At 69.5% G+C, this 114013-nt stretch carries 97 protein-coding genes, 2 pseudogenes and 1 riboswitch (1 of these 100 only partly in view); of the genes and pseudogenes, 56 read left to right on the forward strand and 43 right to left on the reverse strand.

Annotated features, from left to right (window positions below; translation table 11 throughout):
• Positions 1-98: 98 nt before the first annotated feature.
• The 5 genes from SALPAC4_RS0120245 to SALPAC4_RS0120265 all read right to left on the reverse strand — a co-directional run bounded on the left by SALPAC4_RS0120245 (position 99) and on the right by SALPAC4_RS0120265 (position 7287).
• Entirely contained in the window at positions 99-917 is an 819-nt protein-coding gene (locus SALPAC4_RS0120245; RefSeq protein ID WP_019871892.1) for a TetR/AcrR family transcriptional regulator, read from the reverse strand.
• Positions 918-1125: 208 nt separating this feature from the next.
• Positions 1126-2418 carry an SWIM zinc finger family protein gene (locus tag SALPAC4_RS0120250; protein ID WP_027644912.1) on the reverse strand — a complete coding sequence of 431 codons (1293 nt, stop codon included), beginning with the start codon at positions 2416-2418 and terminating at the stop codon, positions 1126-1128.
• Between the two features lie 11 nt (positions 2419-2429).
• Entirely contained in the window at positions 2430-5216 is a 2787-nt protein-coding gene (locus SALPAC4_RS0120255; RefSeq protein ID WP_019871894.1) for a DEAD/DEAH box helicase, read from the reverse strand.
• Between the two features lie 173 nt (positions 5217-5389).
• A complete protein-coding gene (locus SALPAC4_RS0120260; RefSeq protein WP_027644913.1) occupies positions 5390-6226 on the reverse strand; it encodes an ABC transporter permease in 837 nt (278 codons plus the stop codon).
• Positions 6223-7287, reverse strand: a complete 1065-nt coding sequence (locus SALPAC4_RS0120265; protein ID WP_019871896.1) for a daunorubicin resistance protein DrrA family ABC transporter ATP-binding protein — start codon at positions 7285-7287, stop codon at positions 6223-6225. Before SALPAC4_RS0120265 ends, SALPAC4_RS0120260 begins: the two co-directional genes overlap by 4 nt.
• Before the next feature lie 248 nt (positions 7288-7535).
• Here SALPAC4_RS0120265 and SALPAC4_RS0120270 point away from each other — a divergent pair, with 248 nt between their 5' ends.
• From SALPAC4_RS0120270 to katG, 4 genes are all read left to right on the forward strand, one after another.
• On the forward strand, positions 7536-8591 hold the full coding sequence (locus tag SALPAC4_RS0120270) for a questin oxidase family protein (RefSeq protein WP_019871897.1): 1056 nt from the start codon (positions 7536-7538) through the stop codon (positions 8589-8591).
• A 170-nt stretch (positions 8592-8761) separates the two neighbouring features.
• Positions 8762-10219 carry a glycerophosphodiester phosphodiesterase family protein gene (locus SALPAC4_RS0120275; protein WP_027644914.1) on the forward strand — a complete coding sequence of 486 codons (1458 nt, stop codon included), beginning with the start codon at positions 8762-8764 and terminating at the stop codon, positions 10217-10219.
• Positions 10220-10386: 167 nt separating this feature from the next.
• Positions 10387-10842: a Fur family transcriptional regulator gene (locus SALPAC4_RS0120280; protein WP_018219998.1), complete on the forward strand. Its 456-nt coding sequence runs from the start codon at positions 10387-10389 to the stop codon at positions 10840-10842.
• Complete coding sequence (gene katG / locus SALPAC4_RS0120285; protein ID WP_019871899.1) at positions 10839-13115, forward strand: catalase/peroxidase HPI; 2277 nt, start codon at positions 10839-10841, stop codon at positions 13113-13115. Before SALPAC4_RS0120280 ends, katG begins: the two co-directional genes overlap by 4 nt.
• 113 nt (positions 13116-13228) lie before the next feature.
• Here katG and SALPAC4_RS0120290 read toward each other — a convergent pair whose 3' ends face one another.
• Positions 13229-13939, reverse strand: coding sequence for a nucleoside/nucleotide kinase family protein (locus tag SALPAC4_RS0120290; RefSeq protein WP_109746125.1), 711 nt, complete (start codon positions 13937-13939; stop codon positions 13229-13231).
• A 221-nt stretch (positions 13940-14160) separates the two neighbouring features.
• Here SALPAC4_RS0120290 and SALPAC4_RS0120295 point away from each other — a divergent pair, with 221 nt between their 5' ends.
• Together SALPAC4_RS0120295 and SALPAC4_RS0120300 are read left to right on the forward strand one after the other, a co-directional pair.
• Positions 14161-15612: an FAD-dependent monooxygenase gene (locus SALPAC4_RS0120295; RefSeq protein WP_019871901.1), complete on the forward strand. Its 1452-nt coding sequence runs from the start codon at positions 14161-14163 to the stop codon at positions 15610-15612.
• A gap of 165 nt (positions 15613-15777) precedes the next feature.
• Positions 15778-16494, forward strand: a complete 717-nt coding sequence (locus tag SALPAC4_RS0120300; protein ID WP_019871902.1) for a hypothetical protein — start codon at positions 15778-15780, stop codon at positions 16492-16494.
• Between the two features lie 66 nt (positions 16495-16560).
• On the opposite strand, the gene SALPAC4_RS0120305 is transcribed toward SALPAC4_RS0120300, so the two are convergent.
• The 3 genes from SALPAC4_RS0120305 to SALPAC4_RS0120315 all read right to left on the reverse strand — a co-directional run bounded on the left by SALPAC4_RS0120305 (position 16561) and on the right by SALPAC4_RS0120315 (position 20637).
• Entirely contained in the window at positions 16561-17430 is an 870-nt protein-coding gene (locus SALPAC4_RS0120305) for a helix-turn-helix domain-containing protein (RefSeq protein WP_019871903.1), read from the reverse strand.
• Between the two features lie 182 nt (positions 17431-17612).
• Positions 17613-19517 carry a BTAD domain-containing putative transcriptional regulator gene (locus SALPAC4_RS0120310; RefSeq protein ID WP_019871904.1) on the reverse strand — a complete coding sequence of 635 codons (1905 nt, stop codon included), beginning with the start codon at positions 19515-19517 and terminating at the stop codon, positions 17613-17615.
• A gap of 196 nt (positions 19518-19713) precedes the next feature.
• Entirely contained in the window at positions 19714-20637 is a 924-nt protein-coding gene (locus SALPAC4_RS0120315; RefSeq protein ID WP_019871905.1) for an NADP-dependent oxidoreductase, read from the reverse strand.
• Positions 20638-20872: 235 nt separating this feature from the next.
• On the opposite strand from SALPAC4_RS0120315, the gene SALPAC4_RS0120320 reads away from it, so the two are divergent.
• Together SALPAC4_RS0120320 and ileS are read left to right on the forward strand one after the other, a co-directional pair.
• Positions 20873-21460 (forward strand): DinB family protein, encoded by a 588-nt coding sequence (locus SALPAC4_RS0120320; RefSeq protein ID WP_019871906.1) that lies wholly within the window; start codon positions 20873-20875, stop codon positions 21458-21460.
• Positions 21461-21813: 353 nt separating this feature from the next.
• A complete protein-coding gene (gene ileS / locus SALPAC4_RS0120325) occupies positions 21814-24936 on the forward strand; it encodes an isoleucine--tRNA ligase (protein ID WP_027644915.1) in 3123 nt (1040 codons plus the stop codon).
• Positions 24937-25072: 136 nt separating this feature from the next.
• Here ileS and SALPAC4_RS0120330 read toward each other — a convergent pair whose 3' ends face one another.
• The 4 genes and pseudogenes from SALPAC4_RS0120330 to SALPAC4_RS29015 form a co-directional block, all read right to left on the reverse strand.
• Positions 25073-25453: a nuclear transport factor 2 family protein gene (locus SALPAC4_RS0120330; RefSeq protein ID WP_019871908.1), complete on the reverse strand. Its 381-nt coding sequence runs from the start codon at positions 25451-25453 to the stop codon at positions 25073-25075.
• Positions 25454-25655: 202 nt separating this feature from the next.
• Complete coding sequence (locus tag SALPAC4_RS0120335) at positions 25656-27461, reverse strand: choline/carnitine O-acyltransferase (protein WP_019871909.1); 1806 nt, start codon at positions 27459-27461, stop codon at positions 25656-25658.
• Between the two features lie 116 nt (positions 27462-27577).
• On the reverse strand, positions 27578-28420 hold the full coding sequence (locus SALPAC4_RS0120340) for a HalD/BesD family halogenase (RefSeq protein WP_019871910.1): 843 nt from the start codon (positions 28418-28420) through the stop codon (positions 27578-27580).
• Between the two features lie 785 nt (positions 28421-29205).
• A pseudogene (locus SALPAC4_RS29015) lies at positions 29206-29388 on the reverse strand (TetR family transcriptional regulator); the annotation flags it as partial.
• 18 nt (positions 29389-29406) lie between these two features.
• On the opposite strand from SALPAC4_RS29015, the pseudogene SALPAC4_RS0120350 reads away from it, so the two are divergent.
• Positions 29407-29622, forward strand: a pseudogene (locus SALPAC4_RS0120350) (ATP-binding cassette domain-containing protein); the annotation flags it as partial.
• Here SALPAC4_RS0120350 and SALPAC4_RS0120355 read toward each other — a convergent pair.
• Complete coding sequence (locus tag SALPAC4_RS0120355) at positions 29564-31051, reverse strand: MFS transporter (RefSeq protein WP_027644916.1); 1488 nt, start codon at positions 31049-31051, stop codon at positions 29564-29566. The pseudogene SALPAC4_RS0120350 and the gene SALPAC4_RS0120355 overlap by 59 nt on opposite strands.
• Positions 31052-31170: 119 nt before the next feature.
• Between SALPAC4_RS0120355 and SALPAC4_RS0120360 the strand changes: the two genes are divergently transcribed.
• Complete coding sequence (locus SALPAC4_RS0120360; RefSeq protein ID WP_019871914.1) at positions 31171-31767, forward strand: TetR/AcrR family transcriptional regulator; 597 nt, start codon at positions 31171-31173, stop codon at positions 31765-31767.
• A gap of 15 nt (positions 31768-31782) precedes the next feature.
• Here SALPAC4_RS0120360 and SALPAC4_RS0120365 read toward each other — a convergent pair whose 3' ends face one another.
• Entirely contained in the window at positions 31783-32463 is a 681-nt protein-coding gene (locus tag SALPAC4_RS0120365) for a formylglycine-generating enzyme family protein (RefSeq protein WP_019871915.1), read from the reverse strand.
• Positions 32464-32638: 175 nt separating this feature from the next.
• Between SALPAC4_RS0120365 and SALPAC4_RS0120370 the strand changes: the two genes are divergently transcribed.
• On the forward strand, positions 32639-33055 hold the full coding sequence (locus tag SALPAC4_RS0120370) for a cold-shock protein (RefSeq protein ID WP_027644917.1): 417 nt from the start codon (positions 32639-32641) through the stop codon (positions 33053-33055).
• Between the two features lie 142 nt (positions 33056-33197).
• The gene (locus SALPAC4_RS0120375) at positions 33198-34331 is read left to right on the forward strand and encodes a hypothetical protein (protein WP_019871917.1); all 1134 of its coding nucleotides are present in this window, start codon (positions 33198-33200) and stop codon (positions 34329-34331) included.
• A gap of 23 nt (positions 34332-34354) precedes the next feature.
• Here SALPAC4_RS0120375 and SALPAC4_RS0120380 read toward each other — a convergent pair whose 3' ends face one another.
• Positions 34355-35605 (reverse strand): MFS transporter, encoded by a 1251-nt coding sequence (locus tag SALPAC4_RS0120380; protein ID WP_019871918.1) that lies wholly within the window; start codon positions 35603-35605, stop codon positions 34355-34357.
• Positions 35606-35705: 100 nt separating this feature from the next.
• Here SALPAC4_RS0120380 and SALPAC4_RS0120385 point away from each other — a divergent pair, with 100 nt between their 5' ends.
• A complete protein-coding gene (locus tag SALPAC4_RS0120385) occupies positions 35706-36989 on the forward strand; it encodes a VWA domain-containing protein (protein ID WP_019871919.1) in 1284 nt (427 codons plus the stop codon).
• Positions 36989-37759 carry a hypothetical protein gene (locus SALPAC4_RS0120390; protein ID WP_019871920.1) on the forward strand — a complete coding sequence of 257 codons (771 nt, stop codon included), beginning with the start codon at positions 36989-36991 and terminating at the stop codon, positions 37757-37759. The genes SALPAC4_RS0120385 and SALPAC4_RS0120390 overlap by 1 nt, the downstream gene beginning before the upstream one ends.
• 62 nt (positions 37760-37821) lie before the next feature.
• On the opposite strand, the gene SALPAC4_RS0120395 is transcribed toward SALPAC4_RS0120390, so the two are convergent.
• Positions 37822-39066 carry a PucR family transcriptional regulator gene (locus SALPAC4_RS0120395; protein WP_019871921.1) on the reverse strand — a complete coding sequence of 415 codons (1245 nt, stop codon included), beginning with the start codon at positions 39064-39066 and terminating at the stop codon, positions 37822-37824.
• Positions 39067-39153: 87 nt separating this feature from the next.
• On the opposite strand from SALPAC4_RS0120395, the gene SALPAC4_RS0120400 reads away from it, so the two are divergent.
• Together SALPAC4_RS0120400 and SALPAC4_RS0120405 are read left to right on the forward strand one after the other, a co-directional pair.
• Positions 39154-40245: a ferredoxin reductase gene (locus tag SALPAC4_RS0120400; RefSeq protein WP_019871922.1), complete on the forward strand. Its 1092-nt coding sequence runs from the start codon at positions 39154-39156 to the stop codon at positions 40243-40245.
• A gap of 16 nt (positions 40246-40261) precedes the next feature.
• Positions 40262-41404, forward strand: a complete 1143-nt coding sequence (locus tag SALPAC4_RS0120405) for a fatty acid desaturase family protein (protein ID WP_027644919.1) — start codon at positions 40262-40264, stop codon at positions 41402-41404.
• A gap of 141 nt (positions 41405-41545) precedes the next feature.
• Here SALPAC4_RS0120405 and SALPAC4_RS0120410 read toward each other — a convergent pair whose 3' ends face one another.
• From SALPAC4_RS0120410 to SALPAC4_RS0120440, 7 genes are all read right to left on the reverse strand, one after another.
• Positions 41546-43234 (reverse strand): long-chain-fatty-acid--CoA ligase, encoded by a 1689-nt coding sequence (locus tag SALPAC4_RS0120410; protein ID WP_027644920.1) that lies wholly within the window; start codon positions 43232-43234, stop codon positions 41546-41548.
• Between the two features lie 103 nt (positions 43235-43337).
• A complete protein-coding gene (locus SALPAC4_RS28010) occupies positions 43338-43514 on the reverse strand; it encodes a hypothetical protein (protein WP_018731113.1) in 177 nt (58 codons plus the stop codon).
• 129 nt (positions 43515-43643) lie between these two features.
• A complete protein-coding gene (locus tag SALPAC4_RS0120420; protein ID WP_019871925.1) occupies positions 43644-44540 on the reverse strand; it encodes a sulfite exporter TauE/SafE family protein in 897 nt (298 codons plus the stop codon).
• Positions 44537-45130, reverse strand: coding sequence for a rhodanese-like domain-containing protein (locus tag SALPAC4_RS0120425; RefSeq protein WP_019871926.1), 594 nt, complete (start codon positions 45128-45130; stop codon positions 44537-44539). Before SALPAC4_RS0120425 ends, SALPAC4_RS0120420 begins: the two co-directional genes overlap by 4 nt.
• Before the next feature lie 73 nt (positions 45131-45203).
• Complete coding sequence (locus SALPAC4_RS0120430; protein WP_019871927.1) at positions 45204-46616, reverse strand: MBL fold metallo-hydrolase; 1413 nt, start codon at positions 46614-46616, stop codon at positions 45204-45206.
• Between the two features lie 134 nt (positions 46617-46750).
• Entirely contained in the window at positions 46751-47020 is a 270-nt protein-coding gene (locus tag SALPAC4_RS0120435) for a metal-sensitive transcriptional regulator (protein ID WP_027644921.1), read from the reverse strand.
• 216 nt (positions 47021-47236) lie between these two features.
• Positions 47237-47884, reverse strand: coding sequence for a GGDEF domain-containing protein (locus SALPAC4_RS0120440; RefSeq protein ID WP_019871929.1), 648 nt, complete (start codon positions 47882-47884; stop codon positions 47237-47239).
• A 235-nt stretch (positions 47885-48119) separates the two neighbouring features.
• Here SALPAC4_RS0120440 and SALPAC4_RS0120445 point away from each other — a divergent pair, with 235 nt between their 5' ends.
• The 3 genes from SALPAC4_RS0120445 (at position 48120) to SALPAC4_RS0120455 (ending at position 50247) form a co-directional block, all read left to right on the forward strand.
• Positions 48120-48359, forward strand: a complete 240-nt coding sequence (locus SALPAC4_RS0120445; RefSeq protein ID WP_018731107.1) for a DUF397 domain-containing protein — start codon at positions 48120-48122, stop codon at positions 48357-48359.
• A gap of 165 nt (positions 48360-48524) precedes the next feature.
• The gene (locus SALPAC4_RS0120450; protein WP_019871930.1) at positions 48525-49358 is read left to right on the forward strand and encodes a helix-turn-helix domain-containing protein; all 834 of its coding nucleotides are present in this window, start codon (positions 48525-48527) and stop codon (positions 49356-49358) included.
• A gap of 88 nt (positions 49359-49446) precedes the next feature.
• Entirely contained in the window at positions 49447-50247 is an 801-nt protein-coding gene (locus SALPAC4_RS0120455; RefSeq protein ID WP_019848947.1) for a DedA family protein, read from the forward strand.
• A gap of 24 nt (positions 50248-50271) precedes the next feature.
• Here SALPAC4_RS0120455 and SALPAC4_RS0120460 read toward each other — a convergent pair whose 3' ends face one another.
• On the reverse strand, positions 50272-51708 hold the full coding sequence (locus SALPAC4_RS0120460; RefSeq protein ID WP_019871931.1) for a glycine hydroxymethyltransferase: 1437 nt from the start codon (positions 51706-51708) through the stop codon (positions 50272-50274).
• 31 nt (positions 51709-51739) lie between these two features.
• Positions 51740-51829, reverse strand: a riboswitch (ZMP/ZTP riboswitch).
• Between the two features lie 112 nt (positions 51830-51941).
• Between SALPAC4_RS0120460 and SALPAC4_RS0120465 the strand changes: the two genes are divergently transcribed.
• Both SALPAC4_RS0120465 and SALPAC4_RS0120470 read left to right on the forward strand, forming a co-directional pair.
• A complete protein-coding gene (locus tag SALPAC4_RS0120465) occupies positions 51942-52823 on the forward strand; it encodes a metallophosphoesterase family protein (RefSeq protein WP_019871932.1) in 882 nt (293 codons plus the stop codon).
• A gap of 40 nt (positions 52824-52863) precedes the next feature.
• Positions 52864-53940, forward strand: coding sequence for a DNA polymerase domain-containing protein (locus SALPAC4_RS0120470; protein WP_080640936.1), 1077 nt, complete (start codon positions 52864-52866; stop codon positions 53938-53940).
• On the opposite strand, the gene SALPAC4_RS0120475 is transcribed toward SALPAC4_RS0120470, so the two are convergent.
• Positions 53881-54432, reverse strand: a complete 552-nt coding sequence (locus tag SALPAC4_RS0120475) for an Lrp/AsnC family transcriptional regulator (RefSeq protein WP_027644923.1) — start codon at positions 54430-54432, stop codon at positions 53881-53883. The genes SALPAC4_RS0120470 and SALPAC4_RS0120475 overlap by 60 nt on opposite strands.
• A gap of 72 nt (positions 54433-54504) precedes the next feature.
• Between SALPAC4_RS0120475 and pdhA the strand changes: the two genes are divergently transcribed.
• The 4 genes from pdhA to SALPAC4_RS0120495 all read left to right on the forward strand — a co-directional run bounded on the left by pdhA (position 54505) and on the right by SALPAC4_RS0120495 (position 59579).
• Entirely contained in the window at positions 54505-55686 is a 1182-nt protein-coding gene (gene pdhA / locus SALPAC4_RS0120480) for a pyruvate dehydrogenase (acetyl-transferring) E1 component subunit alpha (protein ID WP_019871935.1), read from the forward strand.
• Positions 55686-56690 (forward strand): alpha-ketoacid dehydrogenase subunit beta, encoded by a 1005-nt coding sequence (locus tag SALPAC4_RS0120485; protein WP_019871936.1) that lies wholly within the window; start codon positions 55686-55688, stop codon positions 56688-56690. Before pdhA ends, SALPAC4_RS0120485 begins: the two co-directional genes overlap by 1 nt.
• Positions 56675-58051, forward strand: a complete 1377-nt coding sequence (locus SALPAC4_RS0120490) for a dihydrolipoamide acetyltransferase family protein (RefSeq protein ID WP_019871937.1) — start codon at positions 56675-56677, stop codon at positions 58049-58051. The genes SALPAC4_RS0120485 and SALPAC4_RS0120490 overlap by 16 nt, the downstream gene beginning before the upstream one ends.
• Before the next feature lie 244 nt (positions 58052-58295).
• Positions 58296-59579 (forward strand): L,D-transpeptidase, encoded by a 1284-nt coding sequence (locus SALPAC4_RS0120495; protein WP_033665018.1) that lies wholly within the window; start codon positions 58296-58298, stop codon positions 59577-59579.
• Between the two features lie 84 nt (positions 59580-59663).
• Here SALPAC4_RS0120495 and SALPAC4_RS0120500 read toward each other — a convergent pair whose 3' ends face one another.
• From SALPAC4_RS0120500 to SALPAC4_RS0120510, 3 genes are all read right to left on the reverse strand, one after another.
• Positions 59664-60041, reverse strand: coding sequence for an FKBP-type peptidyl-prolyl cis-trans isomerase (locus SALPAC4_RS0120500; RefSeq protein ID WP_027644924.1), 378 nt, complete (start codon positions 60039-60041; stop codon positions 59664-59666).
• 138 nt (positions 60042-60179) lie between these two features.
• Complete coding sequence (locus SALPAC4_RS0120505) at positions 60180-60743, reverse strand: DoxX family membrane protein (protein ID WP_019871940.1); 564 nt, start codon at positions 60741-60743, stop codon at positions 60180-60182.
• Positions 60744-60859: 116 nt separating this feature from the next.
• The gene (locus tag SALPAC4_RS0120510; RefSeq protein WP_019871941.1) at positions 60860-61591 is read right to left on the reverse strand and encodes a helical backbone metal receptor; all 732 of its coding nucleotides are present in this window, start codon (positions 61589-61591) and stop codon (positions 60860-60862) included.
• Between the two features lie 47 nt (positions 61592-61638).
• Between SALPAC4_RS0120510 and SALPAC4_RS0120515 the strand changes: the two genes are divergently transcribed.
• The gene (locus SALPAC4_RS0120515; protein WP_019871942.1) at positions 61639-62346 is read left to right on the forward strand and encodes a nitroreductase family protein; all 708 of its coding nucleotides are present in this window, start codon (positions 61639-61641) and stop codon (positions 62344-62346) included.
• Positions 62347-63072: 726 nt separating this feature from the next.
• On the opposite strand, the gene SALPAC4_RS0120520 is transcribed toward SALPAC4_RS0120515, so the two are convergent.
• Together SALPAC4_RS0120520 and SALPAC4_RS0120525 are read right to left on the reverse strand one after the other, a co-directional pair.
• Positions 63073-63411, reverse strand: coding sequence for a histone-like nucleoid-structuring protein Lsr2 (locus tag SALPAC4_RS0120520; RefSeq protein WP_018731092.1), 339 nt, complete (start codon positions 63409-63411; stop codon positions 63073-63075).
• 283 nt (positions 63412-63694) lie between these two features.
• Entirely contained in the window at positions 63695-65434 is a 1740-nt protein-coding gene (locus SALPAC4_RS0120525) for a DEAD/DEAH box helicase (protein ID WP_019871943.1), read from the reverse strand.
• A 288-nt stretch (positions 65435-65722) separates the two neighbouring features.
• On the opposite strand from SALPAC4_RS0120525, the gene SALPAC4_RS0120530 reads away from it, so the two are divergent.
• Genes SALPAC4_RS0120530 through SALPAC4_RS0120540 form a run of 3 tightly spaced genes read left to right on the forward strand, consistent with a single transcriptional unit; the run spans position 65723 to position 69178 of the window.
• The gene (locus SALPAC4_RS0120530) at positions 65723-66685 is read left to right on the forward strand and encodes a DUF5715 family protein (RefSeq protein ID WP_019871944.1); all 963 of its coding nucleotides are present in this window, start codon (positions 65723-65725) and stop codon (positions 66683-66685) included.
• 4 nt (positions 66686-66689) lie between these two features.
• Complete coding sequence (locus tag SALPAC4_RS0120535; RefSeq protein WP_019871945.1) at positions 66690-68300, forward strand: asparagine synthetase B family protein; 1611 nt, start codon at positions 66690-66692, stop codon at positions 68298-68300.
• 53 nt (positions 68301-68353) lie between these two features.
• Positions 68354-69178 carry a MerR family transcriptional regulator gene (locus tag SALPAC4_RS0120540; RefSeq protein ID WP_019871946.1) on the forward strand — a complete coding sequence of 275 codons (825 nt, stop codon included), beginning with the start codon at positions 68354-68356 and terminating at the stop codon, positions 69176-69178.
• A gap of 97 nt (positions 69179-69275) precedes the next feature.
• On the opposite strand, the gene SALPAC4_RS0120545 is transcribed toward SALPAC4_RS0120540, so the two are convergent.
• Positions 69276-70718: an LVIVD repeat-containing protein gene (locus SALPAC4_RS0120545; RefSeq protein WP_027644925.1), complete on the reverse strand. Its 1443-nt coding sequence runs from the start codon at positions 70716-70718 to the stop codon at positions 69276-69278.
• Between the two features lie 246 nt (positions 70719-70964).
• Between SALPAC4_RS0120545 and SALPAC4_RS0120550 the strand changes: the two genes are divergently transcribed.
• Positions 70965-71639 (forward strand): DUF305 domain-containing protein, encoded by a 675-nt coding sequence (locus tag SALPAC4_RS0120550; RefSeq protein ID WP_019871949.1) that lies wholly within the window; start codon positions 70965-70967, stop codon positions 71637-71639.
• Between the two features lie 33 nt (positions 71640-71672).
• On the opposite strand, the gene SALPAC4_RS0120555 is transcribed toward SALPAC4_RS0120550, so the two are convergent.
• Complete coding sequence (locus tag SALPAC4_RS0120555; RefSeq protein ID WP_027644926.1) at positions 71673-73067, reverse strand: serine/threonine-protein kinase; 1395 nt, start codon at positions 73065-73067, stop codon at positions 71673-71675.
• A gap of 195 nt (positions 73068-73262) precedes the next feature.
• On the opposite strand from SALPAC4_RS0120555, the gene SALPAC4_RS0120560 reads away from it, so the two are divergent.
• The 5 genes from SALPAC4_RS0120560 (at position 73263) to SALPAC4_RS0120580 (ending at position 78481) form a co-directional block, all read left to right on the forward strand.
• Positions 73263-74495 (forward strand): glutamate-cysteine ligase family protein, encoded by a 1233-nt coding sequence (locus SALPAC4_RS0120560; RefSeq protein ID WP_019871951.1) that lies wholly within the window; start codon positions 73263-73265, stop codon positions 74493-74495.
• Positions 74492-75826, forward strand: a complete 1335-nt coding sequence (gene egtB / locus SALPAC4_RS0120565; protein WP_019871952.1) for an ergothioneine biosynthesis protein EgtB — start codon at positions 74492-74494, stop codon at positions 75824-75826. Before SALPAC4_RS0120560 ends, egtB begins: the two co-directional genes overlap by 4 nt.
• 10 nt (positions 75827-75836) lie before the next feature.
• Complete coding sequence (gene egtC / locus SALPAC4_RS0120570; RefSeq protein WP_020113543.1) at positions 75837-76583, forward strand: ergothioneine biosynthesis protein EgtC; 747 nt, start codon at positions 75837-75839, stop codon at positions 76581-76583.
• A gap of 51 nt (positions 76584-76634) precedes the next feature.
• Complete coding sequence (egtD, locus tag SALPAC4_RS0120575; RefSeq protein WP_018736450.1) at positions 76635-77600, forward strand: L-histidine N(alpha)-methyltransferase; 966 nt, start codon at positions 76635-76637, stop codon at positions 77598-77600.
• A gap of 296 nt (positions 77601-77896) precedes the next feature.
• Positions 77897-78481 (forward strand): TMEM165/GDT1 family protein, encoded by a 585-nt coding sequence (locus SALPAC4_RS0120580; RefSeq protein ID WP_019871954.1) that lies wholly within the window; start codon positions 77897-77899, stop codon positions 78479-78481.
• 104 nt (positions 78482-78585) lie between these two features.
• Here the strand turns inward: SALPAC4_RS0120580 and nhaA are convergent, their stop codons facing one another.
• The gene (gene nhaA, locus SALPAC4_RS0120585; protein ID WP_019871955.1) at positions 78586-79896 is read right to left on the reverse strand and encodes a Na+/H+ antiporter NhaA; all 1311 of its coding nucleotides are present in this window, start codon (positions 79894-79896) and stop codon (positions 78586-78588) included.
• A gap of 465 nt (positions 79897-80361) precedes the next feature.
• Here nhaA and SALPAC4_RS0120590 point away from each other — a divergent pair, with 465 nt between their 5' ends.
• The 3 genes from SALPAC4_RS0120590 to SALPAC4_RS0120600 all read left to right on the forward strand — a co-directional run bounded on the left by SALPAC4_RS0120590 (position 80362) and on the right by SALPAC4_RS0120600 (position 83109).
• Positions 80362-81582 carry a glycosyltransferase family 4 protein gene (locus SALPAC4_RS0120590; RefSeq protein WP_019871956.1) on the forward strand — a complete coding sequence of 407 codons (1221 nt, stop codon included), beginning with the start codon at positions 80362-80364 and terminating at the stop codon, positions 81580-81582.
• Positions 81583-81647: 65 nt separating this feature from the next.
• Positions 81648-82316, forward strand: coding sequence for a hypothetical protein (locus SALPAC4_RS0120595; protein ID WP_019871957.1), 669 nt, complete (start codon positions 81648-81650; stop codon positions 82314-82316).
• A gap of 382 nt (positions 82317-82698) precedes the next feature.
• Positions 82699-83109 carry a DUF2267 domain-containing protein gene (locus SALPAC4_RS0120600; RefSeq protein WP_019871958.1) on the forward strand — a complete coding sequence of 137 codons (411 nt, stop codon included), beginning with the start codon at positions 82699-82701 and terminating at the stop codon, positions 83107-83109.
• Positions 83110-83147: 38 nt separating this feature from the next.
• On the opposite strand, the gene SALPAC4_RS0120605 is transcribed toward SALPAC4_RS0120600, so the two are convergent.
• A complete protein-coding gene (locus tag SALPAC4_RS0120605; RefSeq protein WP_019871959.1) occupies positions 83148-84314 on the reverse strand; it encodes a CaiB/BaiF CoA transferase family protein in 1167 nt (388 codons plus the stop codon).
• A 256-nt stretch (positions 84315-84570) separates the two neighbouring features.
• Here SALPAC4_RS0120605 and SALPAC4_RS0120610 point away from each other — a divergent pair, with 256 nt between their 5' ends.
• Positions 84571-85605 carry a TerC/Alx family metal homeostasis membrane protein gene (locus SALPAC4_RS0120610; protein ID WP_020113544.1) on the forward strand — a complete coding sequence of 345 codons (1035 nt, stop codon included), beginning with the start codon at positions 84571-84573 and terminating at the stop codon, positions 85603-85605.
• A 204-nt stretch (positions 85606-85809) separates the two neighbouring features.
• Positions 85810-87111, forward strand: coding sequence for an NAD(P)/FAD-dependent oxidoreductase (locus SALPAC4_RS0120615; RefSeq protein ID WP_019871961.1), 1302 nt, complete (start codon positions 85810-85812; stop codon positions 87109-87111).
• Between the two features lie 66 nt (positions 87112-87177).
• Here the strand turns inward: SALPAC4_RS0120615 and SALPAC4_RS0120620 are convergent, their stop codons facing one another.
• On the reverse strand, positions 87178-88155 hold the full coding sequence (locus tag SALPAC4_RS0120620; protein WP_019871962.1) for a DUF2267 domain-containing protein: 978 nt from the start codon (positions 88153-88155) through the stop codon (positions 87178-87180).
• 284 nt (positions 88156-88439) lie between these two features.
• Between SALPAC4_RS0120620 and SALPAC4_RS0120625 the strand changes: the two genes are divergently transcribed.
• Positions 88440-88715: a hypothetical protein gene (locus SALPAC4_RS0120625; RefSeq protein ID WP_018731070.1), complete on the forward strand. Its 276-nt coding sequence runs from the start codon at positions 88440-88442 to the stop codon at positions 88713-88715.
• A gap of 192 nt (positions 88716-88907) precedes the next feature.
• On the forward strand, positions 88908-89393 hold the full coding sequence (locus SALPAC4_RS0120630; protein WP_019871963.1) for a hypothetical protein: 486 nt from the start codon (positions 88908-88910) through the stop codon (positions 89391-89393).
• Between the two features lie 53 nt (positions 89394-89446).
• Here the strand turns inward: SALPAC4_RS0120630 and SALPAC4_RS0120635 are convergent, their stop codons facing one another.
• Together SALPAC4_RS0120635 and SALPAC4_RS0120640 are read right to left on the reverse strand one after the other, a co-directional pair.
• Positions 89447-90298 (reverse strand): hypothetical protein, encoded by an 852-nt coding sequence (locus SALPAC4_RS0120635; protein WP_019871964.1) that lies wholly within the window; start codon positions 90296-90298, stop codon positions 89447-89449.
• A 302-nt stretch (positions 90299-90600) separates the two neighbouring features.
• A complete protein-coding gene (locus SALPAC4_RS0120640) occupies positions 90601-91026 on the reverse strand; it encodes an OsmC family protein (protein WP_018731067.1) in 426 nt (141 codons plus the stop codon).
• Between the two features lie 238 nt (positions 91027-91264).
• Between SALPAC4_RS0120640 and SALPAC4_RS0120645 the strand changes: the two genes are divergently transcribed.
• From SALPAC4_RS0120645 to SALPAC4_RS0120685, 9 genes are all read left to right on the forward strand, one after another.
• Complete coding sequence (locus SALPAC4_RS0120645) at positions 91265-92011, forward strand: response regulator transcription factor (RefSeq protein WP_026324186.1); 747 nt, start codon at positions 91265-91267, stop codon at positions 92009-92011.
• 22 nt (positions 92012-92033) lie between these two features.
• Positions 92034-93467, forward strand: a complete 1434-nt coding sequence (locus tag SALPAC4_RS0120650) for a sensor histidine kinase (protein ID WP_027644927.1) — start codon at positions 92034-92036, stop codon at positions 93465-93467.
• Between the two features lie 45 nt (positions 93468-93512).
• Positions 93513-95759 (forward strand): glycosyltransferase family 39 protein, encoded by a 2247-nt coding sequence (locus tag SALPAC4_RS0120655; RefSeq protein ID WP_019871966.1) that lies wholly within the window; start codon positions 93513-93515, stop codon positions 95757-95759.
• Positions 95756-96988, forward strand: a complete 1233-nt coding sequence (locus SALPAC4_RS0120660; RefSeq protein WP_019871967.1) for a bifunctional glycosyltransferase family 2/GtrA family protein — start codon at positions 95756-95758, stop codon at positions 96986-96988. The genes SALPAC4_RS0120655 and SALPAC4_RS0120660 overlap by 4 nt, the downstream gene beginning before the upstream one ends.
• Positions 96989-97154: 166 nt before the next feature.
• On the forward strand, positions 97155-97304 hold the full coding sequence (locus SALPAC4_RS28015) for a hypothetical protein (RefSeq protein ID WP_018731062.1): 150 nt from the start codon (positions 97155-97157) through the stop codon (positions 97302-97304).
• A 5-nt stretch (positions 97305-97309) separates the two neighbouring features.
• The gene (locus SALPAC4_RS0120670) at positions 97310-98722 is read left to right on the forward strand and encodes a class I SAM-dependent methyltransferase (RefSeq protein WP_019871968.1); all 1413 of its coding nucleotides are present in this window, start codon (positions 97310-97312) and stop codon (positions 98720-98722) included.
• Positions 98715-100799 (forward strand): sulfatase-like hydrolase/transferase, encoded by a 2085-nt coding sequence (locus SALPAC4_RS0120675; RefSeq protein WP_019871969.1) that lies wholly within the window; start codon positions 98715-98717, stop codon positions 100797-100799. The genes SALPAC4_RS0120670 and SALPAC4_RS0120675 overlap by 8 nt, the downstream gene beginning before the upstream one ends.
• A gap of 419 nt (positions 100800-101218) precedes the next feature.
• On the forward strand, positions 101219-102502 hold the full coding sequence (locus tag SALPAC4_RS0120680) for a citrate synthase (protein ID WP_019871970.1): 1284 nt from the start codon (positions 101219-101221) through the stop codon (positions 102500-102502).
• 159 nt (positions 102503-102661) lie between these two features.
• The gene (locus SALPAC4_RS0120685) at positions 102662-103528 is read left to right on the forward strand and encodes an NmrA family NAD(P)-binding protein (protein ID WP_019871971.1); all 867 of its coding nucleotides are present in this window, start codon (positions 102662-102664) and stop codon (positions 103526-103528) included.
• A gap of 152 nt (positions 103529-103680) precedes the next feature.
• Here the strand turns inward: SALPAC4_RS0120685 and SALPAC4_RS0120690 are convergent, their stop codons facing one another.
• Together SALPAC4_RS0120690 and SALPAC4_RS0120695 are read right to left on the reverse strand one after the other, a co-directional pair.
• On the reverse strand, positions 103681-104535 hold the full coding sequence (locus SALPAC4_RS0120690) for a TrmH family RNA methyltransferase (RefSeq protein WP_019871972.1): 855 nt from the start codon (positions 104533-104535) through the stop codon (positions 103681-103683).
• A gap of 122 nt (positions 104536-104657) precedes the next feature.
• Positions 104658-105185 (reverse strand): MarR family winged helix-turn-helix transcriptional regulator, encoded by a 528-nt coding sequence (locus SALPAC4_RS0120695; protein ID WP_019871973.1) that lies wholly within the window; start codon positions 105183-105185, stop codon positions 104658-104660.
• 100 nt (positions 105186-105285) lie between these two features.
• Here SALPAC4_RS0120695 and SALPAC4_RS0120700 point away from each other — a divergent pair, with 100 nt between their 5' ends.
• Positions 105286-105564, forward strand: a complete 279-nt coding sequence (locus tag SALPAC4_RS0120700; RefSeq protein WP_033665019.1) for a DUF6069 family protein — start codon at positions 105286-105288, stop codon at positions 105562-105564.
• A gap of 20 nt (positions 105565-105584) precedes the next feature.
• Here the strand turns inward: SALPAC4_RS0120700 and SALPAC4_RS0120705 are convergent, their stop codons facing one another.
• Positions 105585-107063: a hypothetical protein gene (locus SALPAC4_RS0120705; protein WP_020113545.1), complete on the reverse strand. Its 1479-nt coding sequence runs from the start codon at positions 107061-107063 to the stop codon at positions 105585-105587.
• Positions 107064-107228: 165 nt separating this feature from the next.
• The gene (locus SALPAC4_RS0120710; protein WP_019871976.1) at positions 107229-107777 is read right to left on the reverse strand and encodes a hypothetical protein; all 549 of its coding nucleotides are present in this window, start codon (positions 107775-107777) and stop codon (positions 107229-107231) included.
• A 138-nt stretch (positions 107778-107915) separates the two neighbouring features.
• Between SALPAC4_RS0120710 and SALPAC4_RS0120715 the strand changes: the two genes are divergently transcribed.
• The 3 genes from SALPAC4_RS0120715 (at position 107916) to SALPAC4_RS0120725 (ending at position 111618) form a co-directional block, all read left to right on the forward strand.
• A complete protein-coding gene (locus SALPAC4_RS0120715; RefSeq protein ID WP_019871977.1) occupies positions 107916-109040 on the forward strand; it encodes a baeRF2 domain-containing protein in 1125 nt (374 codons plus the stop codon).
• Between the two features lie 117 nt (positions 109041-109157).
• Positions 109158-110552 carry a hypothetical protein gene (locus SALPAC4_RS0120720; protein WP_019871978.1) on the forward strand — a complete coding sequence of 465 codons (1395 nt, stop codon included), beginning with the start codon at positions 109158-109160 and terminating at the stop codon, positions 110550-110552.
• A gap of 211 nt (positions 110553-110763) precedes the next feature.
• Entirely contained in the window at positions 110764-111618 is an 855-nt protein-coding gene (locus tag SALPAC4_RS0120725) for a SigB/SigF/SigG family RNA polymerase sigma factor (protein ID WP_018739629.1), read from the forward strand.
• A gap of 127 nt (positions 111619-111745) precedes the next feature.
• Here SALPAC4_RS0120725 and ctaD read toward each other — a convergent pair whose 3' ends face one another.
• Entirely contained in the window at positions 111746-113743 is a 1998-nt protein-coding gene (gene ctaD / locus SALPAC4_RS0120730) for an aa3-type cytochrome oxidase subunit I (protein ID WP_019871980.1), read from the reverse strand.
• Positions 113744-113990: 247 nt separating this feature from the next.
• On the opposite strand from ctaD, the gene secA2 reads away from it, so the two are divergent.
• On the forward strand, positions 113991-114013 hold the 5' end (the start) of the coding sequence (gene secA2, locus SALPAC4_RS0120735; protein WP_019871981.1) for an accessory Sec system translocase SecA2. It continues 2269 nt past the right edge of the window; 23 of the gene's 2292 nt are visible here — the first part of the coding sequence; it begins with the start codon at positions 113991-113993; its stop codon lies beyond the right edge, outside the window.

The following is a 114013-nucleotide window of genomic DNA, read 5'->3' on the forward strand; positions in this document are numbered from 1 at the left end:
GCAGCCGATCGGAGAGCCGGGTCACACTCTTGCTGCGGCGAGCGGGAAGTGCCGTCGGTGCCGGCGCTCCCACAGTGGCCTTCTGAGCCAACTGCGGCTCAGCCCGCGGTGGCTGGGCCCGTCTCGGTACGGTTGGCCCCGGCCGATCCGGCCACGGCGGAACGCTCGGAGATGACCACCGAGATGCCGTCCAGCACCCGCTGGAGGCCGAACTCGAACGCGTACTCCGGCTCGTACGCCGCGCCGTGCGCCTCGCCTGCGGCTGCTCCTACTCGGGCGGCCGTCGGATAACTACCCGACTTCATGAATTTCTCCAGCCAGAAGGCGTGCGACTGCCACCACTGGCCATCGGTCATACCGGTCTCGCGTTCTAGGGCCGCCACGTCCATCGCCGCCCGCGCCGCGCTCTTGACGTGGCCGAGGAGCAGGGTGAGCACCGCGTCCATCTCCACGTCGTTGAGGCCGATCTCGGCTACCGCGCCCAGCTCATAGTCGTACTTCGCGATCAGGTTGGGCCCGAGCACCGGCCGACTACTCTCGGCGCGCAGCAGCCACGGATGGGCCCGATAGAGTGCCAGGTTCTCCCAGGCGATCCGCTCCAGCCGGGCCCGCCAGTTGTCCGGAACGTCCGCAGGGTGCCGCATCTCGCCGTAGAGGGTATCGACCATCACGTCGAGTAACTCCGTCTTGCCGGGCACATACGTGTAGACGGACATGGTCCCGACGCCCAAGCTCTCGCTGACCCGGCGCATGGTGACCGCTTCGAGGCCCTCGGCATCAGCGATCTCGATGGCCGTCCGGACGATCCGTTCGACGTTGAGCCCCGGACCGGCGCTGCGGCTGATGGGCTCGTGGGTACGCCATAGGATGGCTAGGCTGCGGGCAGGATCAATCTTGCCCTTTCGCGTGCTCGACATGGTGCGGTCATCCTACCGGGCCAGATACCGTGCACCGTACGGGTTGACCGGCGTTCTGGCAGCCGCCCCGGACACCGGCTCGGCAGGCGGGCAAGACCTCGGCGGCAGGGTCCGTCGTCAACCGGGGAACGGCGTTCCCCGGTGGCCCAGTCAGCTTTCCACGGTCGACAGAGCCTTCCGTCACGGGCACGCCGCCGCCGGAAGCCCGTCAGCCGCGGGACAGATCAAGCAGGGCCTCGGCCGGCTCGGGGCTGGGCGGCCCGGCGAGCCACCAGCCGCCGGAGTGCCGCCGGAACGGGTACCAGCGGCCGTCGCGCCCGTACCGGACTTGCACGTCGGGGCCCACCGTCCACCGGTTGCGCCAGGTCTTGACCTCCGGCGCGGCGCTGTCGCCCTCCAGCGCCTCGCGCAGCGCGTCCGTGGCCCGGTCCGCAACCGCCTTCGGCGGACTGAACACCGCGTCGACGGTATCCACGCCGGCTGCGCCGGCGTACTCCCAGGCCCGGATCGCCCGGGGCAGCGCGGCCGCCCGGCCGCTTGCCTCGCCGAGCCGTCTCGCCGCCCGGGAGCGCGGCATTCTGGCGGCCAGCCGCACCGCGTCCTGCCAGGCGTCGTGCTCGGGGGCCAGCACCTCCTCCCGGGCCGCGGCGAGCAGTTGCCGGGCCCGGGACGCGACATCGGCGGCCAGCACCCCGAGCGCCTCGGCGTCGATCCCGAGTACGTCGTGCTCGGCCAGCAGCGGCGCGAGGGCCATCGGCTCGCCCTGCACCGGCCGAGGCGGGTCTGGCAGCGCGGCCGCGGCCACCGCGAAGGCCTCCTCGGCCGTGGTGCCGGCCTCGTCGTCGGCCGTGGTGGTGTTGGGCCGGCGGGCGTTGCGCAGGCGCAGTTCCTCAATCAGCTCCGCCTCGGCTCGCCCGCGCATCAGCAGCAGTACGAACGGGTCCCGGTCGAGCAGCCAGGACGCTTGGTACGCCAGGGCGGCGGTGTGGCGGCAGGGATGATCCCAGGACGGGCAGTCACAATCCGGTTCCAGGTCGCCGTAGCTGGGTAGCAGGCGTACCCCCACGTCGTCGGCGGCATTGACCAGATCGGGTGGCATATCCCGGTCGAGCAGGGCCGCGATGTAGCCGGCCTTCGCGGCGACCCTGTCGAGCAGCCGGTTCCACTCGGCGTCGGTGAGGATGCCGATTCGTATCACTGTGTCGTGCGGGGTGTACTGGTCGCCGTCGTGCACGAGCGCGGAAATCCGGCCGGGGCTGACGGTGATCGCCCCTACCTGTCCGGCGAACGCGTATCGGCGGCCCTTCTTGAGCTGCTCGGGGTCGAGGGCCGTACGTTCGATGGCCTCGATCCAGGCGTTGCCCCACCAGGTGTCGGCGAACTTCTTGCCGATTCGCTGCCCCGGCCTGAAGGCGATGAAGCTACGGGCCCGCCGCTCGTCCTGCGCGGGCTCGGTGCCGCCCTCGTCGTAGCCCAGCTCGTCGTCGAAGTCAAAGTTCACGTCCCGGTTCCTCATCCCTCGTTGAGGCGCACGAGCCGGAGCAACTCGGCGTCGGAGAGTTCGGTCAGGGCGTTCTCGCCACCGGTGAGTATTGCGTCCGCCAGCTCCCGTTTGGATTCGAGTAGGGTGGCGATCCGGTCCTCCAGCGTGCCCTGGGCGATGAGCCGGTGCACCTGCACCGGCTTGGTCTGACCGATCCGGTACGCCCGGTCGGTGGCCTGTTCCTCGACCGCTGGGTTCCACCAGCGGTCGTAGTGGATGACGTGGTCGGCCCGGGTGAGGTTGAGGCCGGTTCCGGCTGCCTTGAGCGAGAGCAGGAAGACAGGTACATCGCCGGCCTGAAACCGGCGCACCATCTCCTCGCGCTGAGGTACGGCCGTGCCACCGTGTAGGAGCTGCCTCGGTATGCCGCGCTCTGCCAGGTGCCGATCCAGTATCCGGGCCATCTGGACGTACTGGGTGAAGACCAGTGCGCCGCCGTCCGCGGCGAGGATGGTCTCTAGCAGTTCGTCGAGGAACTGGAGCTTCTCCGACCGGCCGGTGAGTCTTCCGTGCGGTTCCTTGAGGTAGTGCGCCGGGTGGTTGCAGACCTGCTTCAGGCCAACCAGCAGCTTGAGTACGAGGCCGCGGCGCGCGATGGCGGTGCTGCTGCCCCGGATCTCCGACAGCGCCTCGCTGACCACCTTCTGGTAGAGGGCGGTCTGCTCGTCGGTGAGCGAGACGTGATGGTCGGTCACGGTCTTCGGTGGCAGCTCGGGGGCGATGCCGGAGTCGGACTTGCGGCGTCGCAGAAGGAATGGGCGGACCAGGCGCGACAGACGGTCCACGGTGGCCGAATCCCGGTCCACCTCGATTGGCCGGGCCCAGTTCGCCCGGAACACGCCGACCTTGTCCAGTAGGCCGGTCGTGGTCCAGTCGAGGATCGTCCACAGCTCGGAGAGGTTATTCTCCACCGGGGTTCCGGTGAGCGCGACCCGGGATCGGGCAGGGATCTCGCGTAGGGCCCTGGCAGTACCGCTGAGCCGATTCTTGACATACTGCGCCTCGTCGGCGACCACCATGCTCCACAGCTGGCTGGCGAGCCTGCCCGCGTCAACGCGCATGGTGCCGTAGCTGGTCAGCACAAACCCCTCGGCCAGCCCATCCAGCGAGCGGTCGATGCCGTGGAACCGACGCACCGGCGTGCCGGGAGCGAAGCGATCAATCTCCCGCTCCCAGTTGCCAAGCACGGACGCTGGGCAGACCACCAGGGTGGGACCCGCGGTCGTCGGTGCGAGCTGGCGGCGCAGGTGCAGCGAGATGACGGTGACGGTCTTGCCGAGACCCATGTCGTCCGCGAGGCAGCCGCCGAAGCCGAGCGAGGTCATCCGCTCCAGCCAGCGCAGCCCGCGCAGCTGGTACTCGCGCAGCGTGCCCTGCAGGGCGGACGGCGGCTCGAGCGGTTCGGGCCCGCTCTCGGGCTCGGCGACCTGCATGAGTAGCGCGTTCAGCCAGCCCTCGGCCGCCACCTCGACCCGCTCGCCCTCGACCTCAGTGCTCGCGATCAGGGCGGCGGCCAGGGCGTCGTACGCCTTGAGCGGCTTGAGCCGCCGCTCGTGGGCCTTGCGGGCAAGCTCCGGCGTGACCGCCACCCATTGTTCCCGTAGCCGGACGATCGGCCGGAACGTCGCCGCCAGGTCCATCTCCACGTCGGTCAGTGGGGCACCGGCCAGCGTGAGCTGCCAACTGATCGGCATCAGCGGCGCAGAGCGAAAGAACTCCGCCACCTCGTCGGGCTGTTCCGGGCTCGAGCTGACCAGCATCCGGACGCTCAGCTCGCGGGAGAGCTGCGGCGGCCACTTGATGTCGATTCCGACGTCAGCGAGCCGCTGCTCCGCGCCGCCGAGCAGGTCGACCAAGTCCTCGTCGAGCAGTTCCAGCTCGACTGGTGCCGCGGAGTCGAGCAGCCGTTCCAGCGGCTGCCACACGATGGCGGCACGGCGCACTGCGCGCATCGCCTCGAACGTGGCCCGCTCGCCGAGGCCGTGCTCGTCGCCCTCCCACAACGCCGCCGCGTCGCTGACCAGGGTGGGGTCGGAAAGGCTACGCAGCCGCACCACCGCGGTCAGCGGCGTGCTGCCGAGGTCGCCCCGTGCCTCCAGCCGCAGCGTCACGCGTAGGCCGGTATCGACCCCGGAGGATACCTCCCCGGCCCAGTCGCGCAGGTCATCCGACGGCACAGGCTCCAGGTCCGTGAACCGCGCGTCACCGGTCAGCCAGCCTGCCGCTGGGGTGCGCGGCAGCGTGTCGGCCACCGCGTCGAGGAAGGCTCGGACGAGTGCCTCCGAGTCGGGCAGTACCAGCAGCTCGGCGCTCGGGTCCATCGGCACCGCACGGGCCTCGGGCGGCATCGCCGCGGCTAGGTCCCGGATGCGCTGCACATCGGCGACGTCGAACGGGCCGATCCGCCAGGCGTCGTAGCCCTTCGGGGAGACCCCGGGCAGGAGCCGGCCCCGGGCGACGAGGTGTAGACCGGTGACCGCCACCGCCGACCAGAACGCGGCCGCGGGCTCGACGTCCTCGGCGTCACGCAACGCGACGAACTGTTGGATCGCGTCGCCGACCGGCACGGCGCGGGCCGGAACTGACCACAGCTCCACCGGCCCGGCCAGGGGCAGGGCCAGTTCCAGCTGGCCGGCCTCCCCCAGCTGGTCGAACTCCTCCGGCAGTGCGTCGCCGGACGGGTCGTAGAAGCTGACGGTGCCGCTGCGCGGCGGGTCGCATGGCTCGAAGACAACCGCGAACCGTCCGATCCGCACCGTACCTCCAGGAGTGTCGGGCGGGCGAAGAGCGCCTGCCGGTCGGGTAACAAGGCTAGCGTACGGCGTACCGTACGAAGAATGCCGGAGTGGGGTAGCAGCTGTCCCCGGCAACTGTCGTCGGCCGGAGACAGCTGCGTCTCATCGCGTGACTCGACGCTTAGGACAAGTCGTCAGCGACTCAGGGACCGATACTTGCTGACCGAGAGCGGCAGGAAGATGGCCACCAGCACGAGCGGCCAGATCACCGCCATCACCGGGTAGTTCTGTACCACCCAGGAGTCGCCGCCCCAGCCGGGATTGTCGAACAGCTCCCGGGTCGTGCCGACGATGGCCGACAAGGGGTTCCACTCCGCGACGGCCCCCAGCCAGGCGGGCATGGTAGCCGGTGCGACGAAGGCGTTCGACAGGAAGCCCAGCGGGAACTCCACTGTCTGCACGCCGGCCACCGCCTCTTGGCCCTTCATCACGAGGCCGAGGAAGATCCCCACCCAGACCAGCGCGAAGCGCAGCAGCAGAATTACCCCGAATGCCGCGAGGGTGTCGCCGACGCTCCCGTGCGCCCGCCAACCGATTGCGAGACCGGCCAGCAGCATAATCGCGAGGGTAACCACAGCGAAGATCATGTCGGCCAGCGCCCGGCCGATCAGCGGAGCCAGCGGGGAGACCGGCATTGACCGCAGCCGGTCGGTAACCCCCCGATCTATATCCGCAGAGACGGCGAGGGTGGTCAGGCTGATGCCGAACACCATGGTCATGGCGAACATGCCCGGCATCAGGAACTCCTGGTAGCTGCCACCGCCCGGCACCTGCAGCGCGCCACCGAACAGGTACGCGAACATCAGCACCATGACGATGTTGAACCCGAGGGACGCGATCAGCGGACCCGGGTTACGTCGCCAGTGCGCCAGGCTACGTTGGGTCAGGGTGATGCTGTCCGACAGCAGCGACGGCCGGCCGTACACCACGTCGGGTGCGGCAATGGTAGAACCCATGGTCGTACTGGTCACGACAGAAGCTCCTCAACGCTCTTAGAGTGGGGGCCGCCGAAGTTGGGCTCGTCGCCACGGCCCTTCTTCCCCTTGCTCGTTGCCTTCCCGGCGGCCTCGGTCTCTTCCGCCGTCTGCGGCCGCCGACCGGTCAGGTGCAGGAACACCTCGTCGAGCGTGGGCCGGCGCAGCGCCACATCCTCGACGGTGACGCCCGCCGCGTCCAGGGCCCGCAGCACCTCGGTCAGTGCGGTGGCCCGGTTCTGAACCTGGGCGCTGACGAACCGCCGGACTGGGTCGACCTCGGGCTCGACATTGGTCGCCTGGCGCAGCTGCCCGCTGGCCGTGGTCAGGTCGGCCGCGTCGTGGACGACGAGGTCGATCCGGTCGCCACCGAGGCGCGCCTTGAGCTCGTCGGGCGTCCCCTTGGCGATAACCCGGCCGGAGTCGATGACCGAGATCTGGTCGGCGAGTTGGTCGGCCTCGTCGAGGTACTGCGTGGTGAGCAGGACGGTGGTACCGGAGCGGACCAGTTCCCGGACCGACTCCCAGACCTCGTTGCGGCCGCGTGGGTCCAGCCCGGTTGTCGGCTCGTCAAGGAAGAGCACTGAGGGCGTGAGGATCATCCCGGCGGCGAGGTCGAGCCGCCGGCGCATGCCGCCCGAATACATCTTGACCGGCTTCTTGTCGGCGTCGGCCAACCCGAATCGGTCCAGCAGCTCGACAGCGCGTTGGTGGGACCGGACCGTGCCCAGGTGAAACAGTCGGCCGAAGATGACCAGATTCTCGTAGCCGCTGAGCACCTCGTCCACCGCGGGGTTCTGCCCCACCAGGCCGATACGGTAGCGCACCTGGTCGGCCTGGCGGGCCACGTCGAACCCGGCGACCTCGGCCCGGCCCTCGTCGAAGCGCAGCAGGGTGGACAGGATCCGCACGGCGGTGGTCTTGCCGGCTCCGTTCGGACCCAGCAGGCCGCACACGGTACCCGGCCGAACCCGTAGATCGAAGCCGTCCAGGGCGTACTTGTCCCCGTACCGCTTGCGAAGCCCTTCGGTGACTATCGCGTAATTGTCCGCTGTCACGCCACTTCCTCCCGAACGCGTAGGACGACAGTGCTCGACGTACAACGTACGGTAGCACATCCCGTACGCAGTACGGGATGAGTTGGTGTTGGGGCTGACGCCGGCATCTGGCCGTTAGCGATGACGAGGTCTCTGGTTGACGACCACCTGGCGTGGCTCGTCAGCTATTGAGGCCCCGGGTGACTGCCGCGTGGTCGTGTCTAGCCGGCAGTTGACCTCAACCTCACTTCAACTCCTACCGTTCCCGAATGGATCAACTCGACGAGGCCCTTCAACGGATCCGGCACTTCGGACCGGAACGGGATGGGTGGCTCTCCAACCATGCGCCCATGGCCGTTGAGGCCCTCGCCCGGCACGGCCACGCCGCGGTCGTCCACCGGTGGCTGGACGGGTACGCGGACCGGCTGGAGGAGCGACCACGGGGAATCGAGCCGATCACCGCCGACGAGTGGCGAGATCCGCTCGGCGACCCCGTACGCACCGGCGATTGGCTCAACTACTTCGATCGAGAGCTGGCCGACGAGCCGTGGCGGCAGGTGCTCGCGCGCTGGTGGCCCCGTCTGCTGCCCGGCATCGCGGCCGGCGCCACCCACGGCGTGATCCGCGTCGGCCACGCTGTTCGCGCTCTGCTGGACGAGGAGACCGTCCCGCGGGTCGGTGAACTCGGGCAGGGACTGGCCTACTGGGCGGCCCGCTGGCAGCCCCTCGCGCCACCCGGAGCCGGGCCGTATCCCGCCATCGATCCCCGCGCCGCGCTCGACGCGGTGCCCCGTGTACCGGACCAGCGGTTCGGCATCCGGGCCCGGCTCGCTCAACTGGCTGACCTGCCCGGCTGGCGGGCGGTGGCCGGCGCGGTGCCGTGCCGAGGAGTAGACAGCGGGGAGGTCGCCGACGGGCCGGCGGCCGTGCCAGCCCGGCTGGCCGGCATCGTGCACGCGGCGGTTACCCGGCACGGCACCCACGGCTACGCCAAGCCGGTCATGCTGGTGCACGCCGCCACCGCCCCGAACGCGGTCCTGCGTACCCTGCCCGTCCTGCCCCGGGAGATCTGGCCGGCCAGCCTCGCCGCCGGCTGGGCCGCCACCGCGGCCGTCACCGCTGCGTACGCTCCGGCGGTCGGAGAACCCCGGCCGTTGCCCGTGGCGGAACGGGATGCGGCCGAGGTCATGCTGCTCGCGGTGGCGTCCGCCGGACCGCACGCCATCAAGTTCGCCGATACCGCGCTCGACGCGTACGCCGGCACCGGTGACGCCGCCCTGCTCGCCGCAGCGGTACGCGCGACAGAACAGATCGGGCCGTGGTGAACCGGAGCGCCCCGGTTCCTGGGTTGTTCCGGGCAAAGTTTCACCGTTGAGACGTCGAGGTGTCACGAAGCCTTGGCGAGGCGTACGAGTCGGTTGGGCAGGTTGAGGCGGTGGCCGCGCCGGAAAGCGGCGCGAGCCGTGGATCAGTCTGGTCTTACCGGGAGTTGCTCGTGCGTACGAAGTGGTTGAGCGGGGTGCTGGCCGTGGTGACGGCGGGCGCGGTGGTTGGTGTGGTGCCGCGGGTGGCGGGGGCGACGGTCTCGGACCCGCCGACCTCGGTTGTCGAGTCGGCGCCCGCGCACACCATCGCGCAGGTGCGGGAGCAGTTCCTGCGGCACGGTCCGGACGCGGAGGTGCTGGTGGCGGCGCACCGTGGGCACTGGCGGGCCGCACCGGAGCTCTCCCTGAAGGCGATCCGGTCCGCGGTGAAGGCGGGCGCGCACGTGGTGGAGATCGATGTCCGGCGTACGGCTGACGGTCATCTGGTGTTGATGCATGACAGCACGGTGGACCGGACGACGGACGGTACCGGTGCGGTGTCGGAGTTGACGCTGGCCGAGGTGAGGCAGCTGCGGTTGAAGGTGGGCCTGGGTGGGAGTCAGGCGCCGTTGACCGACGAGCGGGTACCGACCCTGGCCGAGGCGATGGCGGTGGTGAAGGGCCGCGCTCTGGTCAACCTGGACAAGGCGTGGGAGATTCGGGACGAGGTGTATGACGTCCTGGTCGAGACGGACACGCTTGATCACGGCATCTTCAAGGGGCCGGCGACGCTGGCGGACGCGCAGGAGTTTCTCGACTCCGACCCCGAGATTCTCTACATGCACAAGATCAACGATGACAACGTGGACGAGATCGGCGCGTTCACCGGTCGTGCTCCGCAGGCGTACGAGATCGGCTTCGACCGGCTCACTGATCCGCAGGTGCAGCCGGCGGCGTTGGCGGCGGTCCAGTCGCACGCCCGGGTGTGGATGAACACCTTGTGGTACGGCCAGGCGGCCGGCTACACCGATGAGTCGTCGTTGCGGGATCCGGCGCAGGGCTGGGGTGCGGTGGTGGATCGGCACCAGGCGGACATGATCCAGACCGACAACCCGGAGCAGTTGGTCAGCTGGTTGGCCAGTCGGGACCGGGAGCACGGTGGTCAGGGGGAGTGGCCGTCGTTGCCGAAGGGGTCGGTGCGGGTGCAGGCTGAGGACTACTCGCTGGAGGGTAAGGGGATCGGCTACCACGACCTGGATGACGAGAACCGGGGTGGCACGGCGGGCCGCCAGTATGAGGGCGTGGACATCTGCGACAGCAACGGCGCGCTGGTGATGTGCTACATCCGCGGCGGCGAGTGGGTCAGGTACACGGTCGAGGTGCCGAAGTCGGGGAACTACCGGGCGAGCGTGCGTTTGTCGTCGCCGTACTTCCCGGCGGGCCGCCTCACGATCACCTTCGATGACAAGACGGTGTTTGGTCCGATGGAGGCGACCGGTACGACCTCACACAGCGCGCTCGAGTCCCAGGCGATCGCGGAGACCCACTTCCTGCGGAAGGGTACGCACGAGTTCGAGGTGCGGATGGACGACGCGGTGGACCAGAACTTCAACATCGACTACTTCCAGTTCGACCGCGTCAAGCACTGACCAGCCGAACCGCTGATTTCGTGGAGCCGTCGCGCGGCTCCGAGCGGCCACCCTTCCGTAAGGGTGGCCGCTCGCCGTCTTGGGCGAGGAGATTCAGCTGCGCCGGTGGATCCGACTCGTCCGTCGTAAAACTTGATTCATTCCAGAAGAGTGGTTATCGTCGTCGCGTGACGCCCGACTTCGAGACGCAGCTGCGGGCGGTCTCGTTGCGCGTGACCCGACCTCGGATGGCGGTGCTCGCCGCGTTGCGGGACCATCCGCATGTCGACACCGATGAGGTTATCGCCCTGGTTCGGGTGGATAACCCAACCGTGTCGCACCAGACGGTGTATGACGTGCTCCGCGCGCTCACCACCGCCGGCCTGGTGCGACGCATTCAACCGACCGGCGCCCCCGCTCGGTATGAGTCCCGGGTGGGGGACAACCATCACCACGTCGTGTGCCGGTCCTGCGGAGCGATCGCCGACGTCGACTGCGCGGTTGGTCGCGCTCCCTGCCTCACCGCCTCCGACGACCACGGTTTCGTGGTGGATGAGGCGGAGGTTGTCTACCGGGGCACCTGCCCCAACTGCAAGAAATCGGACGCGCCTTCCGCGCTCCACCATGTGAAGGGAAGTAGATGAGCGACACTCAGGACAACGCCCCCGTCAGCGCGCAGGGCGTGGATCAGAAGGCGGCGGCCGGCTGTCCGGTCGCGCACGACTCCGTCACCGCGCACGGCAGCGAGAGCGAGAGCCCGGCGATCGACTCTCCCAGCGCGGTCGCTGGTGGCCGTCCGCGTACCAACCGGGACTGGTGGCCCAACCAGCTTGACCTGTCGGTACTGTCCACCAACTCGGCGAAGGTCAACCCGCTGGGCGAGGACTTCTCCTACGCCAAGGAGTTCGCCAAGCTCGACATCGAGGCCCTGAAGCGGGACGTCACTGAGGTGCTCACCACCTCGCAGGACTGGTGGCCGGCCGACTTCGGCCACTACGGCGGTCTGATGATCCGGCTGAGCTGGCACGCCGCCGGCACCTACCGCATCCATGACGGCCGCGGTGGCGCCGGCGACGGCGGCCAGCGGTTCGCGCCGCTGAACAGCTGGCCGGACAACGTCAACCTGGACAAGGCCCGGCGGCTGCTGTGGCCGGTCAAGCAGAAGTACGGTCAGAAGATCTCCTGGGCCGACCTGCTCGTGCTCGCCGGCAACGTCGCCCTGGAGTCGATGGGCTTCAAGACGTTCGGGTTCGGTTTCGGCCGGGAGGATGTCTGGGAGCCCGAGGAGATCTTCTGGGGCCCGGAGGACACCTGGCTCGGCGACGAGCGCTACGTCTCCGCGCAGGAGCTCTCGGCGGGCGTCGGGGCGACCGAGATGGGTCTGATCTACGTCAACCCGGAGGGGCCGCGGGGCAACGCGGACCCGGCCTCGGCGGCGTACTTCATCCGGGAGACCTTCCGCCGGATGGCGATGAACGACGAGGAGACCGTGGCCCTCATCGCCGGCGGCCACACCTTCGGTAAGACCCACGGTGCCGCGGTCGCCGACGATCACGTGGGCCCCGAGCCCGAGGGCGCCCCCCTGGAGGCGCAGGGTCTGGGCTGGATGAGCAGCCACGCCAGCGGCGTGGGCGCCGACACGATCTCCAGCGGCCTCGAGGTGACCTGGACCGACCGGCCGACGCAGTGGAGCAACCGCTTCTTCGAGATCCTGTTCGGCTACGAGTGGGAACTCACCACCAGCCCCGGTGGTGCGAAGCAGTGGGTCGCCAAGGACGCAGAGGCGATCATCCCCGACGCGTACGACTCGACCAAGAAGCACAAGCCGACGATGCTCACGACCGACCTGTCGCTGCGCGTCGACCCGGCGTACGAGCGGATCTCGCGTCGCTTCCTGGAGAACCCGGACGAGTTCGCGCTGGCCTTCGCCAAGGCCTGGTACAAGTTGCTGCACCGCGACATGGGTCCGGTCAGCCGGTTCCTCGGGCCCTGGGTGGCGCAGCCGCAGCTGTGGCAGGACCCGGTGCCCGCCGTTGACCACGAGCTCGTCGGCGCGGCCGACATCGCCGCCCTCAAGGCGAAGGTGCTTGAGTCCGGCCTGACGACCGCCCAGCTGGTCTCCACCGCGTGGTCCTCCGCGGCCAGCTTCCGCCACACCGACAAGCGCGGTGGCGCCAACGGTGCCCGGATTCGCCTCGAGCCGCAGCGCAGCTGGGAGGTCAACCAGCCCGAGCAGCTCGCCACCGTCCTGGCGGCGCTGGAGGAGATCCAGCGGGAGTTCAACGCTGCGGGTGGCGCCAAGATCTCGCTCGCGGACCTGATCGTGCTGGCTGGCTCGGCCGCGGTCGAGAAGGCGGCGCGGGACGCCGGGGTCGAGGTGACCGTGCCGTTCCGGCCGGGTCGTACCGATGCCACCCAGGAGCAGACCGATGTCGAGTCCTTCCAGGTGCTCGAGCCGCGGGCCGACGCGTTCCGGAACTACCTGCGTTCCGGTGAGAAGACCCAGCCGGAGGTGCTGCTCATTGACCGCGCCTACCTGCTCAACCTGACCGCACCCGAGATGACCGTCCTCATCGGCGGCCTGCGGGCGCTCGAGGCCAACGCCGGCGACAGCCGGCAGGGCGTTCTCACCGACCGTCCCGGTGTGCTCACCAACGACTTCTTCACCAACCTGCTCGCCTCGGGCGCGCGGTGGAAGGCCTCGGAGTCCGCTGAGCACGGGTACGAGATTCGGGATCTGGCCACCGACAAGGTGAAGTGGACCGCCAGCGCGGTCGACCTCATCTTCGGCTCCAACTCGCAGCTGCGGGCCCTCGCCGAGGTGTACGCCAGCGAGGACGCGCGGGAGAAGTTCGTGCAGGACTTCGTCGCGGCCTGGACCAAGGTCATGGAGCTCGACCGGTTCGACCTCGCCTGATCAAACCCCACGACGAGCCCGGTCGACCCGACGAGGGTCGACCGGGCTCGTCGCTGTCCGACCCAGCGTCGGCGGCGGTGTCTGACCAGGGCGACCGGCGGCTGTGGCAGGTGTCAACCGTCCCGCCCGGCTGGCATGATCTGCGGGCGGTCGAACACCGTGTTGTCGATGATCACGTCAACCAGTCGCAGGGGGCTCACCTCGGTCAGGTAGAGCCGCATGGCCACCAGGTAGCGCTCGCGGTGTATCGCTTCAGCTTCCGCGCCGGCCCAGGTCTGGTCCCGGTAGGTGCCGCGATGCACGGAAGTCTGCTCGTCGACGTCCAGCCAGATCCGATAGTTCCAGTAGTCGTTGATCTCTGGGCGAAACGCGAACACGCCGTCGACGATCAGTACCGCATCCGCCGCCGCTTGGTTGACCACCTCACGGTGGTCACGTTGAGTTAGTGGGTCGATGCTGCACAACACGCATGCACCAGATCCCTCGGGGGCGACCGGCCGCAGCAACAGCCGCGCGACGGCTTCGTAGTCGTAGGCGTTGCGGTAGTAGCCCTCGCCCGATTCCCGGTCATAACGGTGTCGATCCCGCCACGGCCTCTTGAAGTCGTCCAGAGTGGCCCGTAACACGGGTCGGCCCCGGGCGCTGATCTGCTGCGCCAGTTCATGGCCGAAGCTGGTCTTACCTGCAGCGGTCAACCCGTCGATGCCCACCCGCAGCCGTCCGTCGCCGCACGCCAACACCCGCTCGGCGACCTCGGCGACCAACGCCGAGCGCACCGCCGACCCGACGGCCGGTAGCGGCTGCTGCCACGTCGACACCGACATCTGCACCACGCCATGACCCTCCATGATCGGAATCTAACCCAGAGGCCACCAAGGACGACAGGCCTTAGCAGCCGATCTGTATCGCTGCCATATTTTTATTGTCATCGAAGCCACAGTCATCACTCTCTGGTGGCGATGATGGCCGTCTGCGTAGGCTCACCAGTGCGAGTGGAACGAGTTCTCGCTCGATTCTGACTTGGGGCGATCCCGCGCAACGGAGTGTGGAGGTGGCTGATCCGATGGACGAAACCACGTACGAGGTCGTGATTGTCGGAGCCGGACCAACCGGGCTGCTGCTGGCCGGTGATCTAGCGGAGGCCGGGGTTCGGGTCGCTGTTCTGGAGAAGCGCCGCGAGGAGTCGAACCTGACCCGAGCGTTCGGGGTGCACGCCCGGACGCTCGAACAGTTCGACGCCCGTGGGCTCGCCGACCAGCTGGTCGACACCGGCAAGGCGCTGGGCCGGCTCCGGTTGTTCGGCACAGTGTCGGTGTCCCTCGCGTCGCTGCCGACCCGTTTCCCGTTCCTGCTCGTCACCCCCCAGTACCAGGTGGAGCGACTGTTGCTGGAGCGCGCCCTAGCGGGTGGGGTCGAGCTGATCCGTGGTGCCCGGGTCATCAAGATCGAGTCAGGTCAGGATGAGGTGCAGCTGACCGTTGACCGCGACGGGGACGTCCACACGTTGACGGGCCGGTACGTCGTTGGCACCGACGGACGCCACTCCACGGTGCGGGAACAGCTCGGCCTGGACTTCCCGGGCCACGCCGTTCTCCGTTCACTGATCTTGGCTGACGTCCAGCTCACCGAGTCGCCGCCGGAGGTGCTGACGGTCCTGGGCAACCAGCATGGCTTCTGCCTGATCGTCCCGTTCGGCGACGGTTGGTACCGGGTGATGGCGCGGGACCCGAACTGGGAACCGCCCGACAGCACGCCGGTCACCCTCGAGGAGATCGCCACGCTGGTGCGCCGGATCGCCGGCACTGACTACGGCATGCACAGTCCCCGCTGGATGTCCCGCTTCCACAGCGACGAGCGACAAGCAACCGCCTACCGGCAGGGGCGGGTGCTGCTCGCCGGTGACGCCGCCCACGTCCACTCGCCGGCCGGTGGCATGGGCATGAACACCGGTCTGCAGGACGCCGCCAACCTGGGGTGGAAGCTCGCTGCCGTGGTGCAGGGGCGGGCTGGTGACAGTCTGCTCGACACGTACGAGGCGGAGCGCCGGCCGGTCGGTCGGATGGTGCTGCGTACCAGTGGCGGGCTGATCCGGGCGGTGATCCTCCGTTCCTCGCTCGCGCGGGCGGCCCGCAACGGACTCTTCCGCGCCGGCATCGCCGTGCGTCCCCTGGGCGACCAGCTGCGAATGCGGCTCAGCGGGATCGGCGTACGCTATCCCGCCGCCCGCGGCGCGCATCCGCTGGTCGGCCAGCGCGCCCCCGACCTCGTCGCCCAGGACGGGAGTCGGCTGTACCCGGCGCTGCGGGGTGGCGGTTTCGTCCTGGTGGATCCGGCTCCGAGCGGCTCCGGCTACGACCACCTGGTGACGTTCCGGCCGGCGGAGCCGACCACGCCGATGTTGGTGCGGCCTGATGGATATGTCGCCTGGGCCGGTTCCACCGGGCCCGACCTGGACCGGGCCCTGTCCGCCTGGGGCGCCGCCCGGTCAGCGTCGTGACCTGCTTCGGGTAGCTCCACTCCGGTCTCGCGTCCAGCGGATCGCCCGGGAGCCGTGTGCCACCGGCGGGGCCACCGAAGGGGAGCCGGTGGCCACCGTCGGGGCCACGAGACACCCGGTGGTCATCTACTCTGGCACCTCCTCCGGACGGGTGAGAAGGGTGACATGAGCTACGCGGCGCTGTTTCGACCGGTGCTTGACCGGGTGTATGTGGGCCTTCGCGGCCTGGGGCGGGACCGCATCCTGGCGGTCTATGACCAGTACAACGTCCGTCCCGGCTTCGAGAGCAGCTTTTACTTCGGGCTGCTGGCGCGGCCGATGCCCGCCGAGAGTTTCGCGGCGGCCACCACCTACTCCGGCTCCAACATGACCGGCGGGCTCGAACAGGGCATGGCCGAGGTTGACGCTGACGGCACCTGGCGGCTGACCTCACGCGGGCGGGAGGTGGCACTCGCGGTGCAGCGTGCGATCGGCGACTGGGCCGAAGAGCTCTGGGATCGGCGGCTGATCGGCACGATGCCGGGGTTGGCCGCTGTTCCTCGGCTGGCAGATCTTGTCGGTCGGCTGCTGGAGGCGGGTCAGGTCACCGGTGGGCCGGCGTTTCGCGCGATGGCACCGGTGTACGAGCCAGCTGACGCCACTGCGGCTCTCCGCCTCAGCTCTCGGCTCGGAGCGCTGCGTCATCACCGCGCGGACGCGCACCGGGCGGCCTGGACCGCCGCGGGTTTCAGCCCGGCAGAGCTCAGAGCATTGCCGCCCGAGGAGCCAGCTCGACAAGCTATCGAGGACGAGACCAACCGGCTGGATGAGCGGATTTATCAGGCCCTGTCCGGGTCCGAGCGGGTCGAGCTGCTCGCCGGCCTGGGGGCGCTTCCCGGGTGACGTAGCTGCAGCGGCGGCGACGGGTACCCGGAATTGCTCCGGGAAATCGATCTCGCCAGGCGAAATTCAGGCGCTGGCCGCCGTGGTGGGCGCGGTGGCCAGCGGGGCCGGGTCCGGCGGCTGTGGTGGCTCGGAGAGACAGGCGAAGGTCTCGATGATCCGGCCGATCGGACCGATCGCCAGCACCGGCGGGTCGGTTGGCCGCGGTGGTCCGATCAGGATCCGCCCGACTGTCGCGCCGCGCTGGGTCAGCTCCACCTCGGCAGTACCCACCAGGTAACTCGCCGGCTCCTCGTCAACGAGGGCGCTGATCAGCGTACTGTGCGCCCGTACCAGCACGATCTGGGCGTGGTAGGTGCTGGGTCGGGCAACGACCGGAACGGCCGAACTGCCGGCGGACACCGTCCACGCGGTCGGTACATCGGTGCTCCGTCCCTTCCCGCGTAGGCCCACCAGCACCAGGTCACCGGGTTCGCGGTCCGGCACGAGTAGGGTCAGTCGGGGACGGCTGACTACTGCGGCCGTGCGGTGGAGTCGTTCCGCCAGGACGTGGCAGCAGTGACCATCGAGCAGGCGTGTCACCTGCCGGAAGTACCCCGGCGTGGTGCCGACCAACCGGGAGAACTGGGTGGTGAAGGTGGCGGCGCTGGTGTAGCCGACGCACCGACTGATCGCGGTGACAGTCCGATCCGTGTGCAGCAGTAATCGCCGTGCCTCCGCCATACGGAGCGCGGCGAGGAAACGGGCCGGCGTCATCGTGGTCACATCTCGGAACAGTCGATGGAAGTAGAAGGGGCTGAACGGCGCTACCCGAGCCAGGTCGGCCAACTGCAGCGGCTCGGCCAGGTGCTGGCGCATGTAGTCGATCGCCTGTGCGGCGGCCGCCTTTCGGGCCTGGTCCGCCAGGTAGGGCGAGACGCCGGAGGTTGAATTCATGTGCGCCCCCTGTACGGTTGCTCGGGCACCCATGGAGAATTCTGCTGAGGCCTTCTTGAGACTTTCTTGAAGCCGCCACCACGCATCCCCTGGTGCGGACGCAGGTAGCGTCATTCTGCTTGCGACCCGTGGCCAGCAGGGGACCGGAACATAACTCGGAAAGATTTACGACCATCCCCGATTCAGTCGCCGAGGTGGCAGCCGCAGGTGCACCGGGCCGAGGGCGGTTCCCCCGCGCAACCACCCTCCTGGAACAGCTGCCGGGCTAAGGCATGAACCGTGCCGAGCATGTGGTACGTCCGGCCGGCGGGACCGTGCCGAACCTCCAACACCGACTTGTCGACCAGTCCATCCAGTAGCACCCGCACGGTGCGGGGGTCATCGATCAGCGCCGCACCCGCACCCACGCCGGCACCCGCAGCGGCCGCCAGATCGAAGTCGGCGGGCATCGCCCCGAGCCCGGTAAAACAGCGCAGCTCCGCCGCGTCGAGCAACTCGATGCTGCGGTGCACAGCGGCGTGTAACGACCGATGGTGACTCGGCACCCCTCGCCGCGGCGGCCGGAGCCAATGCAGCGGATCGGCGACGGCCTCAACCAGGGCGTCCAGCCGCTGCGTCCGCAGACACGCTGCGGCCAGCTCGATGGCGAGGGGGAGGCCGTCCAGGGCCCGGCACACCGTGGTAACCCGGGGCAGGGTGGACTCGTCCAATCGGAAGCTCGGTCGCACCTGAGTGGCCCGCCGGGCGAACAACTGTTGCGCGGGTGGAGGTGCCGACAACCCTGGTTCCGGATCGATGCGCAATGGCCGGACCGGATACACCGCCTCGTACCGCATCCCGAGTAGCTCGCGCGAGGTCAACAGGACGGTGAGGCCGGGACAGCCCCGGAGCAGCTCGTCCGCCAGGTCGGCCGTCGCATCGGTGACCAACTCGGCGTTGTCGATCACGAGCAGTAGCCGTCGGTCGTGCAGCTGACGTACCAGGGGCACGGGTGGTTCCGTCGTGCACCGCGGTGGGGAGGTGACCACGGCGATCACCGCCCGTTCGAGAGCGGGTCCCGTGCGTACGTCCGTCAGGTCGACCACCGCCACCCCGTCGGCGTGCCGCTCCCGCTGCTGCTCGGCGACGGCCAGGCCGAGCGCGGACTTGCCCACCCCGGCCGGACCGGTGAGGCTCACCAGGCGATACCCGTGGAGCAGGTCGCTAACTGCCGCAAGATCGTTCGATCGTCCGGTCAGCTCGTCGATCAGGGGCGCCGTTCCACGCCACGGTGCGGCGTGCGCCGGGCTCGGGCGGTGGGTGGACGACGAGGTCAGCTTGGCGTCCAACACCTCGCGGTACGCTGCGGACAGTTCGGACCCCGGGTCCACCCCGAGGTCGAGTCGAAGCCGCTCGCGGACCTCGGCGTACCGCTCGATGGCCCGAGCCCGCTGGCCGATTCGGGCCAGGGTCTGCAACAGTCGGGCCTGCACCCGCTCGTTGAGTGGCTCGGTCAGGGCGAGTTGTTCGGCAACGGGCAGGACTGCCTCCGGTCGGTCCAGCTCCAGCCCGAGGCCGACATAGTTGAGCGCCGAGGCCAGGAACTCCTGCCGCAGCGGACGGATGTCGTCCTGCTCGACCAGGAGCGCGGCCAGCTCGCTGACCTGGGGATCTCGCCACCGGCCAAGGCTCTCGCCGTAGCGGGCGAAGGCGTCGGTCGGCTGGCCGTGCTCCCGGAGTACTGCGGCCTCCCGGACTTCGGCACGAAACGCGTGCAGGTCGAGTTGCCCGATACCGACCGCCAGCCGGTATCCGCCGGGTACCGACGCGATGACGTTGGTTCGTCGATGGCGCGGTGTGTCCGGCTCCAGCACCTGGCGCAGTCGGGCGACATAGGTGTGTACGAGGTTGGCGGCCCGGGCCGGTGACTGTCCCGCCCAGAGCGCGGCGATCACCTCATCGAGTGGTACGTGTCGTCCGGCCCGGAGCGCCAGCAGGGCGAGAATTGCTCGTTGTTTCGGGGGGCCCAGGTCGATCTCGCTACCGCGGATCGTCGCTTGGATGGGACCGAGGATCTGAATATAGGGTTCGATCTCGATCCGGTTCATGTTTCCCCCAAGCTGTCGTGCCGCCGCGCTCGGTTCGTAGCTATTTTAAGTTAGGTTTCCGGGCGTCTGAAGTGGCTATTCGGCTGCCTGGGGTGGTAGGTGCTCGGGCCGCGCCTGCCCATCTTCGCTTTTGGCTGCTCTGGCGTGATCGATTTTGGATTGGTGTCGGTCGCTTGGCGGAGCATTTCGATGTTCTTCAGGATGGGGAATCCACGAGGAGGACGATCTTTCCCCGCCCGTGCCCGGTCCCGATCGAGCGGTGTGCCTCGGCGGCCTGCGCGAGTGGGAGCGCCTGTCGAATGTGCAGTTTGAGCTTGCCCTGTGCGTGGAGCTCGGCCAGCTCGGCGAGCTGGGCGTTGGACCGTTTCGTTGTGACGGTCGGAACTCCGAGTTCGGCGGCGAGTTCGTCGGAGACCATGGTGCGGACCCGGTTCTTGTCCTGGACCAGTTCTATCGAGGCGCGCAGCGCGTCGTCGCCGGCGATGTCCAGGGCGGCGTCCACCCCGTCGGGTGCCAGGGCGCGTACCCGCTCGACCAATCCAGCGCCGTAGGTCACCGGGGCTACGCCCATCGACCGCAGGTAGTCGTGGTTGGCCTCGCTCGCCGTGCCGATGACGGTGCTCGCTCCCCAGGCCTGGGCCAGCTGGGCGGCGAAGGTGCCCAGGGCGCCCGCCGCGGCGTGGATCAGGACCGTGTCGCCGGGCCCGACCTTCATCTGGCGCAGGCACATGTGCGCACCGAGGCCGTTGGCGGAGAAGCCGCCCGCGATGTCCCAGGGCATGCTCGTCGGTTTGACCGTTACCTGCTCGGGGGAGACCACCACGTACTCGGCGTAGGCGCCCAGCGTGCAGTAGCCGAGCACGTTGTCCCCCACCGAGTGTCCGGTGACACCTTCGCCAACCTGGTCCACGACGCCCGCGTACTCGTTACCGGGTACGACCGGGAAGGAGTTGTCGACCGTCGGCGGTGCCCATCCCTTCCGGATGGCGGTGTCGAAGTGGTTGACCCCGGCCGACCGCACGCGCACACGCAGTTGGCCGGGGCCGGCCTCAGGAGTGGTGATCTCGGTCAGCGTCAGAACCTCCGGTCCACCGAAGGATGTCAAGGCGGCAGCTTTCATGAGGGTCTCTTCTCACTTCCCTTGTCCTGGATCTGGGGCTTCGACGCGGAGTGACACCGGGTGCTCGGGCCCGGGGGTGCCCCGGTGGCCCCGGCAGCGGAGGGAAGTATCAAACCTCAAGTCCACTACAGGTCAAGGCTGACGCTGGCGATTCAGGTAGCAACGGAGAGATACGTGAATTCTATGCATTTAACCTTATTGCTGCCGGTGTTGGCCCGCTGACAGACTGGCGGGCATGGCTGACATGCGTGATCCGAAGGGCGTGCTGCATCACTACCTGCAGGCGACTCGTGACGACCTGATCTGGAAGCTCGACGGGCTGGGCGAACGCGAGGCGAGATGGCCGCGTACGTCAACCGGCAACAACCTGCTGGGAATCCTCAAACACTGCCTCAACGTCGAAGCTGGCTACTTTGGTCCTACCTTCGGGCGTGAGTTCCCCACGCCGGAGGAACTGGTTTCAGTGGAGGCGCATGAGAAGGATTCACAGGCGGACTGGTATGCGGAGGTAGACGAGACGAAGGATGGGCTGATCGAGCTGTATCGGCGGGTCGCCGCCTTCGCGGATGAGACGATCGAGCAGCTTCCACTCGATGCCCCCGGGCGGGTGAGCTGGTGGCGACCAGGCCGGCAGGAGGTAACCCTGCAACGAATCATCGTTCACGTCACCTGTGACCTGACCCGGCACGTGGGCCAGGCTGACATCCTGCGCGAGCAGCACGACGGAGCGATCGGTTGGCATGCGGGCAACAGCAGCGTTCCCGACTACGACTGGTCGGGCTATGTCGTGCGGCTGACCGACCTCGCCCAGCGGTTCGGATAACGCACGGTCCGCGCGACCACGTGCGTGGCGCGCGGGTTCGCCTTCCTGAGGACCTGTGCCGCGACCGCAGCCATCTCCCACCCACTGGGCTACGATCTTCGGGCGAGGCGTTGATGGGGACGAGTACCTCCGTACGCAGCCGTTAGCGACCCGGGGATGGTGGAAGCCCGGGGGTCTGCACGGCGGGAAGATCACCCCGGAGTCGTCGGAAGAAAGGCCGCGCGGCCGAGTAGAACCGACCGCACCCTGAAGTGAGCGGGCCGTACGCGGCCAAGGAGGGTGGTACCGCGGGACCTCGGGGTCTCGTCCCTCCGCCGGAGCTTGCCATCCGTGTTCCGTCGGAGGAGATGTGCGTGTACCACAACGTTCCCACCCAGATCGACCTGCCCACCCTGGACCATGAGGTCCTGCGCTTCTGGCGGGAGAGTGACGTCTTCGCCCGGAGCCTGAAGCAGTCGCAGGGCCGCCCGGAGTGGGTGTTCTACGAGGGGCCGCCGACCGCCAACGGTATGCCCGGTGCCCACCACATCGAGGCGCGGGTCTTCAAGGACGTCTTCCCCCGCTATCGGACGATGAAGGGCTTCCACGTCAACCGCAAGGCGGGCTGGGACTGCCACGGACTCCCGGTCGAGCTGGCCGTCGAGCGAGAGCTGGGCTTCTCCGGCAAGCAGGACATCGAGGCCTTCGGCGTCGCCGAGTTCAACGCCCGTTGTCGGGAGTCGGTCACCCGGCACACCGACGCTTTCACGGAACTCACCGAGCGGATGGGCTACTGGGTCGACCTGGCCGACGCCTACCGGACGATGGATCCGGCGTACGTCGAGTCGGTCTGGTGGTCACTCAAACAGATCTTCGACCGGGGCCTGCTGGTGGAGGATTTCCGGGTCGCGCCGTGGTGCCCACGGGACGAGACCGGGCTGTCCGACCATGAGGTGGGCCAGGGGTACGAAACGGTGGTCGACCCGTCGGTACTCGTCCGCTTCCCGTTGACCACCGGCCCGCTGGCCGGCCGCGCGGCGCTGTTGGTCTGGACCACGACTCCGTGGACGCTGCCGGCGAACGTCGCGGTTGCGGTGCACCCTGACGTCCGGTACGTGGTGGTGACCGACGGTGAGGAGCAGCTCGTCGTCGCCGAGCCGCTCCTCGCGTCGGCACTCGGCGACGGGTGGGACCTCACCGGGGAGTCGTTCCGCGGCAAGGAACTGGAACGATGGACCTATCGCCCGCCGTTCGCGCTGGTTGACGTCGAGGGCGCGCACATCGTGGTGCTGGCGTCGTTCGTGACCACGGAGAGTGGCACCGGACTGGTGCACCAGGCGCCGGCTTTCGGCGCCGACGACCTGGCCACCAGCCGCGCGTACGGCCTGCCGATGGTCAACCCGGTCCGGTCCGACGGTCGCTTCGACCTGGACCTGCCGCTCGTCGGCGGGGTCTTCTTCAAGGCGGCGGACCGGCCACTGATCGAGGATCTCGCGGCCCGAGGTCTGCTGTTCCGTGAGTTCCCGTACGAGCACAGCTACCCACACTGCTGGCGTTGTCACACGGCGTTGATCTACTACGCCCAGCCGTCCTGGTACATCCGCACCACGGCCGTTCGGGACGCCTTGTTGCGGGAGAACGAACGGACCACCTGGCATCCGGCGACCGTGAAGCACGGCCGGTACGGCGACTGGCTGGCCAACAACGTCGACTGGGCGCTCTCCCGGCGGCGCTACTGGGGTACTCCGTTGCCGATCTGGCGGTGTCCCGAGGGGCATCTGACCTGCGTGGGCTCGTTGGCCGAGCTGAGCGAGTTGACCGGAACCGACCACAGCGAGCTTGACCCGCACCGACCTTTCGTGGACGAGGTGACCCTCGCCTGCGGGTGCGGCGCGACGGCTCGGCGAGTCGAAGAGGTTATTGACGCCTGGTACGACTCGGGCGCTATGCCGTTCGCACAGTTCGGGTACCCGAACCGCGGCGCGGACGAGTTCGCCGCACAGTACCCGGCGCAGTTCATCTCGGAGGCCATCGACCAGACCCGCGGTTGGTTCTACACCCTGATGACGGTGGGCACGCTGGTATTCGACCAGTCGCCGTACGAGACGGTGGTCTGCCTCGGGCACATCCTGGCCGAGGACGGGCGAAAGATGTCCAAGCACCTCGGCAACACCCTGGAGCCGATCCCGCTGCTGGACCGGCACGGCGCCGACGCCGTCCGATGGTTCATGGCCGCGGTCGGTTCTCCCTGGTCAGCTCGTCGGATCGGGCACACCGCGCTCCAGGAGGTGGTCCGCAAGGTACTGCTCACCTACTGGAACACCGTCGCCTTCCAGGCCCGGTACGGCCGTACCGCGGGTTGGTCACCGTCACCCGCCGACCCGTCCCCCGCCGACCGGCCCGTGCTGGACCGGTGGCTCCTCTCCGAGCTGCACCTTCTGGTGGGGCGGGTTGACGCGGCTCTGGCCGACTTCGACACGCACCAGGCGGGTCGACTGCTGTCGGCGTTCATCGACGAGTTGTCCAACTGGTACGTACGGCGCAGCCGGCGGCGGTTCTGGCAGGGCGAGCGGGCGGCCCTGGCGACCCTGCACGAGACGCTCTCCACTCTCACGCTCCTGATTGCGCCGATCACCCCGTTCATCGCCGAGCGGGTCTGGCAGGATCTGGTGGCACCGGTCACCCCGGACGCCGCACCCTCGGTGCACCTGGCCGCCTACCCGGTGGCAGACCCGGCGCTGGTGGACCGGGGGCTGTCCGAACAGATGGCCCTGGCCCGGCGCTTGGTGGAGCTGGGGCGCACCGCGCGGGCTGAGTCGGGGATGAAGGTCCGCCAACCGCTGTCCCGAGCTCTCGCCTCCGGTCCCGGCTTCGCCACGCTCCCGCCCGAGCTCCTCGCCCAAGTCGCAGCGGAGCTGAACGTGGGCTCGGTTGCCGCGCTCGGTGCCGGCGGGGACTCGCTGGTGGACACCACGGCGAAGGCGAACTTCCGTGCTCTGGGACGGCGGCTTGGTAAGGCGGTCCAGCAGGTGGCCGCGGCCATCGCCGCAACCGACCCGGCGGCACTTCGCGACGCCCTCCGCGAGAGCGGAACGGCCACGATCTCCGTGGCCGGTGAGCCGGTGCTGCTCCAGCCGGACGATGTCGTCTTCACCGAGACTCCCCGTACGGGTTGGGCGGTGGCCAGTGAGGCAGGAGCGACCGTCGCCCTGGACCTGGATCTCACCCCCGAGTTGCGTCGTGCCGGGCTGGCCCGGGATGCGATCCGACTGGTTCAGGAGGCCCGTAAGAACAGTGGCCTTGAGGTCACCGACCGGATCAAGTTGCGCTACCAGCCCCACCGGGAGGAAACCGCCCGGGCTCTTGCGGAGCACCGGGCCTTCGTCGCCGACGAGGTACTTGCGACCGACTGTGCCGAGGGCACGCCTACCTGGCCGGACGCGGAGCCGTGCACCGACGAGTCGCTCGGCCTGACCTTTTGGCTCCGTCTGGCCTGAGATGTTGGTACCGGGCCAGGAAGGCGCCTGGGATGAGGGGGTCCGCCTTCCTGGCCCGGGGTCATCCGGGCGATGGCGCGTGGCGACGCCCCGGTCGGCTGCTTCTCCGACCGCTGACCGTGCGGTTGCTGCGCGGTCAGCGGTCGGTGGGTTCCTTGTCGAGGAAGCCGTACACCGCGGAGAGTCGTCCGTCGTCGTCGGCCTTGACCACGTCGAAGCCCACGACGACCGGCTCGGCTGCCCCGGCCGTCCCGGCGGGGACGAGGTGCCAGGTGAAGCGGGCGATGTCGTGGTGGGCATCGACCGGCCCGGCGAGGGTGAAGGTCATGCCCGGGGTCTGCTCCCGGACGGCACCAATAAACGCGTTGATCGCCTCGTGTCCACTGACATCTGTCTTTGGGTCGGTATAGGTCGCATTATCGGCGCAGATGTTGCGCACCTTTTCGGCCCGGCGCGTAGTGTCCGTCTCGTTCCACATGTCGAGATATTCGTCAATGACGGTGGTGAGGTCGTTCATGACTGCGACTCCTCCTGTTCCGAATCACACGGTGTTCCCCGTGCCCCCTGGAGATTCGCAGCTGTGGCGGCGGAGCGTCCATTCTGTGCCAGGTAATGCCTTGCTGCCGGTGACCTTGGTGTTCTCGGTGCGGACCTGCCGGCGGGAACCGCCGGCAGGTCCGCACCGAACCCCTGGTTCAGGTGTGGACGTACCCGGTCGGCTACTGCTCGTTGAGGAGGGTGCGCAGCTCACGCAACGCCTCACGGAGGCGGTCGGCGAACGTGTGCATCATCTCCGCGACCGGGCGGGGAGTGCTGAGGTACAGGTGGAACCGGTCCGGCAGCAGCACGTAGGCGATTCCGATGCAACGGCTGCTGGTGGCCCCGAACCCGAAGTAGCGGATATTGGTTGACGGCGCCGAGCTGGTGCTCAGGTAGTCGTCGCGCATCGTGCGCCATCCCGGCGTCTCGTAGAGCCGAGGCGACTCCGGAACGCCGAGTGCGGCCCCCCGCCGCTGCTGGATGAGCTGTAGCTCCCAGAGGTGCTGTTCCGGTGCGGCGCCGGCCTGGCACTGTTTCGCCCGTTCGACGTGTTTGTCGGCTGCGGCACGGAACGCCGCCCGTCGCTCGTCGCCAGTTGCGGCGGGATCGTCCATGACCGCGACGAACCGCAGCACCTCCGGCGTGACGACGCGCATCGCCTCAGTTCGTCCCCGCGAGTACTGGCGGGTGGCGATGGACTCGTACGTGGCACCGGTGAACCCCTTGGCGCGCTTGTGCGCGAGCTGGTATCCCAGCTGCACGAAGGCGTCCGGTGACATCCGCAGCCGCTTGACCTCATCCACCCCGAACTCGTCAATGGGCAGGGTTACGGTGGCGGTGTCCGCGCCGAATTGGGCGAAGGATTGGGCCGCGGTGGCGATCTCGGCCTGCAGCCCGTCGTCGAGCACGAAGGTGACCGGCTCAATCGCTGGCACGCCCTGCGCCACCGCACCGGACTGCGCGGCGTGTTCCTCCGGAGTTCCGGCGAGGATCGTGTCGACGAAGCTGAGGATGGTGGTGCCGTCCAGCTCGCAGTGTTCGACGTTGATGCCGGCGGTGCCGTCCGCGAAGACGATGAGCGATACCGCCTTGTCGAACCACCGGTTGCCGCTGTCGCCGTGCAGCAGTTGGTCGCAGGCCGCCAGGTCGTCGGCGGGGGTCAGGTCCTCCAGGCAGACGCAGAACAGCGCCGTCTCGATGGTCTCCAGCGCCGCGGCGTTGCTGGGGTCGAGCGCGACCAGTCGCTGTCGGGCGGCTGCCCACTCGGCTCGGGCCATGGTGGTGAGATGGCCGGTCGCGGTGGTCATCGCCGCCGGCACGAGGCCGGCCTTCTGCAGCTCCCGCAGGCCCGCGGTCAGGTCATCGAGGGAGTACGGGTGCCCGTCCGGACCGAGTACGTCCATGCGGAAGGCGTTGCCGTGGCAGAACACCACGATGTGCCGTGCGGTCGCGGGGCCCGGCCGCTCGGCGCTGTACGGCGCTCGGACGCTGTCCTGCACCGGTCCCGGAATGCGGGTGGTGGAGAAGAGAAACTTGTTTTGCTCCATCGACAGCGGCTGCCCGCGGGTCACGGCAGGGGGAATGCGTTCCGCGTCGAGCTGGACCTTGTAGTTGACGGTGGCGGCGATGAGTCGTACCGCGCGCTCCACCTGCGGGTCGGTGAACCCGCGCAGCGGCGGGTCGCGGAACAGGAAGAAGAAGTTGGCGTTCAACGCGATGCGATCGCGCCGGCCGAGATAGCGGGCCGGCCAGAAATCGTCCAGCCAGCTGCGGGTGGCGGCATCCTCGTTGTACCGCACCAGGTCGGCGTGGAGCTTCGGACCCGGACCGTCGGCCTGCGCGAACTCCCGCACCGCGGCCTCGGTGTCGGCGAACTCCTGCGCTGTCAGCAGCGGCCCGGACCACTCGAGAAACCGGGCGCAGGTCTCCTCCAGCGTGGGTAACGGTACCGAGGGCAGCTTGTCCTCGTTGTCGAACGTACTCACTCGGCCTCCTGGAAAGTGCTGCTCGTCGGGCCGTCTTCTGGGCCAGTGGTTGAGGTCAAAGGGTATGCCGTCGGAAGTCTTCCGGGCTGCTCGAAACGCACTCGGCAATTCGCGAGCTAATCCAGCAACTGGTCGACTCGGATGGCATGACGCTCGGCATCGCGGTGTGTGGGCAGGACCCGGCCGAAGAGCTGCTGCGTACGGGTGACGCTGCCCAGCAAGCCGGGGCGCTGGGAGTAGGCGAAGATTGCTGTATGCCGCGCGGTGCCCCCGTGCACGGCGCTCACCCGGTGTAGCGCGTACCGCCCCTTGAACAGTTGGAGGTCACCGGGGCGCAGGATCTGGGCTCGTACCGGTGCACGATCGGCGCCGGTGAGCACCGAACGGACCGCGTCGAAGTTCTCCGCACCCGCCGAACGGATGTTCGGGCAGTACTCGAAGACACCCCCATCCTCCGGTTCCTGGGTCAGCAGGCTGACGGTGAACTCGTTGAGGTCAAAGTGCCACGGATGCTCCATGCCGGGTTGCACGACGTTGAGTACCAGGCCGGAGAGCGGGTCGGCGAGCTCGTGGAGCGCCGGGAGTTCGAAGCAGGCGGCGACGAAGCGTACGAACGACGGGTCGCGGTAGAGCCGGTGGACGACACTGTCGGCGGGGATCAGATCACGCGGGACGAACGCGTTGCCACGTCGCATGATGATGCGACCCGGGTGCTCCGCCGGCAGATCAGCATCGAGTTTTGTGTTGTAGACGTTGGTTTCCGTAACGTCGTAGTATGCCGACGGGGCAACCGCGGCGCCTTCGCGTCGTAGCGTCTCCCAGCTAGTTGGCCGAATGAACTCCGGCAGCACACTGCAACCGTGGTCGCGCAGGTCGGCGCGGGTTTTCGTGACGACGCGTTCCCACGCGTCGCTTTCTGGAGCGGCCAGTGGATAACGCACGGTGTCTACATCATGCATTCAGAGGCTTCCCTTCTTCAATGGCGGCGACATGAAGAATTGCGGAATCCTAACAGGATTTGCCGGTGTGCAGCCGCACGTTGGTTACCTTTTTCACAGCCGCATGTGCAGCGCTCGGGTTGGCACTCGCCCGGGTTCACTGCTTCCGTCCACCACGGACTTCGTGGGTGGTACCAACTGAGCTGCCCACTGGTGTTGGGGGTGCTGGTGCGGTGCGGTGCGCGCGGTGTCGTCCGGTGCGGTGCGGTGCTGGGGCGGTGCGGTGCGGTGTTGGTGGTGTGGTGCTGGCTGTCGAGCTGCCCCACCGGTGAGACCGACGCCCGGGTTCGCCTTCACGTTAAGGTCTGCCGGCGTCCGGTGGTGGAGTTGGCGCTGGGAGTGGGCTGCGGCGTTCAGCAGTACCCCGTGCATGACCAGCGGAACCGGTCTGTGCCCCAGCTGTGCGGGCAGCTCGACAGCCAGCGTGAGCATATGAGAACAGGGTCGGCGGAGCGCACACGTCCTTGTGTCAACAGCAACCACCAGCCGCACCTGGAGACCAGGTGGGCGGGGGCTCACGCCCGATACGCCGATGGCGCCGATGCGCGATGTGCCGATGGCGCCGACTGAGCCGACGGATCCGTCGGCACAGTCGCCGATGGTCGCGGATTGTGCAACGGTCGCCGATTGTGCCGACGGACGCCGACTGTGCCGACGTGCCGATGTGTCATTGCCGCGATGTGCCCGGTGCCCGGTGCCCGGCGCCCGGCGCCGGTGCGCCGGTGCCGCCCGGGGTGTCGGCGGCGTCACCGCCCCCCGGAGCCTGGGGCGCCGATGGTCAAGCGCTCGCCGCTGGGGCGGGCGAAGGCGCCTGCCCGGGCGGCGACGCCCACCTGATGGGCCGCGCGTACGGCGAGGTCGCTGTCGGCGGGGGCCCGGAGCAGGACGAGGGTGTGGTAGAGGGGTGCGGTCGTGGCGATGAGAGCCGCACCGTGCCGATCGGCCGGCTCTCCACCGGGCAACGCCAGCGGCTGGCGTTGGCCCGGCTGTTCAGCGAGCCCGTCGACCTACTGCTGCTGGACGAGCCCACCAACCATCTCTCGCTGGGCCTGGTCGAGGAGTTGGAGGCCGCTCTCGAGGAATACCAGGGCGCCGTGGTGGTGGTCAGTCACGACCGCCGGCTGTGCCGGCGCTGGTCCGGCGAGACCCGGGAGGTGGCCTGACGCCGTCCCCGGCTGGTAGTGCGAACGCCACGACGGCGACGAGGGCCAGGATGAGGGCGGTGAACGCGAACGCCTGCGCGTAGCCACTGACGAGCTCGGCCTTGGTGGACGAATGTCGGCTGGTCAACGCGATAAGCGCGGTCAGGCCAAGGGCGCCACCAAACTGTTTGGCGGTGTTCGCCAGCCCGGAGACCGCCCCGGCATCCGGGCCGGAGACACCGGAGGTCACCATGGCGGTCAGTGGCACGATGAGCAGTCCGCCGCCGACCGACATCACGACGGCCGGGCCGAGGACGCCGGACAGGTAGGTGCTCTGGACGGTGATCTGACTCTGCCACCAGAACCCGGCCGCGGCGACGGCGGTGCCGACGATGACCAGGCTCCGCGCGGCAACGTGTCGCATCAACCATGGGGCCACGCGCATTCCGACCAGCATCATCAGCAGGGTGTGTGGTAAAAACCCGGCCCCGGTTTGTAGCGGGGTGAGTTCGAGTACCTGCTGCAGGTACAGGGTCAGGAAATACCACAGCGGAATCTGGAAGCCGGCCCCGACCAGCATCATCAGCAGGTTGCCCAGCCAGATCGCCCTGGTTCGCAGCAGCCGCAGCGGCAGAAGTCGTGGTTCGGCGCCGCGTGCCTCGACCACGACAAAGGCGACCAGGCAGATCAGGCCGACGGCCAACGTCGCTGCGGCGGTCGGCCCGCGCCGGCCGTGTGGGTAGCTGGCCGTGACGGCGTAGGTCACTGCGATCAGGGCGGTGGTGATCAGGACAGCACCCTTGACATCGAGGCGGACAACCCGGTCCCGTGGCCGCCCTCCGGTCAGCGTGACAGCTGCCAGCGCGATGCAGGACATGCCGATCGGTACGTTGATCAGCAAGGTTGACCGCCAGGTCAGGTACTCGGTGAGGGCGCCGCTGAGGAGGTTGCCGGCCGCGCCGCCGGCTAGGCTGACCGCGGTCCAGACAGCCAATGCCCGGTTACGCGCGGACCCAGGTGGAAATGTCGTGGTGACGATCGTCAGGGTGGCGGGTGCCAGCGTGGCGGCACCAAGGCCCTGGAACGCGCGGGCGCCGACGAGCGTACCGGCGGTGGTGGCGAGCCCGCCGACGAGACTCGCGGCCGTGAACAGCCCCAGCCCGAAGATCAGGACCAGCTTGCGGCCATACACGTCGGCTAGTCGGCCACCCAAGAGGAGGAAGCCTCCGAACACCAGCGCGTAGCCGTTGGCTACCCACAGCAGGCCGGATGGGGAGAGGGAGAGGGCCCGTTGGATGGACGGAAGGGCGACGTTGACCACGGATACGTCGAGCACCACCAGGAACTGTGCGGTGCAGGCCAACAGGAGTGCAGCCCGGCCGGAGGTCGTCTCCGGGGTGTGGCGCCGGACAGGCTGCGTGCCCGGCTCGTCCTCGTCCCGCCACCGCACCATGCCTCCGAGTAAATCAATGTGATCACACTGCTATACTGCAGACCGTAGTCATGAAGTAATGTCTAGGCAACCTGGATGGGGAAGGGGAGGGGTTGGCGACCAGTCGAACTCGAGGGGTGGGCCTCGAGCATGAGCATCGGCGCAACGAGATCGCCGACGCGGTACTGGCTGTTGTCGCCGGACACGGCCTGGCGGCCGTGTCCCTGGTCGCGGTGGCCACTCAGGCCGGCGTGTCGCCCGGGCGGGTCCAGCACTACTTCCCCACCAAGCGAGAACTGATCGAGGCTGCCTTCGAACGGGGCAACGCCCTGTCCAGCGACCGGATAGCCGCCAAAACCAGATCCGATGACCAGGACGTCAGCCGACGGCGCCTACTTACCGTGGTGCTCACCGAGCTGATTCCGTACGACGCCGTCACCCGTGCCCACCTGCGGGTACGGCAATCATTCACCGCGGTGGCGTTGGCCGACGAGGCCATCGCCACCCGCCTCCGTGTTGACTACGCCAACCTCCACGGGCAGCTCGCCGATCTGCTTCGTCGCGACCAAGCCGCTGGCCACCTCCGTACCGGGACCGACCCGGCGGAGGCGGCCGTTGCCCTGGTGGCGCTCGCTGAAGGGCTCGCCTACTACGTGCTTATCGGCGTCTGTCCGGCCGAGGCCGCTCGGGATCAGGTGCTCGCTGCGATCTCCGAGGTCTACGCCGTGGCGTGAGGCGCGGGCGTCAGGTCAGTCCGACTCGGGGTGAATGGAACGCGCGACGCGGAAACCCACGTCGTCTACGCGAAATGTTGGATGACTCCGGCGCCGTACGGAGGCCCGACAACTCCAGTGCTCGTCGAACCAGCCGCCACCGCGGAGGACCCGGTAGCTGCCGTAGACCTTCGGGTCGTAGTGATCCCAGCACCAGTCCCAGACGTTGCCCAGCATGTCGTGTAGGCCCCAGGCGTTCGGTTGTCGGCCGCCCACCTCGTGAATTCGTTCCCGCGAGTTCCCGCGGTACCAGGCGATCTCGTCCAGCGGTCCGTAGCGGGGGCCGTTCGTGCCGGCGCGGCACGCGTGCTCCCATTCGGCTTCGGTCGGCAACCGGTACCCGTCGGCGGAGGGGTCCCACTCGATCTCCTCGTCGCCGGAGATTCGATAGGCCGGCAGCAATCCGTCCCGTCGAGACCAGGCATTGCAGCAGCGGACCGCATCCCACCAGGACACCCCCTCGACTGGCAGTTGACCTCCGCGAGCCGTGCTCGGGTGTGCGCCGGTGACCGCGGCGTACTGGGCCTGCGTGACCGGGAAACGGGCGAGCTCGTACGGCTCTAATTCGACCGACCATCGGCGCTGTGTTCGGCGGTCGGAGAGCGTTACCTGCCCTGCCGGCACCAGAATCATCAGTTCCTGCTGGTTCCCGTCCACAAGGCGCCGATAGTACCGGTTCGGTCGTCCGCTGCCCTTTTCCGGTGCTGCCGGCGCCCACCCCGCTGAGGTCCGGTCCCGTCCCGATGGCAGGGTCGCTAGGCTGGGCAGCGCGTGGGAGCCATCCGTAGGTTGCGCGCTTCGGGTGTTGGTGGTTGGTCTTTGTTGGGGGATTGTGGTGGAAAAGGGAACGATCGTTCGGTTCGATGACGTTCGCGGCTACGGGTTTATCGCACCGTTCGGGGGCGGCGACGACGTCTTTGTGCACGCGAATGACTTCGGTGATCAGCGGCACCAGGTCGCCGCCGGCATGCGGGTGAGCTATGAGGTTGTGCAGTCCGAGCGGGGCCTGAAGGTCGCCAGCGTGGCGCTGGAGACGGCGCCGGTGGCAGCAAACCGCAACGTGCCGAGCCGCCCGCAGCCGCTGTCCGACGAGGACGGTGAGTGCGATGTGTTGGCGGTCGAGCAGTTTGACAACGCGGTGACCGAGCTGCTGCTGGCGAACGTGCCCACCATGACCGGTGCGCAGATCGTCGAGGCGCGGCGGGCGCTAGTCGCCATGGCACGCCAGTACGGCTGGGTCGAGGACTGACCGCTCCGCGCCGGCCCGGGTCCGCGCCCTCCGACCTGGGAGGGCGGGCCCCGGGCCGGCGCCGCGATTCCGGGGCGGGCAATGGCTCGCCGCGCGCGGTGCGGTAGTCGTCTGGTCAGCAATCGGCTGCGACAATCCGGGGATGGATGACAGCGATCAGGGCATCGATCGTGCCGTTGCGGGCGCTGACTTCGTTGAGTGGAACTTTTCGATCATGGCGAATGGTTCGCCGTGGCGCATCGAGGAGGGGATGACGCAGCTCCTCGCCCATCAGGGCGCGGAGGGGTTCGGGCCGTCCCTGGCTGTCGCAGCGCGCGAGGACGCCCGGGTCATCCAGGAGTTGGGTCGGCGGGAGACGCCGACAGCGGTGGCGGCGCTGCGGGCGTTTCAGGCGATGAGTCCGGTCGACACGCAGCGGGAACTGGCCGGGTTGCACGCCGACCGGCTCGTCCGGCAGGGCGTTCCCGATGCCTCCTGGGCGTCCACGATCGGCCGGGTCGGGGTGGAGGGCTGCTGGTGGGCGCACGATCCCTTTGCCGAGACCGCCTTTCTGCTCTGCGTCTTCTCCTACGACGGAGACGATGAGCACGGCATTCTGGCCATGATCGACCTTGCCGTGGATGGTGGCCTGTTTCGGGAACTGACCCTGGGCATGGACGTGGAGGTACTGCGGGATGTGCTGCGCCGTGCCGACGGAGTTGATGGTCTCGTTACCGAGCCGGTCGACCCGGCGTATGCCCGGCGGTTGTTCGAGGACGCGGTAGCCACCTCGGACGAGGTGTTGGAAGATCCGGACTACCAACCGAATCCGGCGCCGGCTGCGTACCGGAAGATGCGGGCGCTGACCCTGGCCCGGGCCCGGGCGTTGAGCGGTGCCGCCGCACCGCTGGATCCGCTGCCCGACAGCGTGGATGTCGAACTCATGAAGCGGGCGTTCCTCGCCTCCGGCATCGGCTCCAAGCTGCCCGGGGACGACGCGACGAGTCAGGCGGTGGACCTCTTCGTCGAGCAGCTCACCGAGCGAGCCTGCTGCCATCCGATGCGACTCGGCCCGCGTCGGGTGATGGCCGCCCTGGGCCTGCCAGGCCTGACCCGAGACGCGATCGGTGATCCGGGCGTGAGTGACGTCCTTCCGGACGTTGTCCATGCCTGGGCTTCCTGGACCGCAGCCGAACGCGGTCTGTCCCGGGACGCCACGGAACGACTCGAACGGGCGTGTGAGCAGGCGTGTGCGCGCCTGCGTTCCACCGATCCGGAGGGGCCCCAGCGCACCTGACCTGTGCCGGCTGGCCGCTTCGTTCATCGCTGACGTACGCCGAGGCTACGCGTTGCCGTCGCGAAGATCGCGAGGGCGAGTAGAGCCGACGAGTACAGCAGCACAGTCGGGACTGCGTCGAGCCACTGGACCAGTACCCCGGCGAGTGCGGGGGCTATCGGTAGCAGGCTCCCGCCGAGGAGGTGCACGGCGGCACTCACCCGTCCCTGGAGGGCGGGCTCGGCACGCGTGAGGATGTAGCCGATGATCGCGGCATTGGCTGCGGGTCCGAGGAGGAAGACCAGTGCGCCGATGACACCGATGAGATAGGCGGAGTGGGCCACCGCCAACAGCGGAGTCACCAGCGCCGCAACCCACCCGAACCACATGATCAGCGTCCGCGGCTGGAACCGCGCGACCAGCCGGGGTGCCGCCAACGCCCCCACCAGCCCGCCCGTGCTCGTAATCGAGAACAGCAGTCCCGTGGCGGCCGGCCCCGCACCGTGGCGCTCCGCCAGGAGGACGCAGACCAGCCCGATCGACTGAAAGACGAAGGTGACGCCGGCGAACCAGAGCACCGCGCTCCGGGCAAACTGCTCCTGCCACAGCCACCGCAGACCCGCGTTGACGAAACCGCGGCTGCGGTGCCGCGCACGATCACCAGTGTTGCTCTGCAGCGGGCGTCGGATCAGGGCCAGCCCTACCGCGGAGACGAGGTAGGAGAGGGCATCCACCAGGAACGGCACCATCCGACCGGCGCTGAAGAGTATCCCGCCGAGGGCGGGTCCGATCAGCGTCGCGAGCTGCGTGCGGGATTCGTTTCGGGCGGCGGCCTGGGGTACCTGTGCGCGCGCCACAACAAACCGAAGGGCTGCCGTCTCCGCGGGTTGAAAGCAACTACTCAGGGCCGCTTCCGTGGCCACCACAGCGGCAAGGTGTACGAATGTGATCTGGTCGACGATGCCGGCGATAACCAGGCTGCTCAGCGCCAGCGCGCGCCCCAGATCTGCCGCGATCATGAGAAGTCGTCGATCGTAGCGATCCGCCAGGGATCCCGCCGGGAGCCGACACACCACAGTGGTGATAGCGGCGATTGACGCGACGGCTCCCGCGTGTGCTGCCGATCCGGTGAGGGCCAGCGTCAGCAGGACGAAGCTTACCGAGGAGACGGCGCTACCCAGCGCGGAAATTGACTGGCTCACCCAGAGGATGACGAAGTCACGATTCTGGGAGAGTGGGCGTACCGGCGGCTCGGAGGTCGGCGGTTCTTGATACTCGATCGACGGATCAACCACGTCACCCGACGCTAGGCATGGTCCTGACTGGAAGCATGCGTGATCTGCGTCACCAGACCCGCACTCTCGTCCGATGTGGAGCTGCCATAGACTGCGCGCGATGATCAAGACGAGACGATTGGCGGCAGCCTTGGTTGGGCTGCTGGCGACGAGCGTGATGACTGGTCCGGCACCGGCCCTCGCGGATTGGGAGAACCCGGTCGAACCGCCGAAGGTCGAGCTGGTCCTCGATGTCAGCGGGTCGATGCGGGCCACCGACATCGACGGGCGTAGCCGGATCTCGGTTGCCCAGCAGGCGTTCAACGAAGTGGTGGACGCGCTGCCGGACGAGACTGAACTCGGCATCCGGGTCCTCGGTGCCACCTATCCCGGCGATGACAAGGAGCAGGGCTGCCAGGACACCCAGCAGATCGTGCCGGTCGGGCCGGTCGACCGGGTGCAGGCCAAGGCGGCGGTGGCGACGCTTCGTCCGACCGGTTACACCCCGGTCGGGCTGGCGCTGCGCTTAGCCGCCGAGGATCTTGGCACGGGTAGCACCGCGCGGCGGATTGTGCTGATCACCGACGGTGAGGACACCTGTGCCCCGCCGGACCCCTGTGAGGTGGCCCGAGAGCTGGCTGCGCAGGGGACGAAGCTGGTCGTGGACACCCTCGGCCTGGCCCCGGACGAGAAGGTGCGCCAGCAGCTGCTCTGCATCGCCGCGGCCACTGGTGGTACGTACACCGCGGCGCAGAGCGCGGACGAGCTGACTGGCCGGATCAAGCAATTGGTTGACCGGGCCGGGGATACGCACACGGTCACGCCGGCTGTGGTAGCCGGCACCTCGGTCTGCGACGATGCCCCGCTACTCGGCGCCGGCGTCTACAGCGACCGGGAGAAGTTCTCGGAGCACCGTTGGTACCGGGTGCCGGTGTATCCCGGGCAGGAGCTGCGTGCCTCTGTCAGCGTGGCGTTGGACCGGCCGGTCAACCCCGACCACGCGGTGCTGCTGCGGGCCGTGGCCACCGACGGTCGGGAGCTGGTGCGGGGCGTGGACGCAGGTAGCGGCCGGACCGATGTCGTCTCGGCGGGCCTGCGCTGGTCGGCGGGGGAGGAGCCGGCGGACGGGCCCTCCCCAACCCCGTTTACCACGACCGACGCCGAAGCCACCATCGTCTGTCTCGTGGTGAGTAATGCCTTCGCACCCCAGCCGGGAACCCAGACTTCGCCGGGGATGCCGGTTGAGTTGACCGTGGACATGGTCGCGTCCTCGCCTGCTCCGGCTGCCCCGGGTCTCGGTCGTGGCTGGGTGCTGCTGGTCCTGCTGACGGTGACTGGTCTGCTGGCCGGACTGGCATCCGGGGTGCTCACCCGGTGGTGGGTAGCGACCTGGAGGGAGAAGTGATGCGGGTCCAGTCAATGCGGGGTGGAGCCGTCCTGGCCGCTGTCGGTCTGGCCCTGCTGGTCTCGCCCGGGGCGGCCGAGGCCACCCCGACACCCTCACCGGGGGCGACCCCGGTAACCCGGGCGGGGACCTCCTTCTTGACCGCCACCGATATCACCGCCGGGCAGCCGGTGCAGATGGACGCCGCTACCGGCGACTACCTGTACTGGTCGTTCCCGGCAGTGGCCGGCGAGCGCCACGAGATCACCGCGACCGTGTCGTTCCCCAAGCAGCGTAGTGGCGAGTCGACGTGGACCGTGGAGGTCTTTGACGGGTTGCGGCGGCGTCAGGCCTGCACCGCAGGTGCCCAGACGCCGACGGCCACCGCCGAGGCCGAGAGCGTCTCGCTCGGCTGCACGCTGCGGCAGGTGCGTTCCTGGGCGGAGCCGTGGTCAGCCGATCCGCTGCCTGGGACGTACTACGTCCGGCTCTCGGTGCCCGAGCTGCCGGAGGAGGACCTTGGCCTGCCGATCGAGGTTGACCTGCTGGTCGGCGCGGTGGGCGAGGGATCCCGCGACGACGGCGTGCTGGCGGAGCCGTTGGTGCTGCCCACCAAGGCTGGCACCATACTCGATGCCGCTCCAACGGAGCCGGCCGAGGGCGACGACGGCGGCTTCTTCGGTTGGCTGCCCGAGCTCGGTTCGCGCTGGGCCTGGAGCACGGTCGGCGGCATCCTCGCCGCGGTGGCTGGAGTCGTCGGTTTCGGTCTGACCCGGCGTCCTCGTCGTTGATGACGATGACGCTACCGGTGTAGGCCGGGCGGGCGCCCGTGGACGCGGGCGCCCGCTGCCGATCAGTACTGCGGCAGCAGCTCGTTGATCCGCCCGCGGGGTGGGAAGGCCAGGGCCAGGGTCAGGTCGAGCACGGTGGCGGGGTCGGTGAGCCGCTCCCCGTACAGTTCGCGCAGCTGGCCCATTCGATAGCGCACGGTCTGCGGGTGCACGAAGAGGTCGGCGGCGACATCGTCGCGACGGCCGTGGTGCAGCAGCCAGGAGCGCAGCGTCTCGGTCAACCGGTCGGCGGTGGTGGGGGGCAGCGCCGCCAGCGGCGCCAACACCCGCGCCCGTAGGTCCGCCAAGCCTTCCGGGTCGTGGCTGAGTAACAGCTCGGCCAGGTGTGCCTCGGTGTCCAGGGGCGCGCCGGCCTCGTCTGGACGCAGACCCAGGGCAAGCGCCCGGGTGGTCCGTCGCCAGGAGTAGGCGACCTGGGTCCACGGGCGGGCCGGGCCGAGCACCGCCCGCCGGCCGCGCAGCAGTCGGGCAAGCTGCCGTCGCCGGTCGCCGTGGATATCCGGGACGAGGAGGCCGGCGGTCTCGTCGCCGGGCCCGCTACCGGGCAGTTCGTCGGCGCTCTCCAGCGTCTGCGCGGGCAGCAGCTTGAGTACCGGGCGCAGGTTCGACCGGGGCAGCAGGACGGCGGTGAGGGTGTGCGGCGGTGGCCAGTCGGCCCGCTCCGCGCTGCGCAGCAGTACCTCTTCGTCGGCTCCGGTGACCAGCTGCTGGGTGAGTCGTTCCAGGTTTCGGCGGCGGATGAGCCCGGTACTGGCCAACTCATCGGCGTGCCCCGCGACGCTGGCGGCGGAGAGCTCGTCAATGTAGGCGAACATCAGCTCGGCGAACTCGGCCACCGTGGCGGCCGGCAGCTGTCCGCGTACGGCGATGGCGGACATCTCCCGCCAGGAGACCCGGGCGCCCACTCGGTACGCGGCGAGTAACGCGTCCACGCTGCGGCCGGAGCGGGCCTCTCCGCTGCCGAGCGCGTAGGCGGCCTCGACGGCGGGGACGAGTGGGGTGCTGGGGTCGGCTCCGTAGGAGCGTTCAACGAGTTGGAGGAAGGTGCCGAGGGCGATTCGTACGGCATTTTCGATCTTGTCCCGCATCTGCCCGGTGAGGGTGCCGGAGTAGCTGGGTACCTCGGCGGTGATGGCGGTGACGGTGTGCTCGGCGAGTAGGGCGAGCCGGTTGCGGAGCTCCGCGGCGACCCGATCATCCAGGTCCAGCCCAGCCGCGCGCCGGGTTGCCTCGGATCGTTCGGCCACGATCTTGTTCCCTTCGTATAAATTCGTGCGTCGGGTTCACCTTCCCAGGTCAAGATTTTATGCCAGTGTGCCGCCACGATCGGGTGTATGACCACCACCGTCCAGCGCCCGCCCGCGCCGGCGTCCCTGCGTCGCGGGCTGCTGCGGCTCGCCGCGGCGGTTACCACCCCGCTGCTGCCCGACGACTACCTTGACCTGGTCGCTCCGCTGCGTGCCGGCGCCGACCTACGGGGCCGGATCGTCGAGGTACACCCGGAGACCCCGGATGCCGCCACCGTCGTGATCCAGCCGGGGCGGGACTGGCAGGGGCACCGCCCCGGGCAGTACGTCCGGCTCGGCGTGGATGTCAACGGCGTGCGGCAGTGGCGGGCATACTCGCTGACCTCTGCTCCGGCGGGGCGCCAGGACCCGATCACGATCACCGTCAAGGCGGTCCCGGACGGACTGGTCAGCAACCATCTGGTGCGGCACGCTCAGCCCGGCACGATTGTGCAACTTGACCAGGCCCAGGGCGACTTCGTGTTACCGGCGACCCCGCCGGCGCGGGTGCTGCTGGTGACCGCGGGCAGCGGAATCACCCCCGTTATGGGGATGCTGCGCAGCGGGGCCCTCGCCGGGGCGGACGTCACGCTGGTGCACTCGGCACCCAGCGCAGCGGACGTGATCTTCGGTGCGGCGCTGCGGGACCTGGCCGCCGCCGGCGCGCTCCGGCTGGTGGAGCGGCACACCCGGGACGACGGCCAGCTCAGCCTCGCCGACCTGGCCGCGCTGGTGCCGGACCATCTCGAGCGGGAGACATGGGCGTGCGGCCCGGCTGGGCTCCTCGACGCCCTGACCGCGCACTGGACCGCCGCCGGTCGCGGTGAGCGACTGCACACCGAGCGGTTCCGCCCGACCATCATCTCGCCTGGTGAGGGCGGCACCGTCACCTTCGGCCGCAGCGGGGTGACCGTCGCCGCCGACGGCAGCACCCCGCTGCTGGAGGCGGGGGAGGCGGCCGGCGTACTCATGCCGTCCGGTTGCCGCATGGGCATCTGCTACGGCTGCGTCCTGCCGCTGCGCCAGGGCGCCGTCCGTGACCTGCGCAACGGGTCGCTCACCACAGCGGTTCCCGGTGACGGTGTCCTCGTCCAGACCTGCGTGTCGGCCGCCGCCGGCCCCTGCGACCTCGATCACTGAAATCCGGAGTATCGACGTGACTGTCATGCAACGCAAGCCCGTCAACCCGATCGCTCACCTCACCGCCGAAGACATTGAGGTGATCGGAAAGGAACTGGACGCGATCCGGGACCGGGTGCTGGCCGACCTGGGAGAACGGGACGCCCGCTACATTCGCCGACTCATCCGGACGCAGCGGCGCCTGGAGTTGGGCAGTCGGGCGGTGCTGCTCTTCTCGCTGTTCCCGCCGGCGTGGATCATCGGGACGGCCGGTCTGTCGATCGCCAAGATCCTGGAGAACATGGAGATCGGGCACAATATCCTGCACGGCCAGTGGGACTGGATGCGGGACCCGAAGATCCATTCCACGACCTGGGAGTGGGACCACGTCTCGCCGGCCGAGCAGTGGAAGCACTCACACAACGAGCTACACCACCGGTACACCAACGTGATCGGTAAGGACAACGACCTCGGGTACGGCATCATGCGCGTGGACGAGGACCAGCGGTGGCACCCGCTACACCTGGGGCAGCCGCTGTGGAACCTGGTCAACGCCTGTTTCTTCGAGTACGGCATCGCCGCCTACGACCTGGAACTGGGACGCAACCTGAAGAAGGGCCGGCACCGGGATCCGGCGTTCCGGGCCCGGGCCCGAGCGGTCGGCCGTAAGATCCGCCGTCAGGTCCTGAAGGACTACGTGCTGCACCCACTGCTGTCCGGGCCATCGTTCCTGAGCACGCTCGCCGCGACCTTCACCGCGAACCTGGTCCGGAACCTGTGGAGCCATTCTGTGATCATGTGCGGGCACTTCCCGGAGGGCGTGGAGACCTTCGAGAAGACCTCGATCGAGGGGGAGACCCGCGGCGAGTGGTACCTGCGGCAGATGCTCGGCTCGGCGAACATCAGCGGTAGCCGGTTGCTGCACATCATGTCCGGCAACCTCTCCCACCAGATCGAGCACCACCTCTTCCCGGACCTGCCGAGCAACCGCTACCGGGAGGTCGTCCCGGAGGTCCGGGCACTCTTCGACCGGTACGGCCTGAAGTACACCACCGGATCGCTGCCCCGGCAGGTCTTCTCCGCCTGGAAGAAGGTCATCCGGCTGTCGCTGCCCAACCGTCGGCCCCGCGACCACGCCAGCAACCGGTCCGCACCGGCGCTGCGCGCCTCTGGTGCCTGAGCTGGCATAGGTCAGTCAGCCCGGGCCGTCTCGGCGGCCCGGGCTGACTTGTTCTCAGCTGGCCCGGTGTCCCTCGGGCTGACGGGCACGGGGGGTCGGACGAGCCCCCGTGACCTGGGCGTAAAGCGGCGCGGCGTCCAGTCAGGTGGCGAGCAACCGGTCGCGAACCTCCCGGCGCAGGACCTTGCCGATCTGGGAGCGGGGCAGGTCGTTGACCACCACCACCCGGCGCGGCACCTTGTACGCGGTCAGCTGCTCCCGGCACCTGGCCCGGATGCCCGCCTCGTCAGTGGTGCAGTCGGCGTGCAGCACCACCGCGGCGACAACCTCCTCGCCGCCAGCGGCGCCGGGCAGGCCGACCGCCGCGGCGTCGTGGACCCCGGGGATCTGTCGCAGCGCCTCTTCCACTTCGGAGGGGTAGACGTTGAACCCACCGGTAATGATCAGTTCTTTGATCCGGTCAACGACCCGTACGAAGCCGTCCGAGTTCATCTCCACGATGTCCCCGGTCCGCAGCCAACCGCCGGGCAGCAGCACCGCCGCTGTTTCCTCCGGCCGGCACCAGTACCCGGCGAAGACCTGCGGCCCACTGATCAGCAACTCGCCTGCCTCACCAGGGGCGCGGTCCCGGGCCGGGTCCTCTGGGTCGACGATGCGAATATCGGTGGCGGGGAACGGAATGCCCACCGTGCCGGGTTGCCGAGCCGTGGACACCGGGTTCCCCAACGCCACCGGGGAGGTCTCGGTCATCCCGTACCCCTCGACCAGCAGTCCGCCGGTCACCGACTCCCACAGGCCCACGGTGGCCGGGGGCAGCGACATCGCCCCGGAGATGGCGTACCGGATGGAGGTCAGGTCGACCCCGCGTTCCCGGGCGGCGACGGCGAGCTTCTCGTAGATTGGGGGCACCGCCGGCAGGAACGTCGGCGGGCGGCGACGCATCGCCTGGAGGGTCTCGTCCACGTCAAAGCGGGGCAGCAGCACCAGGGTCGCGCCGATGCTGACCGAGAAGGTCAGGCAGAGCGTCAGCCCATAGGCGTGGAACAGCGGTAGCACGCCGTACACGGTCTCGGCGCCGTCGCGGAGTCCCGGCACCCACGCGCGGCCCTGCGCGGCGTTGACGCGCAGGTTGCGGTGGGTGAGGATCGCTCCCTTCGGGGTGCCGGTGGTGCCGCCGGTGTACTGCAACAGCGCGGTGTCGTCCGGCTCCGGCGCGGGGTGGTCGGCGGCCAGCGGCCCGCTGCCGGCCAGTAGGCGCTCCCAGGCCAGGGTGCCCGGCGCGGGAGCGGTGATAGCGGCGCGGGCGGTGCGGGCCCGGGGCACCGGTAGCCGCAGCGCCCAGCGTTTGAGCCGGGGCAGGGCCGCACTGAGATCGACTGCGATGACCGTTTCGACCTTGGTGGCGTTGGTGGTGCGTTGCACCAGCGGGGCGACCTTGTTCCAGACCACGGCGACCCGGGCACCGTGGTCGGCGAGTTGATGGGCCAGTTCCTGCTCGGTGTAGAGCGGGTTGTGCTCGACCACGATCGCACCGAGCCTCAGCACCGCGTAGAAGGCCACCACGTGCTGCGGGCAGTTCGGTAGGACCAGTGCGACCCGGTCGCCTTGGCCGACGCCGAGGCGGCGTAGCGCCTCAGCCGCCCGGTCCACCTGCGCCGCCAGCTCCCGGTAGCTGGTGGTGGCGCCGAAGAAGTCCAGCGCGGTCCGGTCGCCGAACCGGTGAACGGCCACTCGCAGCAGGTCGACCAGGGACTCGTCGGTCGGGGTGATGGTCGTCGGCACCCCCGGTGCGTAGCTCCGCAGCCACGGCCGTTCGGCGCTCAGGTTCATGGTGTCCATCCTCCCCACGTTCGTCTACCGGACCGTAACCTACGGTCTGGTAGAAAACCCGGCGAGGTACCTGTCGCCGCACCGCCGATCGAGTGCTCCGTGGTCAGTGCCGTCGTTGCGACTGCCGGGCCATCTGGCGCACCTTGACCACCGCCATGATGATCACAACCACCAGCGCGATCGCACCGATAACCATCAGCCATTGGGCCGCCTGCCAGAGCAGTCCCAGCAGGATGAGTGCGGCAGCGACGATGCCGATGACCCACAGTACTACCCGCATGTCGACCTCCGTCCCGCCCCCGTTGGCGGGGGACGCTCCGCCGCCTTCCCGGCCTGGCCGACAACATGCGTGCGCGACTAACCGTCGAGCGCGGCTGCGCCGGGCGGGACGGCGAGTTCCCGCCCGTGTTCAGCTCTCCGCCTGCTGATCCGGCGCAGCGCGGCGCACCGGCCCCGCCGTCCCGGCGGGTCTGCGTCGGCGGCCGGCGACCAGCAGCGCCACCGCCCCGAGGGCACCGGCGAGGGCGGCTACCAGGATTTTGATCTGGCCATCGCCGGGCACCTGCTGGACCAGGATGAACACGCCCGCGACCACCACGAATCCGCCGAACGTCCGGCGGAGCACGACCTCGGGCACGCGGCCGGCCAGCCGGGCGCCGGCGAGGCTGCCGGCGACCGCGGCGGTGGTGACCGCGGCGGCCAGGCTCCAGTCGATGCTGACGCTGGACAAGAATCCGGCCAGACCCGCGAACGACTTCATCGCTATCACGACCAGTGAGGTGCCGGCGGCGACCGGCATCGGCAGACCACCGAGCAGGGCGAGCGCGGGTACTACCAGGAAGCCGCCACCCGCGCCGACCATACCGGTGACCAGGCCGACCACGACGCCGTCCAGCAGGACCCGCCGCACCGGGAGCTCGCGTGGCACCGTACCGCCGGTGCCACGACGACCGCGGATCATCGCGGCCGCCGTGGCGAGCATCATCACCGCGAAGCCGGTGAGCAGGATCGTCGCCGGGACGAACGCGGCCAGCCGGCCGCCGACGTAGGCCCCAGCCATGCCGGCGGCCCCGAAGAGCAGGCCGCTACGCCAGCGGATCCGTCCGGCACGGGCATGCGGTAGCACACCGACTGCGCTGGTCACGCCGACCACCAGCAGCGAGGTGGCGATCGCCTCCTTCGCCGGCAGGTCGGCGACGTAGACCAACAGTGGTACGGCGAGGATGGAGCCGCCCCCGCCGAGTAGGCCGAGGCTGAGCCCGATCAGGACAGCCAGCCCGACGGTCAGGGCGAGGCTGACGGTCACGATCGCCGGCCAGCGGGCGAGGCGTCGCTCAGGTGACCGACGATGGTGTCCAGGTCACAACTGGCGTTCCGGTTGTACGGAAGCTTGCTGAGCAGCATGCCCAACGCGCAGGTGTTGCTCAGCGCGGCGGCGGTGAGTCCCGCGCCGATGACGCCGGCTATCCACTCGGCACCGGGTACGAACAGCGAGGCCACGACACTGGCCAGCACGATGGCGCCGGCGACCAGCCGGACCTGCCGCTCCAGGTCCCACCGGGGGGCGCCTTCGGTGACGGGCCCGGCGGCGCCCCGCCACGCCACCATGCCGCCGGTCAGGACCTTGACGTTCGGTAGGCCGATCCCGGCAAGCGTCCGTTCGGCCTGCCTGGCCCGGGCCCCCGAGTGGCAGATCAGCACAACGTCCTCGTCGAGGTGGTCGCGGAGCTCCGCGCGATGCTCCTTGAGCAGGTCGAGGGGCACGTTGTAGGCACCGGGGATGTGTGCGGTCGTGAACTCGGCCGGAGTGCGCACGTCGAGCAGGCGCGGGGCGCTACCCGAGTCGATGAGCTCCCGCAGCTGGGTGGCGTCGAGGGCGGTATGGGTGGTGGTCATGGTCTCCTCGCTTACGGGTGCTTCGGTGGGATGGACGAAGGGGCGCCGCTCGTCGCAGGGCGGCCGTGCTGGTTCAGGCGTGGGTGGCACCCGGCCCGACCAGGGTGACTCCGGCCTCCGCCGCCGCGGCGAACCGGTCGTCGATGACGACCACGTCGCGGCCGGCATTCGCCAACAGCGACCCGGCGGCGGCGGCCCGGTAGCCGGAACCGCAGTGCACCCAGACCGCGCCGGCGGGCAGGTCGGTGAGCCGCTGGGGAAGTGCGGGTAGGGGAAGGTGTACGGCTCCGGCGATGTGGCCCGCGGTCCACTCGTTGGCCATTCGCACGTCGAGCACCACGTCGGGGGTGGGCAGCCCGGTGGGGAGCCGCCCGGCTTGGGCGGCGGCCAGCGCGGCGAAGTCGGCCAGCGGTAGCTCCCGTAGCTGTTCGTGGTCGGCGGCCCATTGCCCGGCCGTACCGGTGGCCTGGGCAGCTGGCCGGTCGATGCCGATGCGTACCAGTTCGCGCTGTGCCTCGGCGATCTGCGCGGAGGTCTCGGCGAGCAGGGTCACCGGGGTGCCCCAGCTGATGAGCCAGCCGAGCCAGGTGGACATCGCTCCGTCCAGTCCGAGGCTGACCGTACCCGCCAGATGGGAGGCGGCGTACGCCTTGCGGTGCCGTAGGTCGACCACCCATTCCCCGGCATTGACCCGTCGGCGCAGTTCGGCGGCGTCGGCGCGGGCGACCGGAGTGAGGTCCACCGGTGCCGGACCGCTGAGGTTGGTAGCGCCCATGTGGGCGTAGTAGGCGGGGTAGGCGTCCAACCCGGAGAGGGTCTCGGTGATGAAGGCGTCGGCGGCCAGCCGGAGCACCGGGTTGGCCTCCTTCTCCCGGCCGATGGTCGATTCCGGGGCGTCGGTCTGGCTGGCGGAGCAGAAGCTGCCGAATCCGTGGGTCGGCCACACCTCGGCGCCGTCGGGCAGCAGGTCGGCCAGCCGTCGGGCCGAGGCGTGCTGGTGGTGGGCCAGTTCGTGGGCGTGTTGCTGGCCGAGCAGGTCGGTGCGGCCGGTGGTACCGAAGAGGAGCGAGCCGCCGGTGAAGACTCCCGCCGGTCGCCAGTCGCCATCGTGCGCGTAGTCCAGGACGTAGGACAGGTGGTGGAAGGTGTGGCCGGGAGTGGCGATCACCCGCAGGCGCATCGTGTCGGAGACCGCCACGGTGTCGCCGTCGGCGACCGGCAGCCGTCCGAATTCGACCCGCTCGGCCGCGGCGACCAGGTAGTGGGCACCGGTCGCCCGGGCCAGTTCGAGGCCACCGGAGACGTAGTCGTTATGGATGTGCGTCTCGACCACGTGGGTGATTCGGACTCCCGCCGCTCCGGCAAGGTAAAGGATTCGGTCGATGTCGCGCTGTGGGTCGACGACGACCGCTACCTGACCATCGGAGGCCAGGTAGCTGCGGTCGCCCAGGGATGAGGTCGCGAGGACCGACACGTTGAACTCCACCGTCGTGCTCCTTCCAGGAGAGGATTTATACCCCCGGGGGTATCCAGCGGGCGGGCGGGTGCCTTTCGGTTGGCGTGCCGGATACCCCCTCCGACCGCCGGAATGCGGCCGGAGGGTTCGTTCTTCGGGTTGGCTCAGGCCAGGGTCAGGAAGAGCTTCTCCAGCTCCTCCTCGGTTATCTCCGGTGCCTCGCCCTGTTCCCGGGCGGTGGTGCAGTGCCGCATGCCCGAGGCGATGATCTTGTAACCAGCGCGGTCGACGGCCTTCGACACCGCGGCGAGCTGGGTCAGCACCTCCCGGCAGTCCTGACCGTCTTCCATCATGTCGATCACAGCGTTGAGTTGGCCTCGGGCGCGCTTGAGTCGGGTCAGTGCAGCACCGGTCATCTCGGGTTGAAGTTTCATCTGGCACCTCCGATACCCACCATACCCCCCGGGGTATGGTGCGCGTAGTGGTCTTCGTCATGCCAATCCGGCCGGCGAGTGCTCTCGCTGTCACGGACCTGGAGTGCATCCGGTGCGGCACTCGCCATCCCGTCCGGGACTATCCGCTCGGCTACCCCCGGCGGGTCACCCGACGGTCTGTCCCGTGCCGACCATCGGGCGAGGGTGGCTGGTCGCTCAGCGGTCGCCGCCGCTCGCGCTGTTGAGGAGCTGCCGGAGGTGGGGCGAGTCGATGCTCTTCGCCCGGTACATCGCGGCGTCGGCCCGGTCCAACGCCTCGGAGAGCTGGGTGGGGCAGGTGACCGGCGCCAGCCCGACGGAGGCTGTCACTCGCACGCTTGCGGAGTGCAGCCGGATCGGTGCGGCGAGGACGTCGTGCAGCCGGCGGCTGGCGTGCTCAAGCCACCGCCGCTCGACCTCGGGAGCGGTGAGCAGCCCGGCGAACTCATCCCCGCCGAGTCGGGCGACCGGGTCGCCTCCAGCGAAGTCGGCGAGCCGCTGGGCGACATTGACCAGTACCTGGTCGCCGGCGGCGTGCCCGTACCGATCGTTGATCTGTTTGAAGTCGTCGAGATCGAGGACGACGGCGATCAGCGGTCGCCCGTCCGCTCGAGTCAGCAGAGCGGCGGCCAGCCGATGAAAGGCTCGTCGGTTGGGTAGGCCGGTGAGCGGGTCGTGGCTGGCCGCGTGGCGCTCGGCGGCGAGCTCGGCCTGGAGGGCGGCGATCTCCGTCTCGGCCTGCACCGCCCGGCGGTGCAGCTGCCAGGACGAGACGAGGGCGCCCGCGGCGCAGACGCCGGACGCGATCGTCAGCGGATCCGGCATGAGTCCTCCCGTCATACCGATGACCCGGCATCGCCGATGGTCACCGACCCCGTGTCTGCCCTGCTAGTCGCCTAGTAAAGGTGACTTACGGTAAGCGGATCGACACCACTCCCGTCGGCTATCATGCGCTCTGTCCGATGCAGATGCAATAGCAGATGCACGTGCAGGAGCCTCTCTGTCCACACGCACCCGCAGGGGCTGCGGTGTGGACGGATGCATGACGAGAAGGGCGCACATGCAGCCGCTACCGAATGGCGTTCCCGTTCCCGAGCTGCCGCCGTTGCGGTGGCAGAAGAGTCGCCGTAGCAACCCCAGCGGCAACTGCGTCGAGCTGGCCGAACTACCCGATGGTGCGGGCATCGCCGTGCGCAACTCCCGACATCCCGACGGCCCCGCCTTGATCTACACCGTGGACGAGATCGCGGCCTTCGTGCTCGGCGCCCGGGATGGTGATTTTGATCACCTGATTCACTGATCCACGCCGCGCCGTCGGGACCGATTCCCCTCACCGACAGGCCATGGCATGCTGGCCCGGCGACCGGGTCAGGTCCGGCCCGGGCGCGGTCCAGCAAACGGAGGCGCGGCAGTGGCGACGATACCCGTTGAGGGGGGGTCATCGGCGGGCCCAACCGTCCTGCGGATGATGCTCGGCGCGCAGCTGCGCCGGTTGCGGGAGTCCTGCGGGGTGACCCGGGAGGGCGCGGGCTGGGAGATTCGGGCCTCTGAATCGAAGATCAGCAGAATGGAGCTGGGGCGGGTCGGGTTCAAGGAACGCGACGTCGCCGATCTGCTGACCCTCTATGGCATCACCGACCCTACCGAGCGGGACGCCCTGCTCCACCTTGCCCGGGACGCGAACAGCCCCGGTTGGTGGCACCGATACGGTGACGTGCTGCCGTCCTGGTTCCAGGCGTACCTCGGGCTGGAGGCGGCAGCTGCCCTGATCCGCACCTACGAGCTCCAGTTCGTGCCCGGCCTGCTCCAGACCGAGGAGTACGCCCGGGCGGTCGTGCTGCTCGGTCACAGCCGCGCCACGTCGGCGGAGATCGACCGTCGGGTCACCCTGCGGATGCGGCGGCAGGAGGTGCTGCACCGGGAGGATCCGCCGCAGCTGTGGGCCGTGGTGGACGAGGCGGCCCTGCGCCGGCCGATCGGCGGCACGGCGGTCATGCGGCAGCAGGTCTCGGCGCTGATCGAGGCGACAAGGTTGCCGAACGTACGGCTCCAGGTCGTACCGTTCGCCGCCGGCGGGCACGCCGCCGCGGGCGGCGCCTTCTCCATCCTGCGCTTCGGTGACCAGGAGCTGCCCGATGTGGTCTACATTGAGCAGCTCACCAGTGCCCTCTACCTCGACAAGCGGGAAGATCTGGAGTTCTACGCGTTGGCGATGGAGCGGCTCTGCGTGGAGGCGGAGCCGCCGGAGCGTACGCCGGAACTCCTCGGCCGGATCCTGGCCGAACTGCCCGCGGACTGACTCGGCGCCACAGCCGCCCGAGCTGGTCCTCCGGTTGACCGTGGACCGCCTGGATGCGCTGACAGGATCAGTTCGTACCGTGTAGGCCATGCCTCGAACCGTGCACGCCCTCCTCTCCGTCAGTACCACCGCCAACCAGGCGCAACCCCCACAGGATGGGCTGGTTGGGCACGTGATCGGCCTGGTGGAACGGCTGGGCGGGCCCGGCGCCGGCCTCGCCGTGGCGCTGGAGAACCTGTTTCCGCCGATTCCCAGCGAGGTGATCCTCCCCCTGGCCGGGTTCGTTGCCGGACAGGGGCGGATGAGCGTCATCAGCGCGATCTTCTGGACCACGGTGGGTTCGCTGGTGGGTGCGCTCGCGCTGTACTACATCGGTGCGGCATTGGGCCGGGACCGGATGCGCGCCATCGCCGCCCGGCTTCCGTTGGTGAAGCTGAGCGACGTCGACAAGACCGAAGAGTGGTTTCTCCGGCACGGCGTCAAGGCGGTGTTCTTCGGTCGGATGATTCCGATCTTCCGAAGCATGATCTCGATCCCGGCCGGGGTGGAGCGGATGCCAGTGTGGACCTTCGTCGTCTACACCACCTTGGGCAGCCTGATCTGGAACACGACTTTCGTCATGGCCGGCTACCTGCTCGGTGACAACTGGCACCTGGTCGAGGCGTACGCCGGTGTGCTCCAGAACATCGTCATCCTGGCCTGCGTGGCGGGGCTCGTCTGGTTCGTCGTCACCCGGCTCCGCCGCTCCCGCACGACCGGGGGAGTGCGGCCCAACGGACCGGAGGACGAGTTCCCCGCGCCGATGCCGCCCCTCGATGGTGTCCCCGACCCGCAGGGCCGGGGAACTCTCTACCGGAGTAGCTGGTCCGAGGACACCACCGTGCGCTGACGTGGCGACCGAGGTGCCGGCGGGCTAGCCGAGGTCGATGGCGGGGTAGAGGGGGAAGCCGGTGAGCAGGTCGCTGGCCTGCTTGCCGACCCGGTCGGCGACGCCCGGGTCCAGCACGTACTTCGCCTTCGAGGCGGTGCCGTCGGCGTTCGTCCCGGGCGAGGTCCGGCTCAGGACGGTGTGGATCAGCTCGGCGGTGGCGTCCAACTCCGCGGTGCCGAAGCCCCGGGTGGTCAACGCCGGCGTACCGATCCGGATCCCGGAGGTGTACCAGGCGCCGTTCGGGTCCTGCGGGATCGCGTTGCGGTTGGTGACGATGCCCGAGTCAAGGAGCGCCTGCTCGGCCTGCCGGCCGGTGAGCCCGTACCCGGTCACGTCGATCAGCGCCAGGTGGTTGTCGGTCCCCCCGGTGACCAGCTTCGCGCCCCGACGCTGCAATCCGTCAGCCAGGGCCTGCGCGTTGGCGACGATGCGCTCGGCGTAGTCGACGAAGTCGGGGCGCCGGGCCTCGGCGAGCGCGACCGCCTTGGCGGCCATCACCTGCGGCAGTGGGCCGCCGAGCACCATCGGGCAGCCCCGGTCGACCTGCTCGGCGAGCTCGGGACCACAGAGCACCAGACCGCCGCGGGGCCCGCGCAGCGACTTGTGCGTGGTGGAGGTCACAATGTGCGCATGCGGAATCGGGTCGAAGTCTCCGGTGAAGACCTTGCCGGCGACCAACCCGGCGAAGTGAGCCATGTCCACCATGAAGGTGGCTCCGACCGAGTCGGCGATCTCGCGCAGGATTCGGAAGTTGACCTTCCGGGGGTACGCCGAGTAGCCGCCGACGAGGATCAGCGGCTTGAACTCGCGGGCCGCCTCGGCGACCCGGTCGTAGTCGATCAGCCCGGTCTCCGGGTCGGTGCCGTAGCTGCGCTGATCGAACATCTTGCCGGAGATGTTCGGCCGGAAGCCGTGCGTGAGGTGACCCCCCGCGTCCAGCGACATGCCCAGCATCCGCTGGTTGCCCAACTCACGGCGCAGCGCGAACCAGTCGGCCTCGGTGAGGTTGTTGACGTGCCGGACCTGGGCCCGCTTGAGCGCCGGCGACTCGATCCGGTCGGCGAGGACCGCCCAGAAGGCGACCAGGTTGGCGTCGATCCCCGAGTGCGGCTGCACGTAGGCGTACGGCGCACCGAACAACTCCCGGGCGTGCTCGGCGGCGAGCGCCTCAACCGTGTCGACGTTCTGGCAGCCGGCGTAGAAGCGACGGCCGACCGTACCCTCGGCGTACTTGTCGCTGAACCAGTTGCCCATCGCCAGCAGCGTCGCGGGGGAGGCGTAGTTCTCGCTGGCGATCAGCTTGAGCGACTCACGCTGGTCGGCCAGCTCGGCGCGGATGGCGTTGGCGACCCGTGGCTCGACGGCACCGATCACCTCGAGTGCGCTGCGATAGGCGGTGGACTCGGCGTTAGCCGACATGTGACCTCCTGGTGAACGTTCCCGGTGGACGTGCGGAGGCCCAGGCGCTCGGCGTGCGTCCTCGTGATGGGCCGTTCCCCGATGGTGCTCCATCCCAATCGCGCCAGTCCCGACCCGAGGGGATCCTACCGGTTCGCTTCGGCAAGGCCGGCACCCATTCGTACGCCCTGCTCCGCCGGCCGGGAGCCGAATCAAAGATCGACGGCGGTGGCGAGCGTGGCTAGGATCGGAACATGACGGGGCCGGGCGATCGGGTGGACGGTCGGGGGAGTCTGCTCGCAATCAGCGATCTGCACGTGCGGCACGCGGAGAACCGGACGGTCGTCGAGCGGCTCCGCCCGGAGTCGCCGGCGGACTGGCTGCTGGTCGCCGGCGACGTGGGAGATACGGTCGCGCAGGTCGAGTGGGCGCTGCGGCTGCTGGCTGCCCGGTTCGCGAAGGTGCTCTGGTCGCCCGGCAACCACGAGCTGTGGAGCCTGCCGGCCGACCCGGTGCCGCTGCGCGGCGCCGCCCGCTACGCCCACCTGGTCGAACTCTGCCGAGAGCTCGGCGTCGTCACGCCGGAGGACCCGTATCCGGTGTGGGAGGGGCCCGGCGGCCCGGTCACCGTGGCGCCGCTGTTCCTGCTCTACGACTACAGCTGGCGCCCCGAGGGCCTCGACACGTCGCAGGCCGCGCTCGCCGAGGCGTACCGGACCGGGATCGTCTGCACCGACGAGTATCTGCTGCACCCCGATCCGTACGAGAGCCGGTCGGCTTGGTGCGCGGCCCGGGTGGCCGGGACGGCCCGGCGGCTGGCGGAGCGGGACCCGGCGCTTCCGACGGTCCTGATGAACCATTGGCCACTGCGTCGCGAGCCCACCCGCATTCTCCGCTATCCGATCTTCGCGCAGTGGTGCGGCACCGAGGCGACGGCCGACTGGCATCGGCGCTTCGACGCCGTCGCGGTGGTCTATGGCCACCTCCACGTCCCGCGCACCACCTGGTACGACGGGGTGCGCTTCGAGGAGGTGTCGGTGGGCTATCCCCGGGAGTGGCGGCGACGGAGTGGGCCGCTGGGGCAGCCGCGCCGGATCCTGCCGGCACCGGCAGGGTTGCCACCGACCGCCTGGTAGCCCGTTCCTTCGCCGGGCAACCGGATCCGTGCGGCCGGCGATGCGCGTCCGACCTGGTGCGCCCCCGGATCACGGCTACGGTGTGGGCGTGGCGACGCCGGCCGAGCAACTCCGGGTGGGACGGCGGCTGGTCCGCGTCTCCAACCCGGACAAGCCCTACTTTTCCGAGTTGGGGCTGACCAAACTCGATGTAATCCGCTACTTCCTGGCCGTCGGCGATGGCATTCTGCGCGCCCTGCGGGACCGGCCGACGATGCTCGAGCGGTGGCCGCGTGGCGTCTTCGCCGGTGCCAAGATCGCGACACGGGCGGACAACCGCGGTGACGCGTTCTATCAAAAGCGGCTGCCGGCGGGCGCTCCCGACTGGGTTCGCACCGCGCACCTGACCTTCCCGAGCGGTCGGAGCGCGGACGAGCTCGCGCCGAGTGAGCTGGCCGTGGTGGCCTGGGCGGTCAACCTCGGCACGCTCCGGTTTCACCCGTGGCCGGTGTCCCGGCACGATGTCGAGCGACCAGACCAGCTACGCATCGACCTGGACCCGCTACCCGGGGTCGGATTTGACCAGGTGGTCCCGGTGGCGCATGAGGTCCGTGCGTTCCTCGACGAGCTTGGGCTGGTTGGCTACCCGAAGACCACTGGGGGACGAGGGTTGCACGTCTACCTCACCATCGAGCCGCGGTGGAGTTTCGGAGACTGCCGCCGGGCGGTGCTGGCGCTGGGCCGGGAGATCCAGCGTCGCCGGCCCGACCTGGTCACCACCACCTGGTGGCGGGAGCAGCGGGATCGGCCGGTCTTCGTCGACTACAACCAGATGGCCCGGGACCACACGATGACCTCGGCGTACTCGATCCGGCCCACCCCGGCGGCGCTGGTCTCCGCACCGGTGGCCTGGACCGAACTGGATGATGCCCGGCCGGAGGACTTCGACATCACCACGATGCCGGCCCGCTTCACCGAGCACGGCGATCCGCACGCGGGTCTGGACGAGCGGGCCTATTCGCTGGAGCCGTTGCTGGAGTTGGCCGACCGGGAGAAGCTGACGGCGCCGCCGGAGCGTTCAGGGTCCCGGGCGCCCGGGACCGGGAAGCGGAGGGGGCGCGGCCGAGCCCCAGGGTGACAGCTCGCCGTCGAACTCGTGGAAGACCAGCCAGGTGCGGGTGGAGAGCACTCCGGGGATGCTCTGCACCCGGGTCAGCACCACGTCTCGCAACGTGGCGTTGTCCGGGGCCCGGACCAGGGCGAGTACGTCGTGGTCCCCGCCGACCAGTGCGGCGTGCTCCAGGTAGTGCACCTGGGCCAGTCCCGCCGAGACCTCACGCCAGGTGTTCTGCTCGATGGTGATGGCGATGTACGCCGAGGTGCCCAACCCGGCGGCCTCCGGTGCCACCCGGGCCTGAAAGCCGGTGACCACCCCGTCGCGCAGCAACCGCTCCACCCGGGCGTACGCGTTGGTTCGGGAGATGTGCAGGCGGGCGGCGAGTGTCCGCACCGACGTGCGTCCGTCCCGGACCAGCTCGGCCAGGATGCGGCGGTCCACGTGGTCTAGCGGCCGGGCCGATCGTCCCGGTCTGGTCGTCGAGGCCCCATCCGGGCCGGACTCTTGGCTCATCGTGGCACCTCCCGCAGACCAACCATCCTGCGTTTGCGGGGGATCTTGAGTCAATCATCCGACCGCAGGAGCATGGGCGCACCAGATGTCCAGGAGGTATCCGCCGTGACGACCACACCCCGGGCGGTCCGCAGAAAGACCCGGCCGGCCGCGCCGCCGGACCCGGCTCGCCCACTGTTGCCCGCCAGTGCGCAGATTCGCCTGCTAGACCCCGCCGGTACCCTGCTACCGGCGCACCCCGACTACCCGGCGCCCCCGGTTGAGGTGCTGGTCGAGCTGTACCGCCGGATGGTGCTCGGCCGCCGTTTCGACCTGCAGGCCACCGCCCTGACCAAACAGGGTCGACTCGCCGTCTACCCGTCGGCTCGGGGCCAGGAGGCGTGTCAGGTCGGCGCGATGCTCGCGCTGCGGGACGACGACTGGGTCTTCCCGACCTATCGCGAGTCGATGGCGTTGACCGCCCGGGGGATCGACCCGGTTGAGGTGCTGACCCTGCTCCGTGGGGACTGGCACTGTGGTTACGATCCGGCCGTCCGGCGTACCGCCCCGCAGTGCACCCCGTTGGCCACCCAGTGTGTGCACGCCGCCGGTCTCGCCTACGGCGAGGCGCACCAGGGCCGGGACACGGTGGCACTGGCCTTTCTCGGCGACGGTGCCACCAGCGAGGGTGACTTCCATGAGGGGATCAACTTCGCCGCCGTCTTCAAGGCGCCGGTCGTCTATTTCATCCAGAACAACGAGTACGCGATCAGCGTGCCGCTGTCCCGGCAGACCGCCGCACCCAGTCTCGCGTACAAGGGCGTCGGGTACGGCGTGCCCAGCGAGCGGGTCGACGGCAACGACCCGGTCGCCGTCCTCGCGGTGCTCACCCGGGCGGTGGCGCACGCCCGTGCCGGGCACGGCCCCTTCCTGGTGGAGGCGCACACCTACCGGATGGAGCCGCACACCAACGCCGACGACGCCGCCCGCTACCGGGACGCCGATGAGGTAGCGAGCTGGCAGGACCGGGACCCGGTCGTTCGGCTGGAGACCTACCTGCGGGACCGGGGGGCGTTGGACGACACCACCGTGGCGCGGGTGGCCGCGCAGGCCGAGGAGCACGCGGCCGACCTGCGGGAGCGGATGCACGACAAGCCGACTGTCGACCCGATGACGCTCTTCGACCACGTCTACGCCGAACCAACGCCGCAACTGGTCGAACAGCGGGCGCAGGTTCGTGCCGAGTTGGCCGCTGACCAGGAGGGAGCTGGGTGATGGCAAGCATGACCATGGCGAAGGCGCTCAACACCGCGCTCGCCGACGCGATGCTCGACGACGACCGGGTGGTCGTCTTCGGCGAGGATGTCGGTCAACTTGGCGGGGTCTTCCGGATCACCGACGGGCTGGCGGCCCGCTTCGGCGACACGCGCTGCTTCGACACTCCGCTCGCCGAGGCCGGCATCGTCGGCTTCGCGGTTGGCCTCGCCATGTCCGGGCTACGGCCGGTGGTGGAGATCCAGTTCGACGCGTTCGGGTACCCGGCCTTCGAGCAGATCGCCTCGCACGTGGCGAAGCTGCGCAACCGCACCCGGGGCGCGCTGACCGCGCCCATCGTCATCCGGATCCCGTACGCCGGTGGCATCGGCGGGGTGGAGCACCACTGCGACTCCTCCGAGGCGTACTACGCGCACACGCCCGGTCTGAAGGTCGTCACCCCGGCCACCGTGGCAGATGCCTACTCGCTGCTGCGTTCGGCGATCGACGATCCGGATCCGGTCGTCTTCCTGGAGCCGAAGAAGCTCTACTTCGCCAGCGCCGAGACGCAGTTGCCAGCTCGGACCGAGCCGTTCGGCCGCGCCGTCGTACGTCGTCCGGGCACTGATGGCACCCTGGTCGCGTACGGGCCGGCGGTGCCGGTGGCCCTGGCGGCCGCCGAGGCGGCCCAGGCGGAGGGCTGGAACCTTGAAGTCGTTGACGTACGGACGATTGTGCCGTTCGACGACGACACGGTCGCGGCGTCGGTACGCAAGACCGGCCGGTGCGTGGTGGTCCACGAGGCCCAGGGCTTCGCCGGGGTCGGCGCGGAGATCGCCGCGCGGATGCAGGAGCGTTGCTTCCACTCCCTGCACGCTCCGGTACTGCGGGTTGCCGGGTTGGACATCCCGTACCCGGCGCCGATGCTGGAGCACACCCACCTGCCGTCGGTGGATCGCGTGCTCGACGCGGTGGCCCGCCTCCAGTGGGACGACCAGCCCGACGAGCGGTGGGTGGCGGCCTGATGAGTGAGCGGGTCTTCCTTCTGCCGGATCTCGGGGAAGGGCTCAGTGAGGCGGAGATCGTCGAGTGGCGGGTCGCCGTGGGCGACACGGTGACGGTGGACCAGGCCGTCGTGGAGGTGGAGACCGCCAAGGCGGTCGTAGACGTGCCCTGTCCGTATGCCGGGCGGGTGGTGGCCCTGCACGGCATGGCGGGTGAGGTGCGGCCGGTCGGCCAGCCCTTGATCACCATCGCGTCGCTGGACGCGGTCGAGACGGATGCTGCTCCGGTTAGCTCTGGCGGGCCCGTGGTCAACCGGGAGCAGGAGCGGGCTGGCTCCGGGAACGTCTTGATTGGGTATGGCACCGGCCACGGCGGAGCGGCGCGTCGACGGCGGCCCCGGGTTGCCCGATCCGTACCGACCGACGCCGCCTCGGGTGGCGCTGCCCGGACCGAAGCCACCTCGGGTGGCGGGACTCGGACCAACCCCGTCCCGAGTGGCGGCCGGGGAGCGCCCGGCGTGAGCGTTCGGGTCATCTCGCCGATCGTGCGGCGGCTGGCGAAGCAGCACGGCGTTGACCTAGCCGCCCTGCGTGGTACCGGCCGCGGCGGCGTGATTCGGCGGGCTGATGTGGAGGCGGCCACCCCCGCTCCGGTCGCGGTGCCCGCGGTGGACGCCGTGCCCGCCGACGGCGAGGTGATCCTGCCGTTGACCGGAATCCGCAAGGTCATCGCCGACAAGCTCTCCCGCAGCCGGCAGGAGATTCCCGAGGTGACGATCTGGGTGGACGCCGACGCGACTGCCCTGCTGGAGACCCGGGCGGCGATCAACGCCGCCACCCCGGCCGAACCGGTGAGCATCCTGGCGCTGCTCGCCCGGATCTGCCTCTCTGGGCTGCGCAGGTTCCCCCAGCTCAATGCCCGGGTAGACAGTGGGGCGCAGCGGATCGTCCAGTCCGCCGGGGTGCACCTGGGCATCGCCGCCCAGACCGACCGAGGGCTCGTGGTTCCGGTGCTGCGTGACGCGCAGCGGCTCACCACCGCCGGACTGGCCGCCGCGTTGGCCGAGACCACGGCGGCGGCGCGGGCTGGCACGCTGCCACCGACCCGGCTCACCGGCGGCACGTTCACGCTGAACAACTATGGCGTGTTCGGGGTGGACGGATCGACTCCGATCATCAACCATCCGGAGGCGGCGCTGCTCGGCGTCGGGCGGATTGTGGACAAGCCGTGGGTGGTGGACGGGCAGCTTGCGGTACGCAAGGTGACGCAGCTCAGCCTTACTTTCGATCATCGGGTCTGCGACGGCGGGGTGGCCGGTGGCTTCCTGCGGCATGTCGCGGACTGTGTCGAGCGGCCAGCGGTGCTGATCGCGAACCTCTGACCGGAACGCGGGGCCGGTAGGCCCCGCGTTCCGGGCTCCGCCGCATGTTTGGGTGTATTTCGGACGAACGGTCGTGGACCGCTCGGATATCAGCCGTAAAACATGATCGGGCAGTTTCGGAATATAAGACCCAAAGCCAGGAAATGTGGGAGATAGTTAGGTCGTCGAATTTGTCAAAAATGCATTCCCTGGGTGGCGCAGCGGAGAGAATGTGGCGGAGGAGGCGACCAACGGGGGTGCGCACATGACAATCAGGCGGCGAATGACGCTGCTCACGGTAACTGTCGCGGCCGTATCGGTGGCGCTCGTCGGGTGCACCGTCGGCGAGCGCAAGGAGGCCCGACCGGCTCCGCCGGAATTGACCGTGACGCCGGCCGACCAAGCGACAGACGTCCCGATCAGCGCCGAGGTCGGCACCGCGGTCAAGGGCGGGACGATTACCGCGGTCCGCGTCACCGACGACGCGGGGAACGAGGTCAAGGGGGAGCCCCGGGAGGATGGCTCGACCTGGGTGCCGAGTAAGCCGTTAAAGCCAAAACAGACATACACGGCTGAGGTGACCGCTACCGGCGACTCCGGTAAAACCACTACCAACCGGACAATAACCTTCACTACGAGGCCGAAGTCCACCAAACCGGCTATTACCAGTACGTTGTATTTTGCGGGTGACCGGACGTACGGAACCGCAATGCCGGTGACCGTCGCGTTCGATCCACCAATTCCGGAGGAAGCCCGGGCTGCGGTTCAGCGGCGTTTGTTTGTGCGGACCAACCCGTCTCAGCCGGGGGTGTGGTCCTGGGTATCCGACGGAAGCCAGGCCTACTACCGGGCACCGGACTTCTGGCAACCGGGCACGACGATCAGCTTCCGTGCCGGTTTGGAGGGCCTGCCGATCGGCGAGGAGTACGTGGGCGACGCCGACCGGCGGGCGACCTCGAAGATCGGCCGTCAGGTCGCCTTGGAGATCGACAACGAGACCAAGCAGATGTCGGTGTTCCAGGACGGAAAGCTGTTGCGAGAGCTGCCGGTGAGCCTCGGCAAGCCGAGCACGCCGACCTCCAGCGGGAAGATGGTGATCATGGAAAAGCATGAGTTCACCACCTTCGACACCCGTGGCTCGGCGGACCCGTACGTGGTGGATGTCGAGGATGCGCAGCGGCTGACCTGGCAGGGTGAGTTCCTCCACGGTGCGCCCTGGTCGGAGGGGGTTCAGGGATACCGCAACGTCTCCCACGGCTGTACCAACCTCTCGGCCGCCAGCGCCGACTGGCTGATGGGCGTCACTCAGGTCGGCGACCTGGTGACGATCAAGGGCACCGAGGTGACGTTGGGGGAGGGCAACGGCTGGACCGCCTGGAACGTGAGCTGGGAGGAGTACGTCAAGGGCAGCGCCCTGCCCGTGCCGGCCGGCCTGAAACCAAGCCAGGCGGCCCCGAACCCGGGCGCGGTGGCCGGCGGCTCCCCGGCACCGGTGCCGTCTGAGGGCAGCGGTTCCCCTGCCCCGGAGCCCTCCGTGAGCGGCGGCTGACCGCCAGCGCTGAGGTGACGAGTGGTCCCCGGGCGTTCCCTTCGGTGAGCCGGAGGGAACGCCCGGGCCCGGTTGGTGGGACGGTCAGCGGAGGCCGACCAGGTCAACGACGAAGACCAGCGTCTCGCCCGGCGCAATGACGCCGCCGGCGCCCCGGTCGCCGTAGGCGAGGTGCGGCGGAATGGTCAGTCGCCGTCGACCGCCGACCCGCATGCCGACCACCCCCTGGTCCCAGCCAGCGATGACTCGCCCGCCGCCGAGGGGGAACTCGAGCGGCTCGCCACGGTTCCACGATGCGTCGAACTCACGGCCCGTGGAGTGGGCGACACCGACGTAGTGGACGCGGGCGACCTGCCCGGCCTGCGCCTCCGCTCCCTCGCCGACGGTGATCTCCTCAACGAGGAGGTCGCTCGGCGGGGCGCCCTCGATCGGTCCCACCTCGGGCTTCGTTGCCTGGTTCACCAGCGTCTCCTGTCCTTTGTCGTGGTGCCTGACCTGCCCGATCCTGCCGGATAGTCGCTGGCCGACCGCCAGGGGGCCGCGAACACGCTGGGCGGGCGTCACCACTGGTGACGCCCGCCCAGCCGAGTACCGGGATCGTCAACGGAGCCAGGGCATCCGCCGTACGATCGGGAGTCCGGCCCAGGCTCGACCGAGCCCCCAGGTGTCACCGGCGTTGAGCAGGGCGATGACCGCCAGCACCGCGGCGTAGATCAGGTGGTCGTCCATGAACGGGTTGTTCGACGGCGGCAGGGCGGCCGTCCACATCAGTACCATGAGTAGTCCGCCGGTCGCGGCGGCGACCCGGATGCCGATCCCGAGCAGTAGGGCGGTGCCGATGGCCGCCAGGCCGATCATGAACAGCCAGTCGGCCCAGGCCGCGCCCGCGATGCTGTTGTAGAAGCCCTTGAACGGGCCGGTTGCGCCGAAGCTCAGGAAGCCCTTCGTCGGGCTGCCGCCGTTGATCCAGGCGCTGTCGGCTTCGGTCGCCCGCCCCAGCCCGAACAGCTTGTCGAGAAAGGCCCAGAGGAAGATCCAGCCCAGCGCCAGGCGGGTGCCGGCCAGTACGTGGCGGGCGGCCCGCCCCTGCCCGGTTTCGACCTGGTTCAGGTTGCTGGTGGTCTCGGCGGCGTTCCGCTTGGTCGTCGCGGTCATCGTCTCCACGCCCCTTCTGCTGGTGCCTCGGATCGCACTGCTTGTGGCGCTTCAATTGGATCGCGGTGGCAACGTGTGCGAACAGGGTCATGTGGGCTCGTCAGCCGGGACCTTGGGCCTGCGGGTCAACCCACCGGGTGGGTGACCGGTGCCGCCAGCTGGGCGGCCAAGACGGCGGGCGCCTCCACCAGGGACGGGCCGTACCACGTCAGGTGCCGACCGGAGACGAGGGCGCACGGGAGCCCGGGGAATGCCTCCGGCCCATCCTCCACAGTGAAACGGTATGGCTCGTCGGGCAACACGACCAGCGCAGGATCCCGGCCGTGCAACTCGTCCAGGGACGGCCGAGGATACCGCTCGGCGTGGCCGGCGTACAGATTGGTCAGCCCCAGTCGGCGGAGCACGTCTCCGGCGAACGTGTCCCGACCCAGCGCCACCCACGGGCGCCGCCAGACCGGCACCACCGCTCGACGCGGTGACCGGTCCTCGGGCAGTTCCGCCCAGGCGCGGCGGGCGGAGACCAACCACTCGGGCTCACCTGGCGAACCCAGCTCGGCGAGAAGCTCGGCCAGCTCGGTGAGCGCCCCATCGACGGTACGAGGGTAGGTGACCCGCACCGGCACCCCCGCCGCCACCAGGGCGTCCGCGTCCTCGCGCCGGTTCTCCTCGACGTTGAGCAGAACCAGATCCGGCCGGAGCGCGCGGACCCGGTCCAGGTCCGGGTACTTGCTGCCGCCGACCCGGGGCACCTGCAGCCCCACCGGATGGGTGCACCAGTCGGTTGCGCCGACCAGCGCCCCGGGCAGCGTCAACGCCACTGCCTCGGTCAGCGACGGCACCAGTGACACCACCCGCATCCGCTCCGCCTCCTGTCGGCCGTTGCGTCGATCATGCCCGCGCGGGAGTGGCCACGGCCACCCGGGCGGCCGACAATGGCCGGATGTCGCCGAACCGTGCTGAGCAACCCCCCGCCGTCCGACCGCTCTCCGACTACGGCGTGCCGCCCGCGGCGGCGCTGGCCCGAGTACGCGGGTTCGCCGAGGCGATGGTCCGGCGCCGTACCGTGCGGGACTTCAGCGAGAAACCGGTCCCGGAGGGGGTGCTCGAGCACGCCCTGCGGGCGGCGGCCTCGGCGCCGAGTGGCGCGAACCGGCAGCCGTGGCGGTTCGTGGTGGTAACCGAGCCGGAGCTCAAGCGGCGGCTGCGCGTCGCCGCGGAGGCCGAGGAGCGGGTGTTCTACGAGCAGCGCGCCCCGCAGGAGTGGCTGTCGGCGCTGGCGCCGCTGGGAACGGATGCGAGCAAGCCGTTCCTGGAGACCGCCCCAGCGGTGATCGTCGTCTTCGAGGTCCACCGCGGCCCGCAGAGTCCCCGCCCCTACTACGTCAAGGAGTCGGTGGGGATCGCGGTCGGGCTACTGCTCGCCGCGCTGCACCAGGCGGGCCTCGCCACCCTGACCCACACCCCGAGTCCGATGCGCTTCCTCAACGAGTTGTTGGACCGGCCGGCGGAGGAACGGGGAAACCTGATTATTCCGGTCGGCTACCCGGCGCAGGGGGCGACCGTGCCGGACATCTCCCGCAAGCCGCTGGACGAGGTGGTCGTCTGGCGCTGACCGGGGGCGGGCGCGACCCGACAGTGCTCCGCTGTGTCGTCTCGCCAGATGCTCCTTATGCAGCCGGTGGCGGAGCTGTAGACCGCATTGTGATGGCCAGCGGCGCTACCTTCCGCAAACCGCTAGCCCGCGTGGCCCGGCAGTGACTTGGTAAACCCGGGGGCGATGTGGAGGGCGACGACGAAGGAGGGATTTTGGCCGAGATCTGGCGGGAGGATCGGTCTGCCCGGGGAGCGATCCGGCGGTCGACAGCTATGCTCTCGGGGGTTGATTGCTGCTTGTGCAGCATTTGGAGCATATCACCCAGCGTCGATCGAGTTGGACGGGCGGCCGCACTGTCGTTCATCAACAGGGATCTCGCAATCGCCGATGCGGGCAGTTGGCTTGCGGCGCCCATGGTGGGACCCGTAACTGACTGGCCGGACCGACTGCAGCCAAGTCCGGTGGTGCCTGGTATGACCCCGAACCTCGGTCCCGGTCGAATGGTGGCGAGCCCGGATCAATTCAGCTACCCGGGGCGCCCGTCCGTGGTCCGGTGTTCCAGTCCCGCCCGGTCGATTACGCAACCGTGTCCGTGCGCTCGTGGAGTTCGCACGGTCGGGCGGACGCCACAGACGTGCAGGGGAGTGCGGGGCATCTCACTGACGGCGGGACCGTTGGTCGGCGCAAAGGCGGCGGGGCCGTGCCGGAATCGGCACGGCCCCGCCCGGGTGGGTACTCGGGCGCTCAGCGCTTCTTGTACGCCTCGACAACCTCCACCGGGATGCGGCCGCGCTCAGAAATCTTGTAGCCGTTCTGCACGGCCCATTCCCGGATCGCGCGGTTCTGCTCCCGGTCTATTCCGGTGCTGGTGCCCCGTCGCAGTGCCCGCGACGTGTCCATGCCGCCCCGGCCGATCCTGCGGCCGGCGCTCAGATACGGATCCAGCGTCTTCCGGAGGATGCCCGCATTCTCGTCGGACACGTCGATGGTGTACGCCACGCCGTCCAGGCTGAACTCGACGGTTCGATCGGCTTTTCCGCCGTCGAGGTCGTCGGTCAGAACCGTGATTACTTTTCTTGCCATGGCCGATTACTCCCTGTGTGGGGGCGGGGTGTGGTCAAAGTTTGACCTATCCCCTGGCATTTTCGCAACTAAACGCGTCGACTTCATTTCGGGTGCGGCAAAATCTGGTGCCGAATCGCCGTGATGGCAACCGAAAACGCCTCGGGCGCACCAGTGCCGACCATCCTCGGCTGGCTGGTGCGCCCGGAGTGTGTTAGCACCCGGTGGCGAGGAGTGGATCCTTGCCACCGAGGGTCAGCAAAGGGCCCCCGTAAATGCCAGGACATCGGCGAGGCCCGCCCGCTCAGCGGTGCTGCCGGCGGCGGTCACCCCCGTCGTTGTCCCGGTCGCGGCGAACGGTTGCCCGGCGCCCCTTGATGGTGCTGCCGCGTAGGCCCGAGATCACCTCGTCGGCCAGTCCCGCCGGCACCTCCACCAGCGAGAAGCGGTCCGCGATCTCGATCGAGCCGATGTCCCGTCCGTTCATGCCGGTCTCGCCGGTGATCGCACCGACCAGATCCTGCGGTCGTACCCCGGCCCGTCGGCCCAGCCCGACGAAGACCTGGGTGGTGCCGGCGCTCCGGGGCCGTCCGGGCCGGCGCTCCCCCCGGCCCTCCGGTCCCGGTCGGCCGGTCCGGGGTGGGCGAACCGCGATCTGCGGAATCTCCTCTTCCTCCTCCAGCGCGCCCGGCAGGGTGGCCTCGTGGGCCAGGCGTACCGCGGCGAGGGCCACCTCCATGAGGTCGAACTCGTCGCTCAGCGACTCGACGATCACCCGGAACGGCTCCAGGTCGTCTTCCAGCAGGCTCTCCCGCAGCGCGGCCTGGGTGAGTTCCAGGCGACGATTGCGCAGGTCCGCCACGGTGGGGATCTTGTCGATGGTGATCCGTTGGCCGGTGACCCGTTCGATGGTCTTGAGCATCCGGTGTGCCCGCGGCTCGGCGAGAGTGATCGCCACTCCCTCCCGGCCGGCTCGCCCGACCCGGCCGATCCGGTGCACGTACGACTCGGGCGCCGAGGGGACGTCGTAGTTGACGACGTGGCTGAGCTGCTCGACATCCAGGCCCCGCGCTGCCACGTCGGTGGCGACCAGCAAGTCGGCGGTGCCGGCGCGCAGTCGACCCATCACCCGGTCCCGCTGCTCCTGACTCATCCCGCCGTGCAGCGCCTCGGCCCGGTAGCCGCGACCGTTCATCGTCTCGGTGAGCCGGTCCACCTCCTCCCGGCTGCGACAGAAGACAATCGCCGCAGTGGGGGACTCGACGTCCAGCACCCGGCCCAGTGCGGCGGGTTTGTGTGCCCGGGCCACCAGGTACGCGCTCTGTCGTACCCGGGGCGCCTCGCCGGCTACCGGCTTCTCCCGCGCGATGAGGATGCGGATCGGGTCGGTCAGGTATGCCCGGGCCATGCCGTCGATGCGGGCCGGCATGGTCGCCGAAAAGAGCACGGTCTGCCGCTGTTCCGGTGCGTGTTCCAGGATCGCCTCGATGTCCTCGGCGAAGCCCATGTCCAGCATCTCGTCGGCCTCGTCCAGCACGACGGTGCCGACGTCACCCAGGCGGAGGGTGCCGCGAGCGATGTGGTCGAGCGCCCGGCCGGGGGTGGCCACCACGATGTCCACCCCGGCGTCCAGGGCCCGCAGTTGCCGACCGATTGGCTGGCCACCGTAGATCGGCAGCACCCGGGTGCCAAGTTCCTTGCCGTACCGATGGAACGCCTCCGAGACCTGCACCGCCAGCTCTCGGGTGGGCACCAGTACCAGCGCGACCGGATCGGCGGTCGACCGGTCGGTGGGCATCCGTTGCAGCAACGGTAGGGCGAATGCGGCCGTCTTGCCGGTGCCCGTGGCGGCCTGGCCGAGTAGGTCCCGTCCGGCGAGCAGGGGAGGGATCGCCTCCCGCTGGATCGGCGTCGGCTCCTCGTAGCCGAGCGCGGCGAGCGCGGCGAGGAGCTCGTCGCGCAGGCCCAGGTCGACGAAGGCGGTCGCCTCGTCGTCAGTGGACGGTTCGGCTGTTGGATCTGGCCTAACGGGTGCGGAACTCATGCGTCAAGCCTTTCATCACGACTCGGGGCCCGCTTCGCCGACCGGCACATCACCGCGGCCGGCCGGTGGTACCACGTGCGGCGGGGGTCGCCAACACCGGGGGAGTGGCTGCGGGGCAGCCAGATTACTGGCTGAATGTCGAGATGCTGGTGGTTCGCGACCAACCAGACTTTTTGAGTTCTTGACGAGTAAATAGGAGGAATATTCGAGCTCCTGCCCGTAAAAGTGATTACGATTTCACGCAGAGTGATGTTCCCCGTGGTGTGGTGACGGGAGAGGGGACCGACGATGCGTTTGCCCAGCCGAAGCCCGGGCCAGCAGCCCGGCCCGTCCATCCCGGCTGCTCCGGCCCGCCGCGCGGCGGCGGACGCCTCCCGTCGGCCATCGACTGGCGAGCCGGACCTGGATGCGTACCGAGCCGCCGTAGCTGACCTGCTGGTCGAGGTGGGTGCGCTCGCCGGCGCCGCCAGCACCGTAGCCCGGCAGGTGCTGATCGACCAGCGGCTGCGCGAGCCAGCCATCGCGGCGGTGCTGGAGGCCACCCCAGCCGGCCTGATCGGCGCGCGCGAGACGCTGCTGTTGGAGATGGCTCGTTACCAGCCGAGCGAACGCAGTTCCGCGGCTGACCTTACCGCCCTGGCCCGGATCTACCTGCTCTCGCGCATCGATGTCATGTGGTGGCGCGACGCTCCCCCCTACCGCACCAACGAGCAGGTCAACCAGAGCACCGACCTGGTTGACCTGGAGTGGCTGCGCCGCCGGGACCTGCTGCGCTTCCATTACCAGGGACAGCCGGCCACGATCTTCGAGCGTGGGATGCGGGCACTGCGACGCCGGGTCCGCCCCTGCGTCGCCCCACAGACCGCCGGGTTGCTGTTTCGCCGATCCCGCCGGGAGATGGTGGCACTACTCAACGACATCGCCCGCGAGTTCACTGCCCATGCCCCCGCTGGGACCCCGCCGCTCTGGGTGACCAGCCTGGTTCGCAGCGCGGAACACCAGTACCAGCTGCGACGGCTCGGGTACGCGGCGATGCTACCCAGCGGGCACTGTTTCGGCTGGGCGGCGGATGTGGAGATGACCTGGTTCGACCGCTTCGAAGCCCGAGACGTCCTCGCCGAACTGCTCCTCGCCCGGCAGCGGGCGGGCGAGATCAACGTGGTTGACGAGGGGCAGGCCTGGCACCTGTGCCTGGCACCCGGAGCGCGGCGTCGGCTGCGTCGGGTTTACGAAGCCGAGCTGGGGAGTTGACCGTATGTCTGGGATCGCGGTGAGCCTCGGTCCGGAGGCCGATCCGGCTGTCTTCCGACGGATGCTCGCCACCCTGGAGCCACGTGGTGAGGTGACCGAGACCCGGTCCGAGACTGGCCTGCTCACCGGGGTGCGCCGGCTGCCGGTGGTGGACCGGCAGCGGGCGGTGCAGCCCTGGGTCTCCGCCGACGAGCGGTGGGTGCTCTGCTACGACGGCGAGGTCTTGAACCACCATGAGCTGCGCGCGGAGCTGACCGCCCTGGGATGCGGCTTCCGTGGGATGAGCGACACCGAGGTGGTACTCGCCGGATTCCTGCACTGGGGTGAGGCGATGGTCTCCCGGCTGCGCGGTGAGTACGCCTTTGTGATCGTCGAACGGGCCAGCGGACGGGCGTACCTGGTGCGTGATCCGCTCGGGGTTAAGCCGCTGTACTGGACCCAGGCCCCGGGCTATCTGCATGTGGCGAGCGAGGTCAAGGCCCTGGTCGGCTTCGGAGCGCCGATCACCGAGGTGCCGCCCGGACACCACGGGTGGGTGCAGGCCGACGCCGCAGCCTGCCTGCGTCCGTACGTCAACCTGCTCGCCCTCGGCGCGGGGCTACCGACGGTGGACGACCCGGACGAGGCCGCCCTGCTCGTCCGGGCCGCCCTCACCGACAGCATCCGGGCTCGGCTGGATACCGACCTCACCGTCGGCGTGCTCCTCTCCGGTGGTCTGGACAGTTCACTCGCGCTGCTACACGCCCGCGAGCTGCACGCGGACTGCGTGGCGGTCACGGTCGGCGTGCCGGAGAGCCCCGACCTGCGCTACGCGCGTCGGCTTGCGAAGGACCTTGGGGTTCCGCACGAGGTGGTGGAGCTGCAACCGCGAGACATCCGCCTGGCCCAGATTCGGGAGGCGATTCGGATTTCCGAACTCACCGAGTACGGCGACATCATCAACGCGGTGGTCTCGGTGCCGCTCTTCCGACGGCTGCGCGAGTTGGGCGTCAAGGTGGCGCTCACCGGCGACGGTTCGGACGAGTTGTTCGGCGGCTACCCGATGTACCAGCGGGTCGGCCCGCAGGCCGTCCGTCGGCTCCTTCTGCACAAGATCAGCAACCTCGGCCGTACGGAGTTGCAGCGGGTCGACCGCACCAGCATGGCGTACGGGGTGGAGGCCCGGGTGCCGTTCCTGGACCCGAGCGTGGTCGAGCTCGCGATGCGGCTGCCGATCGGGCTGAAGCTGCGCGCGGGGCAGGAGAAGTGGATCGTCCGGCGTGCCTTCGCCGATCTGCTGCCGGGTTACATCCGGCGGCGACCGAAGAACCCGATGTCGTACTCCTCCGGTCTGCACGAGCGGGCCCGGCTCTACAAGCCGGTCTTCGCCCGGCTGCACCGCTCCTTCCGCTATGACCTGGCCGAGCCGGTGCGCCGGGACTTCGGTCGCGTGCTGACCAGCTGCGGCAACGACCTGGACCGCGCGATCGCCGCCGGCCGAGCACGCCCGGACTACACGGTGCTGGAGCACGCACGGGACCTGGTCGGCGCGGCGAAGTGGAACGCGGTGCCGGTCGTACGCCGGCTGGTCGGACCGCGTCGCAGCCGGGGGGACGACGTGTCGTTGCCCGACTGAGGATGGTCCGGGGTTGACTCTGACACGGTGTCAGGGCCGACCGTGGAGGTGCCATGTTCACAATCGGAGACTTCGCCCGGCTCGGCCGGGTATCAGTGCGGATGCTGCGACACTATGACCGCATCGGACTGCTGCGGCCGGTCGCTGTTGACGCCCGCAGCGGCTACCGGTACTACACCGCTGACCAGCTGCGCCGGCTCAACCGGGTGATCGCGTTGAAGGACCTCGGTCTCACGCTGGCCCAGGTACAGCAGGTCCTCAACAATGCGCTGGAGGTCGCGGAGCTACGCGGCATGCTCCGACTGCGCCGGGCCCAGCTGGCGGCGCAGCTTGCGGCGGACGCCGCGCGGTTGACCCGGATCGAGGCGAGGCTCCGGACGATCGAGAGAGAGGGTCGGATGACCACGCAGGATGTCGTGCTCAAGGAACTGTCATCGCTGCGCGTCGCGGAGTTGACAGCAACAGCGGCCAGCCACGAGACCACTGACATCGGTCGGGCGATCCAGCCGCTCTACCCGGAGTTGTTCCGGCGGCTGGCCGTGGCGGAGGCGTCGCCGACCGGGCCCGGCCTGGCCTATTACGAGGCGGCCGGGGACGGGGAGAAGGTTGTGGTGCACGCCGCCATTGAGGTCGCGGTCAGCCCGGATCCGACGCGGGACTTCGCGGTCGTAGACCTGCCGGCGGTGCCGGCAGCGGCCACGGTGATTCACCGCGGGCCGATGGATGAGGTCGCGGGAACCCTACAGTTGCTGGCTCAGTGGATCGAGGAGAACGGCTGGCGGGCCGAGGGCTACCACCGCGAACTGTACGTGGAGTACTGCGCCGATGATCCCGCGGCCGGGGTGACGGAGCTACAGCAGCCAGTGACGCGGGCCTGAGCCACGCCGGACCGCCGAGCGAGTCGTGGGCCGGCTTCCGGATGAAAGCCGGCCCACGATGCGTCCGGTCGGGACCGGGCGACGCGGTTGCTCGTGGCTACCAGCCGAAGCGACCGGTCTGGGTCTGTGCGTTCAGCTCTGGGTAGCGGACGAAGTTGGCCGTCCAGGTGCGCCAGTCGGTCAGCCGAAGAACGTCCAGGCCCTTGGTCATGTCGTTGGAGTAGATGTAGCCGTTGTACCAGTACGCGGACCAGGATCCGCCGCCGATGAGAACTTCCTCGTCCAGCGGGCCCCGTTCCCAGTAGGCGATCTCGCGGGGGTTGGCCGAGTTGGTGAAGTCCCAGACCGAGATGCCGCCCTGGTACCACGCCTGAACCATGATGTCCCGCCCGAACACCGGGATCAGCGAGCCGTTGTGTGCCACACAGTTCTCGGTGTCGGCGTTTTCTCGCGGGATCTTGAAGTAGCTGCCGAAGACCAAGGTGCGATCGTCGCCGCGACCGGCGATGTCGTAGATGGCGTCGGCTCCCCGGTTGGGGCCGATGGTGTCGTTGCAGGTGGGGGCGCCGCCACCGCCCAGCTCGTCGGTGAAGATCACCTTTGTGCCGGCGTTGTTGAAGGTGGCGGAGTGCCAGAAGGCGAAGTTCTCGGTGTCCCGGACCCGGTTGATGACCTCGGGTGCTTCCCGGTCCGAGATGTCCATCAGGATGCCGTCACCCATGCAGGCGCCGGCGGCCAGGTTCTTCGACGGGTAGGCAGTGATGTCGTGGCAACCGCTGGTCGCCGACTTCTGCCCCGGCACGCCCTCGTAGCCACCGTCGGGGAAGAGGTTCGGGGTGGCCACCACCGCCGCGTCGGTGGGCCGGTGTACCGGCACCTTGACGATGGAGATCGAGTCGTGTGGCGGCGGGCAGCCGACGTACGTGTCCGACGGGCCGTACGACGAGACGTAGATGTACATCGTCGCCTTGTTTCGGCCGGGCACCAGCGTGTGGGTGTGTGAACCGCAGGCGGTCTGCACGCTCTTCAGGTAGCGGGGGTTCGCCTTGTCGCTGATGTCGAAGATCTTGATGCCCTCCCACTGGGTCTCGCTTGACGGCACCCTGATGCTGTCGCACGAGTCGTCGCTGCGGGGCGAGTCGGTGGAGAGGAAGAGCAGGTCGCCGTGGACGGAGATGTCATTCTGCGAGCCCGGACAGAGCACGCGGGAGACGACCGTCGGTGCGGCCGGACGCGAGATGTCGTAGACAATGAAGCCGTTGTAGTTGCCGGCGAAGGCGTACCGGCCCTGGAAGGCGAGGTCGCTGTTCGTGGCGTCGAGCGGTGTTTCGAGTGGCAGGTTGGCGACCTGCTTCAGGTTGGGGCTGCTGCGGATCTCGTCAACTCCGGGGATATCCGCGGTGGTGACGGCGCTGGAATTGGTGGTGGCCGCGCTGGCGTCCTGGGGCGCTGCGGCGACCACGCTCGTCAGGAGAAGGCCGGCCGCGGCCAGGCTCAGTGTGCCGAGCCAGCGGGACCGCGGCGTGCGGGATCTGCTCATCGGCGGGGCCCTTCGCGAGGTGTGAGGACTGGCCACACCCTACCGCCGTAATCGCGGGTGTCGATAGCTATTACGGTCGATCGGAGTCGGTTCCGGCTTGCCCTGGCTCTGGTTGATCTCGGTGGCGAGGCCCTCGGGCTGACGGTCGCCTGCTTCGTTGGGGTGAAACGCGGTGACGCCCGTCACATATACTCTCGGTTGTCGATGGCTACGATCATCGTGACCTTGACCGCCAGGGGGTGTCGAATGACCGTGCGGGGTAGGTGGGTGCTGGTCGCTGTGGCGACAGTGGCTCTGGTGCTCGGCGTTGTGGTGTGGCAGGGGGTCGCCCAGGACCGGTCACGATCCGCGGTGCCGGCGGCAACCGGGGGCGGCGACGGTCCCGGTCCGTTGGTCATCGTGCCCGGCCGGCCCGGAGAGCCGGCTCGGACTCGCCCTGCCGACGAGGTGCGGGCGAACGCCGACGGGGCGCACAACTCGCTGGATACCTGGTACGTCCAGATGATGATTCCGCATCACGAGCAGGCGCTGGAGATGTCGGAGTTGGCCCCGGGACGGGCCGCCGATCAGCAGGTGGCGGCGTTGGCTGAGCGGATCCGGGCCAGTCAGGCGCCGGAGATCGAGGTGTTGCGGGCCTGGCTCGCCGCCCGCAACCTACCGGTGGAGGATCCCGAGCACGATCACAGCACGATGCGTGGCATGCAGTCGCCGGAGGAGATGCGCCGTCTCGCCGAGTCTCGGGGTGCCGAGTTTGACCGACTCTTCGTGGAGATGATGAGCGATCACCACGCGGGGGCTGTTGAGATGTCCATCGACTTGCTGAAGGTCGGGGCGGAGCCGGTGCTGCTGGAGTTCGCGAACTCGGTCGCCGTCGAGCAGAACGTTGAGATCAGCCGGATGCGGGAACTGCTCGGCCACTGATCGGCCGACGCCGCCCCGGGAACCCGGGTCACGCTACTGCCCTGGGGTGGCGGTCGGACTCGGTGACATCGTCGTGGGGTCGTCGCTCGGGGGCGGTGACGCGGTCTCTGATGGGGAGGGCTCGGGCGTTGCGGAGGTCGGCTGCTCGCTCGGGCTCGGCGATGCGTCCGCCGATGAGGACATCGACGCCGATGCCGACGCCGACACAGATACCGACGCCGACGCCGAGGCCGATACCGACGCCGTTGGTGTCGGTATCGGCACCTGTGGTGGCTTGGTGGTGGACCCGTTCGGTTGGTGGGGACGCTGCGGCGCCGAACTGGTGGTCGCAGTGGGCGGCGGCGGTTCCCCGTCGTCAGCTGTCGCCGTCGGCGCTGACGGCGGGGTCTCGCTCGTCCGGTTGCCCTCGGCAGCGCCGATACCCGCCACCGTAGCCAGGCCGGCGATCGCCACCACCACGGTGGCCACCACCCCGACCAGCGCTCCGCGTCGGGCCGGGCGGTACGCGTCAACGACCAGGTTGTCGGTCAGCGTCGTCGGCTCGGCAGTGCGCAGCGCCGCCGAGCCCACCGGGTTCACTGGTGTGGTCGCCGCTGTGGGATCCGACACCGCGGCGCGGGCGGCTGCGGCCATCGCAGACCCACTACTGAACCGGCCCTCGGGGTTCTTCGCCAAGGCGCGGCGGACCAGCGCCCGCACCGCCTCTGGGATGTCGTGGGGGAGTTCGGGCGGATCTTCGTCGAGGTGCGCGACGGCGACCTGCAGCGGACTCTCACCGGTGAATGGTGGGCTGCCGCTGAGGCAGCAGTAGGCCACCGCTCCGAGCGCGTAGATGTCGGTGGCGCCGGAGACCGGCCGCCCGGCGGCCTGCTCCGGCGCCATGTAGAGCGCGGTTCCCGGTACGGCGTCGGTGTTGGTGATGCTTGTCACGTTGGTCGATCGGGCCACTCCGAAGTCGACCAGCACAACGGTGCCGTTCTCCTGCACCACCAGGTTGCTTGGTTTGATATCCCGGTGCACGACGCCGTGGCGGTGCACGGTCTCCAGCGCCTGTGCGGCCTGCTCGACAATTGACATCGTTTCGACCACGTCGAGTCGACCGGCGGCCTCGATCCGCCGGGTCAGGGGCTCGCCGGTAACGAACTCCATGATCAGGTAGTTGGCCTGGTCGCCGGTGGGCAGCTCGTCCGCGCCGCAGTCGAAGACCTGCACCACCCCGGGGTGCCGCAGGGCGGCCATGATCCGCGCCTCGGACCGGAACCGGGCGATGAAGTCGGGGTCGGAGACGAGCGCTGGGAGCAGCACCTTCACTGCCACGGGTCGGTCCAGGACCAGATCGACGCCCCGCCAGACGTCCCCCATGCCGCCGGTAGCGATCCGTTCGTCCAGGCGGTATCGACCGCTGAGCACGACGCCCGATGTCAACACGCCAACACCGTACCTACCGCGGCGGCGGCGATGCGCCGTGCCGTCCCGCCGCCGGGCGCCACCCCTATTTCCCCCGAATGCACGGAGTTCGTCTGCTAGACAGAGGGAGGCCGGCCCGCGGGGCACTCACCTTCGTTGGTGATCCGCGTTACGGTGGCACGGGTCGGACGTCGGCGCGGCGAAGGGGGCCGAACCATGGTGACGTCGCCGGAGGTGGACCACGGAACGGTCCTGACCTCCTCGGCCGCGGCTGCGGTCCACCTGTCCCGGATCTGTTTCAAGACCGGCCCGCCCCGATGGCTCGGCGTCGAGCTTGAATGGACCGTGCACGATGCCGTTGACCCCGCCCGCCCGGTCGGGGCCAACCGCCTGCGGGCCGCCCTCGGGCCGCACAGCCCCCGCACCCTGGACACCACGAGCCCCGCCCAGCCGCTGCGGCATGGCGGTTCCGTCACCGTCGAGCCCGGCGGGCAGGTGGAGATCTCCACCGCGACACATGCCTCGGTCATGGCCCTCGTTACCGCCACCGAAGCCGAGATCGCCGAACTCACCGCGCTTCTGGGGCGAGCCGGGCTGGTCCTTGGGCCCGGCGGGATCGACGCTCATCGTTCCCCCCGCCCCGTGTTCGAAACCCCGCGGTACCGGGCGATGCGCCAGGTCTTCGATCGTCGTGGCCCGGCCGGGCGCAGGATGATGTACAGCACCGCCGGCCTGCAGATCTGCCTCGATGTCGGCGAGGCGGACCAGCTCGCCGACCGCTGGGCCACAGCGCACGCGATTGGTCCACCCTTGATCGCCGCCTTCGCCACCGCTGGGCGGCACGCCGGGCGAGCGACCGGCTGGGTCTCGGCCCGGATGGCCGCGTGGCTCGCCATCGACCCGGCGCGGACCCGGGCGGTTTGGACTCCCGAGCAGGGCGCCGCGGATCCGATCGCCAGTTGGACGGCGTACGTCCTCGCCGCCCCGTTGCTCTGCGTGCGGGACGGGCCGGACTGGACGGCACCGGTGGGCGTCACCTTCGCCGACTGGCTCGCTGGCGCGCTGCCCCGGCCCCCTACAGTCGACGATCTCGACTACCACGTCAGCACGCTCTTTCCGCCGGTGCGTCCGCGCGGCTACCTGGAGTTGCGCTACCTCGACGCCCAACCGGAAGACAGTTGGTCCGTGCCGGTGGCGGTGGTCGCCGCGTTGCTCTCCGAGCCGGCTGTCACCCGGGCCGCCCGATCGCTCGTCGGGGCGCAGGCGCAGCGGTGGATCGCCGCGGCCCGGCACGGCCTGCGCGACGACGCTCTCGCGGCAACGGCCGCCGACCTTTTTGATCTGGCGCTGACCGCGCTGCCCCGGCTGGGGCTGGCGCCCGCGCTGCACGACGACCTTGACCGAGGCGTACGACGGCGGCGGGAGGCCGCGGGAAGGAGGCGGCGGTGACCGAGACGACCGACCGGCCCGACGGGGTACGACTGCGGGAACATATCGCGGCGGAGCTGGCGCGGGCCCGGGCCCGGACCGCGGTGTTGACCGACGCGGTTGACGACGCCGACCTGGTGCGACAACATTCTCCGTTGATGTCACCCCTGGTGTGGGACCTCGCCCACGTCGGTAACCAGGAAGAGCTCTGGCTGGTGCGGGACGTCGGCGGCCGGGAGCCGGTCCGCCAGGACATTGACGAGCTCTATGACGCCTTCAAGCAGCCTCGCCGGGACCGGCCGGCGCTGCCGTTGCTGCCGCCGCCGCAGGCGCGGGCATACGTGGCGACGGTCCGGGACAAGGTCTTTGACCTCCTCGACGGGGTGACCTTCACCGACCGGCGGCTGGTCGCCGACGGCTTCGCCTTCGGCATGATCGTCCAACACGAGCAGCAGCACGACGAGACCATGCTCGCGACCCACCAGCTGCGTTCCGGTCCGGCTGTCTTCGACCCGCCGCCTCCGCCGGAGCCCCGAGTCCGGGTGGGCCGGGAGGTACTGGTTCCGGCCGGTGAGTTCACCATGGGCACCGACACCGACCCCTGGGCGCTGGACAACGAGCGTCCGGCCCACCGGGTGCACCTGCCGGCGTATGTCATCGACACGGCACCGGTCACCAACGGTGCGTATGCGGCCTTCATCGCCGAGGGCGGGTACCGCGATTCACGTTGGTGGAGCGCCGCGGGGTGGGCGCACCGGCAGGAGGCGGGTCTGACGGCCCCGTTGCACTGGCACCCGGATGGAGACGGCTGGGCCTACCGCCGCTTCGGCCGGTGGGCGCCGGTACGCGACGACGAGCCGGTGGTGCACGTCAGCTGGTACGAGGCGCAGGCCTACGCCACCTGGGCGGGAAAGCGGTTGCCGACCGAGGCGGAGTGGGAGAAGGCAGCCCGCTGGGACCCGGCGACCGGTCGGTCCCGCCGCTACCCGTGGGGCGACGGGGACCCGACGACCAGCCACGCCAACCTCGGCCAGCGGCACCTCTGGCCGGCGCCGGTCGGGGCCTATCCGGCCGGTGCGTCGCCGCTCGGTGTCCACCAGCTGATCGGCGACGTGTGGGAGTGGACCTCGACAACCTTCCGTGGTCATCCCGGCTTCACGGCCTTCCCGTACCGGGAGTATTCCGAGGTCTTCTTCGGCGACGACCACCGGGTGCTGCGCGGCGGATCATTCGGTACCGACCGGGCGGCCTGTCGGGGCACCTTCCGTAACTGGGACTATCCCATTCGGCGGCAGATCTTCAGTGGTTTCCGCTGCGCCCGGGACGCCGCCCCCGAGGAGGCAGCAGAGTGAGGGTCCGCTGATGTGTCGTCACCTCGTCTATCTCGGGCCGCCGATCACCCTGCGGGAGCTACTGTTCGATCCGCCGGCGTCGTTGGTCCAGCAGTCCTGGGCGCCGAAGGACATGCGTCGCGGCGGGGGTATCAATGCCGACGGCTTCGGCGTCGGCTGGTACCCGGACGGCGGGGAGCCGGTCCGCTACCGGCGGGCGCAGCCGATCTGGACCGACCCGACGATCGCCCAGCTAGCCGGCGTCACCCGTTCGGGCGCGATCCTCGCGGCGGTCCGGTCCGCGACCGTCGGCATGCCGGTGCTCGAGTCGGCCGCCGCGCCGTTTCTGGAGGGGCGGTGGCTGTTCAGCCACAACGGGGCGGTGCGCGGCTGGCCGGACAGCATGGCCCCGCTCGCTGGTGCGTTGCCGGTGCGTGACCTGCTCACCCTCGACGCGCCCACCGATGCGGCGCTGCTCTGGGCGCTGGTCCGGCACCGGCTGCGCGCCGGGGTCGAGCCGGGCCGCGCCGTGGCGGAAACGGTGGTGGCGGTGGCCCGGGCCGCCCCCGGGTCCCGGCTCAACCTGCTGTTGACCGATGGGCACACGGCGGTGGCGAGCGTCGCCGGGCACAGCCTGTCGATCCGTCGGACCCCGAACTCGGTGCTGCTGGCGTCCGAGCCGCACGATGACGACCCCGACTGGCAGGCGGTGCCAGAGGGGCAACTGGTGGTGGCGACCGCCACCGGGGTGCGGATCAGTGCCCTGCTGGCGGAGTGATCGCCAGGCGACCTTGATACCGCCGGAGACGTCCATGAGGAAGGGACAGACATGAGTGCAGAGCCGCTGGAGATCCACCTCGAAGAGCAGGACCTGGGACGCAACCTTCGGCAGGATGTCCGCGCCGGGTTGACCGCCGAGGAGAAGTGGTTGTCCCCGAAGTGGTTCTACGACGCTCGGGGAAGTCAGCTCTTTGAGGAGATCACCCGGCTGGCAGAGTACTACCAGACCGGGGCCGAACGTGCGGTACTGCTGGATCGGGCTGCTGAGATCGCGACGGTGAGCGGTGCCAAGACGTTGATCGAGCTGGGCTCCGGTTCCTCGGAGAAGACCCGGCTGCTGCTGGACGCGTTCACCCGCCACGGCGACCTGGGCACCTTTGTGCCGCTGGACGTGTCGGTGAGCGCGCTGCGCGAATCCACCGCCCGGATCGCCGCTGACTATCCGGGCCTGCGCGTACGGGGAATCGTCGGCGACTTCACCCGGCATCTTGATCGGCTGCCGGCGGGCGGGCGGCGGCTCGTGGTGTTTCTCGGCGGGACGATTGGCAACCTGCTGCCGGCCGAGCGCGCCGATTTCCTGGCGGCGATGCGCGCCGCGCTGGAACCGGGGGACTGGTTGCTGGTCGGCACCGACCTGGTCAAGGATCCGGCGGTAATTGTTCCCGCGTACGACGACGCGGCGGGGGTGACCGCCGAGTTCAATCGCAACGTGCTGCAGGTGATAAACCGGGAGCTGGGTGCCGATTTTGACCCAGCGGCCTTCGAACACGTCGCGCTCTGGAATCCGGAGCGGGAGTGGATCGAGATGCGGCTGCGGGCCCGGCACCCGATGCGGGTACAGGTGCTCGACACTGAGGTGACGTTCGCCGCCGGGGAGGAGCTACGGACCGAGGTCTCGGCAAAGTTCCGGCCCGAGGGGATCGCGGCGGAACTGCTTGAGGCGGGCTTCGTCACCAGCGAGTTCTGGACGGATCCGGCCGGCCTGTTCGGCGTTACGCTCGCCCGGGCCGAGTAGGCGGACGCCGCCGGCCCTCCTCGTCTCACCGGCCCCTCCTCGTCTCACCGGCCCCTCCTCGTCTCACCGGCCCCTCCTCGTCTCACCGGCCGGTCCTCCGACATCAGCGCCGTCGGTGGTCGGCTAGGGTGGTCGGCGCGAAGGGGAGTAGCCCCCAACGTCGTGGTCGACACACTGGTGTTCCCGCACCCGGCCACACGGCCCCGCTCGGCGGGGCGGGCGAGACCTTCGACCCAGGTTGGTAGCCGGGTCGAGGTCGCTCCGTGCCTCTTTCCGGCCGGATCGGAAAGGATGTCATGGAGGGTTTCCTCGTCGCGCTTGGGGTGAGCTTCGGCGTCATCTTCGTCGCCGAGTTGGGGGACAAATCCCAGCTGATGGCCCTGACCTTTGCCACCCGATTTCGCCCGTTGCCGGTGCTGATCGGCATCACCGTGGCCACGGCCGTCGTGCACCTGGCCTCGGTGGCGATCGGCTACGGGCTCGGTGCGGCGTTGCCTACCGGATGGATCGCGCTCCTCGCCGGCGTGGCGTTTCTCGGGTTTGGTGCCTGGACGCTTCGCGGCGACCACCTCACCGAGGAGGAGCGCCGTAAGGCGAACCGGTCGGGCCGGCCGGCGGTGGTGGTCGGCGTCGCTTTCCTCCTCGCCGAGCTGGGCGACAAGACCATGTTGGCGACCATCACCCTGGCGACACAGTACGGCTGGTTCGGTACCTGGCTTGGATCCACGCTCGGCATGGTCGCCGCGGATGCCCTGGCGATTGCGGCGGGGCGGATGCTCGGCCGCCGGTTGCCCGAGCGGACCGTGCGCTTTGGTGCGGCGCTGCTCTTCGCCGGGTGCGGCCTCTGGCTGATCCTGGATGCGGTCGGGCAGCTCGGCTGAGCGCTGGTCCTGGGCGAACCGAACTCGTTCGGTTCGCCCAGGACGGCGCCGGCAGGTGTCGTCGGCAGACGCCGGTTGGCCTCGCGGCGCCCCGGCCGGCCTGGTCAGTCGTTGCGGTGCTGGAAGACGTCGGGTACCCCGTCGCGGTTGCTGTCCACCCGCTCCTTCACCGCGATACGCCGATAGGCCTTGTTGCGGCGGGTCAGCACGACGGAGGCGAGCAGCGCCGCGATCAGCGATCCGCTGAGTACGGCAGCCTTGACGTTGTCGTCGGCGGCAACGCTGTCGAAGGCGAGTTCACCGATCAGTAGCGACACGGTGAATCCGATGCCGGCTAGCAGGGAGACCCCGAGTAGGTCGGTCCAGGTGATGTCCCGGTCCAGCTCGGCGCGGGTGAACCGGGCGAGCAGGAACGTGGAGCCGAAGATACCGAGTACCTTGCCGAGCACCAGGCCGGCGACGATGCCGACGACGATCGGGTCGGTGATCACGGCGCCGAGGTCGGCGCCGCGTAGGGACACTCCGGCGGCGAAGAAGGCGAAGACGGGGACGGCGAAGCCGGCGGAGACCGGCCGCCAGCGGTGTTCGAGGTGCTCGGCGAGCCCGTGCCGGTCACCGTCCCGGCCGCGCAGGACCGGTACCGTGAAGCCGAGTAGGACGCCGGCCACCGTGGCGTGCACGCCGGACTCGTGTACCAGGGTCCACGCCACCAGGGCCAGCGGGATCAGCGCCCACCACCAGGTCTTGCGGCGCTGCACGAGGAGACCGAAGAGTGCGATCGGCAGCAGCGCGAGCAGCAGCGGCATGAGTTTGAAGTCGCCGGTGTAGAAGATGGCGATGACCGTGATCGCGAGCAGGTCGTCCACCACGGCGAGGGTGAGCAGGAAGGCGCGGAGCCCCTGTGGCAGGTGGGATCCGATAACCGCCAGCACGGCGAGCGCGAAGGCGATGTCGGTGGCGGTCGGGATGGCCCAGCCGCGCAGGTTCTCACCACCGGCGGAGAGGTTGATGCCGACGTAGATCAGGGCCGGAACGATCATTCCTCCGACCGCCGCGACGACCGGCAGGGCGGCTCGCCGTGGGTCACGAAGGTCGCCGGCGACGAATTCACGTTTGAGTTCGAGCCCGACCACGAAGAAGAAGATCGCTAGTAGGCCGTCGGCCGCCCACGCGGCGAGGTCCAGGTCCAGGTGCAGGTCGGATCCGCCTGGCCAGGGCACCCACGATGCCAACGCGGCGTAGGAGTCGCCCCAGGGCGAGTTCGCCCAGAGCAGCGCGATCACCGCGCCGAGCAGGAGCAGGCCGCCGCCGAAGGTCTCGGTCCGCAGCACGTCAGCCAGGAAACGGGCCTCCGGCCAGGAGGTACGCGAGAAGAGGCGGCGGGCACGGCCCGGGGGCGGGGTGCGGTCGGTCATACGCGCGGTCCATCCAAGCGGTGTCGGAGCAGCAGGAAACGTTCGCCGACCAGGCTTCCCGGCACACCGCTCACCACCCTATCCAGGCGAGTGACGGGACGGCGAACGGAGACGACGTGACCTTGCCCCCGTCACACCGTTTCTCCCGGGGGAGGAGGGGTGTCGGGCCTATCGATCGAATAGCGAAACTTCGGATATTTGATGTATGAGGCGCTGTAATGGTTTCACGGTATAAGTTGAGCTTAGGAGCTTTTATGAGTTTCTTTGGGGTTTTCGGCTCGGTGCGGCGGCGTACCTGATGGACCGCTGCCGCCCGCATCCGGTAGCGCGGCGCGCCCACCTGCGTCGTCGGGCAGTCGGCGAGCACCAGAGCGGAGCGTTCGGGTCGCAGACCAGGGCGGACTCGTACATGGACAGCAGCCAGCGGGGCCACACGGCCGCCCTGCTGGCAACGGGGGAGCAACGATGAAGATCGGCATCCTGGCGTATCACTTTCCACCGGAACCGGCTTTCATCCCGGGCAGCCTCGCAGAGGAGCTGGCCCGTCGCGGGCACGAAGTCCGGGTGCTGACTGGATTTCCCGACTATCCGGGCGGGTACGCCTATCCGGGCTGGCGTCAGCGTTGGCGCCACGAGACCCGCAGCGAGCGGCTGACCGTGCGCCGGGTGCCCCGCTACGTTGCCCAGACCACCGGCCACGTTCGCGGCCGGTGGTCCGGCCCCCTCTCCTTCGCGGGCAGCGTGTCGCTGGTCAGCCGGCGGTTCTTCGCCGGTGTCGATGCCCTCTACGTGCACCAACCGCCGGCCACCGCCTTCGCCGCCGCCCGCCTGCTGCGCGCGCTTCGTCGGGTGCCGGCGGTCGTGCACGTTCAGGACGTGTGGGCTGGTTCGGAGCCGGCGGCCGGCGGGCCCGATCGGTGGACCGCTCGGCTTGCCAGGGCGATGGCCGCTACGTACCGCCGCGCTGACCGGGTCGCGGTCGCGGCTCCCTCGCTGCGGGACCTCGTCGTGACCGAGGGGGCCGACCCGGACCGGGTCGAGCTGGTGCTCAACTGGACTGACGAGCGGATCTTCCAGCCGGCTCCGCCGACCCCGGCCGCCGGTCAACTGATCCGTCGCGACGACCGCTGCGTGGTTATGTACGCCGGCACCATCGGCGCTCGACAGGGGCTGGAGACGGCGGTCCGGGCGGCGGCAGCGCTCGACCAGCGGATGGATTTGGTGCTGGTCGGGTCGGGCGAGCAGGAGCGGCGGGTGCGGGGGCTCGCCGCCGAGTTGGGAACGGACAACGTGCGGTTCGTCGACCGGCGCTCGCCGTTGGACATGCCGGAGCTGTACGCCGCTGCCGACTTCCAGTTGGTCACGCTTCGGGACCTGCCCGAACTGCGCAGCACCCTGCCCGGAAAGTTGCCGACGGCCCTGTCGTGCGGGGTGCCGGTCATCGCCTCGGCCGGCGGCGACACCGCTGAGGTGGTGGAGAGCGCCCGAGCCGGACTGTCATGCCCGCCGGAGGAGTGGGACGCCCTCGCCGACCGGTTCTGGTTGGCCACGACCATCCCTCCGGCGGCCCGTGCCGAGATGGGCCGGCGGGGCCGGGAGGCGTACCTGAAACAGATGTCGATGCCCGCCGGAGTGGATCGGATCGAGCGCCTGCTGGACGAGGCCGCGAGCGGACGCCGACGGTGAGGGCGACGCGCGCCGCCCGCCGGGCATCTAGGAGTGGCGCCGGTCGGGGCGGGTAGTCGCCGCTCATGCCGACCATCGAGGAGAAGAAGCGCTTGGTCCGCCGGCTCGCCGGTGGCGGGCGCGGCTTTGCTGAGCAGTACGGTTTCCGAACCACCAATAACCCGTCAAGTCTCTTCCAGCTGCTCTGCCTGGCTGTGTTGTTGTCCCGCCGCGGTGATGCTCGGCGAGCCATCGAGGTGGCCCGCGCCCTGCAGGACCATGGTTGGGACAGTGCCGCCCGGTTGGCCCGTTCCACGCCCGCGGAGCGGTCCGGGTTGCTGCGTGACTGCGGGCTCCGCGGGGCAGCCGAGCAGACCGCCGGCACGCTCGGGGAGCTGGCGCAGGCAGTCGTTGACCGGTACCGGGGCGATCTTCGCCGGTTGCGGGTGGTCGCCGCCCGCGATGCCGACCGGGAACGTGCCCTGCTCACCGAGCTGCCCGGGGTGGACGATACGGCGGTCGTCCTGTTTCTCCGCGAGGTGCAGGCACTCTGGGCTGAGATACCGCCGGTCGCCGATCGGCGGGCGCTGGCCGCGGCCCGCCGACTGGGTCTCGGGCGTTCCGCCGGCGACCTGGCCGGGCTGGCGGGTAGTGGCCGGTCCGAGCGGTTGGCCTGGCTGGTGGGCGCGCTCGCCCGGGTGGATCTGGAGGAGCGATACCCGGAGGTGGTCGGCCCGGCTGTGCCAGCGCCGTGAGCGGCAGCCCCCGGGCCGAATCCGAGTCGATTTCATGGCTCAGTTGCTCGGCCGGCTCGTGAGTCGGCCAACACTTCGGTGAAAGCGACACCGAGCCAGCGTCCCTGTCGTATGGTGGTCGGACATTGATGTCCGCCTGGTTCGGGCGAGGCAAGCAGCTGACCGCCGATGGTCGTGACCCGGTTCGGGATAGTTCGTCGGTGCAGGTCCGCGTTGAGCGCCCCTGGTCGCGGTTCGTGGCCCGGGGCGCTCGGCTTCCCACTGATCGGCCCATAGATCCTCCGCAGCCGGGGAATAGCTGTCCGGCTCCGGTCGCCGGCAACCCGGCGGTTTCCCTACCGCGCACGGTGGGTATCCGGTTGGCCGGACCGAAGGGGACAGCATGGACTACCACACCTTTGTTGACCAGGTCGGGCAGCGGACGGGCGCCCCTGCCGCACAGGCGGTGGAGCTGACCCGGGCGGTCCTGGAGACGCTCGCCGAGCGGCTGACCGGCGGGGAGGTGCTGGATCTGGCCGTACAGCTGCCGGCGCAGCTGCAGGCGGTGTTGAAGCCGGGGCCCGACAACGAGGCAGCGCAGCGGCTTGCGGCGGCAGAGTTTGTCACTCGGGTGGCCGCCCGTGCCCACGTCGACGAAGCGACTGCGCATGGGGCCGTCCGAGCGGTCTTCAGCACGCTGCGGGAGGCGATCAGCGGTGGTGAGTTCGACGATGTCGCGGTGCAGTTGCCCCGCGACTACCGGGAACTGGTGGAGCCGGCGCTGGCGCCGGGTTCGACGCTGCGCCGGCCCTGAGTCACCGCGCTGACTCTCCCGTACCCCACCTGTGGGGGCTAGGCTACGGCACCCGCAGCGTGCAGGTCGGCGATGCGGTCAGCTCCGAAGCCCGCCTCGGTCAGCAGTTCGTCCGTGTGTTCACCGGGGTGCGGCGGTGGACGGTGCAGGGTCGTCGGCGTACCGGAGAAGCGTGGTGCGGGTGCCGGTTGGGTCACCCCGTGGTGTTCCACGAAAGTCTCCCGCGCCGTCAGGTGCGGGTGTGCCGGCGCCTCCGTCCAGTCCAGAACCGGGGCCACGCAGGCGTCCGAGCCGACGAAGAGCGCCGCCCACTCGTCCCGGGTCCGGGTCCGGAACAATCGTGCCCACGCCTCCCGCAGCGCCGGCCAGTTCGTCGGGTCGGTGCGGTCTAGTGCGACGTCACCGGGCAGCGGAAAGCCGGTGCGTTGGACCAGTTCGTCGTAGAAGCGGGGCTCCAGCGCGCCCACCGCCAGGTGCTTTCCATCGGCACACTCGTAGCTGTCGTAGAACGGAGCGCCCCCGTCGAGCAGGTTCACTCCGCGTGGATCCTGCCACCTGCCGAGGTGGCGCAGGGCGTGGATCTGGGTGCTGAGCACCGAGACGCCGTCCACGATGGCGGCGTCCACCACCTGGCCGGTGGCGCCGCCGCGCACCGCGTACAGGGCGCTGATCAGGCCGAGGGCGAGTAGCATTCCACCGCCACCGAAGTCGCCGAGCAGGTTCAGCGGCGGCACCGGACGCTCGCCGGCTCGTCCGATCCCATGTAGCGCCCCGGTCAGGGCCAGGTAAGTGATATCGTGCCCGGCTTCCGGCGCGGCGGGACCGTGCTGCCCCCAGCCGGTCATCCGCCCGTACACGAGGTGTGGGTTGACCGTGTGGCAGTCCGCCGGGCCGAGACCAAGTCGCTCGGCCACGCCGGGCCGGAAACCCTCGATCAGCACATCCGCGCCGGCGGTCAGAGCGAGCGCCACGTCGCGGCCGGGGGGTGACTTCAGGTCCACGCCGATTGATCGCCGTCCCCGGTTCAGCAGATCAGGGTGCGGGGCGCCGAAAGCGGTCGGGTCCACGTCGGTCGCGCGGTCCACCCGGATCACCTCGGCGCCGAGATCGGCCAGCATCATTGCCGCGAACGGCCCCGGCCCAATGCCGGCCAGCTCGATTACCCGCACCCCGGCGAGGGGGCCGGCCGGTACGTTGTCGGTCATCGGGCCACGATAAGCGCCGATGGGCTCGGGTGGTAGGGGGCTGGGTGCGCTGGTGGGAGATGAGGTGTCGATGGTGGGGACCGGGGGTGCCGTGTGGCAGTCCGGACCCGGACTGCCCTAACCTTGTCGCGACGAGGGGAGTACTTCCCACGAGCCATTCCGGTCAGTACGGCGGGCCCGGAGCCTGCCTCGGATGGTTGCCTACGAAAGTGGGTGAAGGAGACCTCGAGCATGGCATCGTGTTCGAGGAGGCTCCATGACCGATTTGTACCTTTCTGCCGAGCTGCAGTCGGTCGGTACGCCGACGCTGTGGGGCGTGACCATCGCCGGCATCGTCGTGCTGCTGATTCTCGACTTTCTGGTCACTCGGCGGCCGCACGAGGTATCGATCCGGGAGGCGCTGGCCTGGTCGGCCTTCTACCTCGCGCTGCCGCTGGCGTTCGGCGCCTGGCTCTGGTCCCGCTACGGCTCGCAGCAGGGCGTCGAGTACCTGACCGGCTACCTGGTGGAGAAGTCCCTCTCGGTAGACAACCTCTTCGTCTTCATGCTGCTGTTGGCCGCGTTCGCGGTGCCCCCGGTGCTCGCCCAGCGGGTCCTGCTGTTCGGGATCACCGGTGCCCTGGTGCTGCGCGCGGTGTTCATCGCACTCGGCGCGGCTGCGCTGCAGACGCTCGACTTCGCCTTCCTGCTTTTCGCCCTCATCCTGCTCGCCACCGCGGCAAAGCTGCTGCGTGACGCGATTTCCGGCCAGGAGCAGGAGGTCGACATCAACGGGATGCGCTCGGTGCGGCTCCTGCGCAAGTTCATGCCGGTCACCCAGGACTACCAGGGTACGAAGATGGTCGTCCGCCTGGGTGGCCGGCGAACCCTCACCCCGCTGGCCCTGGTGGTCGTCGCGGTGCTCGCCACCGATGTGGTCTTCGCCGTCGATTCGGTGCCGGCCGTGTACGGCATCACTGAAGATCCGTACCTGGTCTTCGCCACCAACGCCTTCGCGCTGCTCGGGCTGCGGGCGCTCTACTTCGTCCTGCACGCCGCGCTCAGCCGGCTGGTTCACCTCAACTACGGACTCGCGGTCATCCTCGCGTTCATCGGAGTGAAGCTGGGTCTGCACTGGGCGCACGGGGTCTGGAAGGGGGTGCCAGAGATTCCGACCCTGGCATCACTCGCAGTGATTCTCGTTGTCCTCGTGGCGGTCACCCTCACCAGCCTGTACGCGACTCGTGCCAGCCGGTCAGGTGGGCGGGAATCGATCGTCAACACCTCCGGTGGCGACGGGATCCCCCGTTAGGGGCCCTGCGTCCCCGCCACGCGGACCTGATCAGCGGATAGGTCGGCCCGGGAGCAGTCCGGGCCGACCTACCTACTGGACGGGCCGGTCCAGCAGGATGGGCACACCTGACCGAGGGTGTTCGCCGGCGGTGTGCGGTGCCCGCGGTGCCCTGCCGGGCATCCCGGGAGGTTTGTCCGGCCTTGCCCGGGGAACGGCGGTGGAATGACGAAGCCTCGGGTGGTGATTGTTGGGGCCGGTTTCGCCGGGTACCACGCGGCAAAGACGCTCAGCCGGTTGGCCAAGGACCAGGCCGAGATCGTGCTGCTGAACACGACTGACTACTTCCTATACCTACCGCTACTACCGGAGGTCGCCGCTGGTGTCGTCGAGCCGACCCGGCTCTCGGTGCCGCTGGCGGGGACACTCGACGGTGTCCGCCTCGTGGTCGGCGAAGCCGACCACGTTGACCTGCGAAACCGTTGGGTCGGTTTCACGCAGCCGGAGGGGGAGCGAAACCGGCTCGCGTACGACCGGTTGGTGCTGGCCGTCGGTAGCGTCAACAAGCTGTTGCCGATCCCCGGGGTCACCGAGTACGCGCACGGCTTTCGCGGTCTGCCGGAGGCGCTCTACCTCCACGACCACGTGGTCCGACAGATCGAGCTGGCGGAACAAGCCACCGACCCGGCCGAACAACGGGCGCGGTCCACCTTCGTGGTGGTGGGAGCCGGCTACACCGGCACCGAGGTGGCCGCCCACGGGCAGTTGTTCACCGACCGGCTCGTTGGACAGCGGTCTCGGCTGAACCTTCGGCCCCGGTGGATGCTGCTCGACGTGGCGCCGCGGGTGCTGCCCGAGCTGAACCGGAGAATGTCCGACACCGCTCATCGGGTCCTGGACGAGCGGGGGGTGGATGTGCGAATGGGCACCTCGGTGGCGGTGGCGACCCCCGACGGGGTCAAACTCACCGATGGGGAGTTCATCCAGACCTGCTCCCTCATCTGGTGTGTCGGCGTCCGCCCCGATCCGTTCGTCGAACAGCTCGGCCTACGGACGGAGAAGGGCCGTCTGGTGACCGATGAGTACCTCAACGTTCCGGGCTTCCCGGAGGTGTTCGCCTGTGGCGACGCCGCGGCCGTGCCCGACCTGGCCCAGCCCGGGCAGGTGTGCGCGATGACCGCCCAGCATGCCCAGCGGCAGGGCAAGCTGGTCGCCCAGAACATCGCCGCCTCGTACGGGCAGGGCACCCGCAAGCCATACAAGCACCATGACCTGGGCTGGGTGGTTGACCTCGGGGGTCGTGACGCGGCGGCGAACCCGTTGAAGGTGCCGCTGGCCGGACTGCCCGCCAAGGTGGTGACTCGGGGATACCACCTGCTCAACCTGCCCGGCAATCGCGCCCGGGTGGGTGCCGACTGGCTGCTGGACGCGACCCTGCCCCGTCCGGCGGTCCAGCTGAGCCTGGTGCCGGCCCACTCGGTGCCGTTGGAGAGCAGCTCTCCCGAGGTGCCCGCCCACGTCGGGTAGGCGGGGAGGGGCCCGCCACCACCGGCTGTGGAGGTGGCCCCTTCCCGCCGCCGGGCGGGCGCCGGGTTAGCTCGCCATCCCGGCCCCCACCTCGTCGATCGCGTCGTCCACGGCATGGGCCAGGTCAACATCTGGCCCGGTTACCTCCGGCGCCGTTCGGGGTCGGGAGGTCGCCACCGTCAACACCGCGGTGGTGCGGTCGGATTGACCGATCGAAGGCCCGCGTCCGGTCTGTCGTCGGAGCCGGTCGAGTCGGTCGAGCACGCGGCCGAGGTTCTCGGCGGGCAGCTCGACTGTCCGGAACAGCCCGTGCCGGTCCCCGGACCAGTACGGGAGGCGGGCCAGCACCTCGCGCAGCTGCCCCTCGTCCAGGGGCGGGGTCGCGGACGTTGCTCCGATCACGCCTCCGCCGGGCTCGGGCGGGGCGAGTAGGTCCCGCAGCCCCTCCGGGACGTGCAGCGACTCGACCAGTCCGCCGTCTCGGTCGGCCAGCGCGGTGAGGGTGGCCGCCGCCTGGTAGCGGGCCTGTTCCGGGGTGCGGCCGCTGAGCCGGCCCACCTCGGCCAGGAATCCGGGTAGGTCGGAGCGGTCCTCGATACCGTCCACCGGGGTGATGTCGTGCAGCCGGGTCGGTATGGCCGCGAGCAGCCGGCCGCGCTCGGCCACCCCCAGTGCGCGGGCCAGGGTCAGCACTGTCGCTGTCACCCCCACCTTTGCGGTAGGGAAGTCAACTCCGGACCGCCGGCCGACCTCGGTCACCAGGTCCTGGTAGCCGATCGTGGCGGGGCGGGCGGGATCGCTGTCCGGGATGGGCCGTGAGTTATCCGGGGCACCGATCGGAGGCGGGGCGGGACCACCGCTGGTGCTGGTCGGTTTGTGTCGTCCCGCCGGAGCGGGCCCGTTGCGGCGCCGTTGGTCAAGACTGGTCAATTGTTTGGTGGCGCCCAGGCTGGCCCCGGTCGCGCTGGGCCGCTGTCCCTGGCTCCGGGCCTGCCGGGCGAGCGCCCGGCGGCGTTGGTTGTCGCCCTCCATCTGCTTGCGCATGTGTCAACTCCTCCACTTCGGTTTTCGGCTGTCGCCAACTGCCTTCCCATCGCCAGCGAGCAGGAAACAGAGCCGGGCCGGCGGCTCTCCCGGCCGGCGGCTGGGCCCGCGGCGGTGCCGGAGCCGGGCCGGCGGTGGCCGCTGTGTGGCAGGCCGGATTCGCCGCGACCACTGGGTCGCCGTGGGGATCCTCATCCGGCCGGGGTGATGGTCGCTCACCCGGTTGAGCCGGATGATCGCAGTGGACCGGTGGACTTCCGAGGTATGCGGAAGGGAAGGTCGTGATGAAGCGGATCGTCGAGATCATCCCCGCCCGACCCGGCTGGTACGCGCGTTGGCGTCTGACGCCCGGCGGTACCCGTTGCTACCCGGTCAGCCTGTGGGTCCTGCTTGAGGAGACCGACGGCACCGGCCGGGAGGTGATCGGGGTGGACTGCGTCGGGCAGTGGCCTGGTGCGGACGACAACGAGGCTGGCGGGGAGTTCATCCGCTACCTCTTCCAGACCCCGGAATCGGGAGCGCCGGCGGACGCCGAACAAGCGACGGTGGTGCCAGGGTGAGTAACTGGGCCCCGGCCTGCGGGCGGGCGGGGTAAGAGCGGGCGGGGCCGGGTGGTGGCGGCCCATCCGGTGTGTCGGAACGGGCGTTTCGTTCGAATGTTGAATATTTTTTCGGAACGTCCTCGGCGGTGCTCCCCGGGCACCGAGGATCGGTGGCGGGGATAGACGTACCAGCTGCCTGGGGGCGACAGTATGAGGTTCTCCGTCGTAGACGTCGGTTACGACCAGCGGCAGGTCGATTCCTGCCTGAATGAGCTCGGGGTTCGGTTGAGCCGGTTGGCGGCACGCGCGGCGGGTGCCGCGGGGGCCGGACGGGAGTGGGACGAGATTCGCGAGGAAGCGGCGGGTCTGTGTGGGTTGCTCCAGCGGCTAGACCTCGGCGACGTGGCTCGGCGACCCGCCAACGCAGCTGATCGGGAGACGGCGGAGCGGGAGGCGGCCGAACTGCTCCTCCGAGCGCGACTGGAGTTCGACTCCGCCCGGGAGGAAGCTCGACGGGTGCGTGAGCAGGTCTACACCGAGGCGGTGCAGGCCCGCCGGGAGCTTGAGGCAGCGCTACACGCCCGACAGTGCCGCGCGGCCCGGGCCGACGAGATTCTCGGTGGCTGGGCGAAGGCGGTGCCGGCTGACACGCCGACCGCCGCCTCCGCCGTAGGGCCGGGCCGAGCCGCCCGCTGAGGACAGGCCGCCCGCTGGGGACAGGCCGCCCATTGAGAGGGGACGAGACTCGGTCACGCCAACGCGCCGACGATCGTGGTCGCCCGGGTCTCGTGCTGGGCGTACGCGTCGGGGAAGGCTGAGACCTGGACCGACTGGGCTGCCCAGGCGACGCTCATCTCCTGCCAGCCGGGGATCTGCAGCAGCGCCTGGTAGAACGCCTTGGCCGCGTAGGTCGGAGTCATCAGTTCGGCGATGCTGCCCCAGCCGCTGCTTGAGCGCTGCTGGAACAGGCCGACCGAGTCGTGGTCCCAGCCAACTGCCTCGTGCGGGTAGTTCTGTGACTCCGGCACGCCGCCGTTGGCGTAGTTGAGCAAGGTGCTTTCCTGCATCGCGGTGGCGATGGCGACGATCAAACCACGACGCGGGATGTTCAGCTCGGTCCCAACATCGACAATTGTCTTTGCATTGTCCATCTGGGTCTGGGTGAGCCCGGCCACCGGTTGGGGCGGTGCGGGCTGGCTGGGCGTGGGCTCCGCCTCCTCTTCCTCCTCTTCCGCCTCCGCGGTCGGGCTGGCGGTTTCGGTCGGGCTGGGGCTCGCCGGGGTGGGGGTGGCGTCGGTGCGGAAGAGGGAGCGGGAGGAGCGTTCGGCGGCCTCAACCCGTTCCGCTGCCGCTTCGGCGACCGGGGTCTGCTCCGGCTGTTCGGGGGTCTGCCGTAGCCCGATGTAGGTGGCCGCGCCGAGGCAGCAGGTGAGGCCGGTGGCGAGAGCGACCCGGGCCGGGGTGGATGCCAGTAGGGCACGTAGCCCGCGGTGAGGGGCGCGGACGGGGGGGATCGGCCGTTCGGCGGAGGTCCTATCGGTTGATTGGGTGGCCGGATCGTCTTGGGTCGTCTGCTGGTCGAAGGTGTCGTCGGGGTGCATCCGCCGAGGCTAGAAAGCGGATCGCTCACTGCCATCGGTCCGATTAGTGGGGCGCGTCACTATTTGCGCCAAAGTTCGGATGGGGTGGATGAGGCCCGGGGAAACCTCACAAACCTCAGCTATCTCTAATATCCGAAATGAGCTATCAAGTACGCCGAAAAGTTACAAGTTTCCGATCTTGCCGGGTGGGTGGAGCCGAGCGTGAGGCCCTCCTCCGAAAGGATGAACATAGGTGGGGCGTACGGCTGTTCGCGGGGTCGGTCAGGGTGCTGATCCGACTCTCCGGCTCGCTGTGAGCTGTCTCAGTGCCGGCCGTTGTCGGTCAGCGCCACCGTCAGGTGATGTCGGCTCGCATCCTCGGTGGAGAAGGGCCAGAGTCGGTCCGCGTGTTCTACCAGGTCCGCCAGTTGTTGGCGGGTCAGTCCGGCCGACGAGATGGAGGCGCTCACGTCGGCTCGGTAGCGGCCGTCGTCGTCTCGACCGAGCTTCGCCTCGGCCCGTACCTGGACCGTGTGTGCCTCGTCGGTGATTTCGCCGGCTGCCTCCACCGCGGCGTGGTGTAGGCAGGAGGCGAAGGCGGCAGCGAGCAACTGCGACGGGCTCAGCCCGGTGCAGTGCGGAGCCAGTGGGGATGCCAGGGCGGTGGAGAGCCCACCATCCTCGGTCCGGACGTGTCCGCCCTCCGCTGTTGCGGTGGCTGTCTCGTTCAGCCAGGAGCTGTGGGCCATCGCGTTCCTCCCGTCACTGGCCCGGGGGTACCCAGCTCTCGGCCCGCGAAACCGTGTTCCGGGCATGGGAGAGAAGCTCAGAAGCGGTGTTCCGGGCACGGGAGAGAAGCTCAGGGGCGGGCTGGCTTGACCCCGCCGGTCCGCTTCGGGGCCTTCCGGAGAATGTCCGAGTAGCCTGCACAGCGGAGGCACAGGAACCGCACAACCGCCCTACAGCGTGGGCATCCAGGATGAGGCCATGATGACCAACGAGCAGGTGGGGCCAGCACGGGCTGACCTCCGCCGCCCCGACGGCCAGCCCGTGCGTGTCCTGGTCGTTGACGACGAGTCCACCCTGTCTGACCTGCTGTCGATGGCGCTGCGCTACGAGGGTTGGCAGGTGCGGACCGCCGGCAATGGGGCGGCGGCGTTGAGTACGGCCCGACAGTTCCAGCCGGACGCCGTGGTTCTCGACGTGATGCTGCCCGACCTGGACGGCTTCGCGGTGCTGCGTCGCCTGCGCGAGGTGGCTCCGACTGTGCCGGTGCTCTTCCTGACCGCACGGGATGCGGTCGAGGACCGGATCGCCGGGTTGACCGTCGGCGGTGATGACTATGTGACCAAGCCGTTCAGCCTGGAAGAGGTGATCGCCCGCCTGCGGGCGCTGCTGCGTCGCTCCGGCTTCGCGATCGCCGCCCGGCAGGAGGCGGTGCTCACCGTCGGTGACCTTTCCCTTGACGAGGACAGCCACGAGGTGAGTCGGGGCGGGCAGTTGATCACACTCACCGCCACCGAGTTCGAGTTGCTGCGTTATCTCATGCGTAACCCGCGCCGGGTGCTCAGCAAGGCGCAGATCCTGGACCGGGTGTGGAACTACGACTTCGGGGGTCAGGCCAACGTGGTCGAGCTGTATATCTCGTACCTGCGCAAGAAGATCGACGTCGGCCGCGCGCCGATGATTCACACCCTGCGCGGGGCGGGCTATGTGCTCAAGCCCGCCGACTGAACGGGTCGGCCGGCGACGATGGCTGGCCGGTCGGTCCCTGTGGACGCGGCTGGTGGTTATCCTGGTTGCCCTGCTGGCCGTGGTCAGCGTCGGTATCGGCAGCATCACCACCGTCGCCCTGCGGGACTTCCTGACCGACCGGATCGACCGGCAGCTCAGACTCGACGCGGGACCTCGCCGCTTCGTTTCGTCTCCGCCTCGCCCCACCAAGGAGGAGCTGGAGGTTTCGCCGGGCATGGAAGTGGGCTCCGTCGTCGCGCAGCTTCGCGATGGCCGGGTGGTCGAGGCCCGAATCCAGACCGAGGCGCGGGAGGGCGGGGAATGGATCCCGTCTGAGAAGGTGGCGGCGCTGGGCGTACTGCTGCCAAACGCCGGCCCCCGCACCGTGGACCTGGGCGGTCTGGGGGAGTACCGGGCCATCGCCCGGCAGTGGGGTGACGGCGAGGTGACCGCGTTCGCCCTACCCCTAGCCGAGGTGCAGGAAACGGTGATGCGGATCGTCGTCGCCCAGGCCGGTGTCGCCGGCACCGGGCTCGTCGTCGCCGGCACCACGGGCGCGCTCATGGTCCGGCGTACCCTGCGTCCGCTGCGGCGGGTCGCCGCTACCGCACGCAGCGTCAGTGAACTCCCGTTGGACCGGGGCGAGGTGACGCTGCCGGTCCGGGTGCCAGAACCCGACACCGATCCCCGTACCGAGGTGGGCCAGGTCGGTGCCGCGCTTAATCGGATGCTCGGGCACGTCGCCGCCGCGCTCGCCGCGCGGCAGGCCAGCGAGACGCGGGTACGTCAGTTCGTCGCCGACGCGAGTCACGAACTGCGGACGCCACTGGCCGCCATCCGTGGCTATGCGGAGGTGGCACGGCGCGGTCGGGACCGGGTGCCGCCCGACGTGGCACACGCCCTACGCCGCGTCGAGTCCGAGAGCACCAGGATGACTGGTCTGGTGGAGGACCTGTTGCTGCTCGCCCGGCTCGACTCGGGTCGTCCTCTCGCCGTCGCGCCGGTGGACCTCTCCGCTTTAGTCGTGGACGCGGTCAGCGACGCGCACGTGGCCGGGCCCGAGCACCGTTGGCAACTCGACCTGCCAGAGCAGCAGATCGGCGTGCCGGGTGACGCGGCCCGGCTGCACCAGGTGGTGGCCAACCTGCTGGCCAACGCCCGGGTGCACACCCCGGCCGGCACCACGGTCACCACCAGCCTCGCTGTCGAGCCGGACGCGGCGGTGCTCCGGGTCGCCGATGACGGACCGGGTATCCCGCAGGACCTTCAACCGGAGGTCTTCGAGCGCTTCGCCCGTGGCGACAGCTCGCGGTCACGGTCGCACGGCAGTACCGGGTTGGGGCTCGCCATCGTCGCGGCCGTGGTGGACGCCCACCACGGAGCGGTGTCGGTACGCAGCCAACCCGGCCAGACCGTGTTCACCGTACGGCTGCCGAATTCCACAGCGGAGACATAGCGCACCCATGGGGGCCGTGCAGCCCCGCCGGCCAGGCTTTCCGCCATGGACAGAACCGAGACGACCTACGGGACCCATGCGGCCGCTCCGGCGGTGGGCGTCGCCCGAACGGCGTCGACAGAACCGGAGGCGCAGCCGGACTCCACCCCACATCAGCCGGCCCGCTGGGCTCTCCCCTGCCTCGGCGGGCTGTTGCTCGCTACCGCCGGGCTCTACCTGTGGGGGCTCGACGTCTCCGGCTGGGCGAACGCCTACTACTCGGCGGCGGCGCAGGCCGGCGCGCAGAACTGGACCGCCTTCTTCTACGGCTCGTTCGATGCCGCCAACTCCATCACCGTTGACAAGACGCCCGCTGCGCTGTGGTTGATGGCGCTTTCGGTGCGGCTGTTCGGCCTGAACAGCTGGGCGGTGCTGCTGCCGCAGGCGCTGTGCGGGGTGGCCGCGGTCGCGGTGCTCTACGCCACGGTGCGGCGTTGGCACGGCCCGGCAGCAGGGCTGATCGCTGGCGCGGTCCTCGCCGTCACGCCGGTGGCCACGCTGATGTTCCGGTTCAACAACCCGGACGCGTTGCTGGTCCTGCTGCTGGTCGCGGCCGCCTACGCCACCGTCCGGGCGGTCGAGACGGCTGCCACGCGCTGGCTCGTGCTTGCCGGCGTGCTGGTTGGGCTCGGCTTCCTTACGAAGATGCTGCAGGCGTTTCTGGTGGTACCGGTGCTCGCCGGCGTCTATCTGCTGGCCGCGCCGACCGGGCTCGGCCGGCGGATCCGCCAGACCCTGCTGGCCGGCTTCGCAGTCGTGCTGTCGGCCGGATGGTGGGTGGCCATCGTCGAGTTGGTCCCTTCCGGCGCTCGCCCGTATGTCGGCGGCTCGCAGACCGACAGTGTGCTTGAGCTGACCCTCGGCTACAACGGTCTCGGCCGCATCACCGGCCGCGAGGAGGGCAGCGTGGGGCGGCCCGACGGAGGGGGCTTCGGTGACGGGACCGGCCTGCTGCGCATGTTCGACGACCGGGTTGGCGGGCAGATCGCTTGGCTGTTGCCCGCCGCGCTGATCCTGCTCGTGGTCGGCTTGCTGGTGGTCGGGCGGGCTGCGCGGACCGATCGGACTCGCGCCGGGCTGCTGCTTTGGGGCGGCTGGTTGCTAGTCACCGGTGCAATTTTTAGCTTTATGTCCGGAATTTTCCACGAGTACTACACCGTGGCCCTGGCGCCGGCGGTCGGTGCCCTGGTCGGGATCGGTGTCACGCTGCTGTGGCGGGTGCGGTCGGCTCCGCCCGGCACTGTCTGGCGTCGGCAGCCCCACGCCGCTACCGCCATCCTGGCCGGGGTCCTGGCCGTCACCGTGGGATGGTCCTGGCTGCTGCTGGCTCGCAGCCCGGACTGGTATCCGTGGTTGCGTACCACGATCCTGGTGGGCGGCCTCGTGGCGGCGGCGCTGCTGGCGCTCAGTCCTCGGCTGCCTCGATCAGTTGGGGCGGCGGTACTTTCGCTGGGCGCCGCGGCGGCCCTCGCCGGGCCGGTGGCGTACTCGGTGCACGCCGCAGCGACGGCGCACAACGGTGGCGTTCCCACCGCGGGCCCCGCAGTGGCTGGCGGTGTCGGCACCCGACCGGGTGGCCCGGGGGGCGGCCCCGGGACCCCGGGTGGCGGGCAGCCCGCCGGCGTCGGACCGGATCGACAACCCGGTGCGGCGCTCAACGGCCGCCAGCCGGGTCAGTCGGGTCGGCCAGGCCAGTCGGGTCAGTCGGGCCAGTCGGGCCAGCCAGGTCAGCCAGGTCAGTCGGGCCAGTCGGGCCAGTCGGGCCAGCCAGGTCAGCCAGGTCAGTCGGGCCAGTCGGGTCAGCCAGGCCAGCCGGGTCAGTCGGGCCAGTCGGGTCAGCCGGGTGGGCTCGGTCAGGACAACCAGCCGGGCGGTAACGGCGGGCTGTTGGATGCCCGCGTTCCCAGCGCGCAACTGCGCGAGCTCCTCGAACGCGACAGCGACAGCTACACCTGGGTCGCGGCCACGGTGGGTGCGAACAACGCCGCCGGCTACCAGCTGGCCACCGGTGATCCGGTGCTGCCGGTCGGCGGGTTCAACGGCACCGACCCCTCTCCGACCGTCGCGGAGTTCCAGCGCTACGTCACTGACGGAGAGATCCATTGGTTCATCGGCGGGGGTGGCTTCCGGGGCGCCAACGGCGGCAGCTCCGCCTCCTCCGAGATCGCCGCCTGGGTGGCGGAGACGTTCGAGGCGCGAACCGTGGACGGAATCACTATCTACGACCTGAGCAGCAAGGGAGCGGAAGCATGATCGACACAACCGAAGTCCGGGCCACCGGGTGGATCCAGCCTGTCGTTACGGCGCCCATCCTGGACGTGGTGATTCCCGTCTACAACGAGGAGACCGACCTCGGGCCGTGCGTGCGCCGGCTGCACGCACACCTACGCGCGAACGTCCCGTATCCATTCCGGATCACGATCGCGGACAACGCCAGCGTCGATGGCACGCTGGCCGTAGCCCGGTCGCTCGCCGCCGACCTCGCCGGCGTCGAGGTGCTGCATCTGGAGGCCAAGGGGCGTGGGCGGGCGCTTCGGGCCGCCTGGTCGGCCTCACCCGCGCCGGTGCTCGTCTACATGGATGTGGACTTGTCTACTGATCTGGCGGCGTTGCTGCCGCTGGTCGCGCCGCTCATTTCCGGCCACTCGGACCTGGCCATCGGCACCCGGCTTGCCCATACCTCACGGGTGGTTCGGGGCGCGAAGCGGGAGGTGATCTCGCGAGGGTACAACCTGTTGCTGCGGGGCACCCTCGCCGTTCGATTTTCCGATGCCCAGTGCGGGTTCAAGGCGATCCGGGCTGATGTGGCGGCCCAGCTGCTGCCGTTGGTTCGAGACACCGGGTGGTTCTTCGACACCGAGTTGTTGGTGCTGGCCCAGCGGGCCGGCCTCCGCATCCACGAGGTTCCGGTGGACTGGGTGGATGATCCGGATAGTCGGGTGGATGTGTTGGCGACCGCCCTGGCCGACCTGCGTGGCATTGGTCGCCTGGGCCGGGCCCTGTTCACCGGCGCGCTGCCGCTGCGGCAACTGCGTGAGCAGTTCGGACGGGCCCCGCTCGCAGCGCCACCGGCTCGAGTGCCGGTGGGGCTGCCCCGACAGCTGGGCCGGTTCGCCCTGGTCGGGGTGGCCAGCACGGTGGCTTACCTGCTGTTGTACGTCGCCACCCGCGGCGTCCTCGGCGCCCAACCGGCAAACTTGCTGTCGCTGCTGGTCACCGCGGTAGCCAACACAGCGGCGAATCGGCGACTGACCTTCGGGATCACCGGTCGGCGGCGCGCCGGTCGGCATCACCTGCAAGGCCTGGTGGTGTTCGGGCTCGGCCTGGCGTTGACCAGCGGCTCGCTCGCGTTGCTACACGCCGTGGTGGCGGCTCCGACGCGGACGGTGGAGTTGACGGTGCTGGTTGCGGCAAACCTGGCCGCCACGGTGTTGCGGTTCGTGCTGCTCCGCTATGCCATGCATCACCAGCGGGGTGGCTGACGGGCGGGGCTGAATCGCCACCAAATCAGAACACTGGCGTGGTTATCACCCGCATTGCGCCCTTCATGCGCGTACTGTGTCCGAATACATCCTCAGCGTATTGGAGCACCCTCCCCTGTGCGCCCGGTTTGCGGGTCCGAGGGGGCGAGATCGGAAGGAGTGGCCGGTGGATCATCTGGCCTACCTGGACGCGGGATCGGGCAGTCTGATCGTGCAGGCGGTGGTTGGCGGGGCAGCTGGTGTCGCAGTGGCCGGCAAGCTCTACTGGCGACGCTTGGTGGACCGCTTCCGCAAGCAGCCCACCGACCGGCACTGACCGGCATGGCATCTGCGTACCCTGACCTGCGGGCCGAGCCCGCGTCCTTCCGGGACCCGGCGAACCGGGTCTTCCACCGCGGCGACGACGTGCTGCGTGGGTTGGACGAGCGGGCCGCCGCCGACTGGCGGGCCCTCGCCGGCAGCGACTTCTTCGCGGCGCTGCTCGCCGAGGGGAAAGTCTGCGACACCGTCGAGACCAGCCCGGCACCTCCGGGCTGGTCCGCGGTGCTCCGGCACGAACGCATCCCGTTCGTCTCCCACCCGTACGAATGGTCCTACGGCATGCTGCGGGACGCCGCCCTGCTACACCTGGAGATCCTCCAAGCGGCGCTGCCAGGCGGCTTCACCACCAAGGACGGTTCGGCATACAACCTGCAGTGGCGCGGTGCGGAGCCGGTCTTCATCGATATCGGCTCGTTCACCCCGATCCGAGACGGCGAACCCTGGGCCGGCTACCGGCAGTTCTGTCAGACCCTGCTCTATCCGCTGCTCCTCGGTGCCCACCTGGGGCTGGACTTTCAGCCGCTGCTGCGGGCCCAGGTTGACGGCATCGAGGCGTACCAGATTCGTCGCCTCTTTACCGGCCGTCGCCGCTTTCGCCCCGGCGTACTTACCCACGTCCACCTGCACGACGCGATGCAGCGACGCAATGCCCGCGCCAGCACGGCCGAGGTACGCAACCAGCTACGCGACGCGGGCTACTCCCGTGACCTCGCCGTCGCCACGGTACGCGGTCTGCGGCGCCTCGTCTGCCGGCTGGACCGGCCGCCGCCCGCCAGCCATTGGATCGACTACCAGCGCACCTGCGGCTACACCGCGGAGGACCGGGCCGCCAAGGAGCGCTTCGTCGCCGCGTCGCTGACCGCCGGACCCCCGACCCGGCTGGCGCTCGACCTCGGGGCCAACGACGGCCGGTACGCCCGCTTGGCCGCGCGCCACGCCGAGCATGTTGTCGCCGTCGAACAGGACCCGGGGGTGGTTGACCGGCTCTACCGGGAGCTACGGGCTGAGGGGGAGCGGCGGATCGTACCGCTGGTGATGGATCTGGCCGACCCGTCCCCCGGCGGCGGCTGGCGGGGCGTCGAGCGGGCCTCCTTCGGCGAACGGGCGCGAGCTGATGTCGTCCTCGCCCTGGCCGTGGTCCACCACCTCGCGGTGGGGCGTAACGTCCCGTTGCCGGAGGTGGTCGCGTGGCTGGCCGGTTTCGGTCGGCCGGGTACCCGGCTGGTGGTGGAGTTCGTGCACCCGGAGGATCCGATGGCGCGCCGGCTGCTGGCCAACAAGCCGGAGAACATCTTCCCCCGCTACCGCCGGGACGAGTTCGAGCGGCTGCTCGCCGCCCACGGCCACCTTGAGGAGCGCCTTCACCTGCCGTCGGGTAGTCGGACCTTGTACCGGGTGGTCCTGAGTGGCTGACTCGGGCATCGCGCCCACACCGGATCAACCCGACGGCGCGGCCGGTGCCGCTGATCGACGAGTTGGTGCGGCGGAGGACCCGGCCGGTGCACTGCGGCGTGGCTGGCGAGCGGAGGGCCGTCGGCTGCTGGAGGTCGCCGCTCTGCTCGGGCTCGTGGTCACTCAGCCGTTGTTGGATGTGCTCGGCCGGAGTCCGGACTTCTTTCTCTTCCACCGGGCGAGCCGGGGCGAGATCGTGCAGCTGGTCGTGCTGGTCGCGATCGTGCCGACCGTCGCGCTCGGCGCGCTGGCGGCGATGTCGCGGCTGGCCGGCCGTACCGCCCGGGAGCTGACTCACACGCTGCTCGTAGGGCTGTTGCTTGCCGCACTGGCCGTGCAGGTTGGACGGCACGCGACACCGTTGCGGGGCGTACCGCTGTTGGTGCTGGCGCTGGTCGTCGCAGTGGCTGCGGCGGTGGCCTACCGGCGGTGGCGTGCCCTGGCCCGCGTGCTGCGGGTCGCGGCGCTCGGGCCGGCGGTCTTCGTGGGGCTGTTCCTGCTCGTGTCGCCCACCTCGACGGTGGTGTTGCCGCGTGGTGACGGTGGCGCCGTCGGGCTGGCCCGGACCGGTGGACACCCGCCGGTGGTCCTGTTGATCCTCGACGAGTTGCCGCTCGTGTCCCTGCTCAGTCCGGACGGGCAGATCGACGCGGACCGGTTCCCGCACTTCGCGGAGCTGGCCGCTGGTTCGACCTGGTACCGCAACGCGACTGGGGTCAGCGGTTGGACGCCGTACGCGTTACCGGCCATGCTGACCGGCCGCTACCCGGCCACGGGGGCGGCGCCGCACTATTCGCAGCATCCAGACAACCTGTTCACCGCCTTCAGCGGGCTGTACGACATCCGTGCCGAGGAGAGCATCACCCGGCTCTGCCCGCCGAGCCGCTGTGAGACGCCGCCGGGCCGGGAGCAGGGGGTGGGGGTACTGGCTCGGGAGAGTGCCAAGTTGCTGGCCCGAATATCCGCGCCGACGGAGAGCCGGGTTGACCCGGCGGACTCCTACCGGGAGCAGACCGCCGCTGAGGCTGGCATCGACGCCGCCGAGCCGATCCCGGAGGATCCGAAGTTTCGCTGGGACCGGCTCAACGACAACCAGCCGGCCCGGTTCAGTAGTTTCCTCGCCGGACTCCAGCCGTCGGACCGGCCTACCCTGCACTTCCTGCACCTGCTGATGCCGCATTCGCCGTGGGCGTACCTGCCCTCGGGGGTGCGCTACACGGCGCCAGAGGACTTCCCGAACGAGGGGGAGGGCTGGGTGGAGTTGGCCCGTCAGCGGCATCTGGCCCAGCTCGGCTACACCGACCGGCTGATTGGCGAGACCCTGCGTACGCTGCGCGCCACCGGACTCTACGACGACGCTCTGCTGGTGGTCACCGCCGACCACGGGGTGAGCTTCACCAAGGGAGCACAGGGGCGGGGGATGGGCGCGATCGAGGTCGCCGCCGACGAGGTGGCGTGGGTGCCGCTGTTTGTCAAGTATCCCGGGCAGCGCACCGGCCGGCTCGATGACCGGAACTGGCAGCACGTTGATCTGCTGCCCACTCTCGCCGACGAGGCAGCGATCCGGCTGCCCTGGGCGGTTGATGGCCGGTCGGCGCGGGAAGACCCCCGGGCGCAGGCGAGCAAGGTCTTCTATGACCGGCCTGCCCAGCCGACCCCGATCGGTGGTGGCGTACCCACGGCGGCGCCGCCCGCCGCGCCGCACCCGCTGATTGGCAGCATGGTGCCGGATCAGCCGACGGCAGGGGTGGCCCGGGTCGAGAACCTGGCTGCATTCCGGGAGGTGGATCCGGACCAGGGCATGTTGCCCGCGCTGGTCTGGGGTGACTTGCCCGACGAGATCCCGGACGGCACCCCGCTCGCGGTGGCTGTCAATGACCGGGTCGCCGCCGTGGTTCCGGTGGTTGACCGGGACGAGGGTGGGCGTCGATTCGCCGCCCTGATCGGTGATGACCAGCTTTTTCGGCCGGGAGTGAACCAACTCGGTCTCTTCCTCGTCGCTCCAGAGGGCACGCTGACCCGACTCGCGCTCTCCTGACCTCGGACCCGGGCGCCGGTCCCCGGGTCGGTCGCTTGGCCCGCGGTCGCCCGGCCGCCGGTCCCCGGGCCTTCGGTCGCTTGGCCCGCGGTCGCCCGGCCGCCGGTCCCCGGGCCTTCGGTCGCTTGGCCCGCGGTCGCCCGGCCCGTCCAGTCCGGCCACCCAGGCTTTTTGTGGTGTGCTGCTGTGATTTCAGCCGACATCTGTCGTCCAGTGGTTTCGTTCTGTCCTGTCCTGCCTCGGGCTGCCTCCCTGTCCTGGGATGGGCGATCGGTCCGTGTTTCCTGGTCGGTCGGCCGGGAAATGGGTGACGCATACCTCACCGACGAGCCACCGCGGGCGGTGTCCTGGGAAGCATGAATACGGTAAAAGCGAAGGAAATTCAACGAAGAAGATCTGTCGGCGAAGCGAGGACGCACATGACGGAAGTCAAGCTCGATCACCCCGGTGGGCAGCTGTCGATGCCGGTGAACACGGCGATCGAGGGTCCCGCCGGCATCGGGGTGAGCCAGCTGCTTAAGCAGACCGGGATGACGACCTACGATCCTGGTTTCGTGAATACGGCAGCCTGTTCGTCCGGGATCACCTACATCGACGGCGACGCGGGGATCCTGCGCTACCGTGGCTACCCGATCGAGCAACTGGCGGAGAAGTCCTCCTTCCTGGAGGTCTCGTACCTGCTGACCTACGGTGAGCTGCCCACCCAGCCGCAGCTGACCGAGTTCACCGAGCGGATCCGGCGGCACTCGTTGCTGCACGAGGAGATGCGTCGGTTCTTCGACGGTTTCCCCCGGGATGCGCACCCGATGGCGGTGCTCTCCTCGGCGGTCAGCGCCATCTCCACCTTCTACCAGGACAGTCTCGACCCGTTCGATGACGAGCATGTGGAGATGTCGACGGTCCGGTTGATGGCGAAGGTGCCGACCATCGCCTCGTACGCCTACAAGAAGTCGATCGGCCAGCCGCTGCTGTACCCGGAGAACTCCCTCGGGTACGTGGAGAACTTCCTCCGGATGACCTTCGGTGTGCCGGCCGAGCCGTACGAGGTCGACCCGGTGATGGCTCGGGTGCTGGACATGCTGTTCATCCTGCACGCCGACCACGAGCAGAACTGCTCCACCTCGACCGTACGGCTGGTGGGTTCCAGCAACGCCAACCTCTTCGCCTCGGTCTCGGCCGGGGTGAACGCCCTCTTCGGCCCGCTGCACGGCGGCGCGAACCAGGCCGTGTTGGAGATGCTGGAGACGATCCGGGCCGACGGTGGCGACGTCCGTTCCTTCGTGCGGCGGGTCAAGGACCGGCAGGCCGGTGCGAAGCTGATGGGCTTCGGCCACCGGGTCTACAAGAACTACGACCCCCGGGCCACCATCGTGAAGAAGGCCGCCCAGGACGTGCTCGGCCGAATGTCCAACTCGGACCCGATGCTGGACCTCGCGATGGAGTTGGAGGAGATCGCGCTCGCCGACGACTTCTTCGTCTCCCGCAGGCTCTACCCGAACGTGGACTTCTACACCGGCCTGATCTACAAGGCCATGGGCTTCCCGACGAAGATGTTCACGGTGCTGTTCGCGCTGGGGCGGCTCCCCGGCTGGATCGCCCAGTGGCGTGAGATGATCAAGGACCCGGAGACGAAGATCGGCCGTCCGCGGCAGGTCTACACCGGTGCCGCCCAGCGCGACTACGTCAACCTCGAGCAGCGCTGAGCGGAGCTGAATCGCTAACGCATCCGCCGGCAGTCGTTGACCGTTCAATGACTGTCGGCTCTTTGCGGGTGTCGGGTATGCCCGACACCCGCGGGGCGACGGGGCCAACGGAGGCGCTCGCGCTGGCAAGATCACACGCCTATACGCGCTAATAGCGGGATGTCTTATATCGTGCATGGCGCCACTGGCGCCCAGGGTTTCCCTGTTCTGTCCGCGCTCCAGGCGGCGGGGCAGCGCGCGGTCGCGGCGGTCCGGGACACCACCACGGTGTCGGACGGATTCGCCTCGACCGCGGTCAACCTGGCGGACGCCGACTCGTTGGCGGCGGCCTACACCGGTGCGGACGGTGTGTTCGTCCACCTTCCGCTGGGGGCACCAACCGATCTGCAAATCTATGCCAAAGCGGTCGCCGCGGCAGTCGCGATGGCCCGACCGCACCGCGTGGTCATCTCCACCAGCGGTCAAGTCGTCGACCAGCCGGGAACGCCGCTGCAAGCCGCGCCGGAGACTCCGGTCGTCCGGCTCATCCGCGACATCGAGGCGAGTGGTATCCCGACAGCGGTCGTCGCTCCCCGCCTCTACCTGGAGAATCTGCTGCTGCCCGTCGTCGTGGGGCCCGTGCGGGAGGAGGGGGTCCTGCGCTACCCGCTTCCGGAGAACTTCGCCGTGTCGTGGAGTTCCCACCTGGACGTCGCGGACGTCGTCACCCGGCTGCTGACCGACGAGACCGTTACCACCGGTACGGTCGCGGTCGGGCATCGGCCGGGGCTGACGGGGGCGGACCTGGCCGCGGGATTCTCCGCCTATCTCGGGGCGGATGTGCGCTACGAGGCCATCACGCCAGCCGCGTTCGGCGATCTCATCACCCCGCTCTTCGGAGCCGGTGCCAGCGCCGGCGTGGTGGGCCTGTACGAGCTGTTGAACGCCCAGGCCGGGAACACCGTCGCCGAGGAGAACAGCGCCCAGCGGCTGCTTGGCCTCGCCCCACGTTCCGTCACCGACTGGCTCACGCAGGTACGCGCCTGAGTCGAGGCGGTACGGAGTCCCCGCGCCGCTCGGCCCGCTGCACCACCCCGTCCCGAAAGAGGTGACACCCTGCTGGAGGGGCGGGGCTCAGCGTGCGCGATCACGCCACCGGCAGCACGAGAGCTGCCGGTGGCGTACTTTGCCGGTCGCCGCTACGGGCGTATCTGAGCTACCCCGCCGGCGGCCGATGCTGTTCGTTGCCGTGCGGCCTCATACAGCACGACAGTCGCCGCCGCGGCCGCGTTCAGGGAGCTGGCGGCGCCGGTGATCGGGATCCGTACCGTTCGGTCGCAGGACTGCCGCCAGGCCGTGCTGAGTCCGCGCGTCTCGTTCCCCACCGCGATGATTTTCGGGCCGGTGAGGTCGTGCGCGGCGATCTCCACCTCGCCGTGTTCGTCAGTTCCGACGATCTCGATGGGGATGTGCGTGGCGCGCAGCGCCTCGGCCCAGTCCAGTACCGCACGGTGGCTCGGCACGCGCACCACGGGCACGGTGAACAGTGAACCGGTACTCGCACGCACGGACTTCGGGTCATAGGGGTCAGCGGCATGCCCGGTGATGACTACCCCGGCGGCTCCGAAGGCATCCGCGGACCGGACCAGCGAACCAATGTTGCCGGGAGCGCTTGGTCGGTCGAAGAGCAGCACCAGCATCTCGGCCGTGCAGGGTATCCGCTGCAGTCGGTCCTCGGGGAGCCCGACCACCGCGAGTAGCTCTGGTAACTCCTCGTCCTTGCCCCCGAGCTCACCCAACAGCTCCGGCGACACCGCCACCCGGCTGACCCCGCCGACCCGGTCCAGCAGGTCTCGACTCCATCGGGAGAGGTTCTGCCCGTCGGGATACAGCAGTGCACGGACCTGCCAACCGTGTTCGACGGCGAGGGTGATGGGCCGGACCCCCTGGACTACGAATTCCCCCGCACGTTGGCGTTTGGTGCGATTGGTCAGCAGGGCCTGCCATTGCTGGAAGGTCGCGTTCCGGGTGCTGACCCTGATTGTTCTCGCCACGTGCTCAGTGCCTCCTCGCTACGCGTACCGCTGGCTGTCGGCGCCAGACGGTATGGCGGGTGCTGCCGACAGTGCGGCGCGATGATCTTTCTGCCGGCCAAGCCGAAGGGTGGTCGGGTCGTTCAGGTCCGGCTGTCGGTCGGCTCTGGGGTGGATTCGTCCGCCGTGATCGAGGCGGTGAACCTGGTCAGGAGCCGGGCCAGGTCGCGTCGGTCCGTGACCGTCCACCCGGCGAGGAGGCGCTCGTAGAGCGCATATCGGGCCCGGTGCGTCTGCTCGAGCGCGGCGGCCCCCTGGTCGGTGATCTCCAGGCAACTCCGTCGGCCGTCGTGCTGGGAGGCGATCCGGCGTAGGTAGCCGTTCTGGATGGTCGCCGCCACCACCCGGCTGGCCCGGGACGGATCGATGCCGAGCCGCTCGGCCACCACACCAACCGTGACGCCTTCCTGCCTCTCGTCGGGCCCCTCATCGACGGCGTCAACCGCGGCGATCTGGTTCAGGTCGATGTGTGGCTCGTCCTTTGCGGCGATCTGGCCCAGTACTCGTTGGGTCTGCCGGCGACGGATTTTGATCATGGCCCGTTCGATGGCGATCAGTGCCGGGTCGGGTTCCTCGATCGCCGGCTGGGGCGTCAGTTCGGTCGCTGACATTTCCACATCTTACTACTTCCACAGCTGCGGGCAGCAAGTCTATGCTTTGTGCATCTAGTTGCTGACAGCATCCTTTACCAGTGGACCGGGGAGCGCCGAGTTGGAGGCAGTCCCCCTCGGCGCCGTCGTCCACATGTCCCTGGTCACCTCGTTGGCGGGCTGGGCCCTCCTGGCGGTACTGGAGCGACTAACCCGGCTGGCCCGTACCGCCTGGACGGTGATCGCCCTGAGTGTATTGGTCATCTCCTACGGCGGCCCGCTGCTCGGCGCCGGCATCCCCACCGGCTCCCGGATCACCCTGGCGCTAATGCACACCACTGTCGCGGCGGTCCTCATTCCCGTGTTCCGCAGCACCTCTCCGACAGTCGCTGCGCGGTAGTCCGAATCCGACCGGGGCGGTCAGGGGATGGGCCACTCGTGGGCCGGTCGATTGCTGTGCATCAGGTCCACGTAGTGGCGAACCACCTCGCGCAGCGCCTCGGGCCGGCCCAGGCGGTCGGCGGACTCAAGGCGGTTCAGGGTGGCGACCTGCCAGCTCGCCCCGTTGCGGCCGCTGAGGCAGCGCTGCTCGATGATTCCGAGCAGCCGATCCCGCTCGGTCGGGTCCATTCCCCAGCGATCCAGCCCGTGGTGGGCCAGCGGCAGTAGTCGGCGGAGCACCAACTCGGTGACGGGTAGGTAGCCGAGGCCCGGCCAGAAGACCTGTGCGTCGATGCCGTGCCGAGCGCCGGTGGTGAAGTTCTCCTCGGCGGCGTTGAATGACATCTGCGACCACAGCGGGCGGTCACTCTCGGCCAGCGCCCGGACGAGGCCGAAGAAGAATGCCCCGTTGGCGACGGTGTCTACCACAGTGGGCCCAGCCGGTAGCACGCGGTTCTCCAGTCGCAGCTCTGGCCGGCCTGCCAGGACGTCGTACCTCGGCCGGTTCCACCGGTAGATGGTGCCGTTGTGCAGGCGTAGCTCGGCCAGCTGAGGCACGGCACCCGCCGCCAGCGCGTCGGCTGGGTCCTCCGGGTCGCAGACCGGCAACAGCGCGGGGAAGTAGCGGACGTTCTCGTCAAAGAGGTCGAAGACGGTGGTGATCCAGCGTTCCCCGAACCACACCCGGGGACGGACGCCCTGTGCCTTGATTTCTTCTGCGCGGGTGTCGGTCGCCTGTTCGAACAGCGGGATCCGCGTCTCCCGCCACAGCTCCCGGCCGAAGAAAAGCGGTGCGTTGGCACCCAACGCGACCTGAACGCCGGCGATCGCCTGCGCCGCGTTCCAGTAGTCGGCGAACTGGGCGGGGTTGACCTGGAGGTGGAACTGGGCGCTGGTGCAGGCCGCCTCTGGAGTGATGGTGTCGACGGTGATCGCCAGCCGCTCCACGCCCCTGATGGCGATTCGCAGATCCTCACCACGGGCGGCGAAGATCTGCTCGTTGAGCAGTTCGAAGCGGGGGTTCGCGGAGAGCGTGGCCGAGGTGAGGTGTTCTGGCCGTAGCGTCGGCAGGATGCCGATCATGACGAGACGGGCGCCGGCGGTGCGTGCCCGGGCGTCGGCGGCGTCGAGGCGCTCGCGCAGCGTCTTCTCGAACTCCAGGGCACCGGCGCCGGGGAGCCGCAGGGGAGCTAGGTTGATCTCCAGGTTGAACTGACCCAGCTCAGTCTGAAAGTCCGGGTCGGCCACGGCGGCCAGCACTGCGGCATTGCGCATCGCGGGCTGGGATGTGTCGTCGATCAGATTGAGCTCGATCTCCAGCCCCGTCGTCAGCCGATCCACATCGAACCGGGAGTCTGGTAGTAGCTCGGCGAAGGCCCGGAGGCAGCGGTGGAGCTTTTCGCGATATCGGGCTCGATCCGCACGGTTGAAGGTCCGCACGTCAACGCTTTCGCCCATGGTCACCGCCCTGTCACCGCTGGCCCGTTACCTGACAGTCGCACAGTGCGTCCAACTGCGGTAGACCTGTTGGTTTCTCCCACCCACCGGTGGGCCGCGACAGGCATTGGTCGATTCATGCGCGGCTTCCGCGGTCGCGTGGACAGAGTGGTTGCCGGGACCGGCTCACCGCAGGCTGGAACAGGCGGCCACCGCGGCCAGCAGTAGCAGGCCCAGGCTGGCCTGGAGGAGGAGCGGTGGCCCGAGATGCGACCAGAGCGTCGCCGTACGCGGGGTGAGCGACTGTCCGGTGGTGAGGTTGGCGATCCGCTCGATCTTGGGCGGAAGCTCGGAGTCGCGCTGGCGGCGTAGGGTGAGTTGCACGTGGTCGGCCGGGTGTAGGGCACTCTGCGGCAGGTGTCCGTGTAGCTCGACCTCGCACAGCCGTCCAGCGGAGTCCCGCAGGCGGACGGGGGTGACCAGGAACTCCGGCCCGTTCCGGAGTTCCTTGAACGTGCGCCGACCGCGGCCGGAACCGGCAGCTGCGAGCTGCTGGAGCAGGGCCAGCAGCATTCTGACCACGCCGGCTGCCACGAGCACCGCCACCAGCACCGGCTGCCCCACCCGTACCGCACGCGGGTAGCCGTCGAGTAACCGGACGACTCGCCCGGTGACGATGCGCGCCGTCGGATGTGTGATCCGTGGGACAGGTAGGTCGCTGTCCATCGCCACCACCCAGGGTCGATCGGTTCCCCGATGGTATCGGCCCCGGTGGGTGAATGGGGGGAATGAAACGTCGGTCACGTGGCGTGGGTCAGGTGACAAGTCAGCCGGCACGGGTAACCGCAGGGTCGAGCTGGAAAGGGGTCGCGCATGCAGCTGTCCTTCCTACGCCCGCTCTATGATCGACCGGGCCCGTGGTGTTCGGTTTACCTGGATGCCTCCGCCGACACCGAGGACGCCCACGCCGCGCTGGATCTGCGCTGGCGCGCGCTCCGGGACCGACTTCAGGAGCAGGGGGCCGACCCGGCGTCGATCGAGGCGATCGATCGGGTGGTTCGGGGGCATGATCCGATGCCGGGTGACTACGGCATCGCGGTCTTCGCTAGCCACGGTCGGGTGGCCTTGTCGGAGTACCTGTCCGCCCCGCCGCTGCGAGACATCGCCGCGGTTGCGTCGTTGCCACACGTGATGCCGCTGCTGGCCCAGCGGGGCGAGCAGGTGGCCTGGGTGCGGGTGATCGCCGACCGGACCGGAGCGGACGCGATGGCGGTCAGTGCGGGGGGCGTGCCCCGGCACGCCCATGTGCAGGGCCGGCAGGACTACCAACTGCGCCGCGTACGGCCGGGCGGTTGGTCCCAGTCCCGCTATCAGCGGGCTGCGATGGAGGCCTGGCACCGCAACGCGGGTGACATCGCCGCCGCCGCCGCGGAGCTGGCCGAGCAGGTACGGGCCGACGTGGTGGTGGTGTCCGGAGATGTGCGGGCCACCGGTGTGATCGCCGCGCAACTGCCGGAACGCTGGCAGGAGGTGCTGGTCCGTACCGATGCCGGCAAGCGAGCCGACGGCGCCGACCACACCCAGTTGGATGATCTGACCGTGCAGACCATCGCCGAGGTGGCCGACCAGCGGGTCAACACCGCTCTGGACCGCTTCGGCCAGCAGGAGGAGATCGGGTCCGGGCTGAGTGCGGTGGTCTCCGCGCTGCAACGAGACCAGGTCGAGAACCTGCTGATTGTGGACGACCCGTCAGCGACGGGAGAGTTGTGGGTTGGGTCGGATCCCACCCAGATCGCCACTGACCCCGGGCAGCTGTCTGCCATGGCGGTCCGGGACCCGGAGCAGGTACGCGCCGATGCCGCCTTGGTGCGGGCCCTGGTGGGGATGGACGCGGAGTTGACCGTCCTCGGCCCCGACGAGGCCCCGGAGCTGGCCGGCGGGGTGGGCGCGGTACTGCGGTATGTCGATGCCGCCACGCCGGGACGGGACCGCGCCTGAGATGCCACCCAACCATCGGGATTAGCGGGTTAATCCCTAGGAGTAAGGGATGCCCAGTTTGAACCCGATACGGGCGGGAAGCTGGGCTGCGTGGCTAGCGAACGAAGAAAGGTCGGGGTGCGCGCGGGGCGCGCCGGTGGGCTGGCGGGCGACCGCGTCGTCGCAGCCGGCAGCGTCTCCCGGACCCTGGTCGCGGCCACCGCCCGGGCCCTGCGCGGCACCGACTGCGCCGACCTGGGACACCTCAGAGGGATGTCCCGTCTCAGCGGGGCACCGGAACCGGTGCGGCGGGCGGCGGCTGCCCGGGCCGCCGGTCGGGTCGCTCTAACCGTGGGGCAGGCCGCCGAGGTGGACGCCGAGCAGGTGGCCTGTTGGTTCGCCGACCAGTACCCCCACCGCCGCTACCCGGGCGTGCTCCTCGGTTCCCCACACGGCGCGGCAGCGCACCTCGCGGTCGCGCTCGGCGTCCCGTGGCTACCCACGGGCTTCGAGCTGAGCGTCCACTGGCCGCAAGGGGCGGTGGACGGGCCGCAGGCCGCGCTCGATCACGGTGCCGCGCTGGCCGCACGGCTGCTGGTGGCCAACCCCGAACTCCACGTACGGCAGGTGCACTGCCCCGCCAGCCGCGGTGCGTTGGCGGGGGCGACCGTCGCGCTGGCCGCTCGCTGGCGTTGGCTGCCGGCGGCCTACCTCCGGTTGCTGGCCGAGTGCCTGGAGCCCGGGGCGCCGGTGCTGCTGCTCTGCGACGCCCGTACCTGGCCGGTGTTTGACTCCGCCCCCGGGCACAGCTTCCAGGTGGGTTCTCCGGGCAGCGGGTTTGATCCGGTGGACTTCCACCCGGACAGCCCCGCGTTGCGTCAGGTGCTCCACGCGGCTGGAAGCGACGGCGCGCGGTGGTGCCCGCCGGCGGTGGCGGGGGCACCCCGGCTGGCTGAACACGGGGTCGAGCCTGGGTTCGAGCAGTCCGTCCGGGAATGGGGTTCGGTCCACCGGCATCCGTCGCATCGGGTACTCGTGCCAGAACCGGCGGTGTTGAGCGCGGCGACGGCGGACCTGTATCGGCACTGGTTGCGTGCGGCCGGAAAGACCGGCAATCGTCTGGTTGTCGAGTGCGGCCGGCTGCTCGACCCGTGGCAGGTGCTTCGGGCCGGCATGGTGCCCTACTGGTGTGAGAGCGCCACCCGGCGCAGCGTGGAGGGGGTGGAGTGGTGGCTCGCCGGCAGTGAGCCGTTCAGCTCGGTGGACGTACTGCCCGACCCGCCAGGGCTGCGGTCGCCGGCGGTCGCCGGGCTTCCCCAGTGGCTGGCTGTGGCCGGCTTCGGTCGTCGTCGGCGGGTTCTGGATCGGTCGGCGGCCCGGGGCTACCCGGTCACGTCGGTGCCCACCCGTCGGGCGACCGAGGTGCTGCGGGCGCAGTCGTACGACCTGCCGACACCGCCGCCGATGACTGTCGCGGCGGCCCTTGCGGCGCTCCGCGAGGGCGGCTCCCAGCAGGGACTGCTCGTCTCCTGACCTCGAACGCGCCGAAACATCCTCGCGAACCCCGGGTCTCGTGATTGAGTACCTACGGAGCGGGAACACCGCTGGCTGCGGCGGCCGGATCTTGCCGGCGCCCGCTGGCGTCCCAGCCACGAAACCCATTTCCGACCCGGTGCGTGGTGGTGTCACCACGCGCACGACCGGTTTGCCAAATCCGGGCGGGACCTTCCTGAGGGAGGCGCGGATGTTCGGACAGACCACCACAAGTACTCCATCACCGACCGAGCGAGGCCTGGAGGACCTCGACGCGGCAGCTCTGGCGTATGCGGCCCGGATCGAGGGGTTGCCGCCCCAGCGGTGTCAGGAGGCCCGGGACGACCTGGTCCGCTTCGCTTTGCCGTTCGCCGGACGACTGGCCCGTCGGTATCGCGGGCGGGGCGAGCCGCTGGAGGACCTGGAACAGGTCGCGCGGCTCGGGTTGGTGAACGCGGTGGATCGTTACGACCCGGAGCGGGGCTCCTTCACCGCGTATGCGGCGATCACTATCGTTGGTGAGATCAAGCGCCACTTCCGGGACCGTACCTGGGGGGTGCACGTGCCCCGCCGGCTGCGTGACCTCATCCTCGAGGTTGGCCAGGCCACCGCGGCGCTGACCAGCGAGCTGTCTCGGGCACCCACGGTGGCGGAGCTGGCGGCGCGGTTGGAGACGCCGGAGGAGGAGATCCTCGCGGCGCTGGAATCGGCCGCCGGCTACAGTCCGGCGTCGCTCAACGCCCCGGTCGGCGGCGAGAGCTCGGCCGAGTTCGGGGATCTGGTGGGTGAGTCCGACAACGCGCTGGAGTCGGTGGATGATCGGGTTACCGTCAGCGGCCTGCTGCATCGGTTGCCCTGGCGGGAACGGCGGATCCTCGCCATGCGTTTCTACGGCAACCAGACCCAGGCGGAGATCGCCGCCCGCTTCGGCATCTCCCAGATGCACGTGTCCCGGCTGCTCTCTCGGGCGTTGACCTGGCTGCGGCAGGCGATGCTCGCCGACGCGCCGCCGCCGTGGCAGAACGGCGTCGCCGAGGCGGAGACCGGCCGCCCCAGAGCTCGGTGAGAGCCGGCTACTCCGGGTACGGCCGCTGCGCCGCTGTGCTCGCCGTCGTTGACCTTGGCTGCCCCGCCGACCGCTGCGCGCGCCGGATCCCGGGCGAAGGCCGGCCATCCGCGGGCGCCGAGCCGGCTCAGTTCTCGGTGCTCTCACCAGATCCACGAGGATGGCGCCACCGGTCGTTCGGTTCCTGCGGGGCTTCGAGGTCGGTGTTCTCCTCGGGCTCGTCGGTCTCCTCGAAGCTGGGTCGGCGTACGTCCTCCGGCTCCGGCACCTCGACTGGCCGCGCCCCGGACTGCGGGGCGGGGTGGTAGGCCACCGCCTCGCGTGCGCCCACCGCGCCCTCGGCGCTGGGTGGCTCGGGCAGGTGCGGCTCTCGGTGCAGCTCGTCGCGGAGCTTCTGCGGCGGCCGGGTGGTGCGCTGCGGCAGGTCGCGGCCGAGATCGGCGACGAGTGGACCGTACTTGGCGTCAAAGGCCGGGCGCTCCGAGCGGATCCGGGGTATCTGGTCGAAGTTGCGCAGCGGCGGGGGACAGGTCGTCGCCCACTCCAGGGAGTTACCGAAGCCCCATGGGTCGTCCACGTTGACCACGGGTCCGTACCGCCAGGACTTCCAGGCGTTCCAGATGAAGAACAGGGTGGATGCTCCGAGTACGAACGACGAGACGGTGGAGATCATGTTCAGGGTGGTGAACCCATCACCGGGCAGATAGTCGACGTACCGCCGGGGCATTCCCTCATTGCCCAGCCAGTGTTGGACCAGGAAGGTGCCGTGGAAGCTGAGGAACATCGTCCAGAAGTGCACCTTGCCGAGTCGTTCGTCGAGTAGCCGGCCGGTCATTTTCGGGAACCAGAAGTAGATGCCGCCGAAGAAGGCGAAGACCACCGTACCGAAGAGCACGTAGTGGAAGTGCCCTACCACGAAGTAGCTGTCGGTTACGTGGAAGTCCACCGGTGGGCTGGCCAGCAGCACCCCGGTGAGACCGCCGAACAGGAAGGTGACCAGGAAACCGATGGAGAAGAGCATCGGTGTCTCGAAGGTGAGCTGCCCCTTCCACATGGAGCCGATCCAGTTGAAGAACTTCACCCCGGTCGGTACGGCGATCAGGTAGCTCAGGATGCTGAAGAACGGCAGTAGCACCTGACCGGTACCGAACATGTGGTGTGCCCAGACCGCCATGGACAATACGGTGATGGCGCCGGTGGCGAACACCAGTCCGGTGTAGCCGAAGACGGGCTTGCGGGAGAACACCGGGATGATTTCGGTGATGATCCCGAAGAAGGGCACCGCGATGATGTAGACCTCGGGGTGGCCCCAGAACCAGAACAGGTGCTGCCAGAGCAGTGGTCCGCCCGTGGCCGGATCGAAGACGTGTGCCCCCAGCAGCCGGTCGGCGAGCAGGGCGAAGAGCGCGGCGGCCAGCAGGGGGAAGACCAGCAGGATCAGGATGCTGGTGAAGAGCATGTTCCAGGTGAAGATCGGCATTCGGAACATGGTCATGCCGGGGGCCCGGAGAGTGACGATAGTGGTGATCAGGTTGACCGCGGTGAGGATTGTGCCGACCCCGCCGAGGGCGAGGCCGACCAGCACCATGTCGGGGCCGATGCCGGGGGAGTGTTCGGCCTGGCTCAGTGGCGTGTAGGCGAACCAGCCGAAGTCGGCGGATCCGCCCGGGGTCAGGAAACTGCCGAAGAGCAGCAGACCGCCGAAGAGGAAGAGCCAGTAGCCGAAGGCGTTCAGGCGGGGGAACGCGACGTCCGGGGCCCCGATCTGAATCGGGACGATGTAGTTGGCCATCCCCAGCGCCGCCGGGGTGGCGAAGAGCAGCAGCATCGCGAGGGCGTGGGTGGTGAACAACTGGTTGTACTGTTCGGGGGAGAGGAACTGGAGCCCGGGCCGGGCGAGCTCACCCCGGATCAGCATCGCCTCGATGCCGGCCAGCACGAAGAAGCCGAAGGCCGTGATCAGGTAGAGCAGGCCGATCTGCTTGTGGTCGGTGGTGGACAGCCACCGGGCCAGCTTGCTGCCGGGTATCGCCGGCCGTCGTGGGCCCGGGTAGCCGCCAAAGCGCGCCGGCGCCAGGATCGCCGGACCCCGGTCCCGTGGTTCCGTGGTGACCCGCTTGGGCATGGACCCTCACCCCGCTACGACAGATGGGACGGGCGCGGCTACCCGCCCCTCTGACCATGAAACCAGGCGAGAGGGATTATTCAGGCTAGAGCGGCATTTTCCTTCCTCCAGGCCCGAGGTGCCGCGTTCCCCGCCCTGGGCCGCCCTGGTCGCCCCGGTGGGGAAGTCCTCGGTGGCGCTCCTTGACGACGCCGGTGGACCGGGCGGGCCGGGTGAAGATCGGTCCGGTCGCGTACCGTTGCCGCTCATGGGTGTGTCGCAACGGTTGAA

This window comes from Salinispora oceanensis, from assembly GCF_000383575.1.
Lineage (GTDB): Bacteria > Actinomycetota > Actinomycetes > Mycobacteriales > Micromonosporaceae > Micromonospora > Micromonospora oceanensis.

What these genes read in the sequence shown, in the direction of transcription:
- SALPAC4_RS0120595 (WP_019871957.1), top strand. Translation starts at nt 81,648, where the DNA reads ATGCCGACCATCGAGGAGAAGAAGCGCTTGGTCCGCCGGCTCGCCGGT.
- katG (WP_019871899.1), top strand. Translation starts at nt 10,839, where the DNA reads ATGAGCGACACTCAGGACAACGCCCCCGTCAGCGCGCAGGGCGTGGAT.
- pdhA (WP_019871935.1), top strand. Translation starts at nt 54,505, where the DNA reads ATGGGCGCACCAGATGTCCAGGAGGTATCCGCCGTGACGACCACACCC.
- SALPAC4_RS0120305 (WP_019871903.1), bottom strand. Translation starts at nt 17,430, where the DNA reads ATGAATTCAACCTCCGGCGTCTCGCCCTACCTGGCGGACCAGGCCCGA.
- SALPAC4_RS0120540 (WP_019871946.1), top strand. Translation starts at nt 68,354, where the DNA reads ATGTTCACAATCGGAGACTTCGCCCGGCTCGGCCGGGTATCAGTGCGG.
- SALPAC4_RS0120485 (WP_019871936.1), top strand. Translation starts at nt 55,686, where the DNA reads ATGGCAAGCATGACCATGGCGAAGGCGCTCAACACCGCGCTCGCCGAC.
- egtC (WP_020113543.1), top strand. Translation starts at nt 75,837, where the DNA reads ATGTGTCGTCACCTCGTCTATCTCGGGCCGCCGATCACCCTGCGGGAG.
- SALPAC4_RS0120640 (WP_018731067.1), bottom strand. Translation starts at nt 91,026, where the DNA reads ATGGCCCACAGCTCCTGGCTGAACGAGACAGCCACCGCAACAGCGGAG.
- SALPAC4_RS0120315 (WP_019871905.1), bottom strand. Translation starts at nt 20,637, where the DNA reads ATGAAAGCTGCCGCCTTGACATCCTTCGGTGGACCGGAGGTTCTGACG.
- SALPAC4_RS0120520 (WP_018731092.1), bottom strand. Translation starts at nt 63,411, where the DNA reads ATGGCAAGAAAAGTAATCACGGTTCTGACCGACGACCTCGACGGCGGA.
- nhaA (WP_019871955.1), bottom strand. Translation starts at nt 79,896, where the DNA reads ATGACCGACCGCACCCCGCCCCCGGGCCGTGCCCGCCGCCTCTTCTCG.
- SALPAC4_RS0120390 (WP_019871920.1), top strand. Translation starts at nt 36,989, where the DNA reads ATGCGGGTCCAGTCAATGCGGGGTGGAGCCGTCCTGGCCGCTGTCGGT.
- SALPAC4_RS0120445 (WP_018731107.1), top strand. Translation starts at nt 48,120, where the DNA reads ATGCAGCCGCTACCGAATGGCGTTCCCGTTCCCGAGCTGCCGCCGTTG.
- SALPAC4_RS0120375 (WP_019871917.1), top strand. Translation starts at nt 33,198, where the DNA reads ATGGATGACAGCGATCAGGGCATCGATCGTGCCGTTGCGGGCGCTGAC.
- SALPAC4_RS0120320 (WP_019871906.1), top strand. Translation starts at nt 20,873, where the DNA reads ATGGCTGACATGCGTGATCCGAAGGGCGTGCTGCATCACTACCTGCAG.
- SALPAC4_RS0120610 (WP_020113544.1), top strand. Translation starts at nt 84,571, where the DNA reads ATGACCGATTTGTACCTTTCTGCCGAGCTGCAGTCGGTCGGTACGCCG.
- SALPAC4_RS0120605 (WP_019871959.1), bottom strand. Translation starts at nt 84,314, where the DNA reads ATGACCGACAACGTACCGGCCGGCCCCCTCGCCGGGGTGCGGGTAATC.
- SALPAC4_RS0120460 (WP_019871931.1), bottom strand. Translation starts at nt 51,708, where the DNA reads ATGTCGGCTAACGCCGAGTCCACCGCCTATCGCAGCGCACTCGAGGTG.
- SALPAC4_RS0120545 (WP_027644925.1), bottom strand. Translation starts at nt 70,718, where the DNA reads ATGAGCAGATCCCGCACGCCGCGGTCCCGCTGGCTCGGCACACTGAGC.
- SALPAC4_RS0120425 (WP_019871926.1), bottom strand. Translation starts at nt 45,130, where the DNA reads ATGACCACCACCCATACCGCCCTCGACGCCACCCAGCTGCGGGAGCTC.
- SALPAC4_RS0120270 (WP_019871897.1), top strand. Translation starts at nt 7,536, where the DNA reads ATGGATCAACTCGACGAGGCCCTTCAACGGATCCGGCACTTCGGACCG.
- SALPAC4_RS0120530 (WP_019871944.1), top strand. Translation starts at nt 65,723, where the DNA reads ATGCGTTTGCCCAGCCGAAGCCCGGGCCAGCAGCCCGGCCCGTCCATC.
- SALPAC4_RS0120510 (WP_019871941.1), bottom strand. Translation starts at nt 61,591, where the DNA reads ATGCGGGTGGTGTCACTGGTGCCGTCGCTGACCGAGGCAGTGGCGTTG.
- SALPAC4_RS0120660 (WP_019871967.1), top strand. Translation starts at nt 95,756, where the DNA reads ATGATCGACACAACCGAAGTCCGGGCCACCGGGTGGATCCAGCCTGTC.
- SALPAC4_RS0120600 (WP_019871958.1), top strand. Translation starts at nt 82,699, where the DNA reads ATGGACTACCACACCTTTGTTGACCAGGTCGGGCAGCGGACGGGCGCC.
- SALPAC4_RS0120495 (WP_033665018.1), top strand. Translation starts at nt 58,296, where the DNA reads ATGACAATCAGGCGGCGAATGACGCTGCTCACGGTAACTGTCGCGGCC.
- SALPAC4_RS0120635 (WP_019871964.1), bottom strand. Translation starts at nt 90,298, where the DNA reads ATGCACCCCGACGACACCTTCGACCAGCAGACGACCCAAGACGATCCG.
- SALPAC4_RS0120680 (WP_019871970.1), top strand. Translation starts at nt 101,219, where the DNA reads ATGACGGAAGTCAAGCTCGATCACCCCGGTGGGCAGCTGTCGATGCCG.
- SALPAC4_RS0120535 (WP_019871945.1), top strand. Translation starts at nt 66,690, where the DNA reads ATGTCTGGGATCGCGGTGAGCCTCGGTCCGGAGGCCGATCCGGCTGTC.
- SALPAC4_RS0120725 (WP_018739629.1), top strand. Translation starts at nt 110,764, where the DNA reads ATGTTCGGACAGACCACCACAAGTACTCCATCACCGACCGAGCGAGGC.
- SALPAC4_RS0120470 (WP_080640936.1), top strand. Translation starts at nt 52,864, where the DNA reads ATGCGCGTCCGACCTGGTGCGCCCCCGGATCACGGCTACGGTGTGGGC.
- SALPAC4_RS0120340 (WP_019871910.1), bottom strand. Translation starts at nt 28,420, where the DNA reads ATGCATGATGTAGACACCGTGCGTTATCCACTGGCCGCTCCAGAAAGC.
- SALPAC4_RS0120290 (WP_109746125.1), bottom strand. Translation starts at nt 13,939, where the DNA reads ATGTCGGTGTCGACGTGGCAGCAGCCGCTACCGGCCGTCGGGTCGGCG.
- SALPAC4_RS0120580 (WP_019871954.1), top strand. Translation starts at nt 77,897, where the DNA reads ATGGAGGGTTTCCTCGTCGCGCTTGGGGTGAGCTTCGGCGTCATCTTC.
- SALPAC4_RS0120450 (WP_019871930.1), top strand. Translation starts at nt 48,525, where the DNA reads ATGATGCTCGGCGCGCAGCTGCGCCGGTTGCGGGAGTCCTGCGGGGTG.
- SALPAC4_RS0120560 (WP_019871951.1), top strand. Translation starts at nt 73,263, where the DNA reads ATGGTGACGTCGCCGGAGGTGGACCACGGAACGGTCCTGACCTCCTCG.
- SALPAC4_RS0120625 (WP_018731070.1), top strand. Translation starts at nt 88,440, where the DNA reads ATGAAGCGGATCGTCGAGATCATCCCCGCCCGACCCGGCTGGTACGCG.
- ctaD (WP_019871980.1), bottom strand. Translation starts at nt 113,743, where the DNA reads ATGCCCAAGCGGGTCACCACGGAACCACGGGACCGGGGTCCGGCGATC.
- SALPAC4_RS0120705 (WP_020113545.1), bottom strand. Translation starts at nt 107,063, where the DNA reads ATGGGCGAAAGCGTTGACGTGCGGACCTTCAACCGTGCGGATCGAGCC.
- SALPAC4_RS0120475 (WP_027644923.1), bottom strand. Translation starts at nt 54,432, where the DNA reads ATGAGCCAAGAGTCCGGCCCGGATGGGGCCTCGACGACCAGACCGGGA.
- SALPAC4_RS0120455 (WP_019848947.1), top strand. Translation starts at nt 49,447, where the DNA reads ATGCCTCGAACCGTGCACGCCCTCCTCTCCGTCAGTACCACCGCCAAC.
- SALPAC4_RS0120695 (WP_019871973.1), bottom strand. Translation starts at nt 105,185, where the DNA reads ATGTCAGCGACCGAACTGACGCCCCAGCCGGCGATCGAGGAACCCGAC.
- SALPAC4_RS0120685 (WP_019871971.1), top strand. Translation starts at nt 102,662, where the DNA reads ATGTCTTATATCGTGCATGGCGCCACTGGCGCCCAGGGTTTCCCTGTT.
- SALPAC4_RS28010 (WP_018731113.1), bottom strand. Translation starts at nt 43,514, where the DNA reads ATGCGGGTAGTACTGTGGGTCATCGGCATCGTCGCTGCCGCACTCATC.
- SALPAC4_RS0120670 (WP_019871968.1), top strand. Translation starts at nt 97,310, where the DNA reads ATGGCATCTGCGTACCCTGACCTGCGGGCCGAGCCCGCGTCCTTCCGG.
- egtD (WP_018736450.1), top strand. Translation starts at nt 76,635, where the DNA reads ATGAGTGCAGAGCCGCTGGAGATCCACCTCGAAGAGCAGGACCTGGGA.
- SALPAC4_RS0120645 (WP_026324186.1), top strand. Translation starts at nt 91,265, where the DNA reads ATGATGACCAACGAGCAGGTGGGGCCAGCACGGGCTGACCTCCGCCGC.
- SALPAC4_RS0120400 (WP_019871922.1), top strand. Translation starts at nt 39,154, where the DNA reads ATGACCACCACCGTCCAGCGCCCGCCCGCGCCGGCGTCCCTGCGTCGC.
- SALPAC4_RS0120245 (WP_019871892.1), bottom strand. Translation starts at nt 917, where the DNA reads ATGTCGAGCACGCGAAAGGGCAAGATTGATCCTGCCCGCAGCCTAGCC.
- SALPAC4_RS0120385 (WP_019871919.1), top strand. Translation starts at nt 35,706, where the DNA reads ATGATCAAGACGAGACGATTGGCGGCAGCCTTGGTTGGGCTGCTGGCG.
- SALPAC4_RS0120300 (WP_019871902.1), top strand. Translation starts at nt 15,778, where the DNA reads ATGAGCTACGCGGCGCTGTTTCGACCGGTGCTTGACCGGGTGTATGTG.
- SALPAC4_RS0120550 (WP_019871949.1), top strand. Translation starts at nt 70,965, where the DNA reads ATGACCGTGCGGGGTAGGTGGGTGCTGGTCGCTGTGGCGACAGTGGCT.
- SALPAC4_RS0120630 (WP_019871963.1), top strand. Translation starts at nt 88,908, where the DNA reads ATGAGGTTCTCCGTCGTAGACGTCGGTTACGACCAGCGGCAGGTCGAT.
- SALPAC4_RS0120440 (WP_019871929.1), bottom strand. Translation starts at nt 47,884, where the DNA reads ATGCCGGATCCGCTGACGATCGCGTCCGGCGTCTGCGCCGCGGGCGCC.
- SALPAC4_RS0120410 (WP_027644920.1), bottom strand. Translation starts at nt 43,234, where the DNA reads ATGAACCTGAGCGCCGAACGGCCGTGGCTGCGGAGCTACGCACCGGGG.
- SALPAC4_RS0120615 (WP_019871961.1), top strand. Translation starts at nt 85,810, where the DNA reads ATGACGAAGCCTCGGGTGGTGATTGTTGGGGCCGGTTTCGCCGGGTAC.
- SALPAC4_RS0120525 (WP_019871943.1), bottom strand. Translation starts at nt 65,434, where the DNA reads ATGAGTTCCGCACCCGTTAGGCCAGATCCAACAGCCGAACCGTCCACT.
- SALPAC4_RS0120465 (WP_019871932.1), top strand. Translation starts at nt 51,942, where the DNA reads ATGACGGGGCCGGGCGATCGGGTGGACGGTCGGGGGAGTCTGCTCGCA.
- SALPAC4_RS0120310 (WP_019871904.1), bottom strand. Translation starts at nt 19,517, where the DNA reads ATGAACCGGATCGAGATCGAACCCTATATTCAGATCCTCGGTCCCATC.
- SALPAC4_RS0120435 (WP_027644921.1), bottom strand. Translation starts at nt 47,020, where the DNA reads ATGAAACTTCAACCCGAGATGACCGGTGCTGCACTGACCCGACTCAAG.
- SALPAC4_RS0120655 (WP_019871966.1), top strand. Translation starts at nt 93,513, where the DNA reads ATGGACAGAACCGAGACGACCTACGGGACCCATGCGGCCGCTCCGGCG.
- SALPAC4_RS0120620 (WP_019871962.1), bottom strand. Translation starts at nt 88,155, where the DNA reads ATGCGCAAGCAGATGGAGGGCGACAACCAACGCCGCCGGGCGCTCGCC.
- SALPAC4_RS0120330 (WP_019871908.1), bottom strand. Translation starts at nt 25,453, where the DNA reads ATGAACGACCTCACCACCGTCATTGACGAATATCTCGACATGTGGAAC.
- SALPAC4_RS0120715 (WP_019871977.1), top strand. Translation starts at nt 107,916, where the DNA reads ATGCAGCTGTCCTTCCTACGCCCGCTCTATGATCGACCGGGCCCGTGG.
- SALPAC4_RS0120590 (WP_019871956.1), top strand. Translation starts at nt 80,362, where the DNA reads ATGAAGATCGGCATCCTGGCGTATCACTTTCCACCGGAACCGGCTTTC.